The 110,493-nt window shown below is 69.5% G+C and carries 108 protein-coding genes and 1 tRNA gene (2 of these 109 only partly in view); 61 read left to right on the top strand and 48 right to left on the bottom strand.

Annotated features, from left to right (window positions below):
* Nucleotides 1-545: the 5' portion of a 2,3-diphosphoglycerate-dependent phosphoglycerate mutase gene (gene gpmA / locus ACODSY_RS05185; protein WP_488950590.1), read on the bottom strand. 166 nt of this gene lie to the left of the window's left edge; the window shows 545 of its 711 coding nt (coding positions 1-545); its start codon is at nt 543-545; its stop codon lies off the left edge, out of view.
* Between the two features lie 82 nt (nt 546-627).
* On the opposite strand from gpmA, the gene ACODSY_RS05180 reads away from it, so the two are divergent.
* From ACODSY_RS05180 to ACODSY_RS05165, 4 genes are all read left to right on the top strand, one after another.
* Complete coding sequence (locus ACODSY_RS05180; protein WP_488950589.1) at nt 628-873, top strand: hypothetical protein; 246 nt, start codon at nt 628-630, stop codon at nt 871-873.
* 13 nt (nt 874-886) lie between these two features.
* Entirely contained in the window at nt 887-1,852 is a 966-nt protein-coding gene (locus ACODSY_RS05175) for a KpsF/GutQ family sugar-phosphate isomerase (protein WP_488950588.1), read from the top strand.
* Between the two features lie 95 nt (nt 1,853-1,947).
* Nucleotides 1,948-3,450 (top strand): phosphomannomutase/phosphoglucomutase, encoded by a 1,503-nt coding sequence (locus ACODSY_RS05170; RefSeq protein ID WP_488950587.1) that lies wholly within the window; start codon nt 1,948-1,950, stop codon nt 3,448-3,450.
* 106 nt (nt 3,451-3,556) lie between these two features.
* Nucleotides 3,557-4,858, top strand: a complete 1,302-nt coding sequence (locus ACODSY_RS05165) for a UDP-glucose dehydrogenase family protein (protein WP_488950586.1) — start codon at nt 3,557-3,559, stop codon at nt 4,856-4,858.
* Nucleotides 4,859-4,912: 54 nt separating this feature from the next.
* Here ACODSY_RS05165 and ACODSY_RS05160 read toward each other — a convergent pair whose 3' ends face one another.
* The 3 genes from ACODSY_RS05160 to ACODSY_RS05150 are packed head-to-tail and all read right to left on the bottom strand — an operon-like array spanning nt 4,913 to nt 9,016.
* A complete protein-coding gene (locus ACODSY_RS05160; RefSeq protein ID WP_488950585.1) occupies nt 4,913-6,445 on the bottom strand; it encodes a DHA2 family efflux MFS transporter permease subunit in 1,533 nt (510 codons plus the stop codon).
* 5 nt (nt 6,446-6,450) lie between these two features.
* Complete coding sequence (locus ACODSY_RS05155; RefSeq protein WP_488950584.1) at nt 6,451-7,587, bottom strand: EmrA/EmrK family multidrug efflux transporter periplasmic adaptor subunit; 1,137 nt, start codon at nt 7,585-7,587, stop codon at nt 6,451-6,453.
* A gap of 22 nt (nt 7,588-7,609) precedes the next feature.
* Nucleotides 7,610-9,016: an efflux transporter outer membrane subunit gene (locus ACODSY_RS05150; RefSeq protein ID WP_488950583.1), complete on the bottom strand. Its 1,407-nt coding sequence runs from the start codon at nt 9,014-9,016 to the stop codon at nt 7,610-7,612.
* 122 nt (nt 9,017-9,138) lie between these two features.
* On the opposite strand from ACODSY_RS05150, the gene ACODSY_RS05145 reads away from it, so the two are divergent.
* Nucleotides 9,139-9,756: a TetR/AcrR family transcriptional regulator gene (locus ACODSY_RS05145; protein WP_488950582.1), complete on the top strand. Its 618-nt coding sequence runs from the start codon at nt 9,139-9,141 to the stop codon at nt 9,754-9,756.
* A 35-nt stretch (nt 9,757-9,791) separates the two neighbouring features.
* On the opposite strand, the gene ACODSY_RS05140 is transcribed toward ACODSY_RS05145, so the two are convergent.
* The 3 genes from ACODSY_RS05140 to glmM all read right to left on the bottom strand — a co-directional run bounded on the left by ACODSY_RS05140 (nt 9,792) and on the right by glmM (nt 12,446).
* Nucleotides 9,792-9,953 carry a hypothetical protein gene (locus ACODSY_RS05140; RefSeq protein ID WP_488950581.1) on the bottom strand — a complete coding sequence of 54 codons (162 nt, stop codon included), beginning with the start codon at nt 9,951-9,953 and terminating at the stop codon, nt 9,792-9,794.
* A gap of 86 nt (nt 9,954-10,039) precedes the next feature.
* A complete protein-coding gene (locus ACODSY_RS05135; protein ID WP_488950580.1) occupies nt 10,040-10,930 on the bottom strand; it encodes a c-type cytochrome in 891 nt (296 codons plus the stop codon).
* 163 nt (nt 10,931-11,093) lie between these two features.
* Complete coding sequence (gene glmM, locus ACODSY_RS05130) at nt 11,094-12,446, bottom strand: phosphoglucosamine mutase (RefSeq protein ID WP_488950579.1); 1,353 nt, start codon at nt 12,444-12,446, stop codon at nt 11,094-11,096.
* Between the two features lie 149 nt (nt 12,447-12,595).
* Between glmM and glmS the strand changes: the two genes are divergently transcribed.
* Entirely contained in the window at nt 12,596-14,416 is a 1,821-nt protein-coding gene (glmS, locus tag ACODSY_RS05125) for a glutamine--fructose-6-phosphate transaminase (isomerizing) (protein ID WP_488950578.1), read from the top strand.
* A 91-nt stretch (nt 14,417-14,507) separates the two neighbouring features.
* Here glmS and ACODSY_RS05120 read toward each other — a convergent pair whose 3' ends face one another.
* A complete protein-coding gene (locus ACODSY_RS05120) occupies nt 14,508-14,762 on the bottom strand; it encodes a hypothetical protein (RefSeq protein ID WP_488950577.1) in 255 nt (84 codons plus the stop codon).
* A 157-nt stretch (nt 14,763-14,919) separates the two neighbouring features.
* On the opposite strand from ACODSY_RS05120, the gene ACODSY_RS05115 reads away from it, so the two are divergent.
* Nucleotides 14,920-15,789 carry a UTP--glucose-1-phosphate uridylyltransferase gene (locus ACODSY_RS05115; protein WP_488950576.1) on the top strand — a complete coding sequence of 290 codons (870 nt, stop codon included), beginning with the start codon at nt 14,920-14,922 and terminating at the stop codon, nt 15,787-15,789.
* 6 nt (nt 15,790-15,795) lie between these two features.
* Entirely contained in the window at nt 15,796-16,656 is an 861-nt protein-coding gene (locus tag ACODSY_RS05110; RefSeq protein ID WP_488950575.1) for an SDR family oxidoreductase, read from the top strand.
* Here ACODSY_RS05110 and ACODSY_RS05105 read toward each other — a convergent pair.
* Nucleotides 16,653-17,399 (bottom strand): alpha/beta fold hydrolase, encoded by a 747-nt coding sequence (locus ACODSY_RS05105; RefSeq protein WP_488950574.1) that lies wholly within the window; start codon nt 17,397-17,399, stop codon nt 16,653-16,655. The genes ACODSY_RS05110 and ACODSY_RS05105 overlap by 4 nt on opposite strands.
* A gap of 46 nt (nt 17,400-17,445) precedes the next feature.
* Here ACODSY_RS05105 and ACODSY_RS05100 point away from each other — a divergent pair, with 46 nt between their 5' ends.
* From ACODSY_RS05100 to ACODSY_RS05070, 7 genes are all read left to right on the top strand, one after another.
* Nucleotides 17,446-18,609, top strand: a complete 1,164-nt coding sequence (locus tag ACODSY_RS05100) for a glycosyltransferase family 4 protein (protein ID WP_488950573.1) — start codon at nt 17,446-17,448, stop codon at nt 18,607-18,609.
* On the top strand, nt 18,609-19,595 hold the full coding sequence (locus ACODSY_RS05095; RefSeq protein WP_488950572.1) for a glycosyltransferase family 9 protein: 987 nt from the start codon (nt 18,609-18,611) through the stop codon (nt 19,593-19,595). Before ACODSY_RS05100 ends, ACODSY_RS05095 begins: the two co-directional genes overlap by 1 nt.
* Before the next feature lie 105 nt (nt 19,596-19,700).
* Nucleotides 19,701-20,222, top strand: coding sequence for a translation initiation factor IF-3 (infC, locus tag ACODSY_RS05090; protein ID WP_430423743.1), 522 nt, complete (start codon nt 19,701-19,703; stop codon nt 20,220-20,222).
* A gap of 34 nt (nt 20,223-20,256) precedes the next feature.
* Entirely contained in the window at nt 20,257-21,093 is an 837-nt protein-coding gene (bla, locus tag ACODSY_RS05085; protein ID WP_488950571.1) for a subclass B3 metallo-beta-lactamase, read from the top strand.
* 92 nt (nt 21,094-21,185) lie between these two features.
* Nucleotides 21,186-22,424 carry an MFS transporter gene (locus ACODSY_RS05080; RefSeq protein ID WP_488950570.1) on the top strand — a complete coding sequence of 413 codons (1,239 nt, stop codon included), beginning with the start codon at nt 21,186-21,188 and terminating at the stop codon, nt 22,422-22,424.
* Nucleotides 22,421-23,638, top strand: a complete 1,218-nt coding sequence (locus ACODSY_RS05075) for an MFS transporter (protein WP_488950569.1) — start codon at nt 22,421-22,423, stop codon at nt 23,636-23,638. The genes ACODSY_RS05080 and ACODSY_RS05075 overlap by 4 nt, the downstream gene beginning before the upstream one ends.
* Nucleotides 23,639-23,687: 49 nt before the next feature.
* Nucleotides 23,688-24,131, top strand: coding sequence for a RidA family protein (locus tag ACODSY_RS05070; RefSeq protein ID WP_488950568.1), 444 nt, complete (start codon nt 23,688-23,690; stop codon nt 24,129-24,131).
* Between the two features lie 2 nt (nt 24,132-24,133).
* On the opposite strand, the gene ACODSY_RS05065 is transcribed toward ACODSY_RS05070, so the two are convergent.
* On the bottom strand, nt 24,134-24,337 hold the full coding sequence (locus ACODSY_RS05065) for a hypothetical protein (protein ID WP_488950567.1): 204 nt from the start codon (nt 24,335-24,337) through the stop codon (nt 24,134-24,136).
* 249 nt (nt 24,338-24,586) lie between these two features.
* On the opposite strand from ACODSY_RS05065, the gene rpmI reads away from it, so the two are divergent.
* The 5 genes from rpmI to pheT all read left to right on the top strand — a co-directional run bounded on the left by rpmI (nt 24,587) and on the right by pheT (nt 29,151).
* Nucleotides 24,587-24,787 carry a 50S ribosomal protein L35 gene (rpmI, locus tag ACODSY_RS05060; protein ID WP_068875274.1) on the top strand — a complete coding sequence of 67 codons (201 nt, stop codon included), beginning with the start codon at nt 24,587-24,589 and terminating at the stop codon, nt 24,785-24,787.
* Between the two features lie 13 nt (nt 24,788-24,800).
* Nucleotides 24,801-25,157: a 50S ribosomal protein L20 gene (gene rplT / locus ACODSY_RS05055; RefSeq protein ID WP_488950566.1), complete on the top strand. Its 357-nt coding sequence runs from the start codon at nt 24,801-24,803 to the stop codon at nt 25,155-25,157.
* A 111-nt stretch (nt 25,158-25,268) separates the two neighbouring features.
* Entirely contained in the window at nt 25,269-26,378 is a 1,110-nt protein-coding gene (gene pheS, locus ACODSY_RS05050) for a phenylalanine--tRNA ligase subunit alpha (RefSeq protein ID WP_488950565.1), read from the top strand.
* A complete protein-coding gene (locus ACODSY_RS05045) occupies nt 26,378-26,785 on the top strand; it encodes an ASCH domain-containing protein (RefSeq protein WP_488950564.1) in 408 nt (135 codons plus the stop codon). Before pheS ends, ACODSY_RS05045 begins: the two co-directional genes overlap by 1 nt.
* Nucleotides 26,782-29,151, top strand: coding sequence for a phenylalanine--tRNA ligase subunit beta (pheT, locus tag ACODSY_RS05040; protein WP_488950563.1), 2,370 nt, complete (start codon nt 26,782-26,784; stop codon nt 29,149-29,151). The genes ACODSY_RS05045 and pheT overlap by 4 nt, the downstream gene beginning before the upstream one ends.
* Before the next feature lie 10 nt (nt 29,152-29,161).
* On the opposite strand, the gene ACODSY_RS05035 is transcribed toward pheT, so the two are convergent.
* Genes ACODSY_RS05035 through ACODSY_RS05025 form a run of 3 tightly spaced genes read right to left on the bottom strand, consistent with a single transcriptional unit; the run spans nt 29,162 to nt 30,783 of the window.
* Complete coding sequence (locus tag ACODSY_RS05035; RefSeq protein ID WP_488950562.1) at nt 29,162-29,587, bottom strand: SRPBCC family protein; 426 nt, start codon at nt 29,585-29,587, stop codon at nt 29,162-29,164.
* A 7-nt stretch (nt 29,588-29,594) separates the two neighbouring features.
* Entirely contained in the window at nt 29,595-29,915 is a 321-nt protein-coding gene (locus ACODSY_RS05030) for an ArsR/SmtB family transcription factor (protein ID WP_488950561.1), read from the bottom strand.
* A 46-nt stretch (nt 29,916-29,961) separates the two neighbouring features.
* Nucleotides 29,962-30,783 carry a sterol desaturase family protein gene (locus ACODSY_RS05025; RefSeq protein ID WP_488950560.1) on the bottom strand — a complete coding sequence of 274 codons (822 nt, stop codon included), beginning with the start codon at nt 30,781-30,783 and terminating at the stop codon, nt 29,962-29,964.
* A gap of 88 nt (nt 30,784-30,871) precedes the next feature.
* Here ACODSY_RS05025 and ACODSY_RS05020 point away from each other — a divergent pair, with 88 nt between their 5' ends.
* Entirely contained in the window at nt 30,872-31,324 is a 453-nt protein-coding gene (locus ACODSY_RS05020) for a VOC family protein (RefSeq protein ID WP_488950559.1), read from the top strand.
* Nucleotides 31,325-31,328: 4 nt separating this feature from the next.
* Here ACODSY_RS05020 and ACODSY_RS05015 read toward each other — a convergent pair whose 3' ends face one another.
* Nucleotides 31,329-31,979 (bottom strand): DUF1134 domain-containing protein, encoded by a 651-nt coding sequence (locus tag ACODSY_RS05015; protein ID WP_488950558.1) that lies wholly within the window; start codon nt 31,977-31,979, stop codon nt 31,329-31,331.
* A gap of 139 nt (nt 31,980-32,118) precedes the next feature.
* Here ACODSY_RS05015 and lepA point away from each other — a divergent pair, with 139 nt between their 5' ends.
* The gene (gene lepA / locus ACODSY_RS05010; protein ID WP_488950632.1) at nt 32,119-33,930 is read left to right on the top strand and encodes a translation elongation factor 4; all 1,812 of its coding nucleotides are present in this window, start codon (nt 32,119-32,121) and stop codon (nt 33,928-33,930) included.
* A 47-nt stretch (nt 33,931-33,977) separates the two neighbouring features.
* Nucleotides 33,978-35,141: an alpha/beta fold hydrolase gene (locus tag ACODSY_RS05005; RefSeq protein WP_488950557.1), complete on the top strand. Its 1,164-nt coding sequence runs from the start codon at nt 33,978-33,980 to the stop codon at nt 35,139-35,141.
* Here ACODSY_RS05005 and ACODSY_RS05000 read toward each other — a convergent pair.
* Both ACODSY_RS05000 and ACODSY_RS04995 read right to left on the bottom strand, forming a co-directional pair.
* Nucleotides 35,138-36,445, bottom strand: a complete 1,308-nt coding sequence (locus tag ACODSY_RS05000) for a metal-dependent hydrolase family protein (protein WP_488950556.1) — start codon at nt 36,443-36,445, stop codon at nt 35,138-35,140. The genes ACODSY_RS05005 and ACODSY_RS05000 overlap by 4 nt on opposite strands.
* A 65-nt stretch (nt 36,446-36,510) precedes the next feature.
* Complete coding sequence (locus ACODSY_RS04995; RefSeq protein WP_488950555.1) at nt 36,511-36,705, bottom strand: hypothetical protein; 195 nt, start codon at nt 36,703-36,705, stop codon at nt 36,511-36,513.
* A gap of 130 nt (nt 36,706-36,835) precedes the next feature.
* On the opposite strand from ACODSY_RS04995, the gene ACODSY_RS04990 reads away from it, so the two are divergent.
* From ACODSY_RS04990 to ACODSY_RS04965, 6 genes are all read left to right on the top strand, one after another.
* Nucleotides 36,836-37,306 carry a Mut7-C RNAse domain-containing protein gene (locus ACODSY_RS04990; protein WP_488950554.1) on the top strand — a complete coding sequence of 157 codons (471 nt, stop codon included), beginning with the start codon at nt 36,836-36,838 and terminating at the stop codon, nt 37,304-37,306.
* A 54-nt stretch (nt 37,307-37,360) separates the two neighbouring features.
* Nucleotides 37,361-37,498: an entericidin A/B family lipoprotein gene (locus tag ACODSY_RS04985; protein WP_488950553.1), complete on the top strand. Its 138-nt coding sequence runs from the start codon at nt 37,361-37,363 to the stop codon at nt 37,496-37,498.
* A 122-nt stretch (nt 37,499-37,620) separates the two neighbouring features.
* Nucleotides 37,621-38,016: a DUF983 domain-containing protein gene (locus tag ACODSY_RS04980; protein WP_488950552.1), complete on the top strand. Its 396-nt coding sequence runs from the start codon at nt 37,621-37,623 to the stop codon at nt 38,014-38,016.
* Between the two features lie 79 nt (nt 38,017-38,095).
* Nucleotides 38,096-38,254 (top strand): DUF3309 family protein, encoded by a 159-nt coding sequence (locus tag ACODSY_RS04975; protein WP_296595441.1) that lies wholly within the window; start codon nt 38,096-38,098, stop codon nt 38,252-38,254.
* Between the two features lie 161 nt (nt 38,255-38,415).
* Nucleotides 38,416-39,750, top strand: coding sequence for an MFS transporter (locus ACODSY_RS04970; protein ID WP_488950551.1), 1,335 nt, complete (start codon nt 38,416-38,418; stop codon nt 39,748-39,750).
* 1 nt (nt 39,751) lies between these two features.
* Nucleotides 39,752-40,501, top strand: a complete 750-nt coding sequence (locus tag ACODSY_RS04965) for a DUF599 domain-containing protein (protein WP_488950550.1) — start codon at nt 39,752-39,754, stop codon at nt 40,499-40,501.
* A gap of 45 nt (nt 40,502-40,546) precedes the next feature.
* Here the strand turns inward: ACODSY_RS04965 and ACODSY_RS04960 are convergent, their stop codons facing one another.
* Both ACODSY_RS04960 and msrA read right to left on the bottom strand, forming a co-directional pair.
* The gene (locus tag ACODSY_RS04960) at nt 40,547-40,885 is read right to left on the bottom strand and encodes an MmcQ/YjbR family DNA-binding protein (protein WP_488950549.1); all 339 of its coding nucleotides are present in this window, start codon (nt 40,883-40,885) and stop codon (nt 40,547-40,549) included.
* A gap of 47 nt (nt 40,886-40,932) precedes the next feature.
* Nucleotides 40,933-41,583, bottom strand: coding sequence for a peptide-methionine (S)-S-oxide reductase MsrA (gene msrA, locus ACODSY_RS04955; protein ID WP_488950548.1), 651 nt, complete (start codon nt 41,581-41,583; stop codon nt 40,933-40,935).
* Between the two features lie 105 nt (nt 41,584-41,688).
* Between msrA and ACODSY_RS04950 the strand changes: the two genes are divergently transcribed.
* The 3 genes from ACODSY_RS04950 (at nt 41,689) to ACODSY_RS04940 (ending at nt 43,689) form a co-directional block, all read left to right on the top strand.
* Complete coding sequence (locus ACODSY_RS04950) at nt 41,689-42,618, top strand: tetratricopeptide repeat protein (RefSeq protein ID WP_488950547.1); 930 nt, start codon at nt 41,689-41,691, stop codon at nt 42,616-42,618.
* Nucleotides 42,585-43,550, top strand: coding sequence for a hypothetical protein (locus tag ACODSY_RS04945; RefSeq protein WP_488950546.1), 966 nt, complete (start codon nt 42,585-42,587; stop codon nt 43,548-43,550). The genes ACODSY_RS04950 and ACODSY_RS04945 overlap by 34 nt, the downstream gene beginning before the upstream one ends.
* Nucleotides 43,551-43,599: 49 nt before the next feature.
* Nucleotides 43,600-43,689: transfer RNA gene (locus tag ACODSY_RS04940), tRNA-Ser, on the top strand.
* 428 nt (nt 43,690-44,117) lie between these two features.
* On the opposite strand, the gene ACODSY_RS04935 is transcribed toward ACODSY_RS04940, so the two are convergent.
* The 3 genes from ACODSY_RS04935 to ACODSY_RS04925 form a co-directional block, all read right to left on the bottom strand.
* On the bottom strand, nt 44,118-46,484 hold the full coding sequence (locus tag ACODSY_RS04935) for a TonB-dependent receptor (RefSeq protein ID WP_488950545.1): 2,367 nt from the start codon (nt 46,482-46,484) through the stop codon (nt 44,118-44,120).
* A 48-nt stretch (nt 46,485-46,532) separates the two neighbouring features.
* The gene (locus ACODSY_RS04930) at nt 46,533-47,507 is read right to left on the bottom strand and encodes a FecR family protein (RefSeq protein ID WP_488950544.1); all 975 of its coding nucleotides are present in this window, start codon (nt 47,505-47,507) and stop codon (nt 46,533-46,535) included.
* A gap of 97 nt (nt 47,508-47,604) precedes the next feature.
* Entirely contained in the window at nt 47,605-48,150 is a 546-nt protein-coding gene (locus ACODSY_RS04925; protein ID WP_488950543.1) for an RNA polymerase sigma factor, read from the bottom strand.
* Between the two features lie 191 nt (nt 48,151-48,341).
* On the opposite strand from ACODSY_RS04925, the gene ACODSY_RS04920 reads away from it, so the two are divergent.
* Both ACODSY_RS04920 and ACODSY_RS04915 read left to right on the top strand, forming a co-directional pair.
* A complete protein-coding gene (locus ACODSY_RS04920) occupies nt 48,342-49,313 on the top strand; it encodes an NAD(P)H-dependent flavin oxidoreductase (RefSeq protein ID WP_488950542.1) in 972 nt (323 codons plus the stop codon).
* A gap of 146 nt (nt 49,314-49,459) precedes the next feature.
* Entirely contained in the window at nt 49,460-50,026 is a 567-nt protein-coding gene (locus tag ACODSY_RS04915; RefSeq protein WP_488950541.1) for an outer membrane protein, read from the top strand.
* A gap of 123 nt (nt 50,027-50,149) precedes the next feature.
* Here the strand turns inward: ACODSY_RS04915 and ACODSY_RS04910 are convergent, their stop codons facing one another.
* Complete coding sequence (locus tag ACODSY_RS04910; protein ID WP_488950540.1) at nt 50,150-51,007, bottom strand: helix-turn-helix domain-containing protein; 858 nt, start codon at nt 51,005-51,007, stop codon at nt 50,150-50,152.
* 160 nt (nt 51,008-51,167) lie between these two features.
* Between ACODSY_RS04910 and ACODSY_RS04905 the strand changes: the two genes are divergently transcribed.
* Both ACODSY_RS04905 and ACODSY_RS04900 read left to right on the top strand, forming a co-directional pair.
* A complete protein-coding gene (locus ACODSY_RS04905; protein ID WP_488950539.1) occupies nt 51,168-52,757 on the top strand; it encodes a GMC family oxidoreductase in 1,590 nt (529 codons plus the stop codon).
* A 184-nt stretch (nt 52,758-52,941) separates the two neighbouring features.
* Nucleotides 52,942-53,301 (top strand): response regulator transcription factor, encoded by a 360-nt coding sequence (locus ACODSY_RS04900; RefSeq protein ID WP_488950538.1) that lies wholly within the window; start codon nt 52,942-52,944, stop codon nt 53,299-53,301.
* On the opposite strand, the gene fixJ is transcribed toward ACODSY_RS04900, so the two are convergent.
* From fixJ to ACODSY_RS04885, 3 genes are all read right to left on the bottom strand, one after another.
* On the bottom strand, nt 53,298-53,912 hold the full coding sequence (gene fixJ, locus ACODSY_RS04895) for a response regulator FixJ (protein ID WP_488950537.1): 615 nt from the start codon (nt 53,910-53,912) through the stop codon (nt 53,298-53,300). The genes ACODSY_RS04900 and fixJ overlap by 4 nt on opposite strands.
* Before the next feature lie 5 nt (nt 53,913-53,917).
* Nucleotides 53,918-54,940, bottom strand: a complete 1,023-nt coding sequence (locus ACODSY_RS04890; protein ID WP_488950536.1) for a sensor histidine kinase — start codon at nt 54,938-54,940, stop codon at nt 53,918-53,920.
* 176 nt (nt 54,941-55,116) lie between these two features.
* The gene (locus ACODSY_RS04885) at nt 55,117-56,226 is read right to left on the bottom strand and encodes an S-(hydroxymethyl)glutathione dehydrogenase/class III alcohol dehydrogenase (protein WP_488950535.1); all 1,110 of its coding nucleotides are present in this window, start codon (nt 56,224-56,226) and stop codon (nt 55,117-55,119) included.
* A gap of 71 nt (nt 56,227-56,297) precedes the next feature.
* On the opposite strand from ACODSY_RS04885, the gene ACODSY_RS04880 reads away from it, so the two are divergent.
* The 3 genes from ACODSY_RS04880 to ACODSY_RS04870 are packed head-to-tail and all read left to right on the top strand — an operon-like array spanning nt 56,298 to nt 59,872.
* Nucleotides 56,298-58,751 (top strand): beta-glucosidase family protein, encoded by a 2,454-nt coding sequence (locus ACODSY_RS04880; RefSeq protein ID WP_488950534.1) that lies wholly within the window; start codon nt 56,298-56,300, stop codon nt 58,749-58,751.
* A 27-nt stretch (nt 58,752-58,778) separates the two neighbouring features.
* Complete coding sequence (locus ACODSY_RS04875) at nt 58,779-59,237, top strand: hypothetical protein (RefSeq protein ID WP_488950533.1); 459 nt, start codon at nt 58,779-58,781, stop codon at nt 59,235-59,237.
* A 29-nt stretch (nt 59,238-59,266) separates the two neighbouring features.
* The gene (locus ACODSY_RS04870) at nt 59,267-59,872 is read left to right on the top strand and encodes an NUDIX hydrolase (RefSeq protein WP_488950532.1); all 606 of its coding nucleotides are present in this window, start codon (nt 59,267-59,269) and stop codon (nt 59,870-59,872) included.
* Here the strand turns inward: ACODSY_RS04870 and ACODSY_RS04865 are convergent, their stop codons facing one another.
* The gene (locus ACODSY_RS04865) at nt 59,873-61,114 is read right to left on the bottom strand and encodes an LLM class flavin-dependent oxidoreductase (protein ID WP_488950531.1); all 1,242 of its coding nucleotides are present in this window, start codon (nt 61,112-61,114) and stop codon (nt 59,873-59,875) included.
* Between the two features lie 107 nt (nt 61,115-61,221).
* On the opposite strand from ACODSY_RS04865, the gene ACODSY_RS04860 reads away from it, so the two are divergent.
* Both ACODSY_RS04860 and aptA read left to right on the top strand, forming a co-directional pair.
* Entirely contained in the window at nt 61,222-62,487 is a 1,266-nt protein-coding gene (locus tag ACODSY_RS04860) for an MFS transporter (protein WP_488950530.1), read from the top strand.
* Nucleotides 62,488-62,536: 49 nt separating this feature from the next.
* On the top strand, nt 62,537-63,847 hold the full coding sequence (gene aptA, locus ACODSY_RS04855) for an omega-aminotransferase AptA (protein WP_488950529.1): 1,311 nt from the start codon (nt 62,537-62,539) through the stop codon (nt 63,845-63,847).
* Here aptA and ACODSY_RS04850 read toward each other — a convergent pair.
* On the bottom strand, nt 63,828-64,607 hold the full coding sequence (locus ACODSY_RS04850; protein ID WP_488950528.1) for an aminotransferase class IV: 780 nt from the start codon (nt 64,605-64,607) through the stop codon (nt 63,828-63,830). The genes aptA and ACODSY_RS04850 overlap by 20 nt on opposite strands.
* Before the next feature lie 169 nt (nt 64,608-64,776).
* On the opposite strand from ACODSY_RS04850, the gene ACODSY_RS04845 reads away from it, so the two are divergent.
* Nucleotides 64,777-65,628: an enoyl-CoA hydratase-related protein gene (locus tag ACODSY_RS04845; protein WP_488950527.1), complete on the top strand. Its 852-nt coding sequence runs from the start codon at nt 64,777-64,779 to the stop codon at nt 65,626-65,628.
* A gap of 15 nt (nt 65,629-65,643) precedes the next feature.
* Here the strand turns inward: ACODSY_RS04845 and ACODSY_RS04840 are convergent, their stop codons facing one another.
* From ACODSY_RS04840 to dgcA, 3 genes are all read right to left on the bottom strand, one after another.
* Nucleotides 65,644-67,983 (bottom strand): TonB-dependent receptor, encoded by a 2,340-nt coding sequence (locus ACODSY_RS04840; protein WP_488950526.1) that lies wholly within the window; start codon nt 67,981-67,983, stop codon nt 65,644-65,646.
* 28 nt (nt 67,984-68,011) lie between these two features.
* A complete protein-coding gene (locus ACODSY_RS04835; protein ID WP_488950525.1) occupies nt 68,012-69,829 on the bottom strand; it encodes a tetratricopeptide repeat-containing sulfotransferase family protein in 1,818 nt (605 codons plus the stop codon).
* Between the two features lie 74 nt (nt 69,830-69,903).
* Nucleotides 69,904-70,902, bottom strand: a complete 999-nt coding sequence (gene dgcA / locus ACODSY_RS04830) for an N-acetyl-D-Glu racemase DgcA (RefSeq protein WP_488950524.1) — start codon at nt 70,900-70,902, stop codon at nt 69,904-69,906.
* 73 nt (nt 70,903-70,975) lie between these two features.
* On the opposite strand from dgcA, the gene ACODSY_RS04825 reads away from it, so the two are divergent.
* Complete coding sequence (locus ACODSY_RS04825; RefSeq protein ID WP_488950523.1) at nt 70,976-71,770, top strand: DUF7847 domain-containing protein; 795 nt, start codon at nt 70,976-70,978, stop codon at nt 71,768-71,770.
* Here the strand turns inward: ACODSY_RS04825 and ACODSY_RS04820 are convergent.
* The 6 genes from ACODSY_RS04820 to ACODSY_RS04795 form a co-directional block, all read right to left on the bottom strand.
* The gene (locus tag ACODSY_RS04820) at nt 71,767-72,672 is read right to left on the bottom strand and encodes an RDD family protein (protein WP_488950522.1); all 906 of its coding nucleotides are present in this window, start codon (nt 72,670-72,672) and stop codon (nt 71,767-71,769) included. The two genes, ACODSY_RS04825 and ACODSY_RS04820, sit on opposite strands and share 4 nt — an antisense overlap.
* Nucleotides 72,669-73,664 carry a stage II sporulation protein M gene (locus tag ACODSY_RS04815; protein WP_488950521.1) on the bottom strand — a complete coding sequence of 332 codons (996 nt, stop codon included), beginning with the start codon at nt 73,662-73,664 and terminating at the stop codon, nt 72,669-72,671. The genes ACODSY_RS04820 and ACODSY_RS04815 overlap by 4 nt, the downstream gene beginning before the upstream one ends.
* The gene (locus ACODSY_RS04810; RefSeq protein WP_488950520.1) at nt 73,664-74,977 is read right to left on the bottom strand and encodes a DUF58 domain-containing protein; all 1,314 of its coding nucleotides are present in this window, start codon (nt 74,975-74,977) and stop codon (nt 73,664-73,666) included. The genes ACODSY_RS04815 and ACODSY_RS04810 overlap by 1 nt, the downstream gene beginning before the upstream one ends.
* 87 nt (nt 74,978-75,064) lie before the next feature.
* Nucleotides 75,065-76,021 (bottom strand): AAA family ATPase, encoded by a 957-nt coding sequence (locus tag ACODSY_RS04805; RefSeq protein WP_488950519.1) that lies wholly within the window; start codon nt 76,019-76,021, stop codon nt 75,065-75,067.
* Nucleotides 76,008-77,210: a DUF4350 domain-containing protein gene (locus ACODSY_RS04800; RefSeq protein ID WP_488950518.1), complete on the bottom strand. Its 1,203-nt coding sequence runs from the start codon at nt 77,208-77,210 to the stop codon at nt 76,008-76,010. The genes ACODSY_RS04805 and ACODSY_RS04800 overlap by 14 nt, the downstream gene beginning before the upstream one ends.
* On the bottom strand, nt 77,207-77,842 hold the full coding sequence (locus ACODSY_RS04795; RefSeq protein WP_488950517.1) for a hypothetical protein: 636 nt from the start codon (nt 77,840-77,842) through the stop codon (nt 77,207-77,209). The genes ACODSY_RS04800 and ACODSY_RS04795 overlap by 4 nt, the downstream gene beginning before the upstream one ends.
* Before the next feature lie 112 nt (nt 77,843-77,954).
* Here ACODSY_RS04795 and ACODSY_RS04790 point away from each other — a divergent pair, with 112 nt between their 5' ends.
* From ACODSY_RS04790 to ACODSY_RS04775, 4 genes are all read left to right on the top strand, one after another.
* Nucleotides 77,955-78,968, top strand: a complete 1,014-nt coding sequence (locus ACODSY_RS04790; RefSeq protein ID WP_488950516.1) for an adenosine deaminase — start codon at nt 77,955-77,957, stop codon at nt 78,966-78,968.
* Between the two features lie 318 nt (nt 78,969-79,286).
* Entirely contained in the window at nt 79,287-80,189 is a 903-nt protein-coding gene (locus ACODSY_RS04785) for a DNA/RNA non-specific endonuclease (protein ID WP_488950515.1), read from the top strand.
* The gene (locus tag ACODSY_RS04780) at nt 80,186-80,716 is read left to right on the top strand and encodes an SMI1/KNR4 family protein (RefSeq protein WP_488950514.1); all 531 of its coding nucleotides are present in this window, start codon (nt 80,186-80,188) and stop codon (nt 80,714-80,716) included. The genes ACODSY_RS04785 and ACODSY_RS04780 overlap by 4 nt, the downstream gene beginning before the upstream one ends.
* Complete coding sequence (locus ACODSY_RS04775) at nt 80,713-81,198, top strand: SMI1/KNR4 family protein (RefSeq protein ID WP_488950513.1); 486 nt, start codon at nt 80,713-80,715, stop codon at nt 81,196-81,198. Before ACODSY_RS04780 ends, ACODSY_RS04775 begins: the two co-directional genes overlap by 4 nt.
* 174 nt (nt 81,199-81,372) lie before the next feature.
* On the opposite strand, the gene ACODSY_RS04770 is transcribed toward ACODSY_RS04775, so the two are convergent.
* Entirely contained in the window at nt 81,373-81,798 is a 426-nt protein-coding gene (locus ACODSY_RS04770) for a GNAT family N-acetyltransferase (RefSeq protein WP_488950512.1), read from the bottom strand.
* 167 nt (nt 81,799-81,965) lie between these two features.
* Between ACODSY_RS04770 and ACODSY_RS04765 the strand changes: the two genes are divergently transcribed.
* Genes ACODSY_RS04765 through ACODSY_RS04755 form a run of 3 tightly spaced genes read left to right on the top strand, consistent with a single transcriptional unit; the run spans nt 81,966 to nt 85,052 of the window.
* On the top strand, nt 81,966-83,177 hold the full coding sequence (locus tag ACODSY_RS04765) for a parallel beta-helix domain-containing protein (protein WP_488950511.1): 1,212 nt from the start codon (nt 81,966-81,968) through the stop codon (nt 83,175-83,177).
* 16 nt (nt 83,178-83,193) lie between these two features.
* Nucleotides 83,194-84,246: an SO2930 family diheme c-type cytochrome gene (locus tag ACODSY_RS04760; RefSeq protein ID WP_488950510.1), complete on the top strand. Its 1,053-nt coding sequence runs from the start codon at nt 83,194-83,196 to the stop codon at nt 84,244-84,246.
* A complete protein-coding gene (locus ACODSY_RS04755) occupies nt 84,243-85,052 on the top strand; it encodes a CAP domain-containing protein (protein WP_488950509.1) in 810 nt (269 codons plus the stop codon). The genes ACODSY_RS04760 and ACODSY_RS04755 overlap by 4 nt, the downstream gene beginning before the upstream one ends.
* On the opposite strand, the gene ACODSY_RS04750 is transcribed toward ACODSY_RS04755, so the two are convergent.
* Nucleotides 85,049-85,411: a DUF6152 family protein gene (locus tag ACODSY_RS04750; RefSeq protein WP_488950508.1), complete on the bottom strand. Its 363-nt coding sequence runs from the start codon at nt 85,409-85,411 to the stop codon at nt 85,049-85,051. The genes ACODSY_RS04755 and ACODSY_RS04750 overlap by 4 nt on opposite strands.
* A 120-nt stretch (nt 85,412-85,531) precedes the next feature.
* On the opposite strand from ACODSY_RS04750, the gene ACODSY_RS04745 reads away from it, so the two are divergent.
* Complete coding sequence (locus ACODSY_RS04745; protein ID WP_488950507.1) at nt 85,532-86,605, top strand: NADH:flavin oxidoreductase; 1,074 nt, start codon at nt 85,532-85,534, stop codon at nt 86,603-86,605.
* A gap of 204 nt (nt 86,606-86,809) precedes the next feature.
* Here the strand turns inward: ACODSY_RS04745 and glcF are convergent, their stop codons facing one another.
* Genes glcF through ACODSY_RS04730 form a run of 3 tightly spaced genes read right to left on the bottom strand, consistent with a single transcriptional unit; the run spans nt 86,810 to nt 90,728 of the window.
* Nucleotides 86,810-88,078, bottom strand: coding sequence for a glycolate oxidase subunit GlcF (gene glcF, locus ACODSY_RS04740; RefSeq protein ID WP_488950506.1), 1,269 nt, complete (start codon nt 88,076-88,078; stop codon nt 86,810-86,812).
* Nucleotides 88,075-89,247, bottom strand: a complete 1,173-nt coding sequence (gene glcE / locus ACODSY_RS04735; protein ID WP_488950505.1) for a glycolate oxidase subunit GlcE — start codon at nt 89,245-89,247, stop codon at nt 88,075-88,077. Before glcE ends, glcF begins: the two co-directional genes overlap by 4 nt.
* Entirely contained in the window at nt 89,247-90,728 is a 1,482-nt protein-coding gene (locus ACODSY_RS04730; protein ID WP_488950504.1) for an FAD-linked oxidase C-terminal domain-containing protein, read from the bottom strand. The genes glcE and ACODSY_RS04730 overlap by 1 nt, the downstream gene beginning before the upstream one ends.
* 62 nt (nt 90,729-90,790) lie before the next feature.
* Here ACODSY_RS04730 and ACODSY_RS04725 point away from each other — a divergent pair, with 62 nt between their 5' ends.
* On the top strand, nt 90,791-91,375 hold the full coding sequence (locus ACODSY_RS04725; RefSeq protein ID WP_488950503.1) for a GNAT family N-acetyltransferase: 585 nt from the start codon (nt 90,791-90,793) through the stop codon (nt 91,373-91,375).
* A gap of 1 nt (nt 91,376) precedes the next feature.
* On the opposite strand, the gene ACODSY_RS04720 is transcribed toward ACODSY_RS04725, so the two are convergent.
* Together ACODSY_RS04720 and ACODSY_RS04715 are read right to left on the bottom strand one after the other, a co-directional pair.
* Nucleotides 91,377-92,159 carry an enoyl-CoA hydratase/isomerase family protein gene (locus ACODSY_RS04720; protein WP_488950502.1) on the bottom strand — a complete coding sequence of 261 codons (783 nt, stop codon included), beginning with the start codon at nt 92,157-92,159 and terminating at the stop codon, nt 91,377-91,379.
* Nucleotides 92,159-93,310: an acyl-CoA dehydrogenase family protein gene (locus ACODSY_RS04715; protein ID WP_488950501.1), complete on the bottom strand. Its 1,152-nt coding sequence runs from the start codon at nt 93,308-93,310 to the stop codon at nt 92,159-92,161. Before ACODSY_RS04715 ends, ACODSY_RS04720 begins: the two co-directional genes overlap by 1 nt.
* A gap of 128 nt (nt 93,311-93,438) precedes the next feature.
* Here ACODSY_RS04715 and ACODSY_RS04710 point away from each other — a divergent pair, with 128 nt between their 5' ends.
* The 3 genes from ACODSY_RS04710 to ACODSY_RS04700 are packed head-to-tail and all read left to right on the top strand — an operon-like array spanning nt 93,439 to nt 98,587.
* Nucleotides 93,439-95,094: an AMP-binding protein gene (locus tag ACODSY_RS04710; RefSeq protein ID WP_488950500.1), complete on the top strand. Its 1,656-nt coding sequence runs from the start codon at nt 93,439-93,441 to the stop codon at nt 95,092-95,094.
* 8 nt (nt 95,095-95,102) lie between these two features.
* A complete protein-coding gene (locus ACODSY_RS04705; RefSeq protein WP_488950499.1) occupies nt 95,103-96,695 on the top strand; it encodes a carboxyl transferase domain-containing protein in 1,593 nt (530 codons plus the stop codon).
* An 11-nt stretch (nt 96,696-96,706) separates the two neighbouring features.
* The gene (locus tag ACODSY_RS04700; protein WP_488950498.1) at nt 96,707-98,587 is read left to right on the top strand and encodes an acetyl/propionyl/methylcrotonyl-CoA carboxylase subunit alpha; all 1,881 of its coding nucleotides are present in this window, start codon (nt 96,707-96,709) and stop codon (nt 98,585-98,587) included.
* A gap of 6 nt (nt 98,588-98,593) precedes the next feature.
* Here ACODSY_RS04700 and ACODSY_RS04695 read toward each other — a convergent pair whose 3' ends face one another.
* The 4 genes from ACODSY_RS04695 to ACODSY_RS04680 all read right to left on the bottom strand — a co-directional run bounded on the left by ACODSY_RS04695 (nt 98,594) and on the right by ACODSY_RS04680 (nt 103,291).
* Nucleotides 98,594-99,616 carry a DUF2804 domain-containing protein gene (locus ACODSY_RS04695; RefSeq protein WP_488950497.1) on the bottom strand — a complete coding sequence of 341 codons (1,023 nt, stop codon included), beginning with the start codon at nt 99,614-99,616 and terminating at the stop codon, nt 98,594-98,596.
* Nucleotides 99,617-99,668: 52 nt separating this feature from the next.
* Complete coding sequence (locus ACODSY_RS04690) at nt 99,669-100,958, bottom strand: acetyl-CoA C-acyltransferase (RefSeq protein ID WP_488950496.1); 1,290 nt, start codon at nt 100,956-100,958, stop codon at nt 99,669-99,671.
* A gap of 69 nt (nt 100,959-101,027) precedes the next feature.
* Nucleotides 101,028-102,242 carry a CoA transferase gene (locus ACODSY_RS04685; protein WP_488950495.1) on the bottom strand — a complete coding sequence of 405 codons (1,215 nt, stop codon included), beginning with the start codon at nt 102,240-102,242 and terminating at the stop codon, nt 101,028-101,030.
* Between the two features lie 119 nt (nt 102,243-102,361).
* Nucleotides 102,362-103,291: an aldo/keto reductase gene (locus ACODSY_RS04680; RefSeq protein ID WP_488950494.1), complete on the bottom strand. Its 930-nt coding sequence runs from the start codon at nt 103,289-103,291 to the stop codon at nt 102,362-102,364.
* A 185-nt stretch (nt 103,292-103,476) separates the two neighbouring features.
* Here ACODSY_RS04680 and cpaB point away from each other — a divergent pair, with 185 nt between their 5' ends.
* The 6 genes from cpaB (at nt 103,477) to ACODSY_RS04650 (ending at nt 110,347) form a co-directional block, all read left to right on the top strand.
* Nucleotides 103,477-104,394 (top strand): Flp pilus assembly protein CpaB, encoded by a 918-nt coding sequence (gene cpaB / locus ACODSY_RS04675; protein WP_488950493.1) that lies wholly within the window; start codon nt 103,477-103,479, stop codon nt 104,392-104,394.
* Nucleotides 104,395-104,397: 3 nt separating this feature from the next.
* A complete protein-coding gene (locus ACODSY_RS04670) occupies nt 104,398-105,741 on the top strand; it encodes a type II and III secretion system protein family protein (RefSeq protein ID WP_488950492.1) in 1,344 nt (447 codons plus the stop codon).
* 11 nt (nt 105,742-105,752) lie between these two features.
* Nucleotides 105,753-106,949 (top strand): CpaE/TadZ family protein, encoded by a 1,197-nt coding sequence (locus ACODSY_RS04665; RefSeq protein ID WP_488950491.1) that lies wholly within the window; start codon nt 105,753-105,755, stop codon nt 106,947-106,949.
* A 72-nt stretch (nt 106,950-107,021) separates the two neighbouring features.
* Nucleotides 107,022-108,416 (top strand): TadA family conjugal transfer-associated ATPase, encoded by a 1,395-nt coding sequence (locus ACODSY_RS04660; RefSeq protein ID WP_488950490.1) that lies wholly within the window; start codon nt 107,022-107,024, stop codon nt 108,414-108,416.
* 2 nt (nt 108,417-108,418) lie between these two features.
* Complete coding sequence (locus ACODSY_RS04655; protein WP_488950489.1) at nt 108,419-109,378, top strand: type II secretion system F family protein; 960 nt, start codon at nt 108,419-108,421, stop codon at nt 109,376-109,378.
* Between the two features lie 3 nt (nt 109,379-109,381).
* On the top strand, nt 109,382-110,347 hold the full coding sequence (locus ACODSY_RS04650; protein WP_488950488.1) for a type II secretion system F family protein: 966 nt from the start codon (nt 109,382-109,384) through the stop codon (nt 110,345-110,347).
* Here ACODSY_RS04650 and ACODSY_RS04645 read toward each other — a convergent pair whose 3' ends face one another.
* Nucleotides 110,348-110,493, bottom strand: the end of a protein-coding gene (locus ACODSY_RS04645; protein WP_488950487.1) for an Rv3169 family protein. The gene runs 928 nt beyond the window's last position; 146 of the gene's 1,074 nt are visible here — the last part of the coding sequence; its start codon lies off the right edge, out of view — the gene reads right to left on this strand; the stop codon is at nt 110,348-110,350.

The following is a 110,493-nucleotide window of genomic DNA, read 5'->3' as shown; positions in this document are numbered from 1 at the left end:
GAATTGCCGTGCGCGGCGACCAGCAGGGTTTCGCCGGCCTTCAGGCACGGGACGATGTCGGCGTCCCAATAGGGCTGCACCCGGTCGAGCGTGGTCTTGAGGCTTTCGGTGACCGGCAGGTTGGCGCCGGCGTAGCGGCGGTCCTTGGAGAAGTCGAACTCGCCGCCCGGCGCCAGGTCCGGCGGCGGAATGTCGTAACTGCGACGCCAGATCTTCACCTGGTCGGCGCCGTGCTTGGCCGCGGTCTCGGTCTTGTTGAGGCCGGTCAGGCCGCCGTAGTGGCGCTCGTTAAGCCGCCAGTCCTTGACCTCGGGCACGAACGTCTGGCCGGCGGCGTGCAGCGCGAGCCAGGAGGTGCGGATCGCGCGGGTCAGAACCGAGGTGAACACCCGGTCGATGGCAATGCCGGCCGCCTTGATCAGCTCGCCGCCCTTCTTGGCCTCGGCCTCGCCCTGGGCGGTCAGGTCCACGTCGACCCAACCGGTGAAGCGGTCTTCCAGGTTCCACTGGCTCTGGCCGTGGCGCAGCAGGATCAGGGTGGGCAAGGCGGGCGCTCCTTCCGAAGGGGGCTCCCGGCTAGGTCAGGACGCCCTACCGCGTCAACCCGCAGCGGGCTATAGCGGGGCGATGCTCGATCGCTTCTACCTCCCGCTGCTGGCCCTGGGCGCCGCCGCCGCGATCGCGCTGGCGATGGTCTGGCCGCAGGGCCTGGGCGATCGCTCGCCCGCGCCGTTCGGCCATCAGCCCGTGCAGCAGACCGCCGAGGCCCAGGCCGCCATGCGCCGCGAGACCGAGGCCGCTCAGAAGCGCGTCGACCAGGCGCGCGAGGCGGTGCGCAATATCCAGAACCAGGCGATCGCGCCGTCGCAGTGAAGACCCTGGCCCAATGACCCTGAAAGACACCATCGCCGTCGGCCGGCGCGTGCTGGAGACCGAAGCCGAGGCCCTGGCCCGGATGGGCCGCGAGCTGGGCGAGCCTTTTGCCCAAGCCGTCGAGACCCTGTTCTCGGCCCGCGGCCGGATCATCTGCACCGGCATGGGGAAGTCGGGTCACGTGGCGCGCAAGATCGCCGCGACCATGGCGTCCACGGGCTCGACGGCGATGTTCGTCCATCCCAGCGAGGCCAGCCACGGCGACCTGGGCATGATCGGCGCGGACGACGTGATCCTCGCGCTCAGCAAGACCGGCGAGACCCGTGAACTGGCCGACGTGATCGCCTATGCCGCCCGCTTCGACATCCCGCTGATCGCCCTCACGGCCGCGGCCGAAGGCACGTTGGCGCGGGCCGCCGACATCGTGCTGCTGCTGCCCGACGCGCCGGAGGCGACCGACGCGGTGAACGCCCCCACCACCTCGACGACCCTGCAGCTCGCCATGGGCGACGCCCTGGCAGTGGCGCTGCTGGAGCGGCGCGGGTTCCAGCCCCATGACTTCAAGGTCTTCCATCCGGGCGGCAAGCTTGGCGCCATGCTGCGCACCGCTGCCGACCTGATGCACGGCCGCGAGGAGCTGCCGCTGGTGGCGCCCGAGACCACCATGCGCCAGGCCCTGCTGGTGATGACCCAGAAGCGCTGGGGCATCGTCGGCGTCGTGGATCCCCAGGGCCAACTGCTGGGGGCCATCACCGACGGTGACCTGCGCCGCCACATCGATGGCCTGATGGACCACACGGCCGGCGAGGTGATGACGCCTGGGCCGAAGAAGACCGTGGCGCCCGGAATGCTGGCCGGCGAGGCGCTCGCCCTGATGAGCGATCCGCCCCCGGCGGTGACGGTGCTTTTCGTGGTCGAGGATGGCAAACCCGTCGGCATTCTGCACGTTCATGACCTGCTGCGTGCGGGGGTCATGTAGGCGAACGCGTTACGCCGTTAAGGCTTACGCAGTGGCCCGCGGCATATTCGCCCGTTAAACACGCCGCCTACCGCCGTTTTGCCTTGGGAGTCCCGATGCTGCCTGCCCCTCGCGCCGACCTCGCCCCGAACACCTGGGACTACGAAGTCACCCCGCTGGTGAAGCCCACGGGCTTCCGGGAATACGACGCGCGCTGGCTGTTCGGGCCGGAGATCAATCTGCTGGGCGTGCAGGCCCTGGGCCTGGGCCTGGGCACGCTGATCCACGAGATGGGCCAGAAGCGGATCGTGGTGGGCCACGACTACCGGGCCTATTCCCTGTCGATCAAACAGGCCCTGACCATCGGCCTCGTGGCCGCGGGCTGCGAGGTGCTGGACATCGGCCTGGCCGTCTCGCCGATGGCCTACTTCGCCCAGTTCGACCTCGACGCGCCCTGCGTGGCGATGGTCACCGCCAGCCACAACGAAAACGGCTGGACCGGCGTGAAGATGGGCGCGCAGCGCCCGCTCACCTTCGGTCCCGACGAGATGGGCCGGCTCAAGGAGATCGTGCTCGGCGGCAAGTGGGAACAACGCCCCGGCGGTTCGGTGGCCCATATCGCAGGCGTGGCCGAGCGCTACATCGCCGACGCCGCCGGACGGGTCAGCCTGAAGCGCCCGCTCACCGTCATCGCCGCCTGCGGCAACGGGACGGCCGGAGCCTTCGCACCCAAGGCGCTGCGCGACATGGGCGTCGCGGTGCTCATCGAGATGGACTGCGAGCTCGACTACAACTTCCCGAAGTACAATCCGAACCCCGAAGACAGCGTCATGCTGCACGCCATGGCCAAGGCCGTGAAGGAGCATGGGGCGGACCTCGCCCTGGGATTCGACGGCGACGGCGACCGCTGCGGCGTGGTGGACGACGAGGGCGAGGAGATCTTCGCCGACAAGATCGGGCTGATGCTCGCCCGGGATCTCTCGGAATTGCACAAGGACGCCACCTTCATCGTCGACGTGAAGTCGACCGGTCTGTTCGCCACGGACGAGGTGCTGAAGAAGAATGGCGCCAAGACAGTCTACTGGAAGACCGGCCACAGCTACATCAAGCGCAAGACCGCCGAACTGGGCGCCCTGGCCGGCTTCGAGAAGAGCGGCCACTTCTTCATGAACCCGCCGATCGGCCGCGGCTATGACGATGGCCTGGTGGCGGCGGCGGCGATCCTCGCGATGCTGGACCGCAACCCGGACAAGAAGCTCAGCGACCTGAAGAAGGCGCTGCCGGTCGCCTACACCTCGCTGACCATGAGCCCGCACTGCGCCGACGAGGAGAAGTATGGCGTGGTCGACGACGTGGTGGCCGAATACACCGCGCTCGCCAAGTCCGGCGGCACGATCCTGGGCCGCAAGATCGTCGACCTGATCACCGTCAACGGCGTGCGAGTGGCGCTGGAGGACGGTTCGTGGGTGCTGGTCCGCGCCTCGTCCAACAAGCCCGAGATCGTGGTGGTGGTGGAGAGCACGAAGTCGGAAGACGACATGCGCGCCCTGTTCCGCGAGGAGGTGAAGCCCCGCCTCGCCAAGCGGCCGCAGGTTGGGTCATACAACCAGGAAATCTGAGGCCGCCAGACCCGCGGCGCATATTTTGCTGCACTGCGGGAAGATGTGCCGTTGCGGCGCCCCTCCCCGAGGGGTCATAAGGCGCTGCCTTCGAGGAGAGTTCTGAATGCGCGTGGCGATGATTGGGACGGGCTATGTGGGCCTGGTCAGCGGCGCCTGTTTCGCCGACTTCGGCCATACGGTGACCTGCATCGACAAGGACGCGTCCAAGATCGAGCAGCTCAAGGCCGGCGGTATCCCGATCTATGAGCCCGGCCTGGACCTGCTGGTGGCCGCCAATGTGCGCGCCGGCCGGCTGTTCTTCGACACCGACGCCACCCAGGCGATCCGCGAGGCCGACGCCGTGTTCATCGGCGTGGGCACGCCTTCGCGCCGGGGCGACGGCTACGCCGACCTGTCCTACGTCTATGCGGCGGCGGAAGAGATCGCCCGCCTGGTCGATGGCTTCACCGTGGTGGTCACCAAGTCGACGGTGCCGGTCGGCACCGGCGACGAGATCGAGGCCATCTTCAAGCGCGTCCGGCCGGACGCCGATGTCGCCATCGTGTCCAATCCCGAGTTCCTGCGCGAAGGGGCCGCCATCGAGGACTTCAAGCGTCCGGACCGCGTCGTGGTCGGCACGCAGGACGAACGCGCCCAGACCGTCATGCGCGAACTATATCGTCCGCTGTACCTGAACGAGACGCCGATCCTGTTCACCAGCCGCCGGACCAGCGAACTGATCAAGTACGCCGCCAACGCCTACCTGGCGCTGAAGATCACCTACATCAACGAAATGGCCGACCTCTGCGAGGCCGTCGGCGCCGACGTGCAGCAGGTCGCCAAGGGCATCGGCCTGGACGGCCGCATCGGCGGCAAGTTCCTGAACGCCGGTCCCGGCTACGGCGGCTCGTGCTTCCCGAAGGACACCATCGCCCTGGTCCGCACGGCGCGCGACGCCGGCAGCCCGGTCGAGTTGGTCGAGACGACGATCAAGATCAACGACGAGCGCAAGCGCGCCATGGCCCGCAAGGTCATCAAGGCCGCGGGCGGCGACGTGAAGGGCAAGACGGTCGGCATCCTCGGCCTGACCTTCAAGCCGAACACCGACGACATGCGCGACGCCCCCTCGCTGGCCATCGTACCGGCGCTGCAGGACAAGGGCGCGAAGGTCCAGGCCTTCGACCCGGAGGGTCACGAGGCCGAGAAGCTGCTCACCGGCGTCGACTTCAAGGACGACCCCTACGCGGTGGCCGAGGGCGCCGACATCCTGGTGATCATCACCGAGTGGGACCAGTTCCGCGCGCTCGATCTCGACCGCATCAAGCTGGTGATGAACAAGCCGGTGCTGGTCGACCTGCGCAACATCTACAAGCCCGCCGACATGCAGGCGCGCGGCTTCGAATATTCGAGCATCGGGCGGGTCTGAGTCGGCGCGCGCCAGCGCGAGAAGTTCACCGCGCCTGCGGCGCGCGAGGCGCGTTCAATGCCCCCCGCCCGGCCCGGCCACGCGCTTGGGCTTGGGGGCGATCCAGATCACCGACGCCGCGATCGCGAACACGACTGCGGTGGCCAGGAACATGCGGTTCGTCGAGATCATCACCGCCTGGGTCTGAACCAGCCCCTCGAGTTGGTGCAGGGCTTGCTCGGGCGACAGGCCGCTCGCGGTCATCACGTCGAGCGTGCGCTGCGGATCCGGCAGCGCGCCAACCAGCACGCTGCGCTGGGCCGACGAGGTGTTGTCCCAGGCCGTGGTCATGATCGAGGTAGCGAAGGCCGCCGAGGTGGTGCGCAGGAAGTTCTGCAGGCCGGCCGCCGAGGCCGTCTCCTCGGGCAGCACCGACGAGAGGGACAGGCTGGTGGTCGGGATGAAGAAGAACGGCATGGCGAAGCCCAGCACGAACTGCGGGATGGCGATGTCCCAGAACGTGGCGTCAGTGGTGTAGAAGCCGCGCCACAGCGCCACGCCCGCCATCCAGAACACCCCGAACGACACCAGCGCACGGACGTCGTAGCGCCCCGTCAGCCTGGCGACGATCGGCGACATGATCACCGCCAGGACGCCGTTCAGGCAGCCCGCGTAGCCGGCCCAGGTGGCCGTGTACCCCATGGTGGTCTGCAGCCAGAGCGGGATCAGCACGACGCTGGCGAAGAAGGCGCCGAAGGTCAGGCTCAGCGTCGTCACACCGATCACGAAGCCCCGGTGGCGGAAGATCCGGAGGTTCACGATGGGGTTCGGGGACGTCAGCTCCCAGATCAGGAAGGTGGCGAAGCCGACGGCCGCGATGACCGCCAGGCCGACGATCACGGGCGAGCCGAACCAGTCCAGCTCCTTGCCCTTGTCGAGCATGATCTGCATCGCGCCCACCCAGACGACGAGCAGCAGCAGGCCGACATAGTCGACCGGTATGCGCCGGGTCGCCGGTTCCTGATGGATCAGCATTCGGTAGGCGCCGATGCCGACGATGGCCGCCACCGGGATGTTGATCAGGAAAATCCAGCTCCAGTGGGCATTGTCCGAGATGATGCCGCCCAGGATGGGCCCCGCGATCGGCGCCACGACGGTGGTCATGCTCCAAAGCCCCAAGGCCTGGGGGCCCTTGTCCTTCGGAAAGATGCTGAGCAGCAGCGTCTGCGACATCGGCATGATCGGCCCGCCACACAGCCCCTGGGCGATGCGGAACGCGACCAGCATGGCGAAGCTGGGCGCCAGCCCGCACAGCAGGGAGAAGATGCCGAAGCCGGCCATGCCGGCCGCGAATACCTTCACCGGGCCGAACCTCTGGGCCAGCCAGCCGGTCAGCGGCACCGTGATCGCCTCGGCCACGGCGTAGGAGGTGATCACCCACGTGCCCTGGCTGGGGGAGACCGCCAGGGCGCCGGCGATGTGCGGCACCGAGACGTTGGCGATGGTGGTGTCCAGCACCACCATGAAGTTGGCCAGGCCCAGCAGCAGGGCGGCTCCGAGGAGCCGCATCCCGGTCAGCGGGGCCGGCGCGGCGTGCGCCTGGGACATGGCGGTCAGCCCCCGATGTCGACTTCGGCCGTCATCGACAGGCCGACCCGCAACGGGTGCTCGGCCAGCTCCTTGGGATCCAGCGCGATGCGCACGGGCACCCGCTGCACCACCTTGATCCAGTTGCCCGTGGCGTTCTGGGCCGGGATCACCGCGAAGGCCGAGCCGGTGCCGCCCGAGAAGCCCTGGACGCGACCGTGGAACTTCACCTTCGAGCCATACAGGTCGCTTGTCAGGGTCACCGGCTGGCCCACGCGAACCTTGCGGAGCTGGCCCTCCTTGAAGTTGGCGTCGACGTAGGCGCGCTGGATCGGCACCACGGTCATCAGGGCGGCGCCCGGCTGTACGCGTTGGCCCACCTCGACGCTGTTGCGGGTCACCACGCCGTCGGTCGGCGAACGGATCACGGTGCGGGCCAGATCGAGCTCGGCCTGGGCCAGGCGGGCGCGGGCGGCGGCGACCTCGGGGTTGCCGGCCACGTCGCTGCCCTCGATCAGCACATTGGCGGCGCGCTGCTGCTGGCCGGCGGCGGCCGCGTTCGCCTTGGCCTGGGCCAGGGCGGCGCGAGCGGTGGTCAGCGTGGTCTCCGCGGCGGTCAGTTCGTCGCCCGAAATGGCGGCCTGGGCGGCCAGCCCCTTGCGGCGGCCGTACTCCACCTCGGCCCGCCGCAATTCGGCGGAGGCGCGGGCAATGTCGGCGTTGCGCGCGTCGGTCTGGGCGGCGAGGGCCTGGTCGTTGGCGAAATACTGCCGCACGCGGCGCTCCGCCTGGTTCAGGTCGGCGCGGGCGCGCTCGACCGCCAACCGGTGGTCCGCCGGATCGATCACCGCCAGCACCTGGCCCTTCTTCACCGGCAGCGTCTCGTGGATCGGGACCTGGACCAGGGGGCCGCTGACCAGGGCGGTGATCTGGGCGCTGGAGGCCTGGACGTAGGCGTCGTCGGTCTCGACGCTCTTCGAACCCACCAGCAGCCAATAGAGGAACCAGATCAGCGCGCCCGCCAGAACGACGGCCAGCAAAGTCAGCAGCAGGCGGATCCGCCGGCCGCGCGGGGGAGGCGCGGCCGGCGGCGGGGCGGACCGCACCGTCGTGGGGGAGTCGAGGGTGTCGGCGTCCGCCGAGGGGCCTTGGTCTCGGGCCATGGTGTGGACTCTCTGGAAAAGGTCAGGCGCGGAAGCCGCCGCCGAGGGCGCGGACGAGGCTGGCGTCGAGGGTGAGGGCGCGGGCCTCGAGTTGAGCGACCGCGCGGCGTTGGGCGATGACCGCGTCCTCGGCGGTCAGCAGGGTGAGGTACGACGTCAGGCCGCCCTCATAGCGCAGGCGGGCCACGCGGTAGGCCTGTTCGCCGGCGGTGAGCGCGTCGCGGGCGGCGCCGAGGCGGGCCTGCAGCGCGCGTTGGCCGGCGGCGGCGTCAGCCACCTGCTGTAGCGCCTGGACGAGGGTCTCGTCATAGGCGGCGACCGCGGCGTCGTAGTCGGCGCGCGCGCCGCGATAGGCGCCCTGGAGCCGGCCGCCGTCGAAGATCGGCAGGCTGATCGCCGTGCCGGCCTGGCCGATGTCGGAGCCCGACTTCGTCAGGTTGTTCAGGCCAAGCGACTGGACGCCGATGAAGGCCGCCAGGTTCACGTTCGGGTAGAATCCGGCCTTCGCCACGTCGATCCGTTTGGCGGCGGCCTCGGCGCGCAGGCGCGCGGCCTGCAGGTCCGGGCGGCGGCCCAGCAGGTCCGCGGCGAGGTTGGAGGGCAGGCCGAAACCGTTGGCCGGCTGGGCCTTGGGTCGGGCGAGCGAGAGGCCGCGGTCCGGCCCCTGCCCCGCCAGCGCGGCGAGTTGGTTGCGGACCATGGCGAGCTGTTCGTCCAGGGCCGCCAGATCCTGCCGGGCCGCCGCGGCTGCCGCGCGGGCCTGGTCGGCTTCGCCCGGATTGGCGGCGCCGCCGGTGACGCGGTGGGCGACGAGGTCGGCCGAGGCCTGGCGGTTCTTCAGCGCCGCAGCGGCCGCGTCGTGCTCGGCGGTCAGGCGGGCGAAGTCGGCGTAGGCGCCGGCGATGGCCGTGGTCAGCGCCAACCGCGCCTCGGCCGCGTCCATCCGCGCCGCCTCGGCCTCGGACGTCGCCGCCTTCAGCGCCGCGCGGTTCCGCCCCCAGAGGTCGAGGTCGTAGCTGAGGTCCAAGGTGGCGCGGCCGGTGTCGTTATAGCCGCGCGGGACGAAGTCGGCGGGGATGCCGTTGTTGTAGGACTGCTTGGTCTCGGAGCCCTGGGCGTTGACGTCGAGCGTCGGCAAGGTCGCGGCGCGCGATTGCTGGGCGCGGGCCTCGGCCGCGCGGAGACGGGCCGCCGCCTGGGCCAGGGTGGGCGAGCCCGCGACGGCCTCGTCCATGAGCGCGTCGAGCTGCGGATCGCCGTAGGCGACCCACCAGCGGTCGGCGGGCCATTCGGCCTGAGCCGCCTGGAAGCTCTGGGCGGTGACGAAGCTCTCGGCCGCCGCAGCTTTCGGCGCCTCGGGCATTCTGGGGATGGTGGCGCACCCGGCCAGCGCGGCGCTGGCCAGGAGGACGGTAGTCAAGCGGGTCATGTTCCGCGCCTCGGGGAGGAGGGTTGCGAGTGCGACGGCCTGAACCATTGATCTGACCGTACAGTACGGTCAGATATTGCTGGTCACTGGACGCCGTCAAGGCGTCGCTTTAGGGAATTCTGATGTCGGTGGCGCAGCCCATCACGAAGCGGGAAGACCGGCGCGAGACGATCCTCGACGTCGCACGCGACTGTTTCCTGGCCGAGGGGTTCGCCGCCACCTCCATGTCGACCATCGCCGCCCGCCTCGGCGGCTCGAAGGGCACGCTCTACAACTACTTCAAGAGCAAGGAGGAGTTGTTCGCTGCGATGATGCAGCGCTCGTGCGGCGACCTGCAGGCCACCCTGTTCGACATTGGTCCCGACGCGGGCGACGCCACCGCACGGCTCACCCATTTCGCACGCAGTTTCCTGGCGCACCTGATGACCGCCGACGCTCTGGGAATCCAGCGCCTGGTGGTTTCCGAGAGCGAACGCTTCCCCGAGCTCGGCCGCGCCTTCTACGACAGCGGGCCGAAGATCGTGCTCGCCCGGATCGGGGCCTATCTGGAAGAGTTGATGAACGCCGGCGTCCTGAGGCGTACCGACCCGCTCGTCGCGGCCCAGCACTTCAAGGATCTGGCGATCAGCGGCATCTATTGGCCGCGGATGTGGGGCGTGGCGGCCGATCCGACGCCAACCGAGGTCGACGACCAGGTGATCCGCGCCGTCGATACGTTCTTGCGGGCCTACAAGCCTTAGCCGCGCTCCCGGTTCAACGGAGCGCGCGGCGCGTCTTAGAAGCCCGGCGTTGGAATCCGCAGGAACGCCTCTGCGATCCAGACGGCGCCCGCCCAAAAGGCGGCGCCCATGACGGCTACGAAAGCGAGACAGGCCACGGAGCGGGCGGGCCGCTCCACCTGCCGCGCCACGCCCATGAAGGCGAGGTCGCGACGCATTTATTCCTCCCAGAGCCCGTTATTCTGTTCGGTCCGGGTCGAGCCGGCCGATTTGTGTAGATGCTGACACAACATTTTACCCTTTGCTAGGGTTGCGATGACGCCGCTGACGTGACGTCAGCCATGGCGATCTGCCGGGCGGCCCGCGCCTTGAGGTAGCCCTGCAGGGCCGAAACCTCCTGCGGGGACAGTCCGCCGAAGCGCGCCGGGGCGATCTGGCTCATCAGTCCGACCTTGCGGTCACCCGCGGCGACGCCGGTGTGCAGCAGGCGCGCGAAGTCCTCGGGGTCGTAGGAGGCCACGATGGACAGGTCGGGCGACTTCATCATCTTGTTCCCCTCCAGCGACTGGCCGTGGCACTCGACGCAGGCGCGGGCCAGGTCGCGGCCCTGGGCGTGCTCGGGCCCGACGTCGGCGATCTGCAGGCGCCCGCCGTTGTCCCTGATCATGTCGGCTTCCGACTTGAACTGGCCCAGCAGCACGCCGATCCGCCCCACCGGGCCAACCTGCAGCCGCGGCTGCGTTTCGCCGGTGGCCGGATAGGTGCGGAGGTAGGCCAGCAGGTCGGCCGTCTCCTGATCGGTCAGGTGCGCGAAGGCGCTGGACGGCATGACCCACAGCCGGCGGCCGTCGGCGGCCACGCCATGGCGGATGGCGGCGTCGAGCTCCGAGTCGGTCTGCTGGGCGATGGCGCGGCTGAGGTTCGGGCCCCACGCGCGGATGATCGGCATGTCGTCGTGGAAAAGCAGCCCCTGCAGCTTCTCGCCGTGGCAGTCGTGGCACCCGTTGACCTTGGCCACGCGCGCGCCGCGCGCCACCGCGCCCGGGTCGGTCGAGGCGACCATCTGGACCTTCGGGCGGGCGACCGGCCAGCGGATCATGGCTTCCGACACGGCGTAGGCGCCGCCGATGACGACAAGCAACAGGAAGGCGACGCCGGCCAGGCCATAGCCGGCCCACTTCATCAGACGTTTCATTTCACACACCTGGTCTCTGGACGCGGCCCCTCACGGACCGTCGTTCGTTGGGGACCGGCGGAATACGGTTACCCGCAGGCGCCTACAATCCGCGTGATTGCAGCGCGTCTCTGCAGCTTTGCAGTGCGTCGAAACCGGGGGTTCGGACGTAGGGCCGAGGCGCCTAGGCCGCGGCCTTCTTCACCGCGCCGGCGATCTCCTTGATCACCTGGTTGACCAGCTTCTCGTCGTCGGCCTCGGCCATGATGCGGATCAGCGGCTCGGTGCCTGACGCGCGGACCACCAGCCGGCCGGTTCCGTTCAGACGCTGTTCGGCATCGGCGAGGACGGCCTTGACCGCATCGTTCTCGAGCGGCTTGCCGCCCGCGAAGCGCACATTCTCCAGCTTCTGCGGCACGGGCTCGAACTGCCGCGCCACCGCGCTCAGCGGCTTGTCGCTCTCCTTCAGCACCGCCAGCACCTGAAGCGCGGCGAGCAGGCCGTCGCCGGTGGTCGAGAAGTCGGACAGGATGAGGTGGCCCGACTGTTCGCCGCCCAGGTTGAAGTCGCCCTCGCGCATGCGAGCCATCACGTAGCGGTCGCCCACTTGGGTCCGCTCCAGCTTCAGGTTCCGGGAAGACAGGAACCGCTCCAGGCCCAGGTTGGACATCACGGTGGCCACGACCCCGCCGCCGCGCAACTTCTCGCGCCGCGCCCAGTCGGCCGCGATCAGCGCCATGATCTGGTCGCCGTCGATGACCGTGCCCTTCTCGTCGCAGATCACCAGCCGGTCGGCATCGCCGTCGAGGGCGATACCGATGTCGGCGCGGTATTCCTTCACCGCCTTCTGCATGGCGGCCGGGTGCGTCGATCCGCACTCCTGGTTGATGTTGAAGCCGTTGGGGGCGATGCCGATGGGGATCACCTCGGCGCCCAGTTCGTACAGCGCGGCGGGCGCCACCTTGTAGGCGGCCCCGTTGGCGCAATCGATGACGATCCGCATCCCCGACAGGTTCAGCCGACGAGGGAAGGTGGCCTTGGCGATCTCCACATAGCGGGCCTGGCTGTCGTCGATCCTCTGCACCCGGCCAAGCGCCGAGGGCGAGGCCAGGTTCTGCTGCAGGCCCTCGTCCATCAGGGCCTCGATCTCCAGTTCCTTGGCGTCCGAGAGTTTGTAGCCGTCGGGGCCGAACAGCTTGATGCCGTTGTCGGAGAAGGCGTTGTGCGAGGCTGAGATCATCACGCCCAGGTCGGCGCGCAGGCTGCGGGTCATCATCGCGACGCCCGGCGTCGGCAGCGGCCCGAACAGGCGCACGTCCATGCCCACGCTAGTGAAGCCCGCCACCAGGGCCGGCTCGATCATGTAGCCTGACAGCCGGGTGTCCTTGCCGATCACCACCAAGTGGCGGCGCTCATCGCCCGACATGAACATCTTGCCGGCCGCCATGCCGACCCTGAGGGCCACCTCGGCCGTCATGGGGTGGCGGTTGGCCTCGCCACGGATGCCGTCGGTGCCGAAATAGGCGCGCTTACTCATGGAGGTCTCGTCGAAGGGTCTGGAACGCGGCTTGGGGGAAACGATCCGAAACAGACTTTTAGTCGCTACGGCCTTGGTGGGTGGTAAAGCGCCGCATCGTGGCGAAACTGCAGAAGATTCGCCTTAGCACAGAAGGACGCCCTCGCCACATGTGCGGCATCATCGGCATCGTCGGGACCGGGTCCGTCCAGGAGCGGTTGATCGAGAGCCTCAAGCGGCTGGAGTATCGCGGCTACGATTCCGCCGGCGTGGCCGGGATCGTCGGCGGCAAGGTCGAGCGCCGCCGGGCCGCGGGCAAGATCCGCGCGCTGGAAGACGTGCTGGCGGCCGAGCCGCTGAATGCGACGGTGGGCATCGGCCACACCCGGTGGGCCACCCACGGCGCGCCTTCGCTGCGCAACGCCCACCCGCACACGCAGGGGCGCGTGACCCTGGTCCACAACGGGATCATCGAGAACTACGCCGAGCTGCGCGAGCGGCTGAAGGCGGCCGGCCGGACCTTCGAGAGCGATACCGACACCGAGGTGATCGCGGCCCTGCTGGACAGCGAACTGGCCACGGGCCTGCCGCCGATCGAGGCGCTGAAGGCCACCCTGGACCAGCTCAGCGGCGCATATGCCTTGGGTGTGCTGGTGGAGGGGGAGGAGGCGCTGGTCATGGGCGCCCGGCGCGGCAGCCCCCTGGTGGTCGGCTATGGCGACGGCGAGATGTTCATCGGCTCGGACGCCCTGGCGGTCGGCCCGTTCACGAACCGGGTCTGCTATCTGGACGAAGGCGACTATGTCGCGATCACCCACGGCGGCGCGCAGATCTTCGATCATGAGGGCCGGCCGGCGGAGCGGCCCGTCCGCACGGTTCCCGCCTCGGCCGCGCTGGTCGAGAAGGGGAACTATCGCCACTTCATGGAGAAGGAGATCCACGATCAGCCCGAAGGGTGCCAGCGCACCATCGCGGCCTATGTGGATACGCTGTCCGGCCGGACCGCTATTCCCGGGGGCGTCGACTTCGCCGCCCTGGAACGCATCCAGATCGTGGCCTGCGGCACCTCCTATATCGCCGGCCTGCTGGGCAAGTACCTGATCGAGCAGCTGGCCGACCTGCCGGTGGACGTCGAGATCGCGTCCGAGTTCCGCTACCGCCAGCCGGCCCTCTCGCCCCGCGCGCTCGTGATCGCCATGTCCCAGTCGGGCGAGACGGCCGACACCCTAGCCGCGCTGCGTTACTGCATGGCCAAGGGGATGAAGAGCGCGGCCGTCGTCAACGCCGTGGAGTCCACCATGGCCCGCGAGGTGGACGTGGTCTGGCCCATCCATTGCGGTCCCGAGATCGGCGTGGCCTCGACCAAGGCCTTCACCGCCCAGGTCAGCGTCCTCACCACCCTGGCCGTCGCCGCGGCCCGGGCCCGCGGCCGGATCGACGCGGTCGAGGAGCAGCGGATGGTCCGCGTGCTGCTGGAGGCGCCGCGCCTGATCGCCGAGTCCATCGAGCTGGAAAGCGCCGTGCGCGCGATCGCCCAGGACGTCTCCAAGGCCCGCGACGTGCTCTACCTGGGCCGCGGCCCGATGTATCCGCTCAGCCTGGAAGGCGCGCTGAAGCTGAAGGAGATCAGCTACATCCACGCCGAGGGCTATGCCGCGGGGGAGCTGAAGCACGGGCCGATCGCCCTGGTGGACGAGGCCACGCCCATCGTGATCCTCGCGCCCTTCGACAGCTATTTCGAGAAGTCGGCCTCGAACATGAGCGAGGTCATGGCGCGGGGCGGCCAGGTGATCTTCATCACCGATCCCGAGGGCCGCAAGCACGCTCCGTCCGGCGCCCGGGTGGTGGTCACGGCGCCGCGCTGCGACCCGCTGGTCGCGCCGCTGGTGTATTCTCCGCCGATCCAGCTGCTGGCCTACCACGTGGCCGTGCAGAAGGGCGCCGACGTGGACCAGCCGCGCAACCTGGCGAAGTCCGTGACGGTAGAATAGCTCCTCCCTCGGCGGGAGAGGCAATTCTCCAAAGAAAAACGGCCGCCCCATCGGGACGGCCGCCTTCCAAGCAATCTCGTGGAGAGAAGGCTTACTTCTTTTCCGGCTCGGCCGGAGCGGCGGCCGGAGCCGTCGACGACATCGCGCCAGCGTCCGCGGCGGGCGCAGCGGCGGCGTCGGCCGGCGGAGCGGCGGCGTCGGCGGGCGGAGCAGCGGGGGCGGCAGCGGCGTCAGCGGCCGGAGCGGCGGCGTCGGCGGCCGGAGCGGCCTCTTCCTTCTTTTGGCAGGCAGCCAGGCTCAGAGCCAGGACACCGGCGGTAGCGATCGTCAGAATGCGAAGCTTCATTGAGTTGGCTCCCCTTGGGGGTGAATCCCCGAGCGTCGCCAAGCCTACACAACTTCGTGCGTTCTCAAAATCGTGATGCTGTCCGAGCCGGCAAAAATTCTCGCCGAGGGCCTGCGGAACGCATTAGGGGAACGATGGTGAACGTGCGGAGGGATCGATGGCGAAACGCGTGAGGAAAGCTGTCCTGCCGGTGGCGGGACTTGGGACCCGGGTGCTGCCCGGCGCGAAGACGACGCCGAAGAACCTCCTCAACGTCGTGGATCGCCCCATCCTCAGCTACATCGTCGAAGAGGGCCGGGCTGCCGGCATCGAGCACTTCGTCTTCATCGTCGGCCGGGGCCAGGGCGCCATCGAGGACTATTTCGATGCGAGCCCCGAGATCGAGGGCATCCTGGAGGCCAAGGGCAAGGCCGACATCCTGGCCGACGTGCGCCGCGACCTGCCGCAGCCCGGCCAGATGAGCTTCATCCGCCAGATGGCGCCCCTGGGCCTCGGCCACGCCGTCTGGTGCGCCAGGGATGTGATCGGCGACGAACCCTTCGCCGTCGTGTTGCCCGACATGCTGATGATGGCCAAGCGCGCGGCCCTGGCGCAGGCGGTGGACGCCTACGAACAGAAGGGCGGCAACATCGTCGTGGTGGAACCCGCCCCGCCGGGCGAAACCCACAAGTACGGGATCGTGGCGCTGGACGGTCAGGATGGGCGGCTGAACCGCATGACTGGGATGGTCGAGAAGCCGCCGCTGGGGACCGAGCCCTCGAACCTGTTCATATCGGGCCGCTACATCCTGCAGCCCGAGATCTTCCACATCCTGGAGACCCAGGAGCGCGGCGCGGGCGGCGAGATCCAGCTCACCGACGGGATGTTCAACCTCATGAAGACCCAGGACTTCCACGCCCTGGAGTACGAGGGGACCACCTACGACTGCGGCGACAAGATCGGCCTGCTGCGCGCCAATGTGGCCTTCGCCCTCGCCCGCCCCGACCTCGCCGCCGACGCTCGCAAGGCCATCGCGGCCCTGCTCTAGACGGCGGTGCGGCTCCTCCTCTTCGGCTACGGCTTCTCGGGCCGAGCGCTGGCGCGGCGGATGGCGGCGAAGGGCTGGGAGGTCGCGGCGACCTATCGCAACGCCGAGGGCGCCGCCAGGATCGCCGCCGACGGCCATGCGGGCGTCGACCTGGAAGACCGCGGCGCCGTCACCGAAGCGCTGTCCCGCGCCCGGGCGCTGCTGGTGACCGCGCCGCCGGGCCCGCAGGGCTGCCCGGGGCTGAACGCCCTGGTCGGGCCGCTGGCCGAAGCCGGAGCCTTCCCCGACTGGACGGGCTACCTTTCGACCACCGGCGTCTACGGCGACCGCCGCGGCGGCTGGGTCACCGAGGACAGCCGCCTCGCCGCGCAATCGGTCGAGGCCGCGCGCCGTGTGGGCGCCGAGCGCGACTGGCAGGAGGTGGGCCGCGGCATGGGGCTGACCGTCTGCGCCTTCCGCCTGCCGGGGATCTACGGTCCGGGCCGCTCAGCCCTCGATCGCGTGCGGGCCGGAACCGCCCGACGCATCGTCGCCGAGGGTCAGGTGTTTTCCCGCATCCACGTGGACGACCTGGCCACGGGCCTGGAGGCCTCGATCGCCCGCCCGCGCCCCGGCCGCGCGTACAACCTTTGCGACGACGAGCCCGCCCCCAACAGCGACGTCATCGCCCACGCCGCGCACCTGCTGGGCACGCCGCCGCCGCCCGAGATCCGGCTTGAAGACGCCAACCTGTCGGCGGCGGCCCTGCGCTTCTACGCCGAGAGCAAGCGCGTCTCGAACGCCCGCGCCAAGGCCGAGCTCGGCTGGAGGCCGGCGTATCCGACCTATCGCGAGGGCCTGGCCGCGATCTTGGCTGCGGAGCGCTAGCTGAGCTCCTCCACAGCCGCGATAATCCGCGCGATATCCTGCGGACGCGAAAGCCGGTGGTCGCCGTCCTTGATCAGGGTGAAGACCACGTCGTCGCCCTTCAGGCTCTGCGCCAGCTCCAGCGCGTGGCGCCACGGCACGTCTGGATCCTCGCCGCCCTGCAGTATGCGCACGGGCGCGGCGATCGGGACCGGCTCCCCGCCCAGGATAGACCAGCGGGCGCCATCCTCCAGCAGCGCGCGGGTGATCGGATAGGGGTCGCCGTATTCCGAGGGACGCAGCCAGACGCCGTCGCGCTCCAGGTCGGCCCGGCCCTGCGGCGGGATCTCGGGCGCCATCAGCTTCTCGGTGAAGTCGGGCGCCGGGGCGATCAGCAGCATCGCCTGCACCCGTTGCGGCATCGCCATCGCCGCCAGACAAGCGATCCAGCCGCCCATGGACGACCCCACCAGCACCAGCGGGCCGGCGGTCAGCTCGTTCAGCACCGCGATCGCGTCCTCGCGCCAGCCGGTGATCGTGCCGTCCCTGAACTCGCCGGACGACTCCCCATGCCCGAAGTAGTCGAAGCGCACGTAGCCCCGGCCGTTGGCCACCGCCCAATCGGCCAGCGCCTGCGCCTTGGTCCCGGCCATGTCCGACTTGAAGCCGCCCAGCCAGACCACCGTCGGCCCAGCGCCTTCCACCATCCGCCATGCCAGCCGCGCGCCGTCGGGCCGGTCGAGGAATCCCTCAATCTCGCTCATGCGAGCCTCTTAGCAGTCGGGGGCAACTCAGTTTAGAGAGGGACGCGTGTCCCTACCCCCCAATTTCACCCTGCTGCAGGTGGTCCCCGAACTGGAGACCGGCGGCGCGGAACAAAGCACGATCGACGTGGCCCAGGCCGTCGTCCGCGCGGGCGGTACGGCCCTCGTCGCGACGCGCGGCGGCCGCATGGTCTCCCGCCTCGAAGCCGATGGCGGGCGCCTGGCCCAGATGCCAGTGCAGACCAAGAACCCGCTCGTGATGCTGGGCAACGCGGCAAAGCTGGTGGCGCTGATCCGGCAGGAGAAGGTGTCCATCGTCCACGCCCGGAGCCGCGCGCCCGCCTTCTCGGCCCTGTGGGCCGCGCACGCCACCGGCACGCCCTTCGTCGCCACCTACCACGGCGTGTACAAGGCCCAGTCCGGCTTGAAGCGCTGGTACAACGCCGTCATGACACGCGGCGACTTGGTGATCGCCAACTCCGACTACACGCGCGACCATGTGCTGGCCGAGCATAAGGTCGACCCGGACAAGCTGGTCACCATCCCGCGTGGGGTCGACCTCGACCGCTTCGATCCGGCCTTCGTGACCCCCAACCGGATAGCGGCGCTGCGAACTGCGTGGGGCCTCGATGAGAACGACCACCGCACCCAGATCGTGCTGGCCGGCCGGGTGACCCGCATCAAAGGCCATCTGATGATCGTCGAGGCGGCGAAGCGGCTGGCCGCCGAGGGGCGGCGCGACTTCCAGATCCTGTTCGCCGGGGACCACCAGGGCCGCACGGGCTACGCCGCCGAGGTCCAGGCCGCCATCGACGCCGCGGATCTGGGCGACGCCGTCAAGCTCGTCGGCCACTGCGACGACATGCCAGCCGCCTACCTGCTGGCCGACCTCGCCATCCTGCCCACCCTCGTGCCCGAAAGCTTCGGCCGCGCCGCCGTCGAGCCCCAGGCTATGGGCCGCCCCGTCATCGCCTCGAACCACGGCGGGGTCACCGAGACCGTGCTGGACGGCGTCACCGGCTGGCTGGCCCCGGTGGACGACGCCGCCGCCTGGGCGACCGCGATCGCGCACGCCATCGATCTGGGCCCTGGAAAGCGCATGGAGATGGGCGACGGCGGCAGGAAGCGCGCCCGCCAGCTCTACTCCGCCGACGCCATGTGCGCGCAGACCCTCGCCGCCTACGAACGCGTGCTGGAGGCGCGCCGCTGATGCCCCGCCCCGTCGAACGCATCCTGGTCATCAAGCTGTCGGCCCTGGGCGACTTCGTGCTCGCGCTGGCGGCCATGAAAAAGATTCGCCAGGTCCACGCCAAGGCGCACATCACCCTGCTCACCACGCCGCCCTTCGAGGCGCTGGCCAAGATCTGCCCCTATTTCAACGCGGTGGACACCGGCGGGCGGCCGGAGAGCTTCCCCGATTGGATGGCGCTGCGGAAGCGGATCAAAGACGCCAACTACGCCCGGGTCTACGACCTGCAGACCTCGGCCCAGTCCAACCGCATCTTCCAGCTTCTGCGCCCCAACCCGCCGCCGTGGTCGGGCGTCGCGTTCGGCTGCTCGCTGCCGCACAAGAACCCGCTGCGGAACGGCATGCACACCCTGGAGCGCCAGGCTGACCAGCTCATGTACGCCGGCATCTGGGAGGACGCTCCGACCGAGCCCGGCAGCGCGCCGCCGCCCGACCTGTCCTGGGTGATGAAGGCCGCCCCGCCCGAGCGGCCGGTCCCCGGCGCCAACAAGCCACGCCCCTATGTGATCTTCGTTCCCGGCGGCTCGGCCCATCGGATGGACAAGCGCTGGCCCGTCGAGCGCTATTCCGAGTTGGCCCGCATCCTCTATGGCCGCGGCTTCGACATCGTGGTGGTTGGCGGTCCGACCGAGACCGACCTGGCTCACCAGATCCAGCGCGCCGTGCCCCGCGCCCGCGACCTGACCGGCCGCACCGACTTCGCCTCCATCGCCATGCTCGGCGCCAAGGCCGCGCTGGCGGTGGGCAACGACACCGGCCCCCTGCACCTGGCCGCGGCCGGCGGCGCGCCGACGATCGTGCTGTTCTCGAAGGCGTCCGACCCGGCGCTGTCGGCCCCGCGAGGCCGCGTCGCGATCCTACGCGCCGAGAACCTCAGTGACCTGCCTGTGGCGCAAGTGGCGCAGGCCGCGCATTCTTTGGCCCCTACCCCGTCCGGCGCGCCTTGATACTAAGAGGCCCTCGGGTCATATACTGATCGGAACGACCGGAGCGCCCGCGCCCCGGCGTTTTTCGCGTTTCAACAGTCCGGAGCACTGCCTATTCGCCGCCCCATGCAAGCGCCGCCCGTCAAGGAAGGGCCGCGCATGAACGAAGATATCCGCGTTCCCCGCGTCCTCCTCATCGATCAGCACGGTGAGAAGCAGGGCGTCATGCCCACCTCGGCCGCCATCGAAGCCGCCGAAGAGGCCGGCCTCGATCTCGTCGAGATCGTGCCGAACGCGGATCCGCCCGTCTGCAAGATCCTGGACTACGGCAAGTTCAAGTTCCAGGAGCAGAAGAAGAAGAACGAGGCGCGGAAAAAGCAGAAGGTGGTGGAGCTCAAGGAAATCAAGCTCCGTCCGAACATCGACATCCACGACTACGAAGTGAAGTCGCGGTCGATGCACCGCTTTTTCGAGGAAGGCGACAAGGTGAAGATCACCCTGCGCTTCCGCGGTCGGGAACTGGCCCACCCGGAACTCGGGATGAAGCTGCTCCAGAAGGTGAAGGCCGACTTCGAGCCCGTCGCCAAGGTGGAGTACGAGCCCCGCATGGAAGGGCGCCAGATGATCATGATCCTGGCCCCGCGCTAGCGAGACCCCGGTGAGATCCAACCTGTACAGAGTTATGAGCGCGGCCGTCCTTGGGGCGGCCGCTTTCGTTTCGCCCGCTCTCGCGGACGACGCCGACGCGCCCACCGCTCCGTTCAAGATCGGCGAAGGCCTCTACTACGTCGGCTCGGTCGACTACGCGGCCTACCTGCTGACCAGCAAGGCGGGCCTGATCCTGCTGGACGGCGGCGACGCCGAGACCGGCAAGCAGATCGTCGCCAACATCCGCACCTTGGGCTTCGACCCCGCGAAGGTGAAGGTGCTGCTCAACACCCACCAGCACTTCGACCATGCGGCGGGGCTGGCTGTCGTGAAGAAGGCCGCGCCGGCCGCCAAGCTCTACGCCAGCGCCGCCGACGGCCCGATCATCGCCGCCGGGGGCCGGGGCGATCCCTTTCTGAAGGGCGAGCGCTTCTACTACGAGCCGGTCAAGCCGGACGTCGTCCTCAAGGACCGCCAGAAGGTTTCCTTCGGCGGCTGGACCCTGACCGCCCACGTCACCGGCGGCCACACCAAGGGCTGCACCACCTGGACCTTCCCGGTCACGGTGGCCGGCAAGGTGCGCCAGGCCCAGGTCCACTGCTCGTCCTCGGTGCTGCCGGGCTACAAGATCGGCAAGCAGGAAACCTACCCGGGCCAGACCGCCGATTACGAGAAGAGCTTCGCCACCTGGAAGGCGCTGCCCTGCGACGTCTTCCTGGCCTCCCACGCCAGCTTCTATGGCCTGGCGGCCAAGAAGAAGGCGTTGGACGGCGGCGAGCTGGATGCATTCGTGGACCCCGAGGGCTGCAAGGCCTTCTACGCCCGACAGGAAGCGGCGTTCCGCGCGGAGCTGAAGCGACAGAACCCCTAGGGGTGTGTCCCCGCGCCAACGCGCCGCGGGGATCGACGAAACGCCACGGCCGCCGCTTGCCCGCGCGCGCGCCGCGTCCTAACACCGTTCACATGTCCGACACGCCGCCGCGGGGTGCGACGCCGCCTCCGTGGGCGGCGTTGTCGCTCATTGGCCTGATCTTCCTCAACATGCTGGGCTTCGGGATCATCGTCCCGTTGCTGCCCTTCTACGCCAAGTCCTTCGACGCCCCGGCCTGGCAGATCGCGCTGATCTTCTCGGCCTTCTCGGTGGGCACCTTCTTCGGCGAGCCGTTCTGGGGGCGGCTCTCCGACAAGTACGGCCGCAAGCCGTTGCTGATCTCGACCATCACCGCCAACGGCCTCTGCTACCTGGCGCTGGCCTTCGCGCCGGACGCCTGGAGCGCCTTCGCCATCCGCCTGCTGGGCGGCCTGTTCTCCGGCAACGGTTCGATCATCCAAGGCTACATCGCCGACGTGACGCCGCCCGAGCGCCGCACGCGCTCGATGAGCTGGATGAGCGCCGCCTGGAATGTGGGCCTGATCGTCGGCCCGTTCCTCGGAGGCGTGTTCGCCAAGCCATCTCTGGGCCACGTGGGCTTCCAGCTGCCGCTCTTCGTCTCGGCGGGTCTCTTCGGCGCCTCGGCGCTGGCCATCGCGCTGTTCATCCGCGAGAGCCGGGCGCGAGACCTGTCCAACAGCCATCGCCCCAACCGCTGGGCGGCCACCGGCGAGGCCGCGCGGCACCCGGTGATCGGCCGGCTGATGCTGGTGACCTTCCTGGTGGGGTTCGCCTTCACGGGCGTCGAGTCGATCTTCGGGCTTTGGGCCCAGGCGCGCTACGGCTGGGGCCCGCGCGAGATCGGCTGGGCCTTCATGTTCGTGGGCGTCGCCTCGGCCTTCACCCAGTTGCTGCTGACCGCGCCGCTGTCCGAGAAGTTCGGCCAGGCCACCATGCTGGCGGTGGGCATGGCCATCACGGTGGTCTGCCTCGGCCTGCAGCCGCTCTCGACAGGCGGTGCGATGACCATCGCCCTGATGAGCCTGTCGGCCATCGGCCAGTCGGTGGCGTGGCCCAACGTCAGCGCGCTGATCTCCGAGACCGCCGATCCACACCGGCAAGGCCAGATCCTAGGCCTCAACAACGCCATGGGCGCGCTGGCCCGGGTAATCGGTCCCTTCTGCGCGGGCCTGAGCTTCTCGGGCCTCACCATCCATGGGCCGTTCATCCAGGGCGCGATCGTGGTGATCCCCGCCATCTTCCTGGCCGCCGCCGCGGGCCGCCGCGCGCGGATTTGGCGCGAGGCGCAGCCGCCGAGGGCCGTCGAATGAGCGTCCCCGCCACCGCGCCGGCGATGAGCCTGCAGGAAGAGCGCCGCGCCCTCGTCATCCTGCTCACCGTCATCTTCCTGATGATCGCCGGCTTCGGCCTCGTGATCCCGCTGCTGCCTTTCTTTGCCCAGGCCTTCGACGCGCCCGCCTGGCAGGTCACGCTGCTGTTCTCGGCGTTCTCGGTGGGCCAGTTCATCGGCGAGCCGTTCTGGGGGCGGCTCTCCGACCGTATCGGCCGCCGGCCGGTGCTGATCGTCACCATCGCCATGGTGGGGTTGAGCTACGCCGCCCTCGCGTTCGCGCCGAACATCTGGGTCGCCTTCGGCCTGCGGTTCCTCACCGGCATCTTCGCCGGCAACATCTCGACGCTGCAGGGCGCGCTGGCCGACATCACGCCGCCCGAGAAGCGCGCCGGCCGGATGGGGATCATGGGCTCGGCGTTCAGCGCCGGCTTCATGACCGGCCCGGCCATCGGCGGCTTCCTGGCCCAGCCCAGTCGCGGCGCGCTCGGCTTCCAGCTCCCGCTGCTGGTCGCCGCGGGGTTCGCGCTGGCGTCGGCCCTGGCGGTGATCGTCTTCGTGCGTGAGAGCCGCCCGGTCGGCGCCGCGCCGCAGAAGCGGGTGCGCTCCGCCGGCCTGCGCGAGGGCTTCGCCCACCCGATCGTCAGCCGGGTCATCCTGATCAGCTTCATCGTGGTGGTGGGCTTCGCGGGCATCGAGGCAACCTACGGCCTCTGGACCGAGACGCGCTTCGGCTGGGGGCCGCGCCAGATCGGGTTCGCCTTCATGGTCATCGGGCTCCTGGGCGCGATCTGTCAGGGGTGGCTGTCGGGCCGACTGGCCCGCACCTATGGCGAGGCGCGCACGCTGACCGGGGGGCTGGCCTTCATGGGCCTGGGCCTGGTCACCCAGGGGCTATCGCCGACCTGGCATGTGGCGATGATCGGCTTCGCGCTGGTCTGCATCGGCCAGTCGATCTGTTTCCCGAACGTCTCGGCGCTGATCTCGCGCGCCGCGCCGCCCGACCGCCAAGGCGAGATGCTGGGCCTCAACATGAGCGGCATGGCGCTCGCCCGGATCGGCGGTCCTGTCGTGGCCGGGCAGCTGTTCTCGCTGGTCGCCCCGGGAGCGCCCTTCGCCTTCTCCGCCCTGCTTATTTTGCCGGCGCTGTGGTTCGCCTGGGCCTTGATCCAGCGCACGCCGCGTTTGGCCTGACGCCGGACTGGGCTAAGGCGGAGGCCAGCCCCTCCGGAGGACGGTCGCCATGATCGCCAAAGCCCTCGCCGCCCTCATCGTCCTGGCCGCGACGCCGGCCCTGGCCGCGCCGGCCGTGACCCATGTGCCCATGCCGCCCCGCCCCGGCATTACGGCGCCCTCGCCCTACAGCGCGGCCGTAATCGTCGGCGATACGGTCTATCTGTCGGGCAACACCGACGGCGGCGCGGCGATCGGCGGTACGCCCGCCGACGCGGCGCGCCGGGTGATGGACGGCCTGAAGCGCAACGCGGAGGCGGCCGGCGTCAGCCTGGACGACCTGGTCTCCGTGCAAGTTTTCTCGAGCAACCTCGACGACTACGCGGCCTTCAACGAGGTCTACCGGACCTACTTCAAGGGCCCGCTGCCGGCGCGCGCCTACCTGGGGGCAAACCGCCTGCTGGGCGATGCGCGCTTCGAGATCATGGGGATCGCCGTGAAGACGGCGAAGTAAGCCTAGACCTTGAAGTCGACGACGGCGCCCTTGCCGGATTCCTTCGCGGCCTGGGCGGCGACGGCGGTCTGGGTGAGCTCCGCACCCTTCTGGGCGTTCTTCTCCGCCGTCTTGGCGTCCTGCTGCGCCTGGTCGTTGCGGACCGGGGGCGTGTAGGCGACGGGCGGTTGCGACGTGATCGAAGCCGTGGGGGTCGTGCTCGACATTCTCGTCTCCTCGGGCCGCGGTTCGGCGGCCGATGGAGCACGGTGTAGCTTGCCTCGGGTAACCGGCCTTTAAGAGATGCGGTAAATCCCGGGAAAGCATGGCTGCGTCGACCGGCGCGCGCCCGACGCCTTGCTTTCCCCCGGCCTTTCCGCTACTAGCCCGCCCCTTCGGAACCGCCTGGCCCCAAGGCATGCCATGGCGGTTCATCAACACGACCAGAGGACGGGACCTTCGGGACCCGACGTGAAATGCCCAAACTGAAGACCAAGTCGGGCGTGAAGAAGCGCTTCAAGATGACGGCGTCTGGCAAGCTGAAGGCCGGCGTCGCCGGCAAGCGCCACCGCCTCATCAGCCACAACGCCAAGTACATCCGTCAGAACCGCGGCACCAAGGTGATGAGCGAAGCTGATACGAAAATTATCAAGCTCTGGCTCCCCTACGGCCTCTAAGGAGAACTGACAGATGGCACGCGTGAAACGTGGCGTTACCGCCCACGCCAAGCACAAGAAGGTTCTCGAGCAAGCCAAGGGCTTCTACGGGCGCCGCAAGAACACCATCCGCACCGCCAAGGCGGCCGTGGACAAGGCCGGCCAGTACGCCTACCGCGACCGCAAGGTCCGCAAGCGCATGTTCCGCTCGCTGTGGATCCAACGGATCAACGCCGCGGCTCGCCTGGAAGGCTTCACCTACTCGCAGTTTATTCACGGCCTTGAGAAGGCCGGGATCGAAATGGACCGCAAGGTTCTCGCCGACGTCGCCGGCGCCGATCCGACCGCTTTCAAGGCCATCGCCGACAAGGTTCGCGCTGCGCTGGCTTAAGCCTGGGTCCTTTCAGGATCTGACGCTTTCAAGAAGCCCTCCGGCCGAACCGCCGGGGGGCTTTTTGCTGCCTTCCGCTCAAGACCGTCCTCCTCTAGAGCAGACCGCCTCATGACCGATCTTTCGCAACTGGAAGCCGACCTCTCGGGCCGCATCGCCGCGGCCCCCGACCTGGCCACGCTGGAAGCCATCCGCGTGGAGGCCCTCGGCAAGTCGGGCTCGATCTCCGAGCTCTTGAAGACGCTGGGCCGGATGTCGCCCGACGAACGCCGGGAGCAGGGCCCGAAGATCAACGGCGTCCGCGACGCCGTGGCCCAGGCCATCGCCGCCAAGAAGGCCCAGCTCGAGACCGCCGAGCTCGACGCCAAGCTGGCCTCGGAGCGCGTCGACCTGTCCCTCCCACCGCCGCCCGAGCGGAAGGGGCGCGTGCACCCGACCATGCAGGTGCTGGACGAGATGATCGCCGTCTTCGCCGACATGGGCTTCTCGCTCGCCGAGGGCCCGGACATCGAGGACGACTTCCACAACTTCACGGCGCTGAACTTCCCGCCCAAGCACCCGGCGCGGGAGATGCACGACACGTTCTGGCTGCCCGAAGACGAACGCGGCGAGCGCAAGGTGCTGCGCACCCACACCAGCCCCGTGCAAGTGCGCGTGATGCAGCGGCTGAACGAGAAGCTGCCGGCCTGGATCGCGAATGGACAGGAGCCGCCGATCCGCGTGATCGTGCCGGGCCGGACCTATCGCTCGGACAGCGACGCCACCCACACGCCCATGTTCCACCAGATGGAAGGCCTGGTCATCGACCGGAACATCCACATGGGCCACCTGAAGTGGACGCTGGACACCTTCATCAGCCGCTACTTCGAGACCCCGGTCGTCGAGACCCGGTTCCGGCCGCACCACTTCCCGTTCACCGAGCCGTCGGCCGAGATGGACGTGCGCTGCGACCGCTCGGGTTCGGACGTGAAGATCGGCCAGGGGACCGATTGGATGGAGATCGTGGGCTGCGGGATGGTGCATCCCAACGTGCTCAAGAACTGTGGGCTCGATCCCGACCAGTGGCAGGGCTTCGCCTTCGGCTTCGGCATCGACCGGCTGGGCACGCTGAAGTACGGCATGCCCGACCTGCGCGACATGTTCGCCTCGGACGTCCGCTGGCTGGAGCATTACGGGTTCTCGGCTTTCCAGGCGCCGAACACTGCCACGGGCCTCTCCTGATGGACGCCGCCGTACAGGACTGGCGGTCGCTGGAGAGCTTCGCCTTCGGCGACGGCCCCGAGATGGCCGACCGGCTGCTGGCTTTCGTGCTCGTGGGCGCGAAGACGGCCACCTGCTGGTCGGTCGCCGACGGGCAGCAGACCCATGTGGGCAAGCGCATGGTGGTCAAGGACGGCGCCGGGCGCGGCCGCGCGGTCATCGAGACCGTGACCCTGGAGCAGATGCGCTTCGACCAGGTGCCCTGGTCGTTCGCCGAGGCCGAGGGCGAAGGCGACGAGTGCCTGGAAGACTGGCGCGACGGCCACCGCGCCTATTTCACCCGCAACGGCGGCTTCGCCCCGGACATGATGCTCTGGTGCGAACGGTTCCGCCTGGTCGAAGTCATCGGCGAAGGGGCCGAGCAATGAAGTTCACGCTTTCCTGGCTCAAGGAGCACCTCGACACCTCGGCCTCGGTCGAGCAGGTGGTCGACGCCATGACCATGGCCGGCCTCGAGGTCGAACACGTCGAGGATCCCGGCAAGAAGCTCGCCGCTTTCACGGTGGCGAAGATCGTGGAAGCCGTACAGCATCCTAACGCCGACAAGCTGCGGGTCTGCCAGGTCGACACGAAGGACGGCCGGCTCGAGATCGTCTGCGGCGCCCCGAACGCGCGCGCGGGCCTGACGACCATCTACGCCCCCATCGGCGCCTATGTGCCTGGCAGCGGCCTGACCCTGGAGGCGCGGCCCGTCCGCGGCGTCGTCTCCAACGGCATGCTGTGCTCGGCAAAGGAGCTGGAGATCGCCGAGGAGTCCGACGGTATCGTCGAGCTGTCGGATGATCTGGCTGTCGGCGCCAGCGCCGTCGAGGCGTTCGGGCTGGAAGCCGCGATCGACTTCGAGGTCACCCCCAACCGTCCGGACTGGCTGGGGGTCCGCGGCATCGCCCGCGACCTGGCCGCCGCCGGTCTCGGGACGCTGAAGGCCGACCCCGCGCAACCCGTGAAGGGCGGCTATCCGTGCCCCATCGAGATCCGCGTGGATGGCGACGCCTGCCCGGTGTTCGGCGGCCGGCTGATCAAGGGCGTGAAGAACGGCCCCTCACCGGCCTGGCTGCAGCAGCGGCTGACCAGCGTCGGCCTGCGCCCGATCAACGCCCTGGTCGATGTCACCAACCTGATCTCCTACGACCGTTGCCGGCCGCTGCACGTCTATGACGCGAAGAAGCTGACCGGCCCGGTCATCGAGGCCCGCCTGGGCCGCGAGGGCGAGAAGGTCGAGGCGCTGGACGGCCAGACCTACGACGTCAACGGCGACGTCTGCGTCATCTCCGACGGCTCGGGCGCCATCGGCCTGGGTGGCGTCATGGGCGGCGAGTCCACCAAGGTGCTGGACGACACCGTCGACGTCTTCGTCGAGTGCGCGTGGTTCGACCCGATCCGCACGGCCCAAGCCGGCCGGTCGCTGGGCATCACCTCCGACGCCCAGTATCGCTTCGCGCGCGGCGTGGACCCCGAGTCCGTCGTCCCCGGCCTGGAGCTGGCGACGCAGCTCATCCTCGAACTTTGCGGCGGCGAGCCGTCCGAGATCCGCGTCGCCGGCCACGCGCCCGCGCCGCCCGCCACGATCGCTTTCGACCGCGCCTATGTGAAGAAGCTGTCGGGTCTGGACGTCGGCGCCGCACGGATCGACGACATCCTGGTGAAGCTGGGCTTCGCGGTGGACGGCGACGCCGTGACCCCGCCGTCCTGGCGCCGCGACGTGGAGGGCAAGGCCGACCTCGTCGAGGAGGTGGCGCGCATCGAGGGCTTCGACAGCCTGCCGGTCACGCCACTGCCCGAGATCGCCCGCCCGCCCGGCGGCGCGCTCACCACGCGCCAGCGTCGCATGCGCGACGCTCGTCGGCAGATGGCCGCGCGCGGCTACGCCGAGGCGGTGACCTGGAGCTTCATGCGCCGCGACTGGGCCGGCCTGTTCGGCGGCGGCGACGAGAAACTGGTGCTGACCAACCCGATCGCGGCCGACCTATCGACCATGCGTCCCTCGGCGCTGGGCAACCTGATCGACGCGGCCGCCCGAAACGCCAAGCGCGGCTTCGCCGACGCGGCGCTGTTCGAGGTGGGCCCCAACTTCCGCGGCGACCAGCCGGGTGACCAGTGGACGGCGGTGACCGCGCTGCTGGCGCCACACAGCCCCAAACACTGGGCCAAGGCCGGCGGCGACCCCTTGTTCGAACTCAAAGCCGACCTGCTGGCCCTGCTGGACGAGGTGGGAGCCCCGACGCTGCAGGTCGTCCAGGGCCAGAACTCCCCGTGGTGGCACCCCGGCCGCTCGGCCCGTCTCCAGCTGGGCCCGAAGGTGGTGGTCGCCGAGTTCGGCGAGCTGCACCCGAACGTGCTCAAGGCCATCGACGCCGACGGCCCGATGCTGGCCTTCGAGGTCAATCTCGATGCTGTCCCGGAGCCCAAGAAGAAGGGCGTGAAGACCAAGCCGGCTCTCGAGCTTTCGCCCCTGATGCCGCTGCGGCGCGACTTCGCCTTCCTGGTGGGCGCCGACACGCCGGCCGGCGACCTCGTCCGCCCGATCCTGGGCGCCGACAAGGCGCTGATCGCCGACGCCCGGGTCTTCGACGTCTACGCCGGACAGGGCGTGCCCGAGGGCATGAAGTCGGTTGCGGTCGAAGTGGTGGTGCAGCCGCGCGACAAGACGCTCACCGACGGCGAGATCGAGGGCCTCTCGGCCCGCGTCGTGGCCGCGGCCGAGAAGGCGGTGGGCGCGAAGCTGCGGGGATAGGCGTGGGGCGTCAAACGCCCTCCGCCGCCGCCTCCAGCCGGGCCACGATGCGCGGCCAGCCGCCGCCCATGCCCTTGTAGCCGCCCTCGTCCTGCGGCCGGAACCCCGAGTGCTCCATGCGCACGTGGGTGCCGGCGCCGCTTGGCGTCAGGGTCCAGGTGACGATGGTCTTCAGTCCGCTGTCCGACTCCGTCCCGTCCCCCCAGGCGTAGGCGAGGCGGTGGGGCGCATCGACTTCGAGGACCTCGCAGTTGGTCACGCCCGACCAGCCAGGCACCGGCGTGGCGCGGAACTGGAAGCGGTGGCCGACGACCGGCTGGAAATCGTTCTTCATCAGCCAATCCTCGATCACGTGCGATTGCGTCAGCGCCAGCCAGACCTTCTCCGGCGGGTGAGCCATGGTGCGCTCGACGACGATGCTCTTGGTCTCGGTCACGGCGACCTCACTGGTCCATGCGGTTGAGGGTGTCTTCGAGGGCGTCGATCCGGGCGTCCCAGAACCGGCCATAGGCGCCCATCCAGTCGTGGAGCGGCCGTAGGCCATCGGGGTGCGCGCGATACAGCACCGTGCGCCCCATCCGCGTCTCCTCGACCAACCCCGCGCCGCGCAACGCCTTCAGGTGTTGCGAGACGGCGGGCTGCGAGACGCCGGCCTGGGCCGTCAGGGCGCCGACGCTCAACGCGCCCTCCCGCGCGAGGCGCTCGTAAAGGCCGCGGCGCGTGCCGTCGGCCAGGGTCCGGAAAAGGTCTGCGGCGCCGTCCATGCGCCAAACATAAGCAGCCGCTTATGAATAAGTCAACGCTTATGCGTCACGCGATCGCGCGATCCTTTCCCCGGATCGCCGCCCACCAGGTTTTGAACGGATGGGCGTACTGGCCGAGCGCGCCTTCGCCCGTCTCCTCGTCGATGCCCAGCGGGACGTCACAGGGTCCGGGCTGGTGATAGGTGCCGAACATCCGGTCCCATACCGAAAAGACGGTGGCGAAGTTGCAGCCGGTGGTGATCTCCCGCGCGTGATGCCAGCGGTGCATGGCCGGCGAGTTGAAGATCCAGGCGGCGCGGCCATAGGTCCACGGTACGTCGGCGTGGATCGCATAGCCGTAGTAGTGGCGCACCAGGGCGTTTCCGAGGAGCGCCCAGGCCGGAAAACCCAGGGCCCCCAGCACGATGGCGTCCACCGCCGTGCCCAGCCGGTCCACCGGATGCATGCGCTCCAGGCTCAGCCAATGCAGATGCCGGTCGCTGTGGTGCACGGCATGCGCCGGCCAGAGCCAGCGGCTGTGCTGGGCCCGATGGCGCCAGTAGCCCGTGAAGTCCCCGACCACCACAGCCAGCAGCAGGGTGAGCGGCGAGGGCAGGCCTGCCAGCCACGGACTGGCGCCCGGAAACCCCGCCTCCCGCGCGAGCACGACCGCGCCCGCCACGAGTGCGGCCACTGCCGGCGTGACGGCGATACGATCCCCCACCGCCATCACCAGGTTGACCCGTGATTCGCCGCTCGCCGCCTTGGCATCGGCCACCGCGCGCCGGCGGCCCTTGACCTTCAGCGCCAGCAGGCCGAACGCGACCCAGCACGCGGCCAGTTCGAACACGAGCCACGGCAGGCGGGAGATGATCGTCGCGAGGTCCATCGCCGCCGATGGTCGCTGAACGGGCCGAATCCCCGATTAACGGGGCGAGCTTGACTCCCCTGGCGATGCGCCGGCGACGATGTCACCCATGGAAGTCAACGGCGTCGCGCACACCTTCGTCACCGCGGGCGACTTCGAGCGCTCGGTGGCCTTCTACCGCCGGCTGCTGCCGTTCCTGGGGATGCGGGAGGTGGCCGACAGCGCCGACACCTACTACTGCGTGGGCGGCCGTACCGGGTTCGGCGTCCGCCGGCCCGACCCCGAGCACCACGGCGCGCGGTTCGTGCAGTTCCGGGTCGGGCTGCATCACCACTGCTGGCGCGCTCGCGAACGCGCCGACGTCGACGCGTTGCACGCCTTCCTGATCGAGAACGGCGCCACGATCGTCCACCCACCGCAGGACGAGCCTTGGGCGCCCGGCTACTACGCGGTGCTGTTCGAGGACCCGGACGGCATCCGGCTGGAGCTCAACCATGTGCCGGGCCGGGGTCTGTTCGACACCGCGACGCAGCGCGTGGGCGCCAGCCTGGACGGTCGCTGAGACCTCAGAACGGGATGTAGCTGCGCTTGCGCGTGTAGGCGAGGTAGCCGACGTTCGCCCCCAGGCGCAGGCCGACGCCGGCGCGGATCGGGGCCAGGGTGACGTCCTCGGCGCGCTGGTAGTTCACGCCCAGGCCGCCCACCAGGTAGGCCGAGCCCTCGACGCCTGGGAAGCGCTGGAAGATCACTTCGGGCACCTGGAGGTTGTAGCACAGGGTGAAGACGCGACTGGCGTTGCCGCCCCAATCCCAGCCGACCGAAGGGCCCTGCCAGAACACCTCCATGGGCTGGCGATCCTTCATGTACAGCAGCCCGCGCCCGTAGCGCAGGCCCAGCACGAAGGCGCCTGAGCCCTCCTCGCCCGCGATATAGGCCGTGGGCCGGCCGTTGTTGGCGAACAGGCGCTCGACCGCCGCGCCGGCGGCCTCGGCGGTGACCCCCAGGAAGTCCGAGACGTTCGTCACGATCTCGTCCTGGCTGTAGGTGGGCGCGCCGGCCTGACCGGTGGGGCCCGCCGACGGATAGGCAGGCTGGCTGTTCGGCGGCGGCGGGGCTTCGGCGGGCGGCAGGGGCTGGGACGAGACCGGCTGCGCACGGACCAGCGACGGCGCGGTGGCGACTGCCAGGCCGGATACGATGAGTTTGCGTCGGTCCATGGCGCTTCTCGCCTCCGTAGTGAATCACCCGCCCAGCGCCTCTCGATGCGGGGCGTCGCCTTAACGGGCGATTAACCACGTTCGGCGGCGACAAAGCGGCCGCCTATGTTGCGTCGCAGGATGTGCTAGAGGGGCGCGCATAATGAGCACGCCTCTTTCCAAGATCCGCAATTTCTCGATCGTCGCGCACATCGACCACGGCAAGTCGACGCTCTCCGACCGTCTCATCCAGGAGACCGGCGGCCTGACCCAGCGCGAGATGACCGAGCAGGTGCTCGACAACATGGACATCGAGCGCGAGCGCGGGATCACCATCAAGGCCCAGACTGTCCGCCTCGACTACAAGGCGGACGACGGCGAGACCTATGTCCTCAACCTGATGGACACGCCCGGGCACGTCGACTTCGCCTATGAGGTCAGCCGGTCGCTTGCCGCCTGCGAGGGCTCGATCCTCGTCGTCGACGCCTCGCAGGGCGTGGAGGCCCAGACCCTGGCCAACGTCTACCAGGCCATCGACAACAACCACGAGATCGTCCCGGTCCTGAACAAGATCGACCTGCCGGCCGCAGAGCCGGATCGGGTGCGCCAGCAGATCGAGGACGTGATCGGCCTGGACGCGTCGGACGCCGTGGTCTGTTCGGCCAAGTCGGGCATCGGCATCCACGACGTGCTGGAAGCCGTGGTGAAGCGCCTGCCGCCGCCCAAGGGCGACCCCAACGCGCCGCTGAAGGCGCTGCTTGTCGATGCCTGGTACGACCAGTACCTGGGCGTGGTCGTCCTGGTCCGCGTCTTCGACGGCGTGCTCAAGGTCGGCCAGAAGGTCAAGATGATGCAGACCGGGGCCCAGTATCAGATCGATCGGCTGGGCGTGTTCAAGCCCAAACAGACCGACGTGGCCGAGCTTGGCCCGGGCGAGGTCGGCTATATCACCGCCTCGATCAAGGAAGTGGCCCACGCCGCCGTCGGCGACACCATCACCGACGAGCGCAAGCCCACCGACGCCCCGCTGACCGGCTTCCGCGAGGTCCAGCCCGTGGTGTTCTGCGGCCTGTTCCCGGTCGATGCCGCCAAGTTCGAAGACCTGCGCGCCGCCATCGGCCGGCTGCGCCTGAACGACGCGTCGTTCAGCTACGAGATGGAGACCAGCGCCGCGCTCGGCTTCGGCTTCCGCTGCGGGTTCCTGGGCCTGCTCCACCTGGAGATCATCCAGGAGCGCCTCAGCCGCGAGTTCGACCTGGACCTTATCGCGACGGCCCCGTCGGTCGTCTACAAGATCCAGATGGCCCATGGCGGCGGTGAGATCGAGCTGCACAACCCGGCCGACCTGCCCGATCCGGTCAAGATCGACACCATCGCCGAACCCTGGATCAAGGCCACGATCTTCACGCCTGACGAGTACCTGGGCGCGATCATCAAGCTGTGCCAGGACCGCCGCGGCCAGCAGCGCGAGCTGAGCTATGTCGGCAGCCGGGCCATGGTGGTCTACGACCTGCCGCTCAACGAAGTGGTGTTCGACTTCTACGACCGCCTGAAGTCGATCTCGAAAGGCTATGCCTCCTTCGACTACACCATCGAGGAATACCGGGTCGGCGACCTGGTGAAGATGTCGATCCTGGTCAACGCCGAGCCCGTCGACGCGCTCTCGATGCTGGTCCACCGCGACCGAGCCGAGAACCGCGGCCGCGGCATGGTCGAGAAGATGAAGGAACTCATCCCGCCGCACATGTTCCAGATCCCGATCCAGGCGGCGATCGGCGGCCGGATCATCGCCCGCGAGACGGTGCGGGCGCTGCGCAAGGACGTGACGGCCAAGTGCTACGGCGGCGACGCCAGCCGCAAGCGCAAGCTCCTCGACAAGCAGAAGGAGGGCAAGAAGCGCATGCGCCAGTTCGGCAAGGTCGAGATCCCGCAGGAAGCCTTCATCGCCGCCCTGAAGATGGACGAGAACTAGCGAGCCGCCGGCTGTCGGCGCCGACGACTCGCGCCAGTTTGCGCCGCATGTCCGAGTATCGCCCTTCCCGCCGCGGCCTCGCCGCGCTGCTCGCCGCCGCGCCGGTGGCCGGCGCCGCCTCCTCCGCCGTCGCGCAGACGACGCCCAAGCCGTTCTCCCGCGACGACGCCCGCGCCATCATCCGCGACGGGCGCAGGATCGTGAACCCCAACGGGATCGAGGAGCTGCGCCAGGTCGAGCTGGGCGGCGTGCCCCAGTGGATTTCCGTACGTGGCCGGGACCGGCGCAACCCGATCCTGCTGTTCGTCCACGGCGGCCCGGCCGCCACCGAGATGCCGGCGAGCTGGCTCTATCAAAGTCCCTGGGAGGACTTCTTCACCGTCGTTCAGTGGGACCAGCGCGGGGCCGGCAAGACGGCGGCGACCACCGACAACCCGTCCATCATGCCCACGGTCACCGTCGAGCGGATGGTGCAGGACGGCGAGGAGCTGGTCGCTCACCTGCGCGAGCACTACGGCAAGCGGAAGATCTTCGTCGTAGGCCACTCGTGGGGGACGGTCATCGGGCTGAGCCTGGCGCAGCGCCGCCCCGAGTGGCTGCACGCCTACGTGGGCATGGGCCAGTTGCTGTGCTGGCTGGAGAACGAGCGGGTCAGCTACGCCTTCGCCCTGCGCGAGGCCAAGGCCGACAACAACGCTCAGGCGATCAAGGACCTGGAGTCCATCGCTCCTTATCCCCCGCCGAACCGGCCCGCGACGCTGGACGAGGTGATCAAGGAGCGGATCTGGGTGATCCACTACGGCGGCCTGACGATGGGCCGGTCCGACTTCGACTACGACATGAACGCCCGAAAGATCGCGCCCGAGTACACGGACCGCGACCTGTCCCCGCCGGGCTTCAAGGACGGCGAGGCGCTGGTGCGCTTGCTGCCAGACCTGACGGCCATGGACCTGCGCAAGATCACCAAGCTGGAGGTTCCGGTGTTCATCTTCGCGGGCCGCCGCGACTACCAGACCCCCTCCGAGATCGCGGCCAAATGGCTCGGGACGGTGAAGGCCCCGAAGAAGGGCGTCTTCTGGTTCGAGCACTCGGCCCACATGATGCACATCGAACAGCCGGGGAAGGTGCTGATGCATCTGGTGCAGGACATCCGCCCCATCGCCGCGTCGGCCGGCGACGTCGCGCCGGAAGATCGGTCAGGGGTCGATTAGCGCGCCACCATCGTCCCCGCCTTCACCACGCCGGCCACCCGTTCCAGCACGGTGACGTCGGTGAGCGGGTCGCCTTCCACCGCCACCAGGTCGCCCAGGAAGCCCGGCCCCACGCGCCCGATCTCCCGCTCCATGCGCAAGGCCGCCGCGGCCTCGGTGGTCGCCGCGCGGATCGCCTGCGCCGGCGTCATGCCGAAGCGGACCATGTAGGATAACTGGCGCGCGCCCAGACCGAAGGGATAGACGCCGGCGTCGGTGCCGAAGGTGAGCTTCACGCCGGCGGCCACGGCCTTGCGGAAACCCTCGCGCTGGACGTCGGTGGTCTCGCGGTTCTTGCGCAGGTATTCGGCCGGCCAGCCCGCCTTGGTCCCGAATTCCTCGATCCAGTCGCCGTTGTAGATGTCCATGTCGAGCCAGACGCCCCGCGCCTTGGCCAGGGCGATCCCCTCGTCGTCGATCAGGCTGGCGTGCTCGACGGTTCGCGCGCCGGCGCGGATGGCCGCCTTGATCGCCTCGGCGCCGTGAGCGTGGGCGATGCAGTATTTCCCCAGCGCCTTGGCCTCGTCGCAAGCCGCCTGGATGATGGGTTCGTCCAGCTCCAACGCGCCGGGCTCGCTGCCCACCGCCAGCACCGCGCCGCTGGCGATGATCTTGATAAAGTCGGCCCCGCCGCCGACCAGGGCGCGCACCCGGGCCCTGGCCTCGGCGGGCGTGCGCGCCTCACCCAGCCGGAACACCGCCGGGATCGCGGTCCCCATCGGCGCCCCGGTCACCGCCCCGCCGCCGCCCGGCTTGGTGATGTACGCCCCCGCCACGACCATCCGGGGCCCCTCGACCCAACCCTTCGCGATGGCGTCACGCAGGGTGACGTCGGACAGCCCGCGATAGGCGCCCACGTCGCGCACGGTCGTGAAGCCGGCGCGCAGCGTCGTGCGCGCCGCCTCCGCGCCCTTGAGGGCGGTCTCGCCCTCGGAATGCTTCAGGGCCTCGGCCGGGTCTTCCGTCTGGCCGAAGCCGTCCGCCAGGTGCGTATGCAGGTCGATCAGACCTGGCAGGACCGAATAGCGCGACCAGTCGAGCACCGGCGCGTCGCCCGGAGGCGGGCTCCACGGCGATACGGAGACGATCCTGCCCTCGACGATGCGGATGAGCCGGTCTGCCTCGGCTCCCCCGGTGACAGGGTCGATGAGCCGCCCGGCGCGCACGCTCAGCGTCTGCGCCCCCGCGGCCGATGCGGCGGCCGCGAACAACAAGGTGAGGACGACGGCCCTCAGGGCTTGGCGGAGCGGCGAAGCGGGTCTCATCCCTCGACGCTAGAGCGCGCCAGGCGAAACCGTGAACCCCTTTTCCGCGGTTCGCCGAGCCCAGGCTAGAGCTGGTTGAATTCTCCGCAGCGGCACTTCACCACCACGTCGTTGAAGAAGGAGCGGTCCGCGCGGACCAGTTCCTGGCGGCACGCGCCGCAGGCATAGGCAGAGCCGTCGCTGTCCCGCGGAGCCTCGTCGGCCTGCATGACGGTACGGCGGCCCACGAAAAGGCCCGGGAAGGTACGCAACTCGATCATCACTCTGCTCCAAGATGGGCCAGGGGGAGCTGGCCGCTCTTCGCAATGCAAAATGCATTCTACCAAAACATGTTGCAGCGCAATGACGGAGCGACAGGAACAGTCGCCCGCGATGCGAATTTCACCATTCATGCGCTTCCTTTGCGACGAGATGCTCGTTCGCCTGGCGCGTCTGCTGCGCGCGGCAGGCTATGACACCTACCTCGCCGCGGGCGAGGAGCCCGACGCCGACCTCATCCGGACCGCGCGGCGTGAGGGCCGCATCCTGCTGACCCGAGACAAGCGCCTGGCCGCGGCGGCCGAGGAATCGGTGCTGATCCACGGCTTCGGGGTCGACGCCGAGGCGCACACCCTGACCCGCGAGGTCGTGCTGAATTGGGAATTTGCCCCCTTCACTCGCTGTGCGATGGACAACGCCCACCTGCGCGAGCCCGGGGAGCACGAATTCGCCGCCCTACCGACCTCTGCGCGGGCTCGCGGCGGGCCGTTCCGCGTCTGTCCCGCCTGTGGTCGCAACTACTGGCCGGGCAGCCATGTGCGGCGGATGGAGGCGCGGCTGCGCCATCTGGCGCGGGACGCCGCATTCCCGCCGCAAGCTTGACTAGATAGACGGCGCACGAAACCTAAGGCTCATCGTTCGAGAAGGGGTAGCCCCATGCGCAAGCTGATCGTCCTGACCGCCGCCGCCGCCGCTCTCCTGGTGTCCGCCTGCAACACCGTCTCCGGGATCGGCAAGGACGCCTCGGCCGCCGGCCGCGCTGTCACCGGCGCGGCGGAAGACGCCAAGAGATAAGGCGCGCTCAGCGCGCCGGCCGCCCCGTCGCCGGCGCGGCGGAAGAGGCCACGCGCTGATACGCCTGCGACGGAAGGCCTCCGGGCCTTCCACATCGGCCGGCGAAGGCGCATATGGGCGCCATGGCCGAGATCCACTATCCGCTGTTCCGCTCGATCGGGCGGGGACTCGCGCACCGCTGCCCGCAGTGCGGGAAGGGCGAGCTGTTCCGCAAGTACCTGAAGGTCCAGCCGCATTGCGAGGCCTGCGGCCACGAGCTGGCGCGCTATCCGGCGGATGACGGCCCGGCTTATCTAACCATCCTGCTGATCGGCCATTTGATCGTGGGTCCGGCGCTGTTCTTCCCCATCGTCTGGGAAACCTCGCCTGCCGTCTCGCTGCCGATCATCCTGGGTGTGCTCACCGTGGTGACCCTGCTGGCCCTACCGCGCATCAAGGGCGGCTGGATCGGGATGATGTACGCCCTGCGGGTCACCGACCGCGACCACCGTATGCACACGGCCGACGCCTCGGACTAAAGCGCCCCCGTCGGGAACCCGACCTTCACCGTGCACGTTCGCTGCGGTCGAGGTCGGGGGACCTGAGGAGAGACGTTCGATGTCCCTGGGGACTATTCTCATCATCATCCTGATCCTGCTGCTGCTCGGCGCGCTGCCGAGTTGGGGCTATTCGCGCAGCTGGGGCTATTTCCCGAGCGGCGGCCTGGGCCTCGTCCTAGTCATCGTGATCATCCTGGTCCTGCTCGGACGCATATGACCCTAGAGCTCGCCCCATTCGGCTTGCAGAATGGGACAAGCGGGGTCGATCTTGAAATAGAGGCCTTCTTTCCCGGTCATGATCATCCCGGGGAAGGCCTCTAGGCGGCGGCCGCGGCTCCCCCTAGCATCCGTCGCAAAGACGGGCTGGGGGGGGACTGCATGACCGCGACGGAGACCGGGGCCGAGGCCCAGATCCCGCCCGGCGTCGCCGCCCCCGGCCTCACAGCCGCCCAACGTTTCAAGGCGATCCTGGGCGGCTCGGCCGGCAACCTGGTCGAGTGGTACGACTGGTTCGTCTACTCGGCCTTCGCGGTCTATTTCTCGAACCACTTCTTCCCAGGCGACGACGACCTGGCGGGGCTGCTGAAGACCATGGCGGTCTTCGCAGTCGGCTTTTTCGCGCGGCCGCTGGGCGCCTGGTTGATGGGCCTCTACGCCGACCACGCCGGCCGGAAGACCGCCCTGACCGCCGCGGTGGCCTTGATGTGCGGCGGCTCGCTGATCATCGCGCTCCTGCCCAGCTACGAGACCATCGGCGTCGCCGCGCCCGTCCTGCTGGTGGTCGCGCGGATCCTGCAGGGCCTCTCGGTGGGCGGCGAGTATGGAGCCAGCGCCACCTACCTCGCGGAGATGGCCGGCAAACGACGGCGTGGCTTCTGGTCCAGCTTCCAGTTCGTGACCATGGTGATGGGTCAGCTGATCGCGCTCGGCATCCTCAGCCTGCTGCAGACCACCATGGCCCCTGCAGACCTCGAGACCTGGGGCTGGCGCATTCCGTTCTTCATCGGCGCCGCCATGGCGGTGGTGGTGTTCTGGATCCGCGCCCGCATGGACGAGAGCCAGTCCTTCGAGGCCGCCAAGGCCTCCGGCGCCGAGCGCGCCCGGACGATGATGCTGTTCCTGCGCTATCCCAAGCAGACCCTCACCATCTTCGGCTTCACCGCCGGCGGCTCGCTCGCCTTCTACGCCTTCACCACCTACATGCCGAAGTTCCTGACCGGTACGTCCCGCTTCCCGGGGCCGACGGCGACCGCGATCACCGCGGCCGCCCTTGTGGTCTACCTCTTCGCCCTCCCGTTTTTCGGCTGGCTCAGCGACCACTGGGGCCGCAAGGCCACGCTGTTCATCGCCTTCGGCGGCGGCGCGCTGGCGAGCTATCCGGCGCTGGCGACCATCGCCGTCACGCAGTCCCCGCTGGTGGCCTTCGGCCTCGTCGCCCTGCTGGTCTTCCTCATGTCGGGCTACAACGCCGTCAGCGCCGTGGTGAAGGCCGAGCTGTTCCCCGCCAACGTCCGCGCCCTGGGCGTCGCCCTGCCCTACGGCATGGGCACAGCCATCTTCGGCGGCACGGCGGAGCCCATCGCGCTCGCCTTCAAGCATGCAGGGAACGAAAGCGGCTTCTACGTCTATGTGGCGCTGGGGATGGCGGTCGCCTTCCTCATCGTGTTCCTTCTCCCCGACAACCGGAAGCACAGCCTGATCCTCGAGGACTGAGTTGCAGACCCTGGACCTCATCGCTCTCGGCGTCTTCGCCGTCGCCTGGCTGTTCTACGAACCGCTGCTGACGGCGTTCGGGAAGCGGCGCGGCGGCGTGCTCAACACGGACATGACCGTGATCCGCAGCGCCTGGATGGTGCAGATGACCGGCCGCGAGGTGCGGCTGATGGACGGCAACCTGCTGGGCCACGCCCTGAACTCGGCCTCGTTCTTCGCCTCGTCCAACCTGCTGCTGATCGCGGCCGCGGCCGGGGCCTTGTTCGGGGGAGACTCGACGTTCCGATCTGTCTCGGCCCTGGAGGTGGTGAAGACCTCGTCGCGGCTGCTGTTCGAGGTGCAGCTCGCGCTGGTGCTGATCGCGCTGGCCCGCGGCCTGCTGGACTTCATCTGGTCGATCCGGCAGCTCAACTACTGCCTGGCCGCCATGGGCGCCACGCCCGAGCCGCTGCCGGAGGCCGACCGACCCACCTACGGCGCGGTCCTGGCGAAGCTGCTGAACCCGGCGCTGGGCGCTTTCAACTCCGGGGTCCGCGGCTACTACTTCGCGCTGGCGGCCGCGGCCTGGCTGTTCGGCCCGTGGTCCTTCATGGCCGCAACCCTGGGCGCCGTCGCGCTGCTGTTCTGGCGTCAACGCAGTTCCGCCGCCGCCGCCGCCATCCACGAGTTCCGCAATCTGCTGGAGGCCAGAGCGCCCTCAGGCGAAGTGGACACCGGTTCGCCGCCCGGAGGGCGCGCCGGTCAAGGATAGGAGCCGCCCGGGCGCAAAACCGGTTTCCACTTTTGCTGGCGGCTCCTAAAGGCCCAACTCCGCCCGCATCGCCTTCGTGAGCTTGGCGGCGATCAGCCCGTGCGCGCCGGCGATCCAGTCGGGCGCCTGGTCAGGCTCCAGATCGTCCAGGTCCACGATCACCCATGAGCCTTTGGCCAGGTAGGGCGCCTGGCGGCCCGGCCCCCCGTTGGTCAGGACCTCGAAGCCGATCTCCGAGACCTTGAACGACATCCCGCCGCGCAGGCCGCAGATGGCGAAGACCTTGCCGCCCACCTTGTAGACGTCCGACCCGCCCCACTGGACGACGTGCGTCGTCGCGGGGAGCGCCATGGCGCAGGCGTGGACTTCCTCCCGCGTCATCATCCCGGCGCCCCGCAGACCGCGTGAATCCCGCCGCGCGCCATAGCCGGCTAGGCCTGGACGCCGACACCGATCGGACACGAGACGCCCGTGCCGCCGATCCCGCAGTAGCCCTCCGGGTTCTTCGCCAGATATTGCTGGTGATAGTCCTCGGCGAAATAGAACGGCCCCGCCGGCTGCACCTCGGTGGTGATGCGGCCCAGGCCTTGGGCCTCCAGCGCCGCCTGATAGGCCTCGCGCGACGCTTCGGCCTCCGCGGCCTGGGCGTCGTTCGTCACATAGAGGCCGGAACGGTACTGAGTGCCGATGTCGCCGCCCTGGCGCATGCCCTGGGTCGGGTCGTGGTTCTCCCAGAACACCTTCAGCAGATCGCCGTAGCGGACCACCCGCGGATCGAAGACCACCAGCACGGACTCCGCGTGCCCCGTGCGGCCGGAGCAGACTTCCTCATAGGTGGGGTTCGGAGTGAGGCCCTGCTGGTAGCCGACGACGGTGACCTGGACGCCCGGGACCTGCCAGAACAGGCGCTCCACGCCCCAGAAGCAGCCCATGGCGAAGTAGGCGCTTTCCAGTCCTTCGGGATACGGGCCCTTCAGGGTCTTCCCGTTCACGAAATGGCTGTCCGCCGTGGGGATGGCATGCGCGCGCCCAGGCAAGGCGGTCTCGGCCGTCGGCAGGTCGACGGGCTTCTTGAAGAACATGCGCGCCTCTAAAGTCGAACACCGTTTTGCGTCTTGCCATGCTCGATTGAACCGGCGCGACATGCCCGGGAATACACGCAAAGAACGCGCGGGAGGAGATGCGTCATGCGGAGCTTCGGGATCCTGCTGCTGGCGGGCGCGCTGGCCACTCTTGGCGGCGCCGGAGCTGTGGCGGCCGGAAGCGGCGGTGGGGGCGGGGGCATGTCGATGCCCTCCTCGTCCGCCCCCAGCTACGACCCGGCCGAGGAATATGCCAAGGCCGTCCAGGCCATCCAGGCCAAGGACTACAAGGCCGCCGCCAAATCGGCGCAGCGGGTCACCGACGCCGCGCCGCGCAGCGTCGACGGCTGGAAACTCCTAGGCGTGGCCCAGTCTGGATCCGAGAACTGGAAGGGCGCGAAGAAGGCCTATGAGCGCGCCGTGAAGCTCGCCCCCGACGACCTTCCGAGTCGCGCCGGCCTCGGAATGGCGCTCGCCAACCTCAAGGATCCCAAGGTCCAGGAACAGCTCGATTGGCTGAAGGCCAAGGCCAGCGACTGCAACGCAGGCTGTGACGCCGCGGCGCTGCAATCCCTGACCGCGGCCGTGGAAAAGGCCGCGGCCGGCGGCGGGGCCGCGGGCCAGCCGAGCGCAGCGCTGGAGCGCGGGTCGTTGCTGTTCGCGGCGGCTGGCGATCAGGCGTATGTGCAGGCCGTCGGCCTGATCAACGAGAAGCGCTACGACGACGCCCTGGCCGAGCTCGACGCCGCCCGCGCCGCCTTCGGCCCGCACCCCGACATCCTGACCTACCAGGGCTACGCCTGGCGCAAGAAGGGCCAGTTCGACCGCGCCGAGGGGTACTATCGCCAGGCCCTGGCCATCGCCCCCGACCATCGCGGCGCCACGGAGTACTACGGGGAGCTGAAGGTCGAGCGCGGCGACACGGCGGGCGCCAGGCAGATGCTCGCGAAACTGGATCGCATCTGCGCCTACGGTTGTGCCGAGGCGGAGGAGCTGCGCCGTTGGATCGACGCCGGCCACGAGCCCGGGCTCTAGGGCTCGTCCTCGCATTCGCGGCCGCCTCGGCCCTGGCGGCCGACGCGCGCCCGCCGCTGCGCGCCATGTCGTGGATCCCCGACGCCGCGGACCCCGTGCGGGTGTTCGCGACCCAGTCCACCGAGTGCGTGAAGCTTCCCGCCGATCCGGCCGCTGCCCGCTCGGTGGAGATCGGCCGCGCGGCCTTCCGTACGCCGGTGCTGCTAGGGGGCCAGGCGGCGCGGGCCGGCCTCACCTGCGAGAGCTGTCACCGCGCGGGCCGCGGCAATCCCGACTTCCTGTTCCCCGGCGCCTCCGGCGCGCCGGGCACCGCAGACGTCACCTTGTCGCTGTTCTCCAGCCACCGGGGCAACGGCGTGCACGATCCGAAGCCGATCCCGGACCTCAGCGGCCCGCGCGCGGCGTTGAAGGTGGCCAGCCCCGATCTCCCCCGCTTCATCCGCGGGCTGGTGGTGGAAGAATTCGACGGTCGTGAACCGCCGCCCGCGGTCCTGGCCGGGCTCGCCGACTATGTTCGCGCCCTCGGTCCCGCCGCCTGCCCGGCCCGGGCGCGCGAGCCCGTCACGCCCCACGGGCTGCTCGTGGACGTCCGACGCGCGATGGCCGCGGCCGAACACAGCCTTGCGACTGGTGATCGTCCCACAGCCGTCCTGATGATCGCCGCCGCGCGGGCCCGCCTGTTTCTGATCGACGAAAGGTACGCAGGCATGCCCGCTGAGATTTCCCGCCTTCGCGCGGCCGACGCTGCCCTGGCCGGGCTGCAGGCCGGCGTTCGCGAGGGTCGCCCGGACACCGTTGCGCGCATCGCCCGCTGGCGCCTGGCCTCGCGCGATCTGGAAGCCGGGTTGGCCGCGCGCCAGGCCATGTCGCTCTTCGCGCCAGACCGCCTCCGCGCGGCGACGAACCGCCGCTTGCCCCCGAAGACCTCCTGACGGTATATGCCCGCCTTCCGCCGGGGACCCACTCCCCCGCGCGGTGTGTGGTGAGGTGGCCGAGTGGTTGAAGGCGCACGCCTGGAACGCGTGTATAGGGGAAACTCTATCGAGGGTTCGAATCCCTCTCTCACCGCCACTTCGGCCTGCGGCTGGATCTTCGATTTCGCGCCAAACCCGGAAACAAGAAGACCCCGGCCGAGGTGTGACGTCCTCGAGCCGGGGCCGCATGTCTCGTGCGCGCGCCGGACTGGAGAACCAGCACACGCCACCGCGCGGCCCGAGCCGGCCGCGAACGACAGCGCACATTAACATCCTTGGCTGTTTCGGCCAAATATCATCATCGTCGCACTCGAGCACGACGAGAGGCGCGGCCCCGACGCTCTCCCGCCAGGGCCGCGCTCAGCCGTCCGCGGCGCGACCTTTGGGCTCGGAACGCGCGCTGCTTCTGACTGTTGCGCCGGGTCGACGGCGCGATTTCCGACCCTGAGCCTCTCCAGAACGCCCTTGGTCGACGCGGAGACGTCGCGGCGACATACGATCCCTAGGTCGCCCGCGAAAAAAGGATCACATGGCGGCGGAAAGCGTCATGCCGACGGTCACGGGCCGCTGCGGGGTCACCTGCCGCCTCTGTCCCATGCTGAAGGGATTTCCGAAGGCGAAGGTGTCGCTGAACGAGTCCAGCGGATTGAGGACGTAGACCTGTAGCCCCACCGGCAGGTCGCCGGCCCGCCCCAGCACCTCGGCGGAGAGCCGCGTGCGCGCATAGCCGCCCATCTTGGGCTGGGCGGCGTCGAAGGTGATCCGCGACTTGCCGACGTAGGTGGCCTGGCCCACGAGGCGCAGCGTCCAGTCGCCGAAGATCTCCCGTTCGTAACTCAGGAGCGCGCCGCCCGAGATCGCCGGGGCGCCCGGCAGGCCGTCGACCAGGCTGGGCCGGAAGTCGGGGTTCACGCCGGAGGTCTTCGTCTGCGAGAGCCGCCCGTTGAGCTGTGCCGAGAAGCCATTGCGGGCCCGGAACGCCACCTCGCTCTCCAGGCCCAGCACGCGGGCGTCGCCGGCGTTCGTGGTGTAGGCGATGCCGGAGTCGCGGAACTGGTCGGTCTGGATGTCGTCCCAGACGGAGTAGAACAGGGCCGAATTCACCGACAGGCGCTTCGACAGCGCGGTGAGCTTGAGCCCCGCCTCGTAGTTGACCAGGCGGTCGGGGGCGAAGGTCTCCCGCAGCGCCGACAAGGGCTGGGCGCCGCCCGAGTTCACGCCGCCCGAGCGGTAGCCCTCAGAAACCACCACATAGGCCAGGTCGCCGTTCGCGAACTTCCGCTGGAGCGAGACCTTGGGTGAGAAGCCGGTGAAGCGGGTGTCGCGGTCCAGGCTTCGCGGCTTGAAGTTTTCCGAGACCACGTCCGACTTGGTCCGGGTCTCGATGGTGAAAACGCGCCCTCCCATGGCCAACGTCCACCCGGGCGCGAACTCGTAGGACGCCTCGCCATAGGCGGCGGCCTCGCGGACGTCGTCGCTGCGATCGTCACCGTACACGTGGATCAGGGGCGCGGCGAACGGGGTCTGGGCCAGGAACTCGGTGAGCGTCTTCACGGTCGTGTACGAGCCGTAGGCGCCGGCCAGCCACTCGAAGCGGCTGGCGCCGCGCGACGTCAGGAACAGGTCCTGGACGATCAGGTTGGTCCGCGTGCGTTCCGAGTACACGCCTTTGTCCGCGAAGGCGGTGTAGAGGTAGGCCTTGGGCGTCGAGTCGTAGACGCTGCCGTAGCGGTGCCGGACATAGCCGGTCGACGAGGTGAGTTCCGCCCAACCCCAGGACCGCCGCACCGTCGCCGTGGCCAACTCGATGTCGTTCACGTGCGGTTCGGGCGTGCGGACCGCGCGCTTCAGGCCGAGCCGGGGCGAGGTGTAGTGCGTATCGTCCGACCGAAGATGCTGGCCTGCGAGCGTGACGGTGGCGGTCCAGTCGTCGGTCGGCTCCAGGGTGGCGATCAGCCGCGCGCCGCGCCGGTCCGTGCGATCGACGTTGCTGCGGTCCTGGAGGACGTCGTCGAGATAGCCGCCCTGGACCTCCTGGTAGGCGGAGAGCCGAAGCCCTAGCACGTTGCGGAAGACCGGCAGGTTCAGGTGGCCTTCGACTGCATGGCTGGGCGCGCCGCCCTTGGTGAGCGCGCCGGACGCCCGGACCTCCGCCGAGAGCTGCTCCAGGTCGGGCTTGCGGGTGACGATGCGGTAGACGCCGCTCATCGAGCCGGCTCCGAACAGCGCCCCCTGGGGGCCGCGCGCCACCTCCACGCGTTCCACGTCGACGAGGCGCAGGTCGGGATCGGGCGCGTTGTAGTTGACCGGGATGTCGTCGAGGTACGTCGCGACCGTCGAGCGGGTGCGGCCGGAATAGGCGCCGTCCGACAGGCCCCGGAGCAGCAGCTTGTTCCGGCCAGGCCCCAGATTGGTCGCCAGCACGCCCGCGAACTGGCTGGCCGCCTCGCCGGCGTCCGTCGCCCCAGTAGCCTGGACGCCGCCGCGCGGGATCGCCGTCACGGCGACCGCGAGTTCCCGCGGGTTGCGGACCCGCTTGGTCGCGGTGACCAGCAGTTCCGAGACGGTCACTGGCGGCGAGAGCCGCGGTAGGTCGGCCTTGGAGAGCGGCGAGACCTCGACCGCGCCAGGCGCGATCATCCGCCAGGTGCACGGCGCGCCGGCCAGCAGCGCGCCCAGCGCCTCCTCGACGGTCATGGTGGTCGCCAGCCGGCGGCGCGAGGGGCCGTCGCAGGCCGCTGCGCCGATCAGGGTGATGTTGGCCTGCTGGGCCAGGTCGAGCAGCGCCTCGGAATAGGCCTGGGGCTCGACATGGAAGCGGATGCGACCCGGCGCAGCCTCGGCGGCGTCGCCGATTCCACTGGCTGCCGCAATGCCTGCGGCGGCCGCCACGAATACCCGGCGCCCGAGGATGGCCCGCTCCGCCCCTAAACCTTGACCTTACTTCCGAAGAAGCAGCAGCCCCCGCTCGGAAGGTATCGATCTTACGGGCAGCATCAAGGTCAGGCGCTGCATGACGGCGGCCTGATCGTCAAGCACGATGACCCCGGTGATGGGCATCTTCCCCAGTTCGGGATCGGAAATCTCGATCTGCGCCTGGAACTGGCGATTGAGATCGGCCACCACGGCGGCCAGCGGCTCGGCGCGGTAGACCAGGCGGCCGACCCGCCAGCCGAGCGCTTCTTCCGGATCGATGGCGCGCACCGTCTCGACGCCGGACCGGTCGATCTCGAGCCGCCGGCCGGGCGTCAACAGGAACGAGCGGCCCGGGGCGGAACTGGACGCCGGCCGGACCTGGACCTTGCCGCCGGCCACGGTGACCACCAGTTCGCCCTGGCGGCTGCGAACGTCGAACTGCGTGCCGACCACGCGAACGATGCGCCCCCCGGCCTCGACCGTGAAGGGGCGGTCCGCGTCGTGCGTGACGTCGAAGATGGCCTGGCCGTCGGCCATGACGATCTTCCGTTCCTTACGGCCCAGGCTCACCGTCAGGCGGCTCTCGGCGTTCAGGTCTATGGTCGAGCCGTCGGCCAGTACGACCTTGCGCCGCTCGCCGCGGCTGGTGGCGTAGGTTTCCGTCTCAGGCCCGGCCAGCAGCCCCGGCAGCACCGCCGCCGCCAAGCCGGCCGCGATCGCCGAACCGCCGCCGGCGATCAGCCAACGCCGCATGGTCGAGGCGGGACGCGTGCGACGCGCGCCGGCCGCCAGCTCGGCGAGGACCTGGTCGGCGCCGCTTTCGAACTCGTGCCACATGCCGACGAGACGCCGGTAGGCCGCCCCATGGGCCGGCGCCGCGGCCAGCCAGGCTTCGAACTCCAGGCCGTCGCGCTCGGTGACGTCGTCGCGCTGCAGGCGCGCGATCCAGGCGCTGGCGTCTGCCATCACCTGCTCGTCGCTGATCGCCATGCTGCTCATAGGCCCGCCTGCCCGATGTGCGCGCAACGCGCCGGGTCGACCATGAGACGTCGCCGCGACACGCCAACCCTAGGTGCGACCGCAGAATCCTGCCTCGTCATGAGCGCAGCCGTTGCGACAGGTTGCGGATGGCGGCCGCGATGTGCTGCTCGATCATCTTGACCGACACGCCCATGGCCTGCGCGGTCTGGGCCTGGCTCATCCCCTCCAGCTTGTGCAGCCGGAACGCCCGGCCCATCTGCGGCGGCAGCGCGGCGACGGCCTCGGCGAGCTGGCGCGCGCGCTGGCGGGACACGATCACCTCGTCGGCGGGCGGTTCGTCGACGACGTCCTCACCGCCCAGGGCCGTGCGGGTCTCGCGCCGCCACTGCCCGTTGCGCTGCGATGCCCGCTGGGTGCTCCGCACGTGGTCGACCAGGAGGTTCGACGCCATCCGGTAAAGCAGCGCGCCGGGGGCCCGCACGTCGGCGGGGCCCGCCTCGACGGCGGCCAACTTGAGGTAGAGGTCCTGAACGAGGTCTTCGGCGGTGGCCATGCAGCGGGTGCGCGCGGCCAGGAAAAGCACGAGGCTTTCGCGCTTCTCGAAGAAGGCGCGGATCAGCGGGCCGTCATCCGCAGGTGTGTTGGACGGCGCCGGCGCCACGTTCTCCCTTTCCCTCGTTATCGCCCGCGCCTCGACACGGGCGCCTGTTCCTCGCGGCATGGCGAAAGATCGGCCGTTCGCCAAGCCCTTTCACCCTGCCCGCGCGTCGCATGACGCCGCGATACCCGTTGCGCCGCAAACCCGGATGTCCAAGAAGTGCGGCCAAAGCCAAGCCAGGAAGCGAGACGCCCATGAAGACCCGCATCACCGAACTGTTCGGCATCCAGCACCCCATCATCCAGGGCGGGATGCATTTCGTCGGCCTCGCCGAGATGGCGGCCGCGGTGTCGAACGCCGGCGGTCTGGGCATCATCACGGGGCTGACCCAGCGCACGCCCGAGCTGCTGGCCAAGGAGATCGCCCGCTGCCGGACGATGACCGACAAGCCGTTCGGCGTGAACCTGACCTTCCTGCCGTCCATGACCCCCCCGGACTATCCGGGCTATGTGCGGGCGATCATCGATGGCGGCGTGAAGATCGTCGAGACGGCGGGCAACAACCCGCAGAAGTATCTGCCGGCCCTGAAGGAGGCCGGGGTCAAGGTGATCCACAAATGCACCTCGGTCCGCCACTCGCTGAAGGCCGAGGCGATCGGCTGCGACGCCGTCAGCGTCGACGGCTTCGAGTGCGGCGGCCACCCCGGCGAGGACGACGTCCCGAACTGGATCCTGCTGCCCCGCGCCGCCGAGGAGTTGAAGATCCCCTTCGTCGCCTCGGGCGGCGTCGCCAACGGCAAGCAGCTCGCGGCCGCGCTCTGCCTGGGCGCCGAGGGCGTCAACATGGGCACCCGCTTCATCGCCACGAAGGAGGCGCCGGTGCATGAGAACGTGAAGCAGGCGATCCTGCAGGCCAGCGAGCTGGACACCCGCCTGGTCATGCGGCCGCTGCGCAATACCGAGCGCGTGCTGAACAACGCCGCCGTCGAGCGCCTCCTGGAGAAGGAAAAGGCGCTGGGCGCGAACCTCAAGTTCGAGGACATCGTCGCCGAGGTGGGCGGCGTCTATCCGCGGATCATGCAGGAGGGCGAAATGGACGCCGGCGCCTGGTCGTGCGGCATGGTCGTGGGCCTGATCCACGACATCCCGACCTGCAAGGACCTGATCGACGGCGTCATGGCCGAGGCGGACGCGATCATCCGCAAGCGCCTGCCGGCCTTCCTCTAGGCGGTTGGGAAGGGACCGTCCGCCGGCGGTCCCTTCGCTTTTCCGCACAGCTTTGAAAGCGCGCGCCTTCCGTGGAAGCGCGGCCGTCGGCGCGAGCCCAACTCCTTCCTCATTGAAGCCCGGGGCAACCGGGGAAGGAGAAAATCATGAAGTCTCTCACTCTGGCGGCTGTGGCCGCCGCGACCACGTTCGCCGCCAGCGCCGCCGCGGCGCAGGACGCCAACTGGTACGTTCAGGGGAACGCCGGCGCGTCCTTTGAAAGCCGGCTCGACGCCACGCCCGACCGCAAGGGCGACACCGGCTGGGCCGTCAGCGGCGCGGTCGGCCGCGAATTCTCGAACAACCTGCGGGCCGAGGCGGAAGTCGCCTACCTGCAAGGCGACAACAAGGGCGCGACGCCAGGCAAGACCTCGACGGTCGGCGGCTTCGTCAACGGCTACTATGACTTCAACCGCGGCGGCGCCTGGCAGCCCTTCGTCGGCGCCGGCGTGGGCCTGGCACAGGTCAAGTCGCGCGGCGATGACGACACCGGCTTCGCCTACCAGCTGAAGGCCGGCGTGGCCCATCCGTTCAACGACCGCCTGACCGGCGAAATCGCCTATCGCTACCTTGGCGTCACCGACGTGAAGGCCGGCGTGGGCCCCACCCGCTTCGACGGCGACTATCACACCAACGCGGTGACGGTGGGCTTCCGCTACAAGCTCGGCCTCTAGCGCTCCCCCTGCAGAGGTCCAGATCCGGCGCCTCGCCCTCTCCCCCACCCGGGTGGGGCGCCGGGCACTTTTCTGGTCGACGAACGGCGCGCTCGAAGCTCAGGCTTCGGGCGCGTTGTCGTTCTAGGAGCCCGCGGCCGCCAGCGAGCCCTGGATCAACCCCCGACGATAGCTGGACGGCGTGGCGCCGAAGGCCGACCGGAACGCCGACGACATGTGGGCGTGGCTGGAAAAGCCGTAGCGGGCCGCCAGGGTCGAGAGATCGTCGACCGTTTCCTGCAACGCCAGACGCACCTCCTCCAGGCGGCGGGCCAGGACGAAGCGATGCGGCGTCTGGCCCACCGCGCTCTGGAACGCTCGGGTGAAATGGGCGCGGCTGAGGCCGACCTCTGCGGCGAGTTCCGCCACCTGCAGCGGCCTGTCGAGGTTGGCGTCGATGAAGGCGGTGAGCTTGCGCAGCTTGTGCGGCGTCAGCGCCTGGGTCGCCGCCGCCAACGGTGGGGAGGCGGCCACGGTGGCGGCGCGGACCAGCAGGCTTTCGGCGAGCGACTCCACATAGCGCGCGTCGGCGGCGCCCTCGTCGCGCAGCACGCGGCGGATTTCCTGGGCCAACAGGCGGACGCCGGGATCGCTGGCGCCCTTGGGAATGTCGTCCACGCCGGCGAGGTCCAGGCCATGCTCGCCGTCGTAGGCGACAGCCAGAACCTCCATCGGCTCGGGATGGTGGATCTCCATCGACGTGCCCGGCCGCAGGAGGGCGAAGGCTCCAGCGCGGCAGCCCTGCTCGGCCACCGCCCGCGGCGCCTGGAACACGTACAGCAGGAGGGGTCGGTCGCCCCGATAGGAGAGGTCGAACGACATGGCCGCCTGGTGCCGGACCCTTACGGATCCGGCGCGGACGGTGAGGATGGGGTGGTCGCCCGAGACGTCGCGCAACGCAGACGCCAGCGGGGCGAAGGGAATGACTTCGGCGGGGGACACGGCAACCAACTGTTGGGGGCCTAGATGGGAGCGCAACCACGGCGAGGCCAGTGGCCCAAAGGCCACACGCTCGGCTAGAAGCCCCAAGACATACGAAAGGAGGGCCCGCGCCCTGGCCAGTTCCGCCCCTATCGCCGACGACGCCGCCCTCAACGCGGACGTGATCGTCGTGGGTGCGGGTTCGGCCGGCTGCGTGCTGGCCGACCGGCTGTCGGCCGACCCGAAACGCCGGGTGCTGGTGCTGGAGGCGGGCGGCAAGGACGACTGGATCTGGTTCCACGTGCCCGTCGGTTACCTGTTCTCGATCGGCAATCCGCGCGCCGACTGGATGTTCGAGACCGACGCGATCCCCGGGCTGGCGGACCGCAGCCTGCGCTATCCGCGCGGCAAGGTGATCGGCGGCTCCTCGGCCATCAACGCCATGATCTACATGCGCGGCCAAGCGGCGGACTACGACGGCTGGCGACAGATGGGGCTGAGCGGGTGGGGCTGGGACGACGTCCTGCCACTGTTCCTGGACCAGGAAGACCACATCGCGCCGCCGAACGACCTGCACCGGCAGGGCGGCGCTTGGCGGGTGGAGCATCCACGCATGCGATGGCGGGTGCTGGACGCGTTCGCGGAGGCGGCGGAATTGGCGGGTGTGGCGCGGGTGGTCGACTTCAACACCGGCGACAATGCCGGCAGCGGCTATTTCCAGGTGAACCAGCGGGCCGGCCGGCGCTGGAGTGCGGCGGCGGGGTTTCTGAAACCCGCCCTGACCCGTCCGAACCTGCGGCTGGAGACCGCCGCCCACGTCGAGAAGCTGCTGATCGAGGGCGGGCGCTGCGTGGGCGTGCGCTGGAACCGCGGCGGCCAGACCTTCGAGAGCCGCGCCCGCGACGGCGTAGTGGTCGCCACGGGGGCGGTGGGCACGCCGCACCTCCTGGAGCTGTCCGGCCTGGGCGACGGGGGCCGACTGTCGGCGCTGGGCCTCGAGACCCTGCGCCACCTCCCCGGCGTGGGCGAGAACCTGCAGGACCACCTACAGATCCGGCCGATCTACGAGGTCGCAGGCGTGCCGACCATGAACGCCCTCTACAAGTCGTGGTGGCGCAGGCCGCTGATGGCGCTGGAATACGCAGCCTTCCGCAAGGGGCCAATGTCGATGGCCCCCTCGCAGATGGGCGCCTTCGCCCGCTCGTCGCCCGACTATGCGACGCCCAACCTGCAATTCCATGTCCAGCCGCTGTCGCTGGAGAAGTTCGGCGACCCGTTGCACCCGTTCCCGGCCATCACCATCAGCGTCTGCAACCTGCGCCCCACCAGCCGCGGCGGGATCCACGCGAAGAGTCCGGACTCGCGGGCTGCGCCCTCGATCCAGCCGAACTACCTCGACACCGCCGACGACCAGCGCGTGGCCGTGGACTCCCTGAAGCTCGTCAGGCGGATCGCGGCGCAGGCCCCGCTCCAGGCCTATGGCGCGCGGGAACGGCAGCCCAGCGCCGCCGCGGTCACCGACGAGGAGATCCTGGCCTCCGCGCGCAGGCTGGGCACGACGATCTTCCATCCGGCCGGCACGGCGAAGATGGGCCTTGGGTCAGATCCGATGGCCGTGGTGGATGCGCGCCTGCGGGTGCAGGGGATCGAGGGCCTGCGCATCGCCGACGCCTCGGTGATGCCGGCCATCACCTCGGGCAACACCAACTCGCCGACCATGATGATCGCCGAGAAGGCCGCGCGGATGATCGGCGAAGACGGACGCGTCTAGACAGCTGCGCTTCAGGCGGGGCGCGGTCCGGCGTGGCAGGGCCCGCGACTACCGTAGTTTTCCGTAGGTGACCGTCCGGGATTTCGGCGAACAGAGTTTGCGGCGAAATTCACCCCGCTACCTGAACAATGTTCACTCAAGCTCCAGGATATGTGACCTCGACGCCATGGCGCCTCTCCCGGCCGTGCACATCATCGACGACGACGAGGCCGTCCGCGACTCGCTCGCGGTGCTCCTGGAGACGCGCGGGTTCGCGGTCGCCACCTATCCGACGGCGCAGTCGTTCCTCGACACCTCCGAAGCCGGCGTGGCCGGGTGCGTGGTGACCGACATTCAGATGCCGGAGATGAACGGGCTGCAGCTGCTGCGCGCCTTCAAAGCGCGAAACCTGCACGTGCCGGTTCTGGTGGTCACCGCCCGCGGCGGCCGCGCGACGGCCGACGCGGCAATGGCGCAGGGCGCCCGCGCGCTCATTGAGAAGCCCTTTTCGCCTGACATGTTCGTCGCGGCCGTGCAGGCCGCGCTCGATGAGCGCCCAGCCTAGATCTCGCCCCGCGCCGCGATCGTCATCCGAACCAGTTCCGAGAGGCTGTCGGCGCCCATCTTCATCATCAGGTTGGCGCGATAGGCCTCGACCGTGCGCGGACTGATGCCGAGATCGCGGGCGACCTCCTTGTTGGACAAGCCCTTCACGACCCCATCCAGCACCTCACGCTCCCGTGCGGAAAGCGCGGCGACGCGCTCTGCAGCCTCGCTGCGACGGGTCTCGCGGTGGCTGCGCACCTCGAGCTGGGTCAGGGCCTGGCGGACCGCCGCCACGATGGTCTCGGCGGAGTAGGGCTTCTCGATCAGGTCGAGCGCGCCGTTCTTCAGCGCCTCCACCGCCGTCGGCACGTCGGCCTCGCCGGTCAGCACGATGACCGGGAATTGTGGCAGTCGGTCGCTCAGACGGCGCAGCAGCTCCAGCCCGGTCATTTCCGGCATCTGGACGTCGGTCACCACACAGCCGCTCTGGGCGGTGTCGATCCCGTCCAGGAACGCGCCAGCCGAGCCATATGCGCTCACCGCCAGGCCGGCCGCCTCCAGCAGTGTCGCCAGCGAATCCCGCACAGCCTCGTCGTCGTCGATGACATGGACCGTCCCCCCCGCACGCATCGCCTTCAAGTCTCCTCTTCGGCCCGCTTCAACGTAAAGTGGAACGTCGCTCCGCCGTCGGCGTTGCCTTCCACCCACATGCGCCCTCCGTGGGCCTCAATGATATGTCGGGAAATCGACAATCCAACACCCATTCCGTCCCGCTTCCCACTCACGAAGGGCTGGAACAGCCGGTCGCTGACTTCGGGCGAGATCCCCGGCCCGGTGTCGGCGACGCTGACCTGCAGGAAGCCAGGCTCGAGACCCCGCGTCGCGATGCGGAGTTCCCGCCGGGCGCGGTCGGCCATCGCTTCCGAGGCGTTCCGGACGAGGTTCAGCACCACCTGCTGCACCTGGATCCGATCGGCCCTCACCCGGTCCGCGGCGCGGTCGAAGTCGTAGCGGATCCACAGGGCGTCGCGCGGCGTGCCCGCCGAAGCCACATCCACGGCCTCCTGCACCAGGTTGGCGGCCGACTCGTCGGAGGCCGAGATCTCGCCCCGGTCCAGGCTGGAGCGCACCCGCGCCACGATCTGGCCGGCGCGGACGACCTGGTCGCCAGCCTTGCGCACCAGTTCGCCGACCCGAGTCGCCGGAATCTCGTCGCGGGCCAGCATCTGCTCAGTGGCGTTCAGGTAGTTGGCGATCGCCGTCAGCGGCTGGTTCAGTTCGTGCGCCAAGGAGCCCGCCATCTCGCCCATGGCGTTGAGGCGTGCGACCTGGACCATCTGGGCCTGGAGCTGCGCAAGCCGCTCGGACTGCGCCCGCTGGCGTTGAAGGGCCCGCTTCCGCGCGCCGCCCGCGACGGCGAAGACCAGGGCGAAGGCCATGAAGATCGCGATCCCCACCGGCCCAATGGGCCGGGCGTCCGCCGTCGTCAGCACCCAGTGGCCGACGCCCAGGCTCAGCAGCGCCACCAGAAGCGCGGACCAGAAGCCCCCCACGAACGCGGCCAGCAAGATGCCGGGCCAAGCGAGGATGAAGGGGGCGTTCGGGCCGAGCAGGGTCTGGAACCAGACGCGCGACAGGACAATAAGCCCGCCCAGCACGACCGCGCACGAAAACGTCCACGCCTCCGCTCGCCACGCCGCGGACGTAATCAACGCCCTGACCTGCACGGGACTACGCCCCCCAGACGCTCAACTCGAACAACCATACCGCGCGAGACGACCGTGACAATCCAAGATTGCTCTACGCGTCGAATTCCCGTTTGGAGGGAGGGTTGTCAGTAGACGATCACCGTTCGAATACTTTCGCCGGCGTGCATAAGGTCGAAGGCCTCGTTGATCCGGTCCAGCGGAAGCTTGTGGGTGATCATCGGATCGATCTCGATCTTTCCGTCCATGTACCAATCGACGATCTTGGGCGTGTCGGTGCGGCCGCGCGCGCCCCCAAAGGCAGTGCCCTTCCACACCCGGCCGGTCACCAGCTGGAACGGCCGCGTGGCGATCTCCTTGCCGGCCTCGGCCACGCCGATGATCACGCTCTCGCCCCAGCCGCGGTGGCAGGCTTCCAGCGCCTGGCGCATGACCGTGGTGTTGCCCGTGGCGTCGAACGTGTAGTCCGCGCCCCCATCGGTGAGGGCCACGAGGTGGGCGACCAGGTCACCCGAGACGTCCTTGGGATTGACGAAATGAGTCATGCCGAAGCGGCGGCCCCATTCCTCTCGCGCAGGATTGATGTCGACGCCGACGATCATGCCGGCGCCCACCAGCTTCAGGCCCTGGATCACGTTGAGGCCGATGCCGCCCAGGCCGAAGACAATGCAGTTGGCGCCGGCTTCCACGTCGGCCGTGTTGACCACCGCCCCCACGCCCGTCGTGACGCCACAGCCCACGTAGCAGGCGGTCTCGAACGGCGCGTCCTTGCGGATCTTGGCGACCGCGATCTCGGGCAGGACCGTGTAGTTCGAGAACGTCGAGCAGCCCATGTAGTGGAAGACGGTCTGGCCCTTGTACGAGAAACGGCTGGTCCCGTCGGGCATCAGGCCCTTGCCCTGAGTGGCGCGGATGGCGGTGCAGAGGTTCGTCTTGCGGCTGAGGCAGCTTTTGCACTGCCGGCATTCCGGCGTGTAGAGCGGGATCACGTGGTCGCCGACGGCCACCGAGGTCACGCCGGGCCCGACCTCGACCACGACGCCGGCGCCTTCATGACCCAGCACCGACGGGAAGAGGCCCTCGCTGTCGAGCCCGTCCAGCGTGTAGGCGTCGGTGTGGCAGACGCCCGTGGCCCGGATCTCCACCAGCACCTCGCCGGCGCGCGGACCCTCGAGGTCCAGTTCGACGATCTCCAGCGGCTTCTTGGCCTCGAACGCCACGGCGGCACGGGTCTTCATCGCTTTTCCCTCGACTCGTTGAGCGGCGGGCAGCATCTCGGAAGCCCGCCCGGAAGTGAAGGCGAATGCGCATGAGTGAAGCTGCGGCCCCCGACCTGGACGCCCACGCCGACGATCTCCTGGGCCGGCTCACGCTGGAAGAGAAGGTGCGGCTGCTGGCGGGCGCCAGCTCGTTCGCCCTGCACGGCATCGAGCGGATGGGCGTACCGCAGCTCAACATGACCGACGGGCCGACCGGCGTGCGCTCGATCAAGGGCCAGCCGGCTACGGTCTTTCCCGTTGGGGTAGCAATCGCGGCGACTTGGAACCCCGACACTGCCAGGGATGTCGCCGCCGGCATCGCCCGCGAGGCCCACGCTCTGGGCGAGCACGTGGTTCTGGCGCCCACCGTCAACATCATGCGCATCCCCACCTGGGGCCGGAACTTCGAGAGCTATTCCGAGGACCCGTACCTGGCCGGGATCATGGGCGTGGCCTACGTAACGGGCCTGCAGTCCGAGGGCATCGGCGCTTCGCTCAAGCACTATGCCGCCAACAACCAAGAACTGGAGCGTTTCCGCGTCGACGCGCGGGTCGACGAACGGACACTGCGGGAGATCTACCTCGCCGCCTTCGAGCGCGTGGTGCGCGACGCCGATCCGTGGACGGTCATGGCGTCGTACAACAAGCTCAACGGGACCTACGCCTCCGAGCATCGCCGCCTGCTGACCGACATCCTCAAGCGCGAATGGGGCTATGCCGGCATGGTCGTCTCGGACTGGACGGCGGTGAAATCGACGGCGCCCTCCGCGGCGGCCGGCATGGACCTGGAGATGCCCGGTCCTGCGAAATGGTTCGGCGAAAAGCTGGTGGCGGCCGTCGAGGCCGGAGAGGTCTCCCGCGAGCAGATCGACGACAACGCCCGGCGGGTGCTGCGGCTGATCGTGCGCTCAGGACTGATGGCCGGGAAGCGGCCGGCCGGAGAGCGGCTGACGCCACGCCATCGCGCCATCGCCTTCGAAGCCGCCTGCGAGGCAATGACCCTGCTGAAGAACGAGGGCGATCTATTGCCGCTGTCGCCAGATGCGAAGTCGGTCGCCGTGATCGGGCCGAACGCACTGCGCTGCATGCTGCAGGGCGGCGGTAGCTCGCAGGTGACCACCGAAGCCGACCGCTCCATCGTCGAGGCCATGCGCCGGCGGCTAGGCCGGGGGGTTGCCGTGCTGGAGGCCCAGGGCGCCGACAACGACGACGTGCCCCCGCCGGCCGTCCGCGGCCAGTTCAGTCCCACCGAGGCGCGCGACGCCGAGGGGCTGAAGGCGGAGTACTTCGCCGCAGCCGACGGCTCGGGCGAGCCCAACAGCACCAGCCTGGAACGCCACCTAGTCCGCTGGGTCAGCGGCAACCTCGCCTCGGCCAAACGGCCGGCCTATGGCGCGTTCCGCTGGACCGGCTGGTTTTGGCCCGAGGCGAGCGGGACATTCGAGTTCAGCGTGCGCGCCACCGGCACGGCGACCCTCACGCTGGATGGCAAGGCGCTGATCGATCCGGCCGGTCCCGCGACGGCAGACCGGCTGGACGTCATGGGCAACCTGGTCCCGCGGCGGCTGGCGAGCGTCGAACTGACGGCCGGCCGGGGCTACCCGATCCGCCTGGACTATACGCCCGCCGATCCGGAACAGGACTATGTGGCCGTGGGCGTACGGCCGCCGGCCGAGCCGATGGAGCGGGCGATCGAGGCGGCGCGGGCCGCCGACGCGGTGATCCTGGTTTTGGGTTCCGGCTCGGCCACCGAGGGCGAAGGCTACGACCGCGCCGACATGGACCTGCCAGGCCGCCAGGACCAACTGGCCCGCGCTGTGCTGGCCGCCAACCCCAACACGGTGGTGGTGCTGAACACCGGCTCGCCCTTCGCCATGCCCTGGATCGACGAGGCGCGGGCGGTGCTGCAGCTCTGGTTGCCCGGTGAGGCCGGGCCGGACGCGCTGGCGGCGGTCCTGTTCGGCGACCGGGCGCCGGGCGGTCGGCTGCCGGTGACCTTCCCCACAGCGTTCGGCGACCATCCGGCCCATGCGCCTAGCCCCGACCCGCTGGTCTGCGACTACGCCGAGGGCTTGGCGGTGGGCTACCGCTGGTTCGACGCCGCGCCGGTGAAGCCGCTGTTCCCGTTCGGTCACGGCCTGGCCTACACGACCTTCGAGATCACCGACCTGTCGGCGCCGCAGAGCGTGGCCGCCGGCCAGCCCGTGCGCCTGGAGATCGATGTGACCAACACAGGCGAGCGCGAGGGCCAGGAAGTGGTGCAGGCCTATGTCTCGGCCCTCGACAGCGCCGTCCCGCGGTCGCCAAAGGAACTGAAGGCGTTCGCCAAGGTCACGCTGGCGCCGGGCGAGACGCGCCGCGTCACCCTGGAACTCGAGCCCAAGGCCTTCGCGTACTGGGATGTGGACGCCGGCGGCTGGCGCATCGACCCCGGGGCCTACGACATTCTGGTCGGCCGCTCGGCCGGCGACATCCGGGCCAAGGCGACGGTACAGCTGACCTAGAGTAGGATCGCGCCCGGGAGGGTGGCCATGATCCGACATTTGCTGCTGAGCCTCACGGTGCTGGCGGCGGCCGCTCCGGCGCACGCCGCGCAGGTTTGCGCCTGGATGGACGAGACGATCGGCGAGGACGACTACCACGAGCTCGCGCTGTGGCTCGAAGCCGACGGCGACGTGGATTTTTACTACAAGATCAAGGGTGAAGGCCTGCGCAGCGAAGGCATGAAGGCCCATTCGCCCAACAGCGGCACCTTCGTCCTGCATGCGCGGAAACCCGACAAACCCTGGGGCTTCGGGGCGACGCTGAGTCCGCCCGGCGAGATCGATGTCGTGATCGAGCTCCGCGCCACGCCGAAGGACATCTTCTCCGACGCCGAGACGCCGCTGCTGGCGTCGTTCACGTTCCGGCGGCAGGTCCCCGAAGGCGAGACCACGCCGCCCAACGATTTGGCCAGCAAGCAGTGCGCTGTGCTGACGCCGGCGCCCTGACGCTGCGTCGCCACGCTACACTGCTTCCTATGCAAGACTTGCGCGCTCGCGTCGAAACCAACCTGGCCGGCTTCGCGCGTGCCGCCATCGACCCGGCCGGACGCCGCCGGGCTGCGGTGGCCATCGTGCTGTCGCCGACGCCGGAGGGTCCGGCGTTCCTGCTGACGCGCCGGGCGCTGCACATGCGTCGGGGGGCCGGCAACTACGCCCTGCCCGGGGGCAACCTCGACCCTGGCGAGGACGCCATCGACGCCGCTCTGCGCGAAACCGACGAGGAGCTGGGCGTGAAGCTTGGCCGGGAGGCCGCGCTGGGTCTGCTGGACGACTTCGTCACCCTCGGCGGGCATGTGGTGACCCCCGTGGTGGCCTGGACGCCCGAGCCGGTGACCCTGGTCCCCAACCCGGAGGAGGTGCACGCCGCCTGGCTGATCCCCCTCGCCGACCTCGACCATCCGCGCGCGCCGCGTCGCGAGCGCAATCCGGCCGGCGGGCCCTCCATCCTGAAGATGTTCGCCCGGGGCAGCTGGCTGAACCCGCCGACCGCGGCGTGGTTGTTCCAGTTCCGCGAGGTCTGCCTACATGGCCGCCCCTGCCGCACCCACGACATCGGCCAGCCGAGCTGGACAGCCCGCTAGCTAGCGAACGCCCTCGTTGATCTGGGCCTTGGCCCGCGAGGCCGGCACCACGGGGATCTCGTGGTCCTCCAGCGGGGCCATCCAGCGCTTCCGAGCCATGGCGGCCTCGATGTACGGAGCCAGTTCGGCCGCCTTCTTCGCCTCGCGCTCGGCGGCGTTAGCCTTGAAGCCAGGCATCACCTCGGCGGCGAACAGCTCCAGCGATTCCACGATGTGCTCATGCCGGTTGCGGCCGGCCTGCTGCATGAAGATCACCTGGTCCACGCCAGCGTCCCGGAAGCCCTGGATATGCTGGCGGATGTCGTCGGGCGTGCCGATGCCGCTGGCGTTGACCTGGGCGGCCTTGCGGGCTGCGATGATCTCGTCGTCGCTGGCGGCGCGGCTCTTCTGGAAATCGGCGAACAGGTTGGAGCGGCCGGGCAGCACGTCATGGGCCACCAGGGCGTTGACCGCGTAGGAGAAGAACTCGAAGCCTTCCTGCCCGCGCCGGATCGCCTCGTCGCGGTCGGGGTGAACGGAGAAGTTCGAGACCATGGCCAAGTTGGCGTTCACGCTGTGGCCTAGCGGCACGCACTGATCGGACTTGATGATGCCGTAGTATATCTCGGCCCAGCCTCGCGCCTCCTCGGGATCCAGGAACGAGAAGGCCAAGGCCCCCAGGCCGTTGGCGGCCGCCACCTTGATGGTGTCGCGGTTGGTGCAGGCCATCCACATCGGCGGGTGCGGGCTCTGCACCGGCTTCGGTACTATGTTGCGGCAGGGCATGGAGAAGCCGTTCCCTTCGAAGCCGGGATAGGGGCTCATCACCATCATATTGGCGATCTGCTCGGCAGCCTCCAGCGCCAGGGCGCGCTTCTCCCTAGCGGGGATGCCGAAGCCGCCGAGTTCAAGCCGCGTCGCGCCCTCGCCGACGCCGAAGTCCAGGCGGCCCTTCGAGATGATGTCCAGCGTCCCCAGCCCCTCCGCCGTGCGGGCGGGGTGGTTGTAGTTGGGGATCACCTGGCGGATGCCGTGGCCGAGCCGGATATTCTTGGTCAGGGCGGCGCAGGCCGCCAGGAACACCTCGGGGGCGGAGGAGTGGGAATACTCCTCCAGGAAGTGGTGCTCGACCTCCCAGGCGTAGTCGTAGCCCAGCCGGTCGGCGAGCTGGACCTGCTCCAGCGCCTCGTGGAACAGCCGGGCCTCGTCGCCGGGGTTCCAGGGCTTCGGAAGCTGATGTTCGTAGAAGACGCCGAAGCGCATGAGAGGTCCTCCCGGCCGGCGCTCGTGCGCCTGCTCATTGCCTGCACCATCCCGCCCCCGAACCTTCATTGGCAATAGGGGTGATTCGGGCGCGACACTCCGCGCCCATGCCCCACCCCTACGTCGCCCTGCTGCAGGACCGGCGGATCCGCGTCCTGTGGATCGGCCTGGCGACGTCCGCCATCGGCGGCCAGTTGTTCGGCGTGGGATCGCTGTGGCTGGCGGCGGAGATGGCGGGGCCGAACGCTTCGCTGTTGGTGACCGCGCAGTCGGCCGCGATCCTGGCGGTCAGCATTCTCGGGGGGCCGGTGGTCGAGGCCCTCCCGCGCCGAGGCTTCCTGATCGGTGTGGATCTGCTCTCGGCGGCCGCATGCGCCCTCGTGGTGGTCGCCTCGGCCACGTCGGGCCTGACGTTCCCGGTCCTGATGGCGGTCAGCGTGGTTCTGGCCGCGCTGGGGTCGGCGCACCGTCCGGTATTCCTGTCCAGCCTGCCGACGCTGACACCGGCCGCCCAGCTGCGAGCGGCCAACGGCCTGTTCGATGGCACCGTCCGGGTGGCCCAGGCCAGCGGTCCGTTCCTCGCCGCCGCGATCATGGCGGTGCTGCCGGTGATCCACCTGCTGACCGCCAACGCGGTGAGTTTCCTGGCCTCGGCCTGGGCGGTGGCCGCGGTCGGGAGAGGACTGGACGCGCCACGGACCGCCAACACCCCGCCGGCCAGCTTCTTCCGGCGACTGGCGCGGGGGGTCCACGCGGCGAACGCCTGCCCGGGGGTGTGGAGCGCCCTGATCACCACCGGGGTGCGCGGCGGTTCCTACGCGCTGGGCTTCACGGTCGCGGTGCCGCTCATCTTCGCGGGCAGCGACGGCGGCGCGGCCGGGTTGGCCGGCGTGGCGGTGGTGTTCGGCGCAGCCGCCGCGTCGGAACTCCTGGCCGGTCCCCTGGTGGTGCTGACGCGGCCGGAACGGCCCCTGCGGCGGCAATTCGAGGGCTACGTCGCGATCGGCCTCACCCAGGCGATGGTGGGCGTTGGGGCGATGCTGCCGGGCGCCACGCGCATCCCAGCCATGGCCGCAGCCGCCCTCGCGATGGGCGTGGCCCATTCGGTCGCCGGCCTGCAGATGCTGAACTTCTTCAGCAGCCGGCTCTCGGCCGACGACTATGCCGCCGTGCTGCGGCTTCGGCTGGTGCTGGTCATCGGGGCGATGATGGCGGCCACCGCCTCGGGCCCGTTGGTCCTGCCTCTGCTTGGCCCAGCGACGACGGCGGTCGTCTGCGGCCTCGTCGCCGCCGCCGCGGCGTTGATCGGACTCTTCGGCCGCCCCGCGCGCACGCTTGGGCCGGACTTTCATCCTCAAGGCGTCGGGGACTAGAACGCGCCCGGGGAAGCTGATGTCATGGCGGCCCGCCCAGGAGCCGCCAATGGCCTACGACCGCGACAACCGCCCGGACCTGTCGAACTACTGGATGCCGTTCACGGCAAACCGACAGTTCAAGGCGGCGCCGCGTCTCCTCGTCTCGGCAAAGGGCATGCACTATCGCTCCGAGGACGGGCGCGAAGTGCTGGATGGCACGTCGGGGCTCTGGTGCGTCAACGCCGGCCACGCGCGGCCCGAGATCGCGACCGCCGTGAACCAGCAGCTGATGACGCTGGACTACGCGCCGTCGTTCCAGATGGGCCACCCTATCGCCTTCGACTTCGCCACGGCGTTGGCCCAGGTGGCTCCCGAGCGCCTGGACCGGGTGTTCTTCACCAACTCGGGCTCGGAATCCGTCGACACCGCGCTGAAGATCGCCATCGCCTACCATCGCGCGCGAGGCCAAGGGCAGCGGTCGAAGATCATCGGCCGCGAGAAGGGCTATCACGGCGTGGGCTTCGGCGGCATCTCGGCCGGGGGCCTAGTCAACAACCGGCGCGTCTACCCGCTGCTGCCGTCCGACCACATGCGCCACACGCTGGACGTCGGACGCAACGCCTTCTCCCGCGGGCTGCCGGCGCACGGCGCGGAGCTGGCCGACGACCTGGAGGGCCTCATCGCCCTGCACGGCGCAGAGACGCTTGCTGCGGTCGTGGTTGAGCCGGTGGCCGGATCGGCGGGGGTGCTGCCGCCGCCGAAGGGGTATCTGGAACGCCTGCGGAAGATCTGCGACGCCCACGGCATCCTGCTGATCTTCGACGAGGTGATCACCGGCTTCGGGCGGCTGGGCGCACCGTTCGCCGGCCAATACTTCGGCGTCACGCCCGACCTGATGACCACGGCCAAGGGGATCACCAACGGCGTCCTGCCGATGGGGGCCGTCTTCGCGCGGCGCGAGGTGCACGACGCGGTCGTGAACGGGTCCGAAACGCCGATGGAACTGTTCCACGGCTACACCTATTCCGGCCACCCGGTGGCCTGCGCCGCCGGGCTGGCGACGCTGGACATCTACCGCCGCGAAGGCCTGTTCACGCGGGCGGCCGACCTGGCGGAGACCTGGGCCGACGCGGTGCACGGTCTCAAGGACCTGCCGCTGGTCACCGACGTCCGGAACCTGGGCCTGATGGCCGGGATCGATCTGGCGCCGAAGGGCGGCGAGCGCGGCTATGCGGCGATGGTGGCGGCGTTCGAAGCCGGGATCCTGGTCCGGGCCACGGGCGACACCCTGGCCATGTCGCCGCCGCTGATCGTGACCGAGGGCCAGATCGACCAGCTCGTCACCACGCTGCGGGAGGTCATTTCGAAGCTCGACTGACCGCCTTGGCGATGGCGGCGATCAGCCTGGAGTCCGGGAGGTCGCGACCGTCAAGGCTGACCACAGGCTGAACGCCCACCAGGCTGCTGGTGAGAAACATCGGCGTCCAGCCGATCCGCCCCGGGTTAGCGTACACTTCCTGCACGGGAACGCCCAGGTCATGGCAGGCCGCAAGGACCTGGCGGCGGATGATGCCGTCGACGGCGCCACAGCCCAGGTCGGGCGTGAACACCTCCTCGTGGCGCACCCAGAAGACGTTGGCCGCGGCCGCACACGCCACCTCGCCGGCCGTGTTCAACATCAGCGCCTCGTCGGCGCCGGCCTCGCGCGCCTCAGCGCGGGCGAGGACGCTGTCGAGCGAAGAGAGCGTCTTCAGGCGACTGACCGGCGACCTGTCGTTGCGGCGCACCTTGGCGGTGCACAGGCGGGTCGGGCCGGGGGGCTCGCCAATCGGCCAAGCGCTGGCGGTGAGACATGGCTGGAGGTCGGCCGGGGTGTCGAGGTCCTTGACCCCCAGTCCAGCGCTCCAGTTCAGGCGCACGGCCGCCCGCGTGGGGTTTCCCGCCAGCGCGACGGCGGCTTCGGCCGCCGCTCGTATGCCGAGGCGATCGGGCGATGGCAGCCGCAGGGCGCGGCAGCCGCGTTCCAGCCGCTCGGCGTGGGCCTCCCAATGCTCCAGGCGGCCGTCGGCCCACAACACCATCTCGAACAGGCCGTGCCCGAACGCGAAGCCGCGGTCGTCGAGGGAGATCTCGGTCAATGGCCCCTCCATCGCCGCCCAGGATGCACCGTTCTTCCGCGGCCGCCTCGGCACGCTCACCCGCTAGGAGGCCAAACGTCGATTCCGCCGCATTTTCAGTCAAGGCGGCGGCGCTTGACCTGCCGCCTCGTCAAGCGCGCGGGATAGGGGAAACGACGAGGAGGACGCCATGGCCTACGAGACGATCCTGTACGAGGTCGACGGCCCGATCCTGACGGTGACCCTGAACCGGCCCGACAAGCTGAACGCCTATACGGCGGTGATGGGCGCCGAGCTGGCCGACGCGTTCCAGCGGGCCGACGTGGACGACGACGTGCGCGTGGTGATCGTCACCGGCGCCGGGCGCGGCTTCTGCGCGGGCGCGGACATCTCCGGGGGCGCCGGGGCGTTCGACGCCAAGGCGGAAGGTTCGGTGGCCTTCGCGGCGCCCGGTCGCGCCCGGCAGGCCGGGGGCGGCTTCGTCGAGGCGATCTTCAACTGCCGCAAGCCGTCGATCGCCGCGATCAACGGCGCCGCGGTTGGGGTGGGCGCGACCCTGACCCTTCCCATGGACATTCGGATCGCGAGTTCGGCGGCGAAGATCGGCTTCATCTTCGCCCGTCGCGGCCTGGTGCCGGAGGCCGGCAGCGCCTGGTTCCTGCCGAAGCTGGTGGGCCTGCCGCAGGCGCTGCGGTGGTGCGTGACCGGCGCGATGATCACGCCCGACGAGGGCAAGGCGGCCGACCTGCTGAGCGAGGTGGTTGAGCCCGACCAGTTGCTGGCGCGGGCCCGGGAGATCGCGCTGGAGATCGCCCACAACACGGCGCCTGTTTCGGTCGCGCTCGCGCGGCAGATGCTGTGGCGGTTCGCCGGCGCGCCGGATCCGTGGGAGCTTCTGAAGCTGGATGGTCCGCTCAGTCTGGAGCTGGGCGCCGGCCCGGACGTGCGCGAAGGCGTGGGCGCCTTCCTCGAGAAGCGCCCGCCCCGGTTCCCGGGGCGGGTCTCCTCGGACATGCCGGCCGCCTATCCCTGGTGGGACTGACGGACCGGCGACTTCCTAGAACGTCTGGCCGACCTTAACGCCGATGATCCGCGGGCGGATCGGGATCGTGTAGACGCGTGTGCACACGGAAGAGGCGCACTGCACGAAGCGGTCGTTCTGGCCGTCGTCGTCGAACAGGTTCTTGGCGAAAGCCTCGATCCGCCAGCTGTCGCGCTCGACGCCGATCGCAAGATCGAAGGTCGTGGAGCTGGGGAGCTTTCCGATCACCGCGCGATCCGAGATCCGAAGGTCCGGATAGGCCGAGCCCGTGTGGACCACCGACGCCTGGACGTGAGCGTCCATATCGTTCCACGCCCATTCGTACCGCGCCGAGAGGTTGCCCTTGAACTTGGGCGTGACCGGCAGCGAGGTGCCCTTCGTCGCCTCCGGCGGCGCGGAGGGATCGGGGATGTAGTCTTCGTTGAGCTCCGCGTCGGTGTAGGCCGCGGCGCCGATCAGGGTGAAGCCGTCGGTCACCAGCCAGTTGATGTCGGACTCCACGCCCTTCATCTTTGCCTTGCCGGCGTTCCGGATCTCGGTGAGCCCGTTGGCGCCCAGGAACGAGAACTGGAAGTTATCCCACTTCTCGTAGAACACGGCCCCGTTCCACCGGAGTCGATTGCCCATCCACGAGGTCTTCCAGCCGATCTCGTGGTTCTTCAGGAAGTCGGCGTCGTAGGGCGGCAGGGTGCCCCGACGATTGATGCCGCCCGGCCGGAAGCCCGTCGAGAGCGTCGCATAGACCATCTTGTCCGGCGTGATCTTGTAGGTGGCGTTGATCCGGTAGGTGTGGCCATCGCCCTTGGTGGTCTTGTCCACGTTGGTGCAGGGACCACCCTCGACGATCGGCGTCGGCGAGCCGAGCGGCGCCACGCACTGTCGCTCACCGGTGCTGCCGTAGCCGGCGCCGAAGCCGAAGAACCCTTGCAGCGAGTTCTTGTACTTGAAGAACCGGATGCCGCCGGTGATCGACAGCTTGTCGGTCACGTCGAACGTGCCGTCCGCGAAGGCCGCGTAGTCGCGGTCGGTGCGGAGTTGCTTGGTCAGCCAGAGCGTGTCGGGCCAGCCGGGGACCTCGACCGCAGAGGCCAGATTGTCGATGCGGTAGCGCTGCTCGATGTTGTGCGTCTGCTTTTGGTAGAACAGGCCCGCCACCACCTTGAAGCGGTTCTCGGCCGGCGAGGCCACGCGCAGTTCGTGGCTGGTCTTCTTGTAGTAGTCGCGACCCTGGATGTACTGCGACGTGTTGATGAAATTACCGGCGTCGTCGGTCGTGTAGGCGCCGTACCCGAACAGGGTGTCGTAGAAGAAGCTGTAGTCCGAGTAGTCGCTGTCCGTGTCGACCCAGCGGCGCATGTGCGCGCCGTTGTAGAGAACGTCCAGGTTCGCGACCTGGCCCTCTATCGTGGCGGCGGCCTGGAACCACTTGTCGTCCGAGCCTTCGGGATAATAGCGGCTGATCTTCAGGTCGCCCTTGGACGGATCGGCCGCGAAGCCGCCGTCAGCCTGGGTGCGCTGGCCCATGAGGGTGGGCGTGACCGACCAGGTGTCGGTGAGGTCGATCTTCAGCGCGGCGCGGGCGCCGACGGTGTCGACCTCGTTGTAGTCGTTCTTCACCTGGCCGGCGTTGTTCACGGCGATGTTGCCGGTCGGATAGACGAACGAGCCCGGCACATTGTCGATGTAGCCGCCGTCGTGCTCGGCCCAGGCCACCAGGCGAATCGCCGCCTTCTCGTGCAGTGGAATATTCACGAAACCCTCTGCGCCGTAGCCGATGTCGCCGTGCGCGGTGGAGTTCAGCTCGACGTCGTAGCCGGCCTTGAAGCCGGAGGTCTCGGGCTTGTTCGTGATGATGCGGATCGTGCCCGCCTGCGAGCTCGCGCCGTAGAGGGTGCCCTGCGGCCCCGCCAGCACCTCGACACGGGCGATATCGTAGATGTGGATGTCCAACGGGCCGGTGATCGTGGTCACCGGCTGCTCGTCGAGGTAGACGCCCACGCTCGGCAGCGGGCCGGAGTGGTTGTTGTTCTCGCCCGACGCGACGCCGCGCATGTAGAAGTTCGAGAAGCCCGGCGCGCCCGTGGGCGCCGAAACGCTGGGCATGAAGCGCACATAGTCCGTCGTGTCGTTCACCTGCAGCGAGTCGAGTCGCTCGGTGCCCAACGCCTGGATGCTGATCGGCACGTCCTGCAGGTTTTCCGATCGCTTCTGCGCGGTGACAACCACCTCCTCGAGGCCGACTTCGCTCGTTGTCTGGGCCAGGGCCGTCCCGGCCACGCCGCTCAGCATGGTCGTGGCGAGCAGGCCCGCCGACCAGCGCGTGGCGCGCCTGAAGTTCCGCGGATCGTACTTCATTGTATCCCCCATTGATACGTCCAGCGCCTCAGGTCCCGGGCGCGTGCGGGTAAGCGTCGAGCACAGGTCCCAGCGCGGCCTTGAGCGGGCCGAGCCAGGGGTCGTAGTTTCGCCAGTGGTCGGCGGCGTCGGTGAAGATCGGGCGGCGCACCTGTTCGGAGCTGGCCGTGCGCACCGCGCGGTCGTTTTCGTAGAACCGCAGGCAGGCCTCTTCGAAGGGAAGACCGCAGTACGCGAGCAAGGCGCGCGTTTCCGCCTCAGGATCAGCCACCATGCGCTCATAGATCACGCGATGGACGCGGCCGGGCAGGATTGCGTCGAAGTGCGCCAAATACTCGACGTACGACACGTAGTACCGGCCGATGTCGGTCAGGTCGTAGGTGAAGCCCTGACCCCGGGCGAAGTGCTGCTTGAAGCCCGAGAACCCGCAGCCCAGCGGGTGGCGGCGCGCATCGATGATCTTCGCGTTCGGCAGGGCCAGATGGATCAGGCCCAGATGCGCCCAATTGTTGGGCATCTTGTCGATAAAGAAGGGCCGACCGAGCTTGCGGTGCACCTCGGCCCGGGCCATATATTCCTCGCCCAGCGCGGTCAGTTCGCGCGGACCCAAGGCGCCTAGCGCCTCGGGATAGTCGCCCTCCGACGCCTTCTTCGTCTTGCCGCCGATCCGGCGGGCCAACGCGATGATGTCGGGCAGTTCCTGTGTGCCCTCGACCTGGCTATGGCTGGCGAGGATCTGCTCCACCAGGGTCGAGCCGGCGCGGGGCAGTCCCACGATGAAGATCGGATCGGGCGCCGACGAACCCTGCCCGGCGCGCGCCGCGAAGAACGGCCGGTTGAACAGCGCCTTGGCGCGGCGCACCTGGTCTTCGGTCTCGGCCGCCTCATAGTCCAGGCCCTGCCGGCGCAGCGCGTTGCCGCGCTGGTAGTGTCCGAACGAGGCCTCGAAGTCGCCCATGTCCTCCCGCGCCTTGCCCAGCGCGAACTCGAGGTGGAACCGGTCGTCGTCGGTCAGGTCGGCGCGCCGGAGCTGGCCCTCCATCGCCGCGACGTCGGCCGCGTCGAAGGTCACGGTCTTCAGGTTAGCCAGGCTCCACCACGCCTCGCCGAACTGCGGGGCGAGCGCTACGCAGCGACGGTAGGCTTCGACACAGTCGGCCTGGCGGCCCACGGTCTTCAGGGCATGGCCGTAGCTCATCCACACCTTCGGCTGGCGGGGCTGGTCCTGGAGCACCGAGGCGTACATGGCGATGGCCTGCTCGTACTCGCCGATCCGCGCCAGCGCGGCGGCCTTGAGGTTTCGGTACCCCGGGTTGCCCGGATCCTCGGCGAGCAGGCGATCCGTCTGAGCGATGGCCGCCTGAGACTTGTTCTGACGATAGAGGACGGTCGCGTAATTGTGCCGCGCGGCCGTGAAGCCGGGGGCCAGCTCGACGCAACGCGCCAGCAGGTTCTCTGCGTCGTCGTAGCGCCCCAGGCGCATGCCGGTCTCGGCCAGCATGCGTATGGCGGCCACGTCGGTCGGGCGCGCCATGAGGATCGCCCGCAACGTCTGTTCGGCCACCGCCAGCCGATTCTCGACCAGCGCGTTGGCTGCCGTAATCAGGTCGGGGTCTTTCGTCGAGCCCTTCACTGAGCGGAGGTAGGCCAGCTCGGCGCCCTTGGCGTCGCCCTGGCGGCGCAGGGCCTCGCCCAGCAGGCGCAGCGTAGGCGGGTGGTCAGGGACGGCCTTCAGGATCTCGCGGGCCTGCGCCTCCGCGGCGGCGGCGTCGACGGCGAGCAGGCGCGCGGCGTGGCCGAGCGCGACCTCGAGCGTTCCGACCGTCTCTGCCGCCGCGCCCGACACAGGGCCTCCGCCGAATATTGCAGTCGGATGAAATCGATGATGCGCGAACCGTGTCAACCGAAGGTCGAACGCCGCTATCCCCAGAAGCCTGGCTGTGGCGGATAGAGCACGCCGTTCTCGATGCGGCACCCGCCGGCCCGGTCCTCGACCAGCCACCAGGGGCCGTCCAGGTCGACCGCATCCGCCAGGACCGCGGCCCACATGGCAGGAGCGATCGAAAGCGAGCTGGAGACCATGCAGCCCACCAGAACACCCATGCCCAGGTCCCGCGCCTGCTTCACCATCGCCAGGGCCTCGGTGAAGCCCCCGGCCTTGTCGAGCTTGACGTTGACCACGCCATAGCGGTCGGCGACCCGGGCCACGTCGGCGGCCGTATGAACGGCTTCGTCGGCGCAGATGGGAGCGGGGTAGTCCAGCCCGGCCAGCCGCCGGTCTTCCTCCACCGGAAGCGGCTGTTCCACCATCAACACCGACAGTCGGGAGATCGGCTCGGCCATGGCTTCGAGGATGGGCAGCGTCCAACCCTCGTTCGGATCGACGATCAGGCGGGCGCCCGGCGCGGCGCCGGCCACCGCCAGCAGGCGTTCCGCCGGCTCGTGGCGGTCCAGCTTCACCTTCAGCAGGGGCGCGTCGCGGACCGCCAGAGCCGCGGCGTGCATGGCCTCGGGCGTGTCCAGGCTGACCGTGACGGCTGTGGGGATCGGCCCCGGCGGCGCACGACCCAGGCGCTCGGCCACGGGGCGGCCGCGGCGGGCCTCCAGGTCCCAGGCGGCGCAGTCCAGGGCATTGCGCGCGGCCCCGGGCGGCAGTTCCGCCAGGATCGCCCGAACAGCCATCCCGCCCGCCAGGCGCCGGCCGACATCGGCGAGCTGAGCCACCACCGAATCCACGGTCTCCTCATAGCGGGCATAGGGAACGCACTCGCCGCGGCCGACGCTGGGCCCGTCGACCAACTCAGCCACCACCACCTCGGCGTGGGTCTTCACGCCGCGCGAGATTCGGAACGGCGCCTTCAGCGCCAGTTGTTCAGCTCGGATGCGCAGTTCGAGGTTCACCGGGGCTTTGTCCCGCATCCGGGGCGGCGCGTCGACAGCCCGTGCGACCCGTGGTTAGCATCCCACTGGAGAACGCGTTTAGGGGGAGAGCATGACGGACATCGCGGACGCCCAGCCCGGCAAGCTGGACATCGGCCAGGTCATCCAGGGCACGTTCCAGGTCATCGGCCGGAACATCGCCACCTTCGGCCTGCTGTCGCTGATTCTGTCCGGCATTCCCACGGCGATCATTGCGTATCTGCAGGCCAGCAGCCTCTCGACGTCGGGCGGGCTGAACTTCAACGCCGGCTATTTCCAGGCCATCGCCTTCAGCGGGCTCGCCGCCTTGATCACCAGCGCCATCCTCCAGGGCGCGCTCGTGTACGGCACGGTCCAGGACCTGAACGGCCGCAAGCCCACCATGGCGGACTGCCTGACCACCGGCCTCCGGGCGTTCCTGCCGCTGATCGGGCTCACGATCCTGCTGATCCTGGCCATCATGTTCGGCTTCGTCCTGCTGATCGTGCCGGGGATCATGATGGCCTGCGCCTGGTGCGTGGCGGTGCCGGCGCTGGTCGCCGACCGCACGGGGGTGTTCGGCGCGTTCAGCCGCAGCGCCGAGCTGACGCGAGGCAACCGGTGGCGGATCTTTGCCCTGTTCGTCGTCGTCTGGGTGATCGCGATCGTCATCGGCGCGGTTATCGGAGCCGTCTCCATGGCGCTCAGCTTCGGCGGCGCGCTCGATCCCGTGGCCCTGGCGCGTAGCCCGGTCCGGATACTGGGGAACCTCGTCAGCAACACGCTGAGCTCCCTGATCAGTTCGACCGGCGTGGCCGTGCTCTACGTCGAACTGCGAAAGGCCCGCGAGGGCGCCGCCCCGCAGTGGCTGGCCGAGATCTTCAGCTAGCCGCGGTCGAACTTGTCCTTACGACGATGGCCGAAGAGCATGCGGCTCTCAAGACGGCCACGCAGGCCGGCATAGTAGGCGTTGAGGAAGGTGCGGTCCGCAATGTCGGTCGGGCCGTCCCAGCCGATCTTGCCGCGGATGCGCGCGGCCACTTCCGCCATCGACTTGCGGTCGCCCGCCCGGATCACATCCTCGAGCACGTGCAGCTCCTTGATCCCGTAAGCGTCGAGCTGGCCTGGGGTGAAGGCAAGGCCTTGGGAGGCGGTCCGTTCGGTATCGGCGAGGTCGGGCTGCAGCACCCGCTTCGGCGCCTTCACCACCATGGTGCCCGCCACCAGGTCGCCCATGCGCCGCCGGTCGCGGTTGAACAGCGGGAAGACCACGAACACCATGCTCCACAGCGCGCCCAGACCGGTCAGCACGCCGTCCACGCCCTCGCCCCGGGCGGCGAAGAAGGTGAGCGGCAGGAAGACCTCCACCTCGCGCATGGCGTTGCGCGCGAACACCATGTCGGCCGTCAACCGTCCGCCGTCGGCGGCGGCCACGCGCAGGCCCATGGCCCGCTTTCCCGGCGTCGCGGCGCGGGGGCCGACCTCGAAGATCAGGAAGTAGAAGTTGCGGCCGATGAAGACACCCAGCAGCCAGACCACGCCCAGCGCCTCGCTGCCCCACGTGGCCTTCGTCGCCCAGAACACGCCCAGGGCCAGCAGGCTGAACACGGCCAGGGCTCCGAACAGGATCGCGAAGTCGATCAGCATCGCCGAGAACCGCTCGGCGTAGGCGCCGACCCGCAGGCGCAGATCGACACCCTCGGGCGTGACCAGCTCGCGCCAACCGTCATGGGGCGCAGGCCTCGCCCGGTCGCCGCGGCGCAGACGGCTCAGGACGCCTTGCAGGCTCATGGCGCGGGCCTCCGCGGCCAGTAGAAATAGGCGAGCCAGGCCGCGAGCATGGCGCCGGCGATGACGTAGCGGACAACGTCGACCTGGATCAGTTGGCGGCCGAATCCCTCGAGCACGCCGGCGACGAAGAGCATCACGACCACCCCCGCCATGACGGTAGCGGCGCGGCGACCCGCCACCGCCGCTGCGTCGATGCGGCTGCGCTCGCCAGGGAAGCAGACGGCCCAGCCGATGGAGAAGCCCGCGGCGCCCGCCAACACGATGGCGAAAAGCTCGGTGGTCCCATGGATCATCAGCCAGCCGCCCGCCTCGAAGCCCAGGCCGCGCGAGACGAACAGCGCGAGGAAGGCGCCCAGCATGCCGCCGTTCATCACCATCAGCGCCGCCGTGGGCAGGCACAGCAGGAAGCCCAGCGCGAAGGCGAAGAGCGAGATCTGGGCGTTGTGGGTGAATAGGAAGGTGGCGAAGACCGACAGGCCGTCGGCCGCCGCGCCATCGTGATAGAGCGTGTCGCGCAGCGAGGCGGTGGTCGCCGTAGGATCGCGGCCGGAGGCCAGGGCCGGCTCGACGAAGGCGTTGAACCAGTCGGCGTCGCGGCGCACGAGGATGAAGGCCACCACGGTCGCGGCGGCCGACAGGATGAACGACACCAGGGTCTCGCGCCACAGAGCCTGGACCGCCGCAGGCCAGTCGCGAGCGAAGAACTGGGCGATCCGTTCGGGCAGGCGGGTCCGGGCGCCATAGACGATGAAATAGGCCCGCGTGCACAGGCTTTCGAGATAGGCGACCAGGCTCTGGTCCAGCGAGATCGAGCGCGCCACCGACAGGGACGACAGCGCTTGCCGATAGAGCAGCGGCATCTCCAGAAGCTCTTCGCGCTTCAGCCGGCCCGCGCCCCCGGCCTCGGCCTTGGCGAGCAGGGTCTCCAGGCGCCGCCAGTCGGCCTCGCGCTCGGCCCGGAACCGCCAGCTCTTGAGATGCAGCTCGGCCATCAGACGAGTCCTCGCCGCTTCACGTCGAGGTAGCTGTTGACCAGGTTGGCGGAAAGCCCTTCGGCGGGCGCGTCCACGATCTGGGCCCCCAGGCGGCGCAGGCGGGCGGCCACGGCCTCGCGCTGACGCAGCATCCGTTCGGCGATCACCGCGCGGGAGACGTCGTCGGGCTCGGCCGGTTCTCGCGCCACCAGGCTTTCCAGTTCCTCGTCGCGGAAGACCACGAACAGCACGAGGTGGGTGCGCATGAGGCGCGCCACGTTCTCGATCATGAGCTCGGCCGAGGTGGCGTCGGCGAAGTCGGTGAAGACCACGATCACCGCCCGGCGATCCAGGCGGCCCGAGAGCGCCGTGAGGCCGAGGGTGAAGTTGGTCTCCTCGGTCGAATAGTCGATCCCGGCGCAAAGCTTCTGCAGCAGCGGGAAGGCCGCAGGGCCCGAGGCGATGCCGCTGGCCAGGCGCGGCTTGGAGTCGAAGGCGAAGACGCCTACCCGGTCGCCCATCCTCAGGGACACGAAGGCCAGCAGGAGGGCGGCGTTGATCGCCCGGTCGATGCGCGGCAGGCCGGCGGCCGGCGCGCTCATCAGGCGGCCGGTGTCGAGCGCCAGCACGATGTGGTGGTTGCGCTCGGTACGGTATTCGCGGCCGATCAGCTTGGCGTGGCGCGCCGACTGCTTCCAGTCGATGTCGCCCAGGTCCATGCCGGTCTGGAATTCCTTGAGCGCGTGGAAGTCGGAGCCCTCCCCGGCGTCGGTAAGCGGCTTGGCGCCTAGCGGGGCGTCGCGGGCGAAGAGGCGCAGCGCCTGTTCCTTCACGCCCGTCACATCGGGCGTCACGGCCAGCGGTGGGCCAGGGGGCTCGTGGCGCTGCAGCCAGACCAGGCCCAGCGGCCCGCGCCAGCGCGCCCAGAGGCCCTCGATGCGCCCCTCCCCGCGCCGGCCGGGCGAGAGGCGGATGTCCAGTTCGGCCCGGCCGTTGCTGACCGCGACGGCCTGGCGGTCCGGCTCCGCGGTGAGGCGGTCGTTGACCCCCACGGCCAGCTCCACACGATCGGGCCGGCGGCCGGCGAAGGCGGCGGTGAGGCGGGCCGTCTCGGGCCGGCCCACGCCCAGGAAGCGGGGGGCGGCCATCTCCAACGTGAGGCTGCGGGGCGGCGCGGCCAGCATCACGTCGGCCAGCATCAGCCCAAGCGCCAGCACGATCCAGGCGGCCGCGGCCGTCCACAGCCCAGGCGCGAGCATGGCGACGGCCAGCGCGGGCGCGGCGCCCACGGCCATCAGCGCGATCGCACGGCGGGTGGGATAGAGGCGCAAGCGGCGGCTACCCCGCCTTCAGGCGAAGTGGAAGCCGGTTCGCCGCCCGGAAGGCGGGGCGCCCAACAAGCTGATGCGTGTAACGCATCAGCGCGGCGCCGCCGCGACGTCGACCAGGCCCTGTAGGATCTGGTCTGGGCGGCGGCCGTCGATCTCGGCGGCGGGCGACAGGATCACCCGGTGGCGCAGCGTCGGCAGGGCCAGGGCCTTCACGTCGTCGGGGATCACGTAGTCGCGCCCGTCCAGCGCCGCGCGCGAGCGGGCGGACAGCGCGAGCTGGGCCGCGGCGCGGGGCGAGGCGCCGCTGGCAAGGTCGGGTGTCTCGCGGGTCGAACGCACCAGGTCCAAGACGTAGCCCACGATCTCGTCGGTGAGCCGCACGGCCGCCACGGCCTTGTGCGCGTCGCCGAGTTGCCTGGCCGTGACCACGCGGGCCACGCCCCGCGCCGCGGGGTCGGCGTGGCCGCTCTGCACGCCGTATTCCGCGACAATCCGGCGTTCCTCGTCGCGGCTGGGGTAGCCCAGCGTCTGCTTGAACAGGAAGCGGTCGAGCTGCGCCTCGGGCAGGGGATAGGTGCCCTGTTGCTCCAGCGGGTTCTGCGTGGCCACCACCATGAAGTTGGCCGAGAGCCCGCGGGCCTTGCCGTCGATGGTGACGCGGCGCTCCTGCATCGCTTCCAGCAAGGCGGCCTGGGTCTTGGGCGGCGTGCGATTGATCTCGTCGGCCAGCAGCAGCTCGCAGAACAGCGGGCCCTCGGTCAGCGAGAAGGTCGAGGTCTGGAAGTTGAAGACGTTGGATCCGATGATGTCCGCGGGCATCAGGTCAGGCGTGAACTGGATGCGGCCGAAGTCGAGGCCCAGCGTGCGGGCGAAGCACTGGGCCAGGTAGGTCTTGGCGACCCCGGGCGGCCCCTCCAGCAACACGTGGCCCCTGGCGAACAGCGCGGTCAGCAGCAGGTCGATGGTGTCCTGCTGGCCCACGATGGCCTTGCCGATCTCGGCGCGGACCTTGTCGGCCAGCCCCTTCACCTCAGCGACGTTCACGCGTCATCTCCCCTCGCCAGTCGTACAGTCTGCGGGCGACGGCCATCAGGTCGTCGCGGGTCTTGGCCGTCTCGGCCTCGGCGGCCAACTCGCCGGGCGGCGTGGCGCCGCGGCGGCGGGCCAGGTCGTCCAGCCAGTGTTCCTGGGCGGTATGGCCGCCGGCGGCGCGGGCGACCAGGGCGCGCGTCAAGTCGGCGTAGGCCGGCGCCAGTTCGTGCTCCTTGCGCGCCATGCGCACCAGGCCCGCGGCGTTGTCCACCAGGGCCCGCGCGCCCAGGGCGAAGGCGCGGCCCGGAGCGCGCGGCTGGCCGAAGCGCGCCAGGGCGTGCAGCCCCATCAGGACGCCAGCCGCCAGCGCGATCAGGGTCGCCGCCAGCAGCGGCGGCTCCAGCATCAGTCGCCCGATGCCCCGGCCGCGCTCGAAGCCGTTCAGGGTGACGTCGAACAGGATCGGCCGGTCGCCGCGCCGGGCGAGGTCCAGGACCAGGACGCCGGCGCGCGCGGTGTCTCGGCTGGCGAGGCCCTGGTTGTTCAGCAGGTCGGGATCGGCCAGCACCCAGACGCCCGGCGTCTTGACCGACTGCGCCAGCACGGCCTGGCCGCGCTCGTCCACCAGCAGAGGTGTCCAGCCCTGGCCCGAGATCGTCCGCAAGCTGTCGATCTCGCCCAGGCGCACGGGTCCGTCGGGGCCCTGAAGCACCGGTCGCGACTTGCCCGCGCGGACCGTCAGACGAGTCTCCGGCGCGTAGGACTTCAGCATCTCGCGGAAGCCGCGGTCGTCCTTCATCACCCCGGCCTTGCGGACGAACGAGGGGCGCAGCGGATCGCGCGCGGTCTGCCACTTCGGCAGGACGATCAGGGTCTGAGGGCCCTTGGGGTACTTCTGCAGTTCCTGGGCGCTGAGGCCCTGGTCCGGCGTCAGCACCACCAGCGACGCGGACGGGCGCATGGGCGGGGTGCGGCTCACCACCACCGAGGCGCCGAGCGCCTTCATCAGGATCGGCGCGCCGGCGTAGCCCACGGCCGACTTCGAGAGCGCGTGCGCCCGTCCATCCTGGCCCGACCGCAGGTCGGGGGCGTAGGCCGCCAGCACCGCCATGGCCGCCGCCGCGACGATGCCGGCCAGCACCAGCGCCAGGATGGCGCCGGCGGCAAAGCCGGACGGCTTGACGGCAGGAGCCTCGCTCACCGCCAGCCCTCGGCGAAGGCGAAGGCCTCGTAGTCCTGGCGCGCGGCCCCGAAGGCGACCGCGTCCGCGGGGCGGCCGCCGAAGAAGGTGAGCTCGACCGCGCGGGCCAGGCTGGCGAAGGCGGCGCGCGGCGCGGCCGGCAGCACCTCGAGACCGGCGATGTCGCGGCTGGTCAGGGCGGGCTTCACGGCGCCCGGCCGACGGGACCGCAGGTCGTCGATGGAGCGGAACAGCAGGAGGTGGATCGCCTCCTCGAACCGGCCCGCGGCGGCCAGGCCATCGGCATCGTCCAGCAGCGCCCTGGCCTGCTCCGCGTCCGGACGCCAGTCGACGGCCGCGATGTCGGCCCGCTTGCGGCGGAACCAGCGCTCGGGGACCAGTTCGCGGGTGATGAAGAACAGGAGCAGGGCCAGGCCCAGGATCACGCCGCCCCAGAAGACGTAGGGCAGCACCGGCGCGATGACCTTGAGCGCCTTCAGCAGCGGCTCCAGCCAGTCGGGGGGCGCCGGCGGCGCGGGCGGGCCGGCGAAGTCGAACTGGATACCGGGTGTCTTGCGCAACGCGGCCTGGGCGGCGGCGAACCTCTCCTCCGCCCCCGGCGCGACCGCCGCCCCCACGTCCGAACCCTGCACGCACACTCCCGAGTTGCGGTGACGAACCTAGACGACCGACCGGCAGCGGCAAACCCCTACCCGCCGCCGCCGACGCTTGACCCGGGCGCGCTTTCGGGGCGACCACGTCGGCATGAACGACACCGACTTCATCAAGGGCCTGCCCAAGGCCGAACTGCACCTGCACATCGAAGGCAGCCTGGAGCCCGAGCTGATGTTCGAACTCGGCAAGCGCAACGGGATCGAGCTGCCCTTCAAGTCGGTGGACGAGGTGCGCGCCGCCTACGCCTTCTCGAACCTGCAGGACTTCCTCGACATCTACTACCAGGGCGCCGGCGTGCTGATCACGCGGCAGGACTTCCACGACCTGGCCATGGCCTATTTCCGCCGCGTGGCCGCCGAGGGTTGCCGTCACGTCGAGCTGTTCTTCGACCCGCAGACCCACACCGACCGGGGCGTCGCCTTCGCCACGGTGATCGAGGGGCTGCTGGCCGGGATGGCGGAGGCGGAGCGGGATCTCGGCGTCACCTCAGCGCTCATCCTCTGCTTCCTGCGCCACCTGGACGAGGAGGCCGCCTTCGCCACCCTGAAGGACGCCGAGCCGTGGCTGGACCGCATCTCGGGCGTGGGCCTGGACTCGTCCGAGGTGGGCCACCCGCCGTCGAAATTCGCCCGGGTCTTCGCCGCCGCCAAGGCCAAGGGCCTGAAGGTGGTGGCCCACGCCGGCGAGGAGGGGCCGCCCGAATATGTGTGGGAGGCGCTGGACCTGCTGCACGTCGACCGCATCGACCACGGCAACCGGGCGCTGGAGGACGCGGCGCTGGTGAAGCGGCTGGTGGACGAGGGCATGACGCTCACCGTCTGCCCGCTGTCGAACCTGAAGCTCTGCGTGGTGGACGATCTCAAGGCGCACCCGCTGAAGAAGATGCTGGGGCTGGGGCTGAAGGCGACGCTGAACTCGGACGATCCGGCGTACTTCGGGGGGTATCTCGGCGAGAACTGGACACAGACGGCGGCGGCGCTGGGGTTGAGCCGGGATGAGCTGGTGACGCTGGCCAAGAACAGTTTCACGGGGTCGTTCCTCCCCCCCGCGGAGGTGGAGAAGCGGCTGGCGGAGATCGACGCGTACGTGGCGAGGGCGGGGTAGGGGCGCTTCGCAGGGAACGACGGACCACACCGACGGGAGCCCGCGTCCTCACCCTCTTGCTCGTCATCCCCGCCCTTGTGGCGGGGATCCACCCGTCGGCGACATTGCCGTGGAAGCGGGCCGCGCGGGCGCGGCCCGCCGCAGGGCTTGCGGCGGCTGAAGCATGGATCACCGGGACAAGCCCGGAGATGATGAACATAGAGGGTTTGTTCCCTTTTTGTTCTTGACATCTGGCTGAGTTGATGTGAAGATTTCAAGGGTCAGCGCGGCTCGCCTGCCGGGGACTGCGAAATCACGGAACAGAAGAAGGGGTGTGGGATGGCGCAGACGCCACAGGGAAAACCGCGTTCGGCGCCAGGACCGGCCGCGCCACCAATGAGGCCCCCGTCAGCTCCGCTCACCGGCCTGTCATCGCCCTTCCAACGCGACTTCGACTTCCGCCATGAAGGGGCAGGTCTCAGAAAGACCGTCACGATCGGTAACCAGACCTATCGGGAGATCGATAACGGACGCGCGGGCGTCCTCGTCGCGGTCGGGGACCCGCTACGACCACCAGAGTTGGTCGCGCAGCAGCGGAAGGCTGTCGTGAACAGCCTGTTCATGGCGCAGAACCCGCTCGCGGGCGCGGCTTACGGTGTCGCCACCTTGGCAGGCGCGTCACCACGAACACGCGATCGGGCTCTCATAGTTGGCGGTATCGCCGACGCCGCCTCGGGAGCTAGCGTCCCGCGTCTTCGACAAGGCGGCCAGCGAGGAGATGTTCGTAAGAGCGCTACGGAGATTCCTCAAGGCGGAGCTATCCGTTATCGGGAGGCGAACGCTGCTGGCCAGTCACAAGGCATGCATGCGGCCCTTGGAGCCCCGTTGTTGGGAACCGGCCGCGGGACACAAAGTAACGTAAAACCACCCGGATTCATTAGCGGTGAGGCGCCCCACTTTCACCAAAGGGCGCACTTGCTTGCCAAAAGTCTTGGCGGGTTGGCTGATGAGCCAAAGAAGGTTTTCGCGGCCACGCGAAGAACTAATCATCCTCTGATGAGCGCCTACGAGAAAGACATCGCGAAGAGAGTATCTTCGGGCGAGCTCGTCAACTACTCCGTGATCCCACATTATGCTCCCGGCATGCTGGCGCCGTCGATTATCACGCTAGCTGCTTGGGGAGATCGCAAAGGGCCATCGGCACTCATTCTTGAAAACCCCTTGGGACGGCCACGGAAGTGACCATCGGCACCCTCTTGAAAGCTGTGCCCCCTCCGGCTGTGCCGGTCGGGGCGTTCCGGGGCCCTTGGGCTGCGGTGGAGGCGGAAATCGGCACACCGCTGCCGCAAGACTACAAGGATTTTGTTGGGCGCTACGGGGCCGGCGAGTTTCTAGAGTTCTTTCGCATCTACGTGCCTTGGTCCTGGTATCGAGACGCACGCCTGTCGGCGGAGGTATCGAGGATTCAGGAGGCGTTCGCGGGGTACGAAGAGCTTTCCCAACCCATGTGGCCGGAGGCCGGTGGATTGCTTCCATGTGGGGATAGCGATTTCGGGGATGCCTTCTTCTGGCTCACCCGGGGTGCTCCAGACGAATGGACGGTCGTGTTCTGGGATCGAGGCATGCAGGAGTTCGAGTTCTTCGATTGCGACCTGACCGACTTCTTAGCAGGCGTCGTGACGGGGCAGATCAGCCCGAAGCATTTCCCGAGCGACGTGTTCCCCTGCGACATGTTGTTCAAGCCGTCGGAAGACGGAAGGCCGCTGTGACCATCAAACGGCTGATCCAAGCCTTACCGCCGCCGTCCGAACCACTCGAACCCTTCACGGACCCTTGGGAGCCGGTTGAGACTTACCTTGGGACGAGGCTTCCACAAGACTACAAGGACTTCGCGCGGCTGTATGGCCGCGGGCGTGTCGCGGGGCTTCTTTACGTCAATCTGCCGGGGAGTCCCGATCAGGGCGGCAGTCTCGAGGGTGAACTCGATCTTGCGCGCGAGATGGTCAACTACGGCGTGCCCGTTCCCTATCCAGCGTGGCCCGACACGGGCGGACTACCTGATGACTGGAAGGTGGTCTTCTGGGATCGGGGCGCCAGCGAAAATGAGTGCTTCGAAGAGTTCGATTGCGGCATGGCGGAATTTCTCGCCGGACTTGCCGACGGAAGCATCCTTCCGAAGGGCCATCAGAGGGAAGACCTGGAACCCATCGGCCCGATTTTCCAACCGTATTCGCACCGGGTTGAGGACTAGTTCGCGGCTCCGCCCTCCCCCCTCTCCCTGCTCGTCATGGCCGGGCTTAACCCGGCCGTCCAACGGTCTCGTCCGGATTGCGTAGGGGAGCTCGCGCCCTGGAATGGATGGCCGGGTCAAGCCCGGCCATGACGAGTGAGCGTATGGGCGGTTGGGAACGAGCCGATACCGCCCTCACCCCACCTCATACGCAAACATCACCACCGTCTCGGCCTCGGCCCCGCGCTTGGCGTAGAGCGCCCTCGCCGGCTCGTTGTCGGTCTCGGTTGCGACCCAGGCTTCCTCGCAGCCGAGTTCGAGGCCCCGGGCGATGAGTTCGTCGAGGAGGCGGGTGGCCAGGCGTTCGCGGCGCCGGCTGGGGGTGACGCCGAGGTTGTCGATGTAGAGTTCGGTGGGCAGGTCGGGGTGGCGGTGGATCATGCCGCGGGCCTGGCCGACGGCCTCGCCGTCGCCGGCGATGGCGAGCACCATCAGGTGGCCGGGCTGGGCCAGATAGGCGGCGAGGCGGGCGGGGTCGATGGCCTCGTCGAAGATGTCGACGGCGACCTTGCTGAGCAGGGTGGCGTCGGCGGGGCCGACGCGGACGATCTCGGTGTTCATCCGGGGAGCTTAGGCGGCGGCCTCGGCGCAGACCACGTTCTCCGCGCGAGGAGGATGGGAACCGATAGGGATTGCTAGCTTAGGGCTTGCGCGGCGGCGGTGAACAGCGCCACTTACGAAGTTGAACGGCGCGTCACGATGCCGGGCAAGTCACGAGAGGAAGCTCCATGATCCGGCTCACCACGGCGCTGCTGGCGGCCACCCTGATGACGGGCGTCGCGCACGCGAAGACCCTCGCGGTGGCGCCGGGGGCGGACGCGCAGGAGCGGCTGCAGACCGCGCTGCTGGACGCCAAGCCGGGCGACGTGGTGGCGCTGGCGGCGGGGCGGTTCGAGCTGACCGATGGCCTGTCGCTGGACGTGGACGACGTGACGGTGAAGGGCGCCGGGCCGGACGCGACCGTGCTGTCGTTCAAGGGCCAGAAGGGCGCCGGCGAGGGCCTGTTGGTCACGTCCAACCGGGTGACCGTGCGCGACCTGGGCGTCGAGGACACCAAGGGCGACGGTGTGAAGTCGAAGGGGTCGGACCAGATCAGCTTCGTCAATGTGCGGGTGGAGTGGACCGGCGGGCCGAACGAGAAGAACGGCGCCTATGGCGTCTATCCCGTCAGCTCGACCAATGTGCTGATCGACAAGGTGGTGGTGAAGGGCGCGTCGGACGCCGGGATCTACGTCGGCCAGTCGAAGAACATCGTGGTCAAGAACAGCCGCGCCGAGTTCAACGTGGCCGGCATCGAGATCGAGAACTCGATGAACGCCGACGTGTTCGACAACGTCGCCACGCGCAACGCCGGGGGCATCCTGGTGTTCGACCTGCCGAACCTGCCGCAGATGGGCGGGCATTCCACGCGGCTGTTCCGCAACAAGGTGGTGCAGAACGACACGCCGAACTTCGCGCCCAAGGGCAACATCGTGGCCAATGTGCCGACCGGCACCGGCGTGATGATCATGGCCAACAAGAACGTCCACGTGTTCGAGAACGAGATCGCCGAGAACCAGACGGCCGCGGTGATGCTGGTGAGCTACGTCCAGAAGTTCGACGACAAGACCTACAATCCCCTGCCCCGCGACATCGTGGTGCGCGACAACAAGCTGGGCCGCAACGGGTGGGACCCGAAGTTCGACGGCGGCGAGATCCTGGCCAAGATGATGGGCGGAACCCTGCCGCCAGTGATGTGGGACGGGGTGACCGCGTTTCCGGGCACGAGCGACCCGGTGCGGGTGACGATCAGCAACGGACCCATCCTGAACCTGAACCTGCCGGCGCCGGGCGCCCTGATGGCCGCCAAGCCGAAGGTGGTGGAGACGCTGGGCGACGAGAAGATCGCCGAGCCCAAGCCGGTGGTGCTGCCGAAGCGCCAGGCCGACCTGGGCGCCTGAGGGCGGTCCGTCCGGTATGAAGCGCCTCCTCGCCAGCCTCGCCGCGTTGGTCTGCCTCGGGGCGGCGCCGGCTCCGGCGGGGCCGGCGCTCGAGACCCTGCTGGCCGAGGCGCCGGCGCCGAAGTTGTCGGACTACCACCTGTTCAAGGACGCCGGCGGGCGTGCGCCGAACGGCCTCACGCCCTATGCGCTGAACACGCCGCTGTTCAGCGACTATGCCGAGAAGTTCCGGTTCCTCTACCTGCCGCCGGGGACGAAGGCGGCGTACCGGGCGGACGGCGTGCTGGACTTCCCGGTGGGCGCGACGCTGGTGAAAACCTTCGCCTACCCGGCCGACCTGCGCCGGCCGGACGAGAAGGTGCGCTACCTCGAGACGCGCCTGCTGATCCACAAGCGGGAAGGCTGGGTGGCCCAGGCCTATGTCTGGAACGCCGAGCAGACCGAGGCGGTGCTGAAGCGGGCCGGGGCGCGGATCGACGTGAGCTTCGTCGACGCCCACGGACAGAGCCGATCGGTGGACTACGCCGTGCCGAACCAGAACCAGTGCAAGGAGTGCCACCAGCTCGACAAGACGCTGACGCCGATCGGGCCGAAGGCGCGGAATCTCAATGGGACGTTCGCCTATGCCGAGGGTGCGGAGAACCAGCTCGCGCACTGGAGCCGTCTGGGCCTGCTGACCGGCGCGCCGAAGCCGGAGGCGGCGCCCCGGACCGCCCGCTGGGACGATCCCGCCGAGCCGCTGGCGGCGCGGGCGCGGGCCTATCTCGACGCCAACTGCGCCCATTGCCACAACCCGCGCGCGGTGGCCTCGAACTCGGGCCTGTTCCTGAACCTGGAGGAGACGCGGCCCGCCGCGCTGGGCGTCGGCAAGGGGCCGGTGGCGGCCGGGCGCGGCTCGGGCGGCCTGCGGGTGGGCATCGAACCGGGCCATCCGGACGCCTCGATCCTCGCCTACCGGATGGCGTCGACGGAGCCCGGGGTGATGATGCCCGAGCTGGGCCGGTCGCTGACCCACGAGGAGGGGCTGAAGCTGATCCGGGACTACATCGCCGGCATGAAGACCCCGTGAGACCGACGCGGCGGGGCGTGGTGGGCGCAGGACTTGCGCTGACCGGGGCGCTGGCCGCCGCCCCCGCATGCGCCGAGGTCGCCACCGACGCCGCGCCGCCGGCCTCGGACGCGGCGGCCTGGACCCGGTACGAGGGGCGGCTGCGCGCGCGGATGGCCGATGCCGGTGGCGAGCATTTCGACGACGCCGCGGCGCGGACCGCCCTGCACGCCACCAACGCCGCGCGCCGGTCGGCGGGGGCGCCGGCGGTGGCCTGGCACGAGGAACTGGCCGCCGCCGCCCGCGCGCACGCCGGCGACCTGGCGGCGCGCAACTATGTGGAGCACCTGTCGCCCGAGGGGTTCGATCCCAGCCACCGCTTCTGGCTGCTGGGGCGCACCACCATCGGCTCGCCGTCCGAGAACATCGCCTATCACCGGGGGATCGGCCCGCCGGCCGCCGCAGACGAGCTGCTGGTCCGCTGGAAGAACAGCCCCGGCCACTGGCGCAACCTGCTGCGGCCCAGCCACACCCACGCGGCCTATGGCGTGGTGCGCGGGCGCGACCGGGTGTGGATGGTCGGCCTCTATGCGCGGCCGGTGGCCAGCCTGGCCGAGCCCCTGCCCTTCCGCTGTCGCGACGCCGACGTCGCCCGCGCCCTGAAGAGCGTGTCGGCGGAGCACCGGCCGCGTGTGGCCGCGCCCCAGGGCAGCCGGGCCGGCCGGTCCGACGCGACGCCGCCGGTGATGCAGATCACTGCCATCCGCCGCGTGGAGGCCACGGTGTTCGACGTGGTCGGCGGCCCGATCTTCGTAACGGCGGGTTAGTCTCGCGCCGGATAGAGGTCGAAGGTCTTGCCGCCGACGACGAGGCGTTCGGTCTTGATCTCGAGCGTGCCGTCGGTGCGCTTGTGGCCGCGGGCGGTGACCTGGGTTCCCTTGGGGATGGCCTGGAGGGTGAGGCCCGAGCGCTCGATGGCGGCGGGCGGGGCCAGCATGACGGCCCAGACGCCCTGGGCGGTCTTCACCCGGATCAGCCCGTGGGGCTGGCCGAGCGAGGCGTCTTCCACCACCCCGCTGACCGAGGATTCCTGATCGCTGTAGGCCGACCAGCCGTGGTGGGCGCCGGCAGGGCCGGCCACGAGGAAGAGGGCCGCCGTCAGGCCCGCGATCGACAGTCTTGCCATTCCGACCTCCTGCCCCCATGCGCAGGGTAAAGCCTCAAGGGCCTTGCAGAAAGGCTGGTTTGCCGGACCTTGCGGAAGCCCGCTACGGCTGCGGCGAAACCGTTACCTCCGGAGGCCGCCATGGCTGACCTGTTCGCGCCGATGACCCTGAACCACGGCCCCGCCCTGAAGAACCGCTTCATGCTGGCGCCGCTCACCAACCTGCAGAGCCATCCCGACGGGACGCTGTCGGACGACGAGTTCAAGTGGCTGACCAAGCGGGCCGAGGGCGGCTTCGGCCTGACCATGACCTGCGCGGCGCACGTGCAGGCGGTGGGCCAGGGCTTCCCGGGCCAGCTCGGCGTGTTCGGCGACCAGCACCTTGAGGGCCTCACGCGACTGGCCGCGGCGATCAAGAAGGCCGGCAGCGTCTCGGCGCTGCAGATGCACCACGCCGGCAACCGCTCGCCCAAGGACCTGGTCGGCACGCCGGTCTGCCCGTCGGACGATCCGGAAACGGGCGCGCGAGGCCTGAGCCTCGGTGAGGTGGAGCAGCTGGTCGAGGATTTCGTCGCCGCCGCGGTGCGGTCAGAGCAGGCCGGCTTCGAGGGCGTCGAGATCCACGGGGCGCACGGCTACATCCTGGCCCAGTTCCTGTCGCCCAAGCTGAACCGCCGCGAGGACCGGTACGGCGGGTCGATCGAGAACCGCGCGCGGATCATCTTTGAGATCATCGACGGCGTGCGCGCCCGCACCGGCAAGGACTTCCAGCTGGGCCTGCGCCTGTCGCCGGAGCGGTTCGACCTGCAGCTCGGCGAGATCGTCCAGGTGGCGCAGTCGGTGTTGACCGATGGGCGGATCGACTACCTGGACATGTCGTTGTGGGACGTCTTCAAGGAACCGGCCGAGGAGGCGTTCAAGGGCCGCAGCCTGATGAGCTACTTCACCGAGTTGGACCGCGGGAGCGTGCGGCTGGGCGTGGCCGGGAAGGTGACGTCGCCCGCGATCGCGTCGCAGATGCTGGATCAGGGCGCCGACTATGTCCTGATCGGCCGCGCGGCCATCCTGCACCACGACTTCCCGCAGCGGGCGCGCGACCCGGCGTTCACGCCCATCGCGCTACCGGTCACCGCCGAATATCTGGCCAACGAGGGCCTGGGACCGGCGTTCGTCAAGTACATGTCCACCTGGCCCGGCTTCGTCGAGGCGGCGTGACGCGCGACGCGCGGCGCGGGCGTTCCGGAGCGTGAGCGCCAGGACGATGACGGCGTATGCGCCGAAGCCGGCAAGCAGGACCTCTGGGTGGAACTCGATCCGCGTCATGACGCACCCCTCACTGAGCGGGGGCAGCTTCACCTTTTTCGGTCGGTCGCGAAATTCCGTACGGCTACGTCCGTACCGCTACTTCCGTAGGACTACCTAGGCCGTGGGCGCGCGGACCTGGGCCAGGGCGGCGGGGCGCGGGCCGCCGGTGGCCCAGTCCAGCAGCTCGACCGGATGGACGATCGGGGCGTCGAGAGCGGGAGCGAGCTGGGCCATGCAGCCGACGTTGCCGGCCGCCACGGCGACGGCGCCCGTGGCGTTGATGTTGGCCGCCTTGCGGTCGCGCAGCCGCGTCGCGAGCGCGGGCTGCAGGATGTTGTAGACGCCGGCCGAGCCGCAGCAGAGGTGGCCCTCGGCGACGGGGCGGACATCGAAACCGGCCTCGGCCAGCAGGCGCGGCGGGGCGGTCTTGATCTGTTGGCCATGCTGCAGCGAGCAGGCGGCGTGGTAGGCGACGCTCAGCCGGGGCGTCTTCACGGGCTCGGGTAGGCCGACCTCGGCGATGAACTCCAGCACGTCGCGCGCAGGGACAGCCTCGCCCACCAGCCGGCGATAGCTCTTCAACATGGTCCCGCAGCCGGCAGCGGTCGTGACGATGGCGTCGACCTTGCCCGCCTTCGCCCAGGCGGCGAGGTTCGCGCGCGCCATGGCCCGGGCCTCGTCGGCGCGGCCCAGATGCTCGGAGAGCGCGCCGCAGCAGCCCTCGCCCTCGGCCAGGACGATCTCGTAGCCGGCGCGGGCGATCAGGCGGATGGCCGCGGCGCGGACCTGGGGCGCCATCTCGGGCTCGACGCAGCCCTGCAGGAGGATCACGCGGCCCTTCGCGCGGCCGCCGGGACTTCGGCTGGGGGACGCCAGCGACCGGGGGTGCGGCGGCGGCACGAGACGCAGGAGCGCGGCCAGCGGGGTCAGCTTCAGCCGCACCAGCAGCGGCTCCAGCGGCTTGGCCAGCCGGCCGAGCGTCAGGGCCACGCCGAGGCGTCGGGGCCGGGTCAGCACCGCCGGGATCAGGGCGCGCAGGACCCGCTCGGGCCAGGGGCGAACGTGGTGGGCCTCGATGTGGGCGCGGGCGTGATCGATGAGCTGGGCGTAGTCGACGCCCGACGGGCAGGTGGTGGTGCAGGCGAGGCACGAGAGACAGCGGTCGACGTGGGTAACGGTCTCGGGCGCGGGCGGACCCCCGGTCTCCAGCATCTCGCGGATCAGCTCGATGCGGCCGCGCGGGCTGTCGCGCTCGTCACCCAGCAGGACGTAGGTGGGGCAGGTGGCGGTGCAGAAGCCGCAGTGGACGCACTTGCGGATGGCGCCGGCGCTGGCGGCGGTCTCGGGATCGGCGAGCTGTTCGGCGGTGAAGGCGGTCCTCACGCAGCGCCCTCCAACCGGCCCGGATTGAGCACGCCGAGCGGATCGAAGGCGGCCTTTACCCGGTCCTGCAGCGCGCCCAGCGCCCCGTCGCGCGGGCCGAACGCAGGCGCGCCGCGCAGGCACAGCGCATGGCCGCCCAGGCCACGGACCACGGCGCGCACCTTCTGCGGCGGCTCCTCGGTGAGCAGCCAGGCCAGGCCGCCAGCCCAGTCGTAGAGCGCGTCGCCGGGCAGGCCGTGCGGGCCGCGCCAGCCGGCGGCGGGCGGCAGCGACAGCCGCCACAGCGGCCGCGGATCGCCGGCGAAGGCTTCGACCTCGCGGATCTGGGCCCAGAAATCCCTGGAGTGGTCGCCGTCCAGGGCGTCGATCCGGCCATAGCCCTTCAGCGCGGCCAGCAGGCCCTCCACCCGCGCGGCCACCGACGCCTCGAAGCCCTCCAGCCGCAGCGCCGTGGTGGGCATCTCGGCCTTCAGCGGACGTGCGCGGGCGGCGAAGGACGGGAGGTGGGCCGCGCCCGAGACGTCCCAAGGGCCGTTCATGGCGATGGTCATGGCCTCGCTGGCGCGCACGTCGGGCAGCCCGAACAACAGCAGCGTGGTCTCGGCCCTCGGCGCGGGCAGCACCTTGATCGTTACCTCGGTGAGGATCGACAGCGTGCCCCAGGACCCGGTCATCAGCTTCATCAGGTCGTAGCCGGTGACATTCTTCACCACCTTGCCGCCGGCCTTGAACACCTCGCCGCGACCCGAGACCGCCTCGAAGCCCAGGAAGTGGTCGCGGGCGGCGCCGGCCCGGATGCGTCGGGGGCCGGAGAGGTTGGCAGCCAGCACGCCGCCCAGGGTGGGCTCGCCGCGCGCGCCGATCAGCCGCGTCCAGCGAGGCGGCTCGAACGCCAGCATCTGGCCGCGGGCGGCCACCAGCTTCTCGATGTCGAGCATCCGCACGCCGGCCTGGACGGTCAGCACCAGTTCCTCGGGGGCGTAGTCGACGATGCGGTCGAGACGCTGGGTCGACAACACGAGATCGACGGGGTCCATCTCGCCCACCACCCGCTTGGTGCCGCCGCCGATCACCTCGATATGGCGCGCGGCGGCGCCGGCCTCGGCGACGAGGGCCTGGACCTCTTCCGGTGTGGTGGGCTTGAGCACGCGGACGCCGGTGTCGATCATCAGAACCGCGGCAGCTCGGGAAAGGCGACCTTGCCCCTGTGGACGTGCATGCGGCCCAGCTCTGCGCAGCGGTGCAGGGTCGGGAACACCTTGCCCGGATTGAGCAACAGGCCCGGGTCGAAGGCGCACTTCACCCGCTGCTGGCAGGCCAGGTCGGTGGCGTCGAACATCTCGCCCATCAGATCGCGCTTCTCGACGCCGACGCCGTGTTCGCCGGTCAGGACGCCCCCCACGGCGACGCAGAGCTTCAGGATGTCGGCGCCGAAGACCTCGGCCTTCTCCAGGTCGCCCGGGATGTCGGCGTCGTAGAGGATCAGGGGGTGCAGGTTGCCGTCGCCGGCGTGGAAGACGTTGGCCACGCCCAGGCCGTACTCGGCCGACAGTTCGGTGATGCGGGTCAGCACCTGCGGCAGCGCCCGGCGCGGGATGGTGCCGTCCATGCAGAAGTAGTCGGGCGCGATGCGGCCCACGGCGGGGAATGCGGCCTTGCGGCCGGCCCAGAACGCCAGCCGCTGGGCCTCGGTCTCAGAGGTCTTCACGAAGTTCGCGCCGCGCTCAGCGGCGAGCATGCGGACGTGTCCCACCAGCTCGGCGCACTCGGCCTCGGGCCCGTCCAGCTCGACGATCAGCAGGGCGGCGGCCTCCACCGGATAGCCGACGCCCACGAAGGCCTCGGCGGCGCGGATCGCCGGATTGTCCATCATCTCCAGGCCTGCCGGGATGACGCCGGCGGCGATGATGTCGCCCACGGTGGCGGCGGCGCCTTCGACCGTCGGATAGCCCAGGAGCAGGGCCTTGGCCGTCTCAGGCTTCGGCAGGATGCGGACGGTGACTTCGGTCACGACGCCGAGCAGGCCCTCCGAGCCGGTGACGAGGCCCAGCAGGTCGTAGCCCTCGGCGTCCATGGCCTTGCCGCCTAGCCGGACGACCTCGCCGCTCATCAGGACCAGTTCGCAGCCCAGCAGGTTGTTGGTGGTCAGGCCGTACTTCAGGCAGTGCACGCCACCCGAGTTCTCGGCCACGTTGCCGCCGATGGTGCAGGCGATCTGGCTGGAGGGATCGGGGGCGTAATAGAAGCCCTGCGCCTCGACGGCGGCGGTGACGCCCAGGTTGGTGACCCCCGGCTGCACCACGGCGCAGCGGTTGGCGTAGTCCACCTCCAGCACGCGGTTGAACTTCGACAGGCCCAGCACGACCCCGTCGGCCAGGGGCAAGGCGCCGCCCGACAGCGACGTGCCGGCGCCGCGCGGCACCACCTTCACGCCGTTGGCATGGCACCAGGCCAGAATCTCGGACACCTGCTGGGTCGTCTCGGGCAGCACCACCGCGATCGGGGTCTGGCGATAGGCGGAGAGGCCGTCGCTCTCGAACGGCACGAGGCCGGCCGGCTCGGCCACCACGCCCTCGCCAGGCACGATCTTCTGCAACGCCCGCACGATCTCACCCTTGCGGGCGATGAGACTCGGGTCTGGCGCAGGCATTCTCACGAGCGCGACGGTAAGCGGAGACTCGCTGCTTCGCCATCCCGCGCTATGAAGGCGGCATGAAACCCGTCGAAGTCCGAACGGCCACGCCGGCCGACCGCGAGGCGATGATCGACACGCTGCTGCTGTCGTTCAGCGCCGATCCCTGCGTCCGCTACATCTTCTCCAAGCCGCGCGACTTCGTGGCCGGTTGGCCTCCGTTCGTGATGGGCATGGGCGGGCGCGGGCTGGAGCATGGCACGGCCTTCGTGACCGAGGATGCGGCGGCGGTCTCACTGTGGCTGCCGGCCGGCGTGGAGCCGGATCTGGAGGCCATGCTGGGCGTCCTGGCCGGCGTTGTGACGCCGGAGAAGGGCGAGGTTCTGGGGAAGGTCGGCGAGCAGATCCGCAGCCACCACCCCGAGGGCCCGCATTGGTATCTGGCGGCCGTGGGCGTGGATCCGTCGCGGCAGGGCGAAGGCCTGGGGTCGGCCATGATCAAGGAAGGCTTGCGGCTCTGCGACGCGCAGGGGCTGCCGGCCTATCTGGAAAGCAGCAATCCGCGGAACATCCCGCTGTACGAACGCCACGGCTTCGAAGTGATCGGGCTGGTCCAGCCCGACGACTATCCGCCGCTCTATCCGATGCTGCGGCCGGCCCGGTAGCCTACTTCCCCTCGAACTTCGGGGTCCGCTTGTCGTTGAAGCTGGCCACTCCCTCGCGGCGGTCCTGGGTCGTGAAGAGGTGGTTGTAGACGGTGAGCTCCAGGTCCATGGCGCGGGCCAGGTCCAGGTCCTGGCCGCCGTGCACGACGCGCTTGGCGCCGCGCACCGACAGCGGCGCCTTGCTGGCGATTACGCGGGCCACGCCCAGTACGGTCTCCATCAGGCTGTCCGCCGGAACCACGCCGCTGACGACGCCCCAGTCCAGCGCCTGATCGGCGGTGAACGGCGAAGCGGTCGTCAGGATCTCGATGGCCCGACGGGGCCCCACCGCGCGGGTCAGGAGCTGGGTGCCGCCCAGGCCCGGCAGGATGCCGAGACCCGCCTCGGGCAGGCCGAAACGGGCGCCTTCGGCGGCGTAGGCGAAGTCGCTGGCGAGCGTCATCTCGCAGCCGCCGCCCATCGCCGCGCCTTGCACCGCGGCGATCACCGGGACGGGACAGGCGAGCTGGGCGCGGATCATCGCCTCGAACAGGCGGTGCTGCTCGGCCCAGGCCTCGTCGGTCATCCCGTTGCGTTCCTTGAGGTCGGCGCCGGCCTGGAAGTGCTTGCCCTCCCCCCGCAGGATCACCGCCCGCAGGCTCTCGTCGCCGCGCAGCTTCGACCAGACCTCGAGCAGTTCGCGGCCCATCTGGGTGGAGAGCGCGTTCGCGACCTCTGGGCGGTTGAAGGCGATGACGGTGACGCCGGGCGCGACCTCTTCGACCTTGATCGTTTCGTAGGTCATCAGAAACTCTTCGGCTGCCCCAGGACGTGGGTGGCGACGTGGCTGAGGATCAGGTTCGTGGAGATCGGGGCCACCTGGTAGAGCCGCGTCTCGCGGAACTTGCGTTCGATGTCGTATTCCTCGGCGAAGCCGAAGCCGCCGTGGGTCTGCAGGCACATGTCGGCGGCAAACCAGGAGGCTTCCGAGGCCACGAGCTTGGCCATGTTGGCTTCGGTCCCGCAGGGCTGGCCCGCCTCGAACAGCTCGGCCGCCTTGTCGACCATCAGGCTCGCGCTGGTCATCTGGACGTGGGCGCGGGCCAACGGGAACTGCACGCCCTGGTTCTCGCCGATCGGGCGGCCGAACACGACGCGGTCCTTGGCGTACTGACTGGCGCGGTCGATGAAGAACCGGGCGTCGCCGATGCACTCGGACGCGATCAGGATGCGCTCGGCGTTCATGCCGTCCAGGATGTACTTGAACCCCTTGCCCTCCTCGCCGACCAGGTTCTCGGCCGGAACTTCCAGGTCCTCGAACAGCAGCTCGGTGGTGGCGTGGTTCAGCATGGTGCGGACGGGCGTGATGGTGAGGCCATTGCCCTTCGCCGTCCGCATGTCGACCAGCAGGACGCTCATGCCGGCCGACGTCTTGGCCTCGTCGCGCGGCGAGGTCCGGCATAGCAGCACCATCAGGTCGGAGTGTTCGGCGCGGCTGATCCACAGCTTGCGGCCGTTCACGACGTACTTGTCGCCGACCTTCTTCGCGAAGGTGGTGATGCGGGTCGTGTCGGTGCCGGCGTCGGGCTCGGTGACGCCGAAGGCCTGCAGGCGCAGCTCTCCGGTGGCGATCTTCGGGAGGTAGGCCTGCTTCTGCGCGGGCGTCCCGTGCCGCAGCACGGTGCCCATGGTGTACATCTGGGCGTGGCAGGCGCCGCCGTTGCAGCCGCTGCGGTGGATCTCCTCCAGCACCGCCGTGGCGGCGGCGAGGCCGAGGCCGGAGCCACCGTATTCCTCGGGGATCAAGACCGACAGGAAGCCAGCCTCGGTCAGAGCCTGGACGAAGGCCGTCGGATAGGCCCGCTCGCGGTCCAGTTCGCGCCAGTAGGCGCCGGGGAAGCGCGCGCACAATTTGCGCACGGCCTCGCGGATCTCGGGGAAGGTCTCGGTGGTCACGATCGTTTCTCTGCCACGGGAACCCTGGGTGAGCCTAGCGGCCGATCACCTGTCCATCGATCGCCCGCGAAAGCGGATGACACGCCGGGAGCCGGCCGCCACCATGCGAAGAACAAGGGAGGAGGACGATGGCCCAGCTCAGCTACGTCCATGGGGCCAGCGCCCAGCCGCTGATCGGGCGGACGATCGGGGCGCTGTTCGACGACACCTGCGCGGCGCACCCGGACGCGCTGGCGCTGCTCTCGCGGCATCAGGGTATCCGCTGGACCTATGCCGAGCTGAAAGCCCGGGTGGACGCGTTCGGCGCGGGGCTGCTGGCGCTGGGGCTCAACCCCGGCGATCGGGTGGGCATCTGGGCGCCAAACTGCGCGGAGTGGACGATCACGCAGTTCGCCACCGCCAAGGCCGGGTTGATCCTGGTGAACATCAATCCGGCCTATCGACTGTCCGAGGCGGAATATGCGCTGAACAAGGTGGGCTGCCGGGCCCTCGTGACCGCCGTGCGGCACAAGACCAGCGAATACCTGGCGATGGTGCGCGAGCTGCGGGATGGGGGCAGGCTGCCTGCGCTGGAAACGGTCATCACCCTGGGCGACGATCCCCACCGCGGCTGCCAGAGCTTCGCTCACGTCTCGCACACGGCCAGCCACGCCGATCGGCTGCGGCTGGAGGAGATCGGGCCGACCCTGCAGTTCGACGACCCGATCAACATCCAGTTCACCAGCGGCACCACTGGGTTCCCGAAGGGGGCCACGCTCTCCCACCACAACATCCTCAACAACGGCTTCTTCGTCGGCGAGGCGATCCGGCTGAAGGCGGGCGACCGGGTCTGCATCCCGGTGCCGATGTACCACTGCTTCGGGATGGTGATGGGCAACCTGGGCTGCCTGACCCACGCGGCGACGATGGTCTATCCGGCCGAGGCGTTCGAGCCCCTGGCGGTGCTGCACGCCGTGGCCGAGGAGCGGTGCCAGGCGCTGTACGGCGTGCCGACGATGTTCATCGCCCTCCTGGGCCATCCGGACTTCGCCGCCTTCGACCTGGACTGCCTGCGCACCGGGATCATGGCCGGTTCGCCCTGCCCCATCGAGGTGATGCGCGAGGTGATCGACCGGATGCACATGCCGCAGGTGACCATCGCCTACGGCATGACCGAGACCTCGCCGGTCAGCTTCCAGTCGGGCTGCGACGACAGCCTGGAGGTGCGAGTCTCGACCGTCGGCCGCATCCAGCCGCATTTGGAGGTGAAGATCGTCGACGCCGAGGGCCGGATCGTCGCGCGCGGCGAGGCGGGCGAGCTGTGCACCCGGGGCTATTCCGTCATGCTGGGCTACTGGGACGACGCCGAGCGGACGGCCGAGGCGATCGACGCGGCTGGGTGGATGCACACCGGCGATCTGGCCACGATCGACGACGACGGCTGCTGCAACATCGTCGGGCGGATCAAGGACATGGTGATCCGGGGCGGCGAGAACATCTATCCGCGGGAGATCGAGGAGTTCCTGTACCGCCATCCCGCGATCCAGGACGTGCAGGTGATCGGCGTGCCCGATCCGAAGTACGGGGAGGAGCTATGCGCCTGGATCGTGCTGAAGGCGGGGGAACAGCTCGACGTCGAGGCGGTGCGCGATTTCTGCAAGGGCCAGATCGCCCACTATAAGATTCCACGCCACATCAAATTCGTGGAAGGGTTCCCCACGACCGTGACGGGGAAGGTGCAAAAGTTCGCCATGCGCGAGGCGATGATCGCTGAACTTGACCTCGTGCTCGAAAAGACGGCCTAGGGCGGGGCATGAGGAAACTGCAATCGGCGCTCGACACGGGATCGGCCGCCTTCGCCGCCAACGCCGAGGTGAACCGCGGCCTGGTCGAGGAACTGCGCGAGCGGACCGGCAAGGCGGCGCTGGGCGGGCCCGAGGGCAGCCGCGAGCGCCATGTGAGCCGCGGCAAGTTGCTGCCCCGCGACCGGGTGATGCGGCTGCTGGATCCCGGCGCGCCGTTCTTGGAGGTGGGCCAGCTCACGGCCTTCGGGCTCTATGACGACGAGGCCCCGGCGGCGGGCGTGATCACCGGCATCGGCCGGGTTTCGGGCCGCGAGGTGATGATCGTCGCCAACGACGCGACGGTGAAGGGCGGCGCCTATTTCCCGCTGACCGTGAAGAAGCACCTGCGGGCGCAGGAGATCGCCCTGCAGAACCGCCTGCCCTGCGTCTACCTGGTGGACTCGGGCGGCGCGAACCTGCCGCACCAGGCCGAAGTGTTCCCCGACCGCGAGCACTTCGGGCGCATCTTCTTCAACCAGGCGCGGATGAGCGCCGAGGGCATCGCCCAGATCGCTTGCGTCATGGGCTCGTGCACGGCCGGCGGCGCGTACGTCCCGGCGATGTCGGACGAGACCGTGATCGTGCGGAACCAGGGGACGATCTTCCTCGGCGGCCCGCCGCTGGTGAAAGCCGCGACCGGCGAGGTGATCTCGGCGGAGGAGCTGGGCGGGGCCGACACCCACGGCCGGCGCTCGGGCGTCGTCGACCACGTGGCCGAGAACGACGAGCACGCGCTGACCATCGTGCGCCGCATCGTGGCCAACCTGAACACCACCAAGACGCACGACCTCTACCTCGAGGCGCCCGAGCCGCCGGCCTTCGATCCCGAGGAGCTGTACGGCGTCGTCCCGCAGGACGTGCGCGCGCCCTACGACGTGCGCGAGGTGATCGCCCGCATCGTCGACGGCTCGAAGTTCGACGAGTTCAAGGCGCTGTACGGAACCACCCTGGTCTGCGGCTTCGCGCGGATCTGGGGCTATCCGGTCGCCATCCTGGCCAACAACGGGGTGCTGTTCTCGGAGAGCGCGCTGAAGGGGGCGCACTTCATCGAGCTGGCCTGCAAGCGGAAGATCCCGCTGGTGTTCCTGCAGAACATCTCGGGCTTCATGGTGGGTGGCCGCTACGAGGCCGGCGGCATCGCCAAGGACGGGGCCAAGCTGGTGACCGCGGTCGCCTCGGCCGAGGTCCCGAAGTTCACCGTCCTGGTCGGCGGCTCGTTCGGGGCCGGCAACTACGGCATGTGCGGCCGGGCCTATTCCCCGCGCTTCCTGTGGACCTGGCCCAACAGCCGGATCAGCGTGATGGGCGGGGAGCAGGCGGCCTCGGTGCTGGCCACCGTCCACCGCGACGCCGACAAGTGGACGCCCGAGCAGGAAGAGGCTTTCAAAGCGCCGGTCCGCCAGCGCTACGAGGACGAGGGCAACCCCTACTTCGCCACCGCCCGCCTGTGGGACGACGGCATCATCGACCCGGCCCAGACGCGCGACGTCCTGGGCCTGTCCATCTCCGCCTCGCTGAACGCGCCGGTCCCCGAGACCCGCTTCGGCGTCTTCCGGATGTAAGCGGAATGGCCATGTTCAAATCTGTCCTGGTCGCCAATCGCGGTGAAATCGCTCGTCGGGTGTTCTCCACCGCCCGCAGCATGGGCATCGAGACCGTCGCCGTCTTCTCGGAGGCCGACCGCGATGCGGGCCATGTGCGCGACGCTGACAAGGCGGTGATGATCGGCCCGGCCGCCGCGCGCGACAGCTATCTGAAGGGCGACCGCGTGATCGCCGCCGCCAAGGCGGCCGGCGCCGAGGCGATCCATCCGGGCTATGGCTTCCTGTCGGAGAACGCCGAGTTCGCCGAGGCGGTGATGGCCGCCGGGCTCATCTGGATCGGGCCGCCGCCGTCGGCGATCCGCGCCATGGGCCTGAAGGACGCGGCCAAGAGTCTGATGGCCAATGCGGGCGTGCCGGTGACGCCGGGCTATCTGGGCGAGGACCAGTCGGCCACGCGGTTGAAGGCGGAGGCCGAGATGATCGGCTTCCCGGTGCTGATCAAGGCCGTGGCCGGCGGCGGCGGCAAGGGCATGCGGCTGGTCGAGAGCGCCGAGGCGTTCGACGCGGCGCTCGCGTCCTGCCAGCGCGAGGCGGCGGCCAGCTTCGGCGACGATCGGGTGCTGCTGGAGACCTACGTCACCCGCCCGCGCCACATCGAGGTGCAGGTGTTCGGCGACAGCCACGGGAGCGTCGTCCACCTCTACGAGCGCGACTGCTCGCTGCAGCGCCGCCACCAGAAGGTGATCGAGGAGGCGCCTGCGCCGGGCATGAGCGACCAGGCCCGCGCCGCGGTGACCGAAGCGGCGGTGAAGGCCGCCAAGGCGGTGGGCTACGTCGGCGCCGGGACCGTGGAATTCATCGCGGACGCCAGCCAGGGCCTGCGCGGCGACCGCATCTGGTTCATGGAGATGAACACCCGCCTGCAGGTGGAGCATCCGGTCACCGAGATGGTCACCGGGCTGGACCTGGTGGAGTGGCAGTTCCGCGTGGCCGCCGGCGAGCCGCTGCCGCTGCGCCAGGAAGAGATCGAGCTGAACGGCCACGCGGTGGAGGCCCGCCTCTACGCCGAGAACCCGTCCACCGGCTTCCTGCCGTCGATCGGCAAGCTGGAGAGCTTCAGCCTGCCCACCAGCGTGCGGGTCGACACCGGGGTGGACGAGGGCGACGCCATCACGCCCTTCTACGACCCGATGATCGCCAAGCTGATCGCCCACGCGGAGACCCGCGACGAGGCGATCGCCCAGCTGGCCGAGGCCTGCGGCGAGGTCGAGGTGTGGCCGGTGAAGACCAATGCCGCGTTCCTGGTCCGTTGCCTGGAGACGCCGGACTTCATCGTGGGCAGCGTCGACACCGGGCTGATCGGACGCGAGCTGGACGAGCTCACGGCGGCGGCCGAGCCGTCGCCGGAGGCGTTGGCCACCGCCGGCTGGGCGTTCCGCGAAGCCGTGGAGCAGCGCGCGGGCGAAAGCACCCCCTGGATCGACCTGAAGGGCTTCCGCCTGAACGCCCCGGTCGTCGAGACGGCGCGGCTGTTCTACGGCGACCGGGCGCTGGAGGCCGAGATGCCCGGCGAGCCTAGCCGCTTCATCCATGTGGTGAGCGAGGAGGAAGTCGTCGTGTTCGAGGGCGGCGAGGCCTTCGCCTTCCGCGATCACCCGCCGGTGGCCGATGCGGGCGGCGGGGGCGGCGACGGCCAGATCCGCGCACCGATGCCCGGCAAGGTGACCCAGCTGTCGGTCAAGGCTGGCGAGAAGGTGACGAAGGGTCAGCCGCTGCTGACGCTCGAGGCCATGAAGATGGAGCACGCGCTGGCGGCGCCGTTCGACGGCCTGGTCGAGGAACTGGCCGCGGAGCTGGGCGCCCAGGTCAGCGAAGGCGCGTTGCTGGCCCTGTTGAAGCCCGCGGAGTAGCCCGGGCTACCAGGCGTTCTCCACCTGCTCGGCGAAACCGAGCAGGTTCGCGAAGGTCACCTTGCGCCCGTCGTCGAGCACCGCCGACCCCGAGAAGCGGCCGAACACCTGGTGGGTGATGGACCGGATGATCTTGAAGTCCGAGGCGTCCGCACGGTCGAGGATGGGCTCGAAGGTCATCTCCAGGCGACCGTCGCTGCTGGAGAAGCGCCACGGGGCCCCATCGTAGGTTCCTTCCGGAAGGTGGAAGGTCACCTGGTCCAGCTTGTGCGCCACGCCGTCGTAGAAGACCATATTCTCGGTGGCGGCCGACGTGTCGCCGAAGCCGTAGCCGATGTTGAAGCCGAACGGCACGCCGTCCGCCAGGCCCGAGGCCGACCCCCAGTACCAGACGTTGTGGTAGGTCCAGACGCCACGACCCCAATCGAGCACGCCGAACGCCTTGTCAGGGGTGAAGGCATAGGTCTCTCCGCCCAGCGCGATCTCGCCGCTGGCCGGCATGCAGTTGATCTTCTGGTTGTAGTAGAAGGCCTTCGGCGCCTCGGCCCAGGGCGTGGCGATCATCATGCGATCCATCGGCGGCTGCGCGAGGCGGAGCGTCCCGTTCAGGCCCTGGCCGTTCCCGAAGCCCGGGCAGTGGATCTCCAGGCTGCGCCCCTCCGGCGTGTGGCGGAAGGCCAGCCTGAGCGTCGGGTGATCCTGGACGATGTCGCCCACGTCGGCGCTCTGCGGCATCCGCATCCGGCCAAGCGGCAAGGGCGTGATGACGCTCTCGGTGGTCACGGAACGGGTCTGGAAATCTAGCCACACGGTCGACAGGAAGCCCATGTAGCCGTTGTCGGCGACGACGGCGGCCAGGCCATAGTCTCCGGTCAGGACGCAGTAGTAGTCCCACTCCTTGATCCTGAAGGGCGACGCCGCGATGGCCTTGCGGCTGTAGCGGCGCGCCTCGCGGCGGGCCCAGCCGCCCTCGGCGAGCCGGCCGCGCCGGTCCAGCAGGTCTCCGGTTCCCAGTTCGATCTGCGCCACCCGCCCCTCCGCCCGAATCCGCCGGCATCAGAGCAGGCCCGGCGGCCGGGGCCTAGCCGTTGCGCAGCAGCGCCATGGTCCCCTGGCCACCGTCGGCGCAGATCGAGACCACGGCCCAGGTCCCGGCGGGCATGGCGGCCAGTTCCTTGACCGCCTGCGACAGGATCCGTGCGCCAGTGGCGCCGAAGGGATGGCCCAGCGCGGTCGAGCCCCCGTTCGGGTTCATCCGCTCGACCGGGAAGCGGCCGAAGTCGCCGGTCACGCCGGCCTTGTCGCGCAGGAAGGCCTCGTCCTGCAGCGCCTTGATGTGGGTCGCCACCTGGGCGGCGAAGGCCTCATGGATCTCCCACAGCCCGACGTCCTCGTAGCGCAGGCCGTGGCGCGCCAGCAGCTTGGGAATGCCGTAGGCGGGGGACATCAACAGGTACTCGTGGCGCAGGTCGATGGCATTGATCTCGTAGTCCACCAGACGCACGCGCGGCGTCGCGGCCGGCAGGCGATCCAGGCCCTTCGCCGTCGCGACCCAGAGGGCCGCGGCGCCGTCGGTGAGCGGGCTGGAGTTGCCGGCGGTCAGCGTGCCCTTGCCGCTGGTGCGATCGAACGACGGCTTGAGCTTCGCCAGCTTCTCCAGACTGGTGTCGGCGCGCACGGTGGTGTCGTGGCCCGCCTCGGCCATCCGGATCACCAGGTCGTCGAAGAAGCCGGCCCTCCAGGCAGCGGCCGCGTTCTGGTGGCTGGCGAGCGCGATCTGGTCCTGCTCCTCGCGGGTGATCGCCCAGCCCTTGGCCATCTCCTCGGTGTGCTCGCCCATGCTCTTGCCGGTGACCCGGTTCTGGATCTTCGGCACGTGCAGGCGCACGTCCGAGAGGCGGGTTTGGCCGAGTGCGGCCAGGCGGTCGCCGAAGGTCTTGGCCTCCATCACCTTGCGCAGGTCGTCGGACAGGTTCTGGGTAAGGCCGATCTGGACGCGGCTCATGCTCTCGACGCCGCCGACCAGCGCCAAGTCGCGGCCGCGGCCGTCCAGCATCCCGGCGGCCTGGAAGGCGCCGGCCATGCTGGTGGAACAGGCCATGACGGTGGAGAAGGCAGGGATCGAGGCGTCAGCGCCCGCGTCCAGCAGGGCTTCGCGGGCGATATTGCTCCAGGCCAGGTTGGGGATCACCGCACCCCAGACGGCCAGGTCGGGCGTGCCGCCTTCGGCCAGCATGGCCTGGATCACCGGGACCGAGAGCTCGAGCGCATCCTTGGACGCCAGGACACCGCCAGCCCTGGCGAAGGGCGTGCGTTTGCCCGCCGCCAGCCAGACGCCCTCGCCTGCCGATTTCGCCGCCGCTCGCGCCATCGAAGCCTCCACCGTCTCAGACGGCAGAGATGGCCCTTCGGCGTGGGCGCCGCCAGCTATCCGATGGTCTTAGGCGCCGGCCACCACGCCCCGGTCGTGCAGGCGGGCGATCTCGCCGCCGCTCAGGCCCAGGACCTCGGCCAGGATTTCGTCCGTGTGCTGGCCCAGCTTCGGCGCCGGCGTGACCGGCCGGCGCTCGTCCTGCGGGATCGTGCCCATGGCGCCGGGAGCCGGGTAGCTGAGACCGCTGGGATGGCGGACGGTCTCGAACAGCGGGTTGTCCTTGAAGAGACGCGGATCGTCGAGCGCCACCTCGAGCGTCTGATAGCTGCCCCAGGTGACTCCGCCGGCGTCGAAGGCGGGCGTGAGCTCGGCCGCCGTCTTCGCGGCGAAGGCGCGCTCGAACAGCGGGTAGAGCCGGGCGCGATGGGCGAAGCGCAGGCCCTCGTCTTTCGCGAACGACACGCCCAGCTCGGCCTCCAGCGCGGCCGCCTCGGCGCCGATGCCCAGGGCCTCCAGCGCCTTGCTCCACTGCTTGGGCGTGATGGCCAACAGCATCAGCTTCTGGCCGTCCTTCGTCGTGAAGTCGCGGCCGAAGGCGCCGAAGACGTCGTTGCCCATCCGCTCGCGCTGGCGGCCGGCCAGCAAGGTCTCGGCGGTGAAGCCCAGGTTGGCCATGGTGGCCGCGCCGATGTCACTGAGCGGGGCGCGGATCTCGCGCCCGCCTCGCCCGCGCGTCCGCGCCAGAAGGGCCGAGACCAGGGCGAAGGCGCAGTAGGCGCCGGTGAGCAGGTCCCACGCAGCCAGCACGTGGTTCACCGGCCGCTCGTCGCCCACCGGGCCCGTCATCAGCGGCAGACCGAGCGCCGAGTTGATCGTGTAGTCCATGCCCTGGGAGCCATCCGCCCAGCCCATGACGCGCACGCAGATCAGGTCGTCGCGCAGCGCCTTCAACCTGTCGTACGAAAGGAAGCCGTCGACCGGGAAGTTCGTGACGAACAGGCCGCCGTCGTCGCCGGGCGCCGCGGCCAGCCGCTGGGCGATCTCGCGGCCCTCGGGACTGGCCAGGTCGATGGCGATCGACTTCTTGCCCTTGTTCAAGCCTTCCCAGTAGAGGCTGGACCCATTTTCCGCGAGCGGCCAGCGGCGGAAGTCCGGCCCGCCGCCGATAGCGTCGAAGCGGATCACCTCGGCGCCCATCTGGGCCAGGTAGAGCCCGCAGGTCGGCGCCGCCACGAAGGCCGACCCCTCCACCACGCGCAGGTCCTTCAGCAGATCGTACATTCTAGACCCCACTCATCCCCGCGGATGCGGAGACCCAGGCTGTTCTTCCCGACGTCTCTAGCGGCCCATCGCCTTGCGGAAGGCAAGCGTGGGTCCCCGCATTCGCGGATGGCTTGGGTTCACCCGACCAGCTTGCCGACCTCGTCGACCTCTTCGGGGGTCAGCCGCCACTCGGCGGTCGCGGCGTTGGTCCTCACCTGATCGGCCGTCGTCGCCCCGGCGATCACCGAGCTGACGACGTCGTGGCCCAGCAGCCAGGCGAAGGCGAGTTCCAGGATCGTGTGGCCGCGCTCCTTGGCCCAGGCTTCCAGCGGCTCGACCTTGTCGAAGTTGGCGTCGCTCATGGCGGCCTCGCCGCGCGCGCCCCAGGCGGCCAGCCGGGTGCCCTCCGCCGGGGCCACGCCGCGCTGGTACTTGCCCGACAGCAGCCCGGACGCCAGCGGGAAGAACGGCAGGAAGCCCAGGCCGAAGTGCTCGCACGCCGGCAGCACCTCGCGCTCCACGTCGCGTTCCAGCAGGGAATAGAGGTTCTGGGCCGAGACGAAGCGGCTCTGGCCCGCGGCGCTCCAGTCGGCGTCCGCAATCTGCCAGCCGGTATAGTTGGAGTTGCCGAGGTAGCGGACCTTGCCCTGCGTCACGAGGTCGTCCAGCGCCCGCAGCGTCTCGTCGACCGGGGTGTCCGGGTCGGGCGAATGGTGCTGGTAGAGGTCGATGTAGTCGGTGCCCAGGCGGCGCAGGCTGTCCTCCACGGCCTGCATGATCCACTTGCGCGAGCCGCCGCGCTTCTTCGGGTCTCCGCCCACGGACATGCCGAACTTGGTGGCCAGCACGATCTCGTGCCGCCGCTTGCCCAGCGCCTTGCCCAGGAACTCCTCGGACTTCGTGCCGCCGTAGACGTCGGCGGTGTCGAAAAGGGTGATCCCGGCGTCGATGGCGGCGTCGACGACCGCCTGGGTCTGGGCCTGGTCGATCCGCATGCCGAAATTGTTGCAGCCCAGGCCCACCACGCTGACCTTGAGGCCCGAATTTCCTAACCGCCGCACCTTCATGTCGCCTGCTCCGGACCGATGTTTCGAAGGGTGAACCTAGCGTCGCGGGACACCGCCAAGCCAGCGGATAGGTGAGCTTAGCCACAATCCCTACCGCGGCGTTCACCTTCCACATTCAGGATATCGCAAGGCGGGTGTCGTTAACGTCCCGAGATAGAACAAGAATTGTCGGTCGGGTTCTCCGGATGCGGGTCGTAACCATTGTCAGCCTCGCCGCCTCGGCGGTCCTGGGGCTTGGCGCTCTCTTCGTGGCCAAGATCGCCCTGCCCAACGCGGCGGGCGTGAAGAACCCTATCCGCGCCGAGGCGGTGGGCGAGCCCGTGGTCGTGGCCTCCCGCACGCTGAAGTACGGCGAGAAGCTGGACGCCGGCATGCTGAAGGTCATCAAGATCCCGAGCAACGCGATCCCCGAGGGCTCCTTCACCACCGTCGCCGCGGCGCTGGCCGCCGACCATGGTGGGGCGCCCGTCGTGCTGACCCCAATCGCCTCCAATGAGGCCCTGCTGCCGACCAAGCTGTCCGGCCCCGGCGCACGGCCATCGGTCTCGGCCGAGGTCGCGGAAGGCATGCGCGCCTATACGCTGAAGGTGAACGACGCCTCGGGCGTGGGCGGCCATGCCCTGCCCGGCGATCACGTCGACGTGGTGCTGATGCGCGACCTGACGCCTCAGGGCGAGACGCGCAACTACATCTCCTACGTGGTGGTCCAGAACGCGCGGCTGCTGGGCGTCGACCTGAACGCTGACCCAACCTCCAACAAGCCGGCGAGCCCGAACACGGCGACCATCGAGGTCTCTGTGGAGGACTCGCAGAAGCTGTCGATCGCCGCCACGCTGGGCGAGCTGTCATTGGCGCTGCGCCGCAACGGCGCCGCCGAGATCGCCAAGGCCCCCCCGTTGCGGACGGCCGACTTCCTGGTGGGCGGCCGACCGGCGGTCCGCACCTCGGCGCCCGCCCGCAGCGGCCCGGTTCAGCCCTATTCGGCGATCCTGATCATCGAAGGCGAAGCCTCGAAGCGCAGCAAGGGCGGCGGCTCCAAGCGGACCGCCCCAGCCCCCGCCCCCGCCGCGGCGCCCGCGCTGCTCCCGGTCGCGGCGAGCTGAGGCATGACCCCGATGTCCCGCATGTTCCGCTCCACCCTCGCCGCCATGGCCGGCCTCCTGCTGGCCACGTCCGGCGTCGGCGTCGTTCCCGCGCTGGCGCAGACGCGCATCCTGGCCAGCGAGCCGGTGCAGCGTCGCGTCATCTTTGTGCCGCGCGACAAGTCCCTGCAGTTCCGGCTTCCGGGACCGGCGTCCCGGATCGTCATCTCGCAGCCCGAAACGGCCAAGGTGACGGCCACCTCGAACTCGACCTTCTACGTGCAGGGGATCGAGTTCGGCGCGACGAACATGCTGGTGTATGACCGGACCGGCCAGCTGGCCGAGGTGATCGACGTACGCGTCGGCTATGACGCCGAGGGCCTGCAGCAAGACCTGCGCATCGCCTATCCGGACGAGGCCATCCAGGTCCGCAACCTGGGCGAAGGCCTGATGCTGACCGGCAACATCTCCTCGTCGGTGGTGCGCACCGGGGCCGAGAAGCTGGCCGAGCGGTATGCGCCGGACGCGGTCATCTCGCGCATGATGATCACCAACGTCCAGCAGGTCGTGCTGGAAGTCCGCATCCTCGAGGCCAGCCGGAACGCGCTGCAGGATGTCGGCCTGAACTTCAACGTCATGAACGAGTCGTTCGCCGTGGCCGTCGGCAAGGGCTTGATGGGCGTCACGCCGCCAGCGACCTCGATCACCACCAACGGCGGGATCGGCCGCACCTCGATAGACACCAACCTTCAGCTGCTCGAGGAGAAGGGCGTGGTCCGCACCCTGGCCCGCCCGAACCTGGTGGCGATGTCGGGCGAGAAGGCCAACTTCCTGGCGGGCGGCGAGTTTCCGTTCCCGGTTCCGAGCCGTGACGGGATCACGATCGAGTTCCGGCCCTACGGCGTGAAGCTGAACTTCACCCCCACGATCCAGGACAACGGCTGGATCCGCCTCGAGGTCGCGCCCGAGGTCAGCCAGCTGGACTACAACAATGCGGTGACGGTCAGCGGGATCACCATCCCGGCCCTGACGGTGCGCCGCGCCGGGACGACGCTGGAGCTGCGCGACGGCGACAGCTTCGCCATGGCCGGGCTGTTCCAGCACGACTACCAGAACAACGTGCAGCAGACGCCGTGGGCGGCCAACCTGCCCGTCCTTGGCGCGCTGTTCCGTTCGGCGCGGTGGAAGCGGGCCGAGAGCGAACTGCTGATCGTCGTGACGGCGCGGCTGTCGACGCCGGCCGACCGCGCGATCGCCCCGCCCGACGCCATGCCCGGCCGGGAGCCAACCGGGAAGGACCTGTTCCTGATGGGCAAGTCGCTCGACAAGCCGCTGCCGCGCGTGAGCGGCGCCGAACCGACCAAGTAAAGACTGGACCGATGTTGCGCTCCAAGCCCACTGCCCCTTCGACCGACCTGATCCGCGGACGCCGCATCCTGGCGCTGGGCGCCGACGCCCAGGCCTTGACGGCGGGTCCGCTGGCCGGGGCGGCGGTCGAGACAGGTTCGGCGGCCAGCCTGGACGGGCTGACGCCCGGCGGCGTGGACCTCGTGCTGATCGACGCCGACGCCTGGGACGCCCCGGCCCTGGCCGCGTGCGTGAAGGCGCTGTCGGCGCTGCGCGCCTCGCCGCCCGTGCTGATGCTGGGCGAGAACCTGCCCGCCGGGCTGGTGCGCAACGTGCTGCGGCTGCCGGCCTCCGACATCCTGGAGGCGCCCTATTCCGACGACGAGCTGAAGGCCGCCGTGCAGGCCCTGATGGTCGAGGCCCAACCCCTGCCGGCTGCCGCGGGCGGGGCGACGTCGCGCTGCTGGGGCGTCACGGGCGCGGTGGGCGGCTCCGGCGCGACCACCATCGCCATCGAGATCGCCTACGCCTTGGCCGCCAGGTCCGGGAAGGACCGCTCGGTCTGCCTGGTGGACCTCAACCTCTCGGACGGCGCCGCAGCCGCCTATCTGGGCGCCCAGCCCACCACGCGCCTCGCCGATTTCGGCAACGCCGCCGACCGGATGGACGGGGCGATGCTGCAGGCGTTCGTGACGCCGGTATCCAAGGGCCTCGACCTGATGGCCGGCGTGCGCGACCCCAATGCGTTCGACGCCATCAGCCGCGAGACCGTGCTGCGGATGCTGGAGGTGGCCTGCGAAGTCTATGAGTGGGTCATCCTGGACCTGCCGCGTCACCGCCGGGCCTGGACGCTCGAGGCGCTGGCCGGATGCGACGAGGTGCTGGTGATCTCCGAGCTCACCGTGCCCGCCCTGCTCTCGGCGCGGGCCTATTCGGACGAGATCGAGGACGCCCTCTCGACGGGGCTTCGGCCGCGCATCGTGCTCAACCGCCTGGCGAGCCGGATGTTCGGCCCGGCCCCCTCGATGACCGAGGCCGAGAAGGCTCTGCAACGGAAGGCCGAGGGCGGGATCAGCTCGGACTGGGAAGCCGCGGCGGCTTCGGTCAACCTCGGGGGACCCATCGCCCAGCACCGGCCGAAGTCCAAGATCGTCAAGGACGTGCAGACTCTGGTGGAGCGGCTGGCGGCCCAGCCGCCCCGCCGCGAGGCCGGCGCGAAGGCCGCCTGATGGAACGGCTTCGCCAAGGCTTCGCCGTTCGCATCGCGCGCCCTTCGACGCTGTTGAAGGGCGCGAAGTAGGATGGGCCGCTTCAGCCTCGCCCGTCCCGCGCCGGCCCCGGTGGCCCAGCCGCAGCCCGCGGCCCCGATCGCGGCGCAGCCGGCCCCCACCCCGAAGCCCGAGGCCAAGCCGAAGGCCCCGCAGCGCGACGCCAACCTCGACCTTCGCCTGCGCCTTCACTCGCGGCTGATCGACGAACTGGATCTCTCCAAGCTGGACAAGCTGGAGGAGACCGAACTGCGCCGGCAGGTGCTGAACCTGGTCACCCAGTTCGCCCAAGCCGAGCGCATGGCGCTGAACACCAAGGAGCTCGCCGAGCTCGGCGCCTCGATCTACGACGAAATGGTGGGCCTCGGCCCCATCGAGCCGCTGCTCAAGGACGAGTCGATCAACGACATCCTGATCAACGGCCCGTTCCAGGTCTACGTCGAGCGACGCGGCGAGCTCGAGCTCACCCCCATCCGCTTCCGCGACAACGATCACCTGCTGCGCATCGTCCAGCGTATCGTCGCCGGCGTCGGCCGCCGGATCGACGAAAGCCAGCCCATGGTCGACGCCCGTCTGGCCGACGGCAGCCGGGTGAACGCCGCCATACCGCCCATCGCCATCGATGGCTGCTCGGTCTCCATCCGGAAGTTCTCGAAGAAGCCGCTGACGCTGGAGAAGCTGGTCGAGTTCGGCGCCATGACGCAGAGCATGGCGGACTTCCTGTGGGGCGCGTCGCGCTGCCGCGTTTCGACGGTGATCTCGGGCGGCACCGGCTCGGGCAAGACCACCCTGCTGAACGCCCTTTCGGCGGCGATCAGCGAGGGCGAGCGCCTGATCACCATCGAGGACGCCGCCGAACTGCAGCTGCAGCAGCCGCACGTCGTCCGCATGGAGACCCGGCCGCCGAACATCGAGGGCAAGGGCGAGATTCGCCAGCGCGAGCTGGTGAAGAACGCCCTGCGGATGCGTCCCGACCGGGTGATCCTGGGCGAGGTGCGTTCGGAAGAAGCCTTCGACATGCTGCAGGCCATGAACACGGGCCACGAGGGCTCGATGGCCACGATCCACTCGAACAACCCGCGCGAGGCCATCAGCCGCCTGGAGCAGATGGTCGCCATGGGCGGTATGAACATCGGACCGGAGGCGGTGCGCTATCAGATCGCCTCGGCCGTCGGCCTCGTGGTGCAGGTCAACCGCCTGTCGGACGGCAAGCGGAAGGTGACCCACGTCACCGAGATCGTCGGCATGGAAGGCAACGTTGTGCAGATGCAGGACATCTTCCTGTTCAACCGCACCCATACCGACCCGGACGGCACGGTGCACGGCGAGCATCGCGCCACCGGCCTGCGCCCGCGCTGCCTGGACGAGATGATCCGCCGCGGCATCCCCTACGACACGGCCAACTTCGACCCCACCAAGGCGCTCTGAGGATGGCGATCGACGTCAAGACCATCGTCATGGTGATGATCGGCGCCGCGGTCTTCGCGGGCGTCCAGGGCCTGAGCGGCCTGCTCACGGTCGCCACCCAGAAGCGCAAGCTGAACCAGCGCCTGAAGGTCGGCGAGAAGATCGAGGGCATCTCCGCCCTGGTGGTCGAGCTTCGCAAGCAGCGTGGCCTGACCGCCTCCGGCGACCGGGCGGAACGCCTGCGCTGGCTGTCGAACCTGATCGTGGCTTCGGGCCTGCCCTACGACCAGAAGAAGTGGCTGACCTACGTCGCCGTCGCCGCCGTCGTGGGCTGCGTGGGGCTGGGGATGCTCTCCCGCACGCCCTTCGGCTTCGTGGCCGGCGCGGCCCTGGGCGGCGTCATTGCGCCCCTGGGCTTCCTTAAGATCAAGGCGAACAAGCGCAGCGCAGCCCTGGGCTTCCAGCTGCCCCAGGCGCTGGACATCATCGTCCGAAGCCTCGAGGCCGGCCACCCGGTGCCCGCCGCCGTGGCCCTGGTGGGCCGCGAGATGAGCGACCCGGTCGGGACGGAGTTCGGCATGGCGGCCGACGAGATCGCCTATGGCGCCACGCTGGAACAGGCCGTCGCGCGCATGTGCGAGCGATGCCAGCATCCGGACGTGGACCTGTTCGGCGCGACGGTCCGGCTGCAGGAACGGACGGGCGGCAACCTCACCGGCCTGCTGAAGCTCAACGCCAACACCGTGCGCGACCGTCACAAGATGCGTCTGAAGATCAAGGCGGCGTCGTCGGAAGGCCGGGCCTCGGCGATGATCCTGACCTCGGCGCCGTTCGTCGCCGTGGGCGCGATCATGGTGATGTCGCCCAGCTTCTACGGCGAGGTGATCGACGATCCCGTCGTGAAGTACGGCCTGGCCGTGATCGGTTTCTGGATCTTCCTCGGCAACATGATCATGCGCCGCATGATCGACATGCGGATCTGACCCGTGGCCCTCGAGACGATCATCTATCTGGCCGGCCTCGTGCTGACGGTCGGCGCCCTGGGCGGCCTGACCTTCGTCGGCGTCAACGAGCTCCGCGTTCGCGCCCAGCGGGGCCGCCGCCTCGCCGGCGCCGGCGCGACCGCCGGACAGGGCGCCGGCCGTCCCGGCGAGCCGCTGGTGGAGAAGTCCGGCAACGTCCTGGCCGACCAGCTTCTGTCCACCGTGCGCCGGCTGGGCCAACAGAGCGCGGTGCGCGATCCAGCCAAGGTGTCGCTGCTGCGTTCGCGCCTGATGCAGGCCGGCTTCTACAGCCGCGAAGCGCCCGTCATCTTCCTGGGCGTGAAGGCCGCGGCGCTCGCGATCGCCACGGTGGCGGTGATGCTGACGCTGCCGATGATGCTGGCGAAGAAGGGTGGAAGCATCGGTGGCCTCGCCCTGGCGGTCGGCGTGTCGCTGATCGCGCTCTATGGGCCCGAGCTGGTCCTCAACAGCCGCAAGACCAAGCGCGAGCGGGAATACAGCGAGGGCTTCCCCGACCTGCTCGACTTGCTCGTGGCCTCGGTGGAAGCCGGTCTCTCGCTCGACGCGGCGGTCACCCGCGTTACCGAGGAGCTGGAGCGGCGCTATCCGTCGCTCACCGTCCACCTCCGCTTCCTGGTGCTGGAGCTGCGCGCCGGCCGAGCGCGCAAGGACGCCTGGACCGCCTTCGCCGATCGCCTGGGAATCGAAGACGCCCGGGCCCTGGCCACCATGCTGCGCCAGGCCGAGGAGATGGGCACCAGCCTGGGCGAGACCCTGTCGGTGTTCTCCACCGACATGCGCCAGAAGCGGATGCTGCGGGCCGAGGAAAAGGCTCTGGGGCTGTCGGCCAAGCTGACCGTGCCGCTGATCCTCTTCATCTTCCCGTCGCTGCTGGGCGCCCTGATGCTGCCGGCGATCGCCCGCGTCATGGCCACGATGGCGAAGTAGCTAGAACCCCAACGGCCTGTAGGGCCCCAGGATCAGTTGCTCGAACACGCCCACGCCCTGCTGGTCGGGCTGACCGGGAACCGAGAGCGTCGCCTTGCTGATCGCCTGGATGTGCAGGTTGCCCATGTCGTTGGGGTCGAAGGTCT

This window comes from Phenylobacterium sp. FG114 (assembly GCF_057809855.1).
This window is presented reverse-complemented; position numbering and strand designations above follow the sequence as displayed.

What these genes read in the sequence shown, in the direction of transcription:
- ACODSY_RS05095 (WP_488950572.1), top strand. Translation starts at nt 18,609, where the DNA reads ATGCCCCGCCCCGTCGAACGCATCCTGGTCATCAAGCTGTCGGCCCTG.
- ACODSY_RS04995 (WP_488950555.1), bottom strand. Translation starts at nt 36,705, where the DNA reads ATGATCGAGTTGCGTACCTTCCCGGGCCTTTTCGTGGGCCGCCGTACC.
- rplT (WP_488950566.1), top strand. Translation starts at nt 24,801, where the DNA reads ATGGCACGCGTGAAACGTGGCGTTACCGCCCACGCCAAGCACAAGAAG.
- ACODSY_RS04915 (WP_488950541.1), top strand. Translation starts at nt 49,460, where the DNA reads ATGAAGTCTCTCACTCTGGCGGCTGTGGCCGCCGCGACCACGTTCGCC.
- ACODSY_RS04660 (WP_488950490.1), top strand. Translation starts at nt 107,022, where the DNA reads ATGGGCCGCTTCAGCCTCGCCCGTCCCGCGCCGGCCCCGGTGGCCCAG.
- ACODSY_RS04840 (WP_488950526.1), bottom strand. Translation starts at nt 67,983, where the DNA reads ATGAAGTACGATCCGCGGAACTTCAGGCGCGCCACGCGCTGGTCGGCG.
- ACODSY_RS04665 (WP_488950491.1), top strand. Translation starts at nt 105,753, where the DNA reads ATGTTGCGCTCCAAGCCCACTGCCCCTTCGACCGACCTGATCCGCGGA.
- cpaB (WP_488950493.1), top strand. Translation starts at nt 103,477, where the DNA reads ATGCGGGTCGTAACCATTGTCAGCCTCGCCGCCTCGGCGGTCCTGGGG.
- ACODSY_RS04815 (WP_488950521.1), bottom strand. Translation starts at nt 73,664, where the DNA reads ATGGCCGAGCTGCATCTCAAGAGCTGGCGGTTCCGGGCCGAGCGCGAG.
- ACODSY_RS04825 (WP_488950523.1), top strand. Translation starts at nt 70,976, where the DNA reads ATGACGGACATCGCGGACGCCCAGCCCGGCAAGCTGGACATCGGCCAG.
- ACODSY_RS05160 (WP_488950585.1), bottom strand. Translation starts at nt 6,445, where the DNA reads ATGTCCCAGGCGCACGCCGCGCCGGCCCCGCTGACCGGGATGCGGCTC.
- ACODSY_RS04885 (WP_488950535.1), bottom strand. Translation starts at nt 56,226, where the DNA reads ATGAAGACCCGTGCCGCCGTGGCGTTCGAGGCCAAGAAGCCGCTGGAG.
- bla (WP_488950571.1), top strand. Translation starts at nt 20,257, where the DNA reads ATGAGCGCGGCCGTCCTTGGGGCGGCCGCTTTCGTTTCGCCCGCTCTC.
- ACODSY_RS05020 (WP_488950559.1), top strand. Translation starts at nt 30,872, where the DNA reads ATGGAAGTCAACGGCGTCGCGCACACCTTCGTCACCGCGGGCGACTTC.
- ACODSY_RS05105 (WP_488950574.1), bottom strand. Translation starts at nt 17,399, where the DNA reads ATGAGCGAGATTGAGGGATTCCTCGACCGGCCCGACGGCGCGCGGCTG.
- glmM (WP_488950579.1), bottom strand. Translation starts at nt 12,446, where the DNA reads ATGAGTAAGCGCGCCTATTTCGGCACCGACGGCATCCGTGGCGAGGCC.
- ACODSY_RS04770 (WP_488950512.1), bottom strand. Translation starts at nt 81,798, where the DNA reads ATGAACACCGAGATCGTCCGCGTCGGCCCCGCCGACGCCACCCTGCTC.
- ACODSY_RS04985 (WP_488950553.1), top strand. Translation starts at nt 37,361, where the DNA reads ATGCGCAAGCTGATCGTCCTGACCGCCGCCGCCGCCGCTCTCCTGGTG.
- ACODSY_RS04720 (WP_488950502.1), bottom strand. Translation starts at nt 92,159, where the DNA reads ATGACCTACGAAACGATCAAGGTCGAAGAGGTCGCGCCCGGCGTCACC.
- ACODSY_RS04710 (WP_488950500.1), top strand. Translation starts at nt 93,439, where the DNA reads ATGGCCCAGCTCAGCTACGTCCATGGGGCCAGCGCCCAGCCGCTGATC.
- pheS (WP_488950565.1), top strand. Translation starts at nt 25,269, where the DNA reads ATGACCGATCTTTCGCAACTGGAAGCCGACCTCTCGGGCCGCATCGCC.
- dgcA (WP_488950524.1), bottom strand. Translation starts at nt 70,902, where the DNA reads ATGCGGGACAAAGCCCCGGTGAACCTCGAACTGCGCATCCGAGCTGAA.
- ACODSY_RS04990 (WP_488950554.1), top strand. Translation starts at nt 36,836, where the DNA reads ATGCGCTTCCTTTGCGACGAGATGCTCGTTCGCCTGGCGCGTCTGCTG.
- ACODSY_RS04760 (WP_488950510.1), top strand. Translation starts at nt 83,194, where the DNA reads ATGAAGCGCCTCCTCGCCAGCCTCGCCGCGTTGGTCTGCCTCGGGGCG.
- ACODSY_RS04950 (WP_488950547.1), top strand. Translation starts at nt 41,689, where the DNA reads ATGCGGAGCTTCGGGATCCTGCTGCTGGCGGGCGCGCTGGCCACTCTT.
- ACODSY_RS04880 (WP_488950534.1), top strand. Translation starts at nt 56,298, where the DNA reads ATGAGTGAAGCTGCGGCCCCCGACCTGGACGCCCACGCCGACGATCTC.
- ACODSY_RS04980 (WP_488950552.1), top strand. Translation starts at nt 37,621, where the DNA reads ATGGCCGAGATCCACTATCCGCTGTTCCGCTCGATCGGGCGGGGACTC.
- ACODSY_RS05000 (WP_488950556.1), bottom strand. Translation starts at nt 36,445, where the DNA reads ATGAGACCCGCTTCGCCGCTCCGCCAAGCCCTGAGGGCCGTCGTCCTC.
- ACODSY_RS04960 (WP_488950549.1), bottom strand. Translation starts at nt 40,885, where the DNA reads ATGATGACGCGGGAGGAAGTCCACGCCTGCGCCATGGCGCTCCCCGCG.
- ACODSY_RS04875 (WP_488950533.1), top strand. Translation starts at nt 58,779, where the DNA reads ATGATCCGACATTTGCTGCTGAGCCTCACGGTGCTGGCGGCGGCCGCT.
- ACODSY_RS05150 (WP_488950583.1), bottom strand. Translation starts at nt 9,016, where the DNA reads ATGACCCGCTTGACTACCGTCCTCCTGGCCAGCGCCGCGCTGGCCGGG.
- ACODSY_RS04765 (WP_488950511.1), top strand. Translation starts at nt 81,966, where the DNA reads ATGATCCGGCTCACCACGGCGCTGCTGGCGGCCACCCTGATGACGGGC.
- ACODSY_RS04930 (WP_488950544.1), bottom strand. Translation starts at nt 47,507, where the DNA reads ATGAGCAGCATGGCGATCAGCGACGAGCAGGTGATGGCAGACGCCAGC.
- ACODSY_RS04975 (WP_296595441.1), top strand. Translation starts at nt 38,096, where the DNA reads ATGTCCCTGGGGACTATTCTCATCATCATCCTGATCCTGCTGCTGCTC.
- ACODSY_RS04690 (WP_488950496.1), bottom strand. Translation starts at nt 100,958, where the DNA reads ATGGCGCGAGCGGCGGCGAAATCGGCAGGCGAGGGCGTCTGGCTGGCG.
- ACODSY_RS05180 (WP_488950589.1), top strand. Translation starts at nt 628, where the DNA reads ATGCTCGATCGCTTCTACCTCCCGCTGCTGGCCCTGGGCGCCGCCGCC.
- ACODSY_RS04705 (WP_488950499.1), top strand. Translation starts at nt 95,103, where the DNA reads ATGAGGAAACTGCAATCGGCGCTCGACACGGGATCGGCCGCCTTCGCC.
- infC (WP_430423743.1), top strand. Translation starts at nt 19,701, where the DNA reads ATGCAAGCGCCGCCCGTCAAGGAAGGGCCGCGCATGAACGAAGATATC.
- ACODSY_RS05015 (WP_488950558.1), bottom strand. Translation starts at nt 31,979, where the DNA reads ATGGACCGACGCAAACTCATCGTATCCGGCCTGGCAGTCGCCACCGCG.
- ACODSY_RS04920 (WP_488950542.1), top strand. Translation starts at nt 48,342, where the DNA reads ATGAAGACCCGCATCACCGAACTGTTCGGCATCCAGCACCCCATCATC.
- fixJ (WP_488950537.1), bottom strand. Translation starts at nt 53,912, where the DNA reads ATGCGTGCGGGGGGGACGGTCCATGTCATCGACGACGACGAGGCTGTG.
- ACODSY_RS05080 (WP_488950570.1), top strand. Translation starts at nt 21,186, where the DNA reads ATGTCCGACACGCCGCCGCGGGGTGCGACGCCGCCTCCGTGGGCGGCG.
- ACODSY_RS05145 (WP_488950582.1), top strand. Translation starts at nt 9,139, where the DNA reads ATGTCGGTGGCGCAGCCCATCACGAAGCGGGAAGACCGGCGCGAGACG.
- glmS (WP_488950578.1), top strand. Translation starts at nt 12,596, where the DNA reads ATGTGCGGCATCATCGGCATCGTCGGGACCGGGTCCGTCCAGGAGCGG.
- rpmI (WP_068875274.1), top strand. Translation starts at nt 24,587, where the DNA reads ATGCCCAAACTGAAGACCAAGTCGGGCGTGAAGAAGCGCTTCAAGATG.
- ACODSY_RS04745 (WP_488950507.1), top strand. Translation starts at nt 85,532, where the DNA reads ATGGCTGACCTGTTCGCGCCGATGACCCTGAACCACGGCCCCGCCCTG.
- ACODSY_RS04725 (WP_488950503.1), top strand. Translation starts at nt 90,791, where the DNA reads ATGAAACCCGTCGAAGTCCGAACGGCCACGCCGGCCGACCGCGAGGCG.
- ACODSY_RS05025 (WP_488950560.1), bottom strand. Translation starts at nt 30,783, where the DNA reads ATGGACCTCGCGACGATCATCTCCCGCCTGCCGTGGCTCGTGTTCGAA.
- ACODSY_RS04750 (WP_488950508.1), bottom strand. Translation starts at nt 85,411, where the DNA reads ATGGCAAGACTGTCGATCGCGGGCCTGACGGCGGCCCTCTTCCTCGTG.
- ACODSY_RS05115 (WP_488950576.1), top strand. Translation starts at nt 14,920, where the DNA reads ATGGCGAAACGCGTGAGGAAAGCTGTCCTGCCGGTGGCGGGACTTGGG.
- ACODSY_RS04655 (WP_488950489.1), top strand. Translation starts at nt 108,419, where the DNA reads ATGGCGATCGACGTCAAGACCATCGTCATGGTGATGATCGGCGCCGCG.
- ACODSY_RS04700 (WP_488950498.1), top strand. Translation starts at nt 96,707, where the DNA reads ATGTTCAAATCTGTCCTGGTCGCCAATCGCGGTGAAATCGCTCGTCGG.
- ACODSY_RS05165 (WP_488950586.1), top strand. Translation starts at nt 3,557, where the DNA reads ATGCGCGTGGCGATGATTGGGACGGGCTATGTGGGCCTGGTCAGCGGC.
- ACODSY_RS04820 (WP_488950522.1), bottom strand. Translation starts at nt 72,672, where the DNA reads ATGAGCCTGCAAGGCGTCCTGAGCCGTCTGCGCCGCGGCGACCGGGCG.
- ACODSY_RS04670 (WP_488950492.1), top strand. Translation starts at nt 104,398, where the DNA reads ATGACCCCGATGTCCCGCATGTTCCGCTCCACCCTCGCCGCCATGGCC.
- ACODSY_RS05120 (WP_488950577.1), bottom strand. Translation starts at nt 14,762, where the DNA reads ATGAAGCTTCGCATTCTGACGATCGCTACCGCCGGTGTCCTGGCTCTG.
- ACODSY_RS04790 (WP_488950516.1), top strand. Translation starts at nt 77,955, where the DNA reads ATGAACGACACCGACTTCATCAAGGGCCTGCCCAAGGCCGAACTGCAC.
- ACODSY_RS05005 (WP_488950557.1), top strand. Translation starts at nt 33,978, where the DNA reads ATGTCCGAGTATCGCCCTTCCCGCCGCGGCCTCGCCGCGCTGCTCGCC.
- ACODSY_RS05140 (WP_488950581.1), bottom strand. Translation starts at nt 9,953, where the DNA reads ATGCGTCGCGACCTCGCCTTCATGGGCGTGGCGCGGCAGGTGGAGCGG.
- ACODSY_RS04860 (WP_488950530.1), top strand. Translation starts at nt 61,222, where the DNA reads ATGCCCCACCCCTACGTCGCCCTGCTGCAGGACCGGCGGATCCGCGTC.
- ACODSY_RS05030 (WP_488950561.1), bottom strand. Translation starts at nt 29,915, where the DNA reads ATGGACGGCGCCGCAGACCTTTTCCGGACCCTGGCCGACGGCACGCGC.
- ACODSY_RS04970 (WP_488950551.1), top strand. Translation starts at nt 38,416, where the DNA reads ATGACCGCGACGGAGACCGGGGCCGAGGCCCAGATCCCGCCCGGCGTC.
- ACODSY_RS04730 (WP_488950504.1), bottom strand. Translation starts at nt 90,728, where the DNA reads ATGCCTGCGCCAGACCCGAGTCTCATCGCCCGCAAGGGTGAGATCGTG.
- ACODSY_RS04680 (WP_488950494.1), bottom strand. Translation starts at nt 103,291, where the DNA reads ATGAAGGTGCGGCGGTTAGGAAATTCGGGCCTCAAGGTCAGCGTGGTG.
- ACODSY_RS04870 (WP_488950532.1), top strand. Translation starts at nt 59,267, where the DNA reads ATGCAAGACTTGCGCGCTCGCGTCGAAACCAACCTGGCCGGCTTCGCG.
- aptA (WP_488950529.1), top strand. Translation starts at nt 62,537, where the DNA reads ATGGCCTACGACCGCGACAACCGCCCGGACCTGTCGAACTACTGGATG.
- ACODSY_RS05155 (WP_488950584.1), bottom strand. Translation starts at nt 7,587, where the DNA reads ATGGCCCGAGACCAAGGCCCCTCGGCGGACGCCGACACCCTCGACTCC.
- msrA (WP_488950548.1), bottom strand. Translation starts at nt 41,583, where the DNA reads ATGTTCTTCAAGAAGCCCGTCGACCTGCCGACGGCCGAGACCGCCTTG.
- ACODSY_RS05175 (WP_488950588.1), top strand. Translation starts at nt 887, where the DNA reads ATGACCCTGAAAGACACCATCGCCGTCGGCCGGCGCGTGCTGGAGACC.
- glcE (WP_488950505.1), bottom strand. Translation starts at nt 89,247, where the DNA reads ATGATCGACACCGGCGTCCGCGTGCTCAAGCCCACCACACCGGAAGAG.
- ACODSY_RS04865 (WP_488950531.1), bottom strand. Translation starts at nt 61,114, where the DNA reads ATGCGCTTCGGCGTCTTCTACGAACATCAGCTTCCGAAGCCCTGGAAC.
- ACODSY_RS05070 (WP_488950568.1), top strand. Translation starts at nt 23,688, where the DNA reads ATGATCGCCAAAGCCCTCGCCGCCCTCATCGTCCTGGCCGCGACGCCG.
- ACODSY_RS04685 (WP_488950495.1), bottom strand. Translation starts at nt 102,242, where the DNA reads ATGTACGATCTGCTGAAGGACCTGCGCGTGGTGGAGGGGTCGGCCTTC.
- ACODSY_RS05075 (WP_488950569.1), top strand. Translation starts at nt 22,421, where the DNA reads ATGAGCGTCCCCGCCACCGCGCCGGCGATGAGCCTGCAGGAAGAGCGC.
- ACODSY_RS05065 (WP_488950567.1), bottom strand. Translation starts at nt 24,337, where the DNA reads ATGTCGAGCACGACCCCCACGGCTTCGATCACGTCGCAACCGCCCGTC.
- ACODSY_RS05135 (WP_488950580.1), bottom strand. Translation starts at nt 10,930, where the DNA reads ATGAAACGTCTGATGAAGTGGGCCGGCTATGGCCTGGCCGGCGTCGCC.
- ACODSY_RS05045 (WP_488950564.1), top strand. Translation starts at nt 26,378, where the DNA reads ATGGACGCCGCCGTACAGGACTGGCGGTCGCTGGAGAGCTTCGCCTTC.
- ACODSY_RS04785 (WP_488950515.1), top strand. Translation starts at nt 79,287, where the DNA reads ATGGCGCAGACGCCACAGGGAAAACCGCGTTCGGCGCCAGGACCGGCC.
- ACODSY_RS05170 (WP_488950587.1), top strand. Translation starts at nt 1,948, where the DNA reads ATGCTGCCTGCCCCTCGCGCCGACCTCGCCCCGAACACCTGGGACTAC.
- ACODSY_RS04845 (WP_488950527.1), top strand. Translation starts at nt 64,777, where the DNA reads ATGGCCTACGAGACGATCCTGTACGAGGTCGACGGCCCGATCCTGACG.
- pheT (WP_488950563.1), top strand. Translation starts at nt 26,782, where the DNA reads ATGAAGTTCACGCTTTCCTGGCTCAAGGAGCACCTCGACACCTCGGCC.